Source organism: Paenibacillus sp. S-38, from assembly GCF_049942825.1.
In the GTDB taxonomy this organism is placed as follows: Bacteria; Bacillota; Bacilli; order Paenibacillales; family NBRC-103111; genus Paenibacillus_G.
Genome location: NZ_CP187970.1, coordinates 1 through 115,343, shown reverse-complemented (window position 1 = coordinate 115,343; position 115,343 = coordinate 1). Strand labels below are relative to the sequence as shown.

Below are 115,343 nucleotides of genomic sequence, written 5' to 3'. Positions count from 1 at the left end.
TGCGAGAAAATCAAGGTTTTTCTCCGGTGGAACCTCACGAATGACCTGGCCCGATTCCTTATCGATGACTTTGACCATGATCTGCTTCGTCTTTTCGTGGATGGAGAAATTCAGCGAAGTGTTCTTTCCCTCCACCGCCTTGATTGCCCGCTCCAACGCCTTTACGATCTGTTCATCACTGATGGTGATATCTTCGCCGCGGTATTCCGCCTGCCTCATTTCTTTGACCGAATGAATGGATTCGACCACGCTGGCGGCAGCCGCTTCCGCCTCTTTGCTGCTGGCTTTGGGCGCCGGACTTACGGCCGGAATACGCTCGATCCCACTGTTCGATACGGGCGTGTCCATACTTTTCTTTCCCTCCCGAGTTGCGATCTTATCTTATATATCGGCTTCGGAGTGACCTCGTGTTATAGGTAGTTAGCTCTTTATTCCTACTTTTCACTGGTAGATGATGGGCGGCAAAGAAAAGAGACCCCGGTACGGACCAAGATCTCTCTCCTTCACTATCTGCCATGAGCTAGGATAGGCCATCCTTCCTAGTTTTTAATGAGGATGGAGATATACGGGAGGGTCATAAAGCCGCTTTCTTTCACAAGCTGCATCACTTTCTCGAAATATTCGGTGTTGTGCTCGAAGGTCTTCGAGATCGATTGAACCAGCTTGATCACAAGATCGGTGTCCAGCCCCTGGTGGTACCCTGCCATTCCTACCAAATGGGCTTTGATCAGGGAATAATGCATGATCATTCGGGTGTAGCTCTCGAAAGGGGCGGCACTGTCAAGCGGCATACAGTTCTTGAAGACGTAATTCACCAGGTAATTCTCGAGCATATATTCATGCTCCCGCATGAACGGCTCGTAATAAGCGGCATAGGCCTGCTCGTACATCTCTTCCATCTGGCGGTCCGTCAGATGATTTTGCAGCCCGAGCCCCGACATCATCTCTCTGGAACATTCCAGGTAACGGGCGGAACTGATCGATTGGTTCAAACGCACCACGACCAGCTCCCGGCAGATGCGAAGCTGAATGTCCAAGCGCTTGGCGATATGGTCAAATGCCCCCTGCAGCGTTCCATCCTCCGTACATCTCAGGTAATTGCCAAGAACATCGGGGATCTCTCCGAGCTTCCCTGCGCTCACACATTCATTCAATTCATTGAACAACATTCCCAGGATCAGCAGGCGCTCCTCCAGCGAATGGCTTCGGTTCTGCAGGATGGCGATCGTCACATAGCGGTATTCGTCAAACAGCTGCTTCCAATCGGTGATAGCCCCGCTGCGCGTCTGGACGGTACTTGTGATCTCCTTGAAGGAGGAGGCCTTCCCTTTACCCTGCTCGAATCCGATGCCCTCTTGATTCAGCATGACTACACGGGCTGCTTCCGGACAGGACACAGACAAAGACTGCTCCATGACCCCGTTGACTTTATTGAATCTTCTAGGATAGATGGAACAGGTGTTGCAGAGATAATCCTCGCCCAGCTTCAGTTGAATGCTGCACCAGCCCTCCGTATTCAGAAAAGAACATTTGGAGTGCTCCAATTTCATTCTTGCCGCAAAGTTTTTGGACGGATTGGCCGTGTTGGGGATCACGTTTTGCTCCAGCGCCGATTTGAATTCCGGATGCTTCACCTTGTTATATTTCTTATAGGTAGCCTCATCAATATTAACCGTCCATCCGGAGCAGCAGGTATCCTCACATGCCCCTCCGATACAGGTGAACCTGGATACATATTCAGGAAACAGCGTCTCTATCCATGCAGTCATATTGGATTAGCTCCTTTTGTGTAGGTGTAGTCTAATTTTTCCAAAGGGAAAAATAGGGACTCGGGTGACAGTGGCACTCAACTTTTGCCCTTGGAAAAATCAACTTCCGAAAAAAGAAAGGGGAATGGTTTCTCCATTCCCCCCTTATGATTAACGGAGCAGCTGCAGTACGCCTTGCGGCTGCTGGTTCGCTTGAGCCAGCATCGCCTGCGCAGCCTGCGACAGGATGTTGTTCTTCGTTTGCTCCATCATTTCTTTCGCCATGTCTACGTCGCGGATCCGGGACTCGGATGCAGTCAGGTTCTCGGATGCGTTGTCCAGGTTATTGATTGTGTGCTCCAGACGGTTCTGCAGCGCACCCAGGTACGAGCGGCCGGACGATACGGACTCGATTTGCGTGTTGATCGTCGTGATCGCTGTGTCAGCTCCGGCTTGGGTGGAGATGTCTGCACCCGCGGCTGCCGATTGGATCGCCGTCAGGTCTACGCCTGCTGTCTTCAGGTTGATGTCGATCGTTTGACCAGCATCTGCACCTACGTGGATCTTCAGATCCGCTGCGGCACTGCCGTCGAGCAGTTTCTGCGTGTTGAACGTCGTGTTGTCTTTAATACGGCCAATCTCGTTGGAGAGTTGGTCGAATTCAGCTTTGAGCGCAGTTCTATCGGCAGTAACGTTCGTGTCGTTCGCGGATTGAACAGCGAGTTCACGCTGACGCTGAAGGATCGAGTGGACTTCCTGCAGGGCGCCTTCGCCTGTTTGGATCAGGGAGATGCCGTCCTGTGCGTTGCGGGATGCCTGATCGAGACCGCGGATTTGGCCGCGCATTTTCTCGGAGATGGCAAGACCTGCAGCGTCGTCGCCTGCACGGTTGATACGAAGACCCGAAGACAGCTTCTCGATGTTCTTGCTTGCGTTAGCTGTGTTCGCTGTCAGCTGGCGGTGCGTGTTCAGTGCGCTAATGTTGTGGTTGATTCTCATGTTGTTCTTCCTCCCTGAATTGGACGTCCACTTCCTTGTGGATCGTTTGGTATTTGGTGGAGGGCTGATGTCCTTCGGGCTCGCTCGCCCGCTCTCTCATCCCCTCATGATATATATATCGTCCTGCGGCAGGGGATAGTGAATAGCCCGGAGGCTGTTTTAAGCAGGGATCTCTTTCCTGTAAGACGAGGCTAGGCCCCGAAGATAAAAAGACCCCGGCTCTCCGCCAAGGTCCTGTATTACTGCATCTTAGTTTTTGATAAGAATGGACATGTACGCCATGGACATAAAGCCATTGTCCTTCACAAGCGTCATGATGTTCTCGAAATACTCTACGCTGTGCTCAAAGGTCTTGGATATTGACTGGATCAGCTTGATGACCGTGTCCGTCGTCAGCCCCTGCACGTGACCTGCAATGCCCACCATATGAATCTTAATCAGTGAATAATGCATAATCATCCGGGTATAGCTTTCAAACAGGGACGAGCTGTCAAGAGGCATCACGTTCTTGAACACATAATTCACGAGATAGTTCTCTAGCATATATCCGTGCTCTTGCATAAAAGGTTCATAATACGCGGCATAGGCCCGCCCATAGCTCTCTTCGATCTGCTTGTCTTCCGCCTCGTCGCCGATCCCCAATCCCGACATCATGTCCCGGGAGCATTCCAGGTATCTCACAGAACCGGGCGTATGCTTCAGACCGAGCACTACGAGCTCTCGGCAGATGCGCAGCTGGATGTCCAACCGTTTGGAGACCTCATCGAACGCTCCATGAAACGTTCCGTCTTCCAAGCACCTCAAATAATTCCCGAGCACATCCGGAATGTCCTGCAGTTTGTTCCCCGATACACATTCCTGAAGCTCACTGTACATCAAGCCGGTGATGAGCAGGCGTTCTTCCAGCGTGTACGCCCGGTTCTGCAGAATGGAGATGGTGACATAGCGATACTCTTCGAAGAAGCTTCTCCAATCGGACACACTGCCGCCGCGCGTCTCAATATCGGCGGAAATCCACTTGAAGGAATCTCTCTTGTCCTGATGCTGCTCGAACAGAATTCCCTCCGGATTCAGCATGACAAGCCGTGCAGCTTCCGGACAGGACACGGAGAGAGATTGTTCAAGCAGTCCGTTGACCTTGTTGGTTCTTCTTGGATACACCGAGCAGGTTGTGCACAAGAAGCTCTCGCCCAAGTTCAATTGAATATCACAGAGATTCTCCGTGTTTAGAAAAGAGCAGCGGGACTGCTCCAGCTTCATTCTCGCGGCAAAGTTTGGCGTCGGGTTATGCTTGTTCTTTACTACATGATCTTGAAGTCTCGATTTGAATTCCGGGTGCTTTACCTTCCTATACTTCTTGTACGTTTGTTCATCTATATTGACTGTCCACCCCGAGCAGCACGTATCCTCACATGCTCCTCCGATACAGGTGAACCTCTTTACGTATTCAGGAATTAACGTATCGACCATCGTTGTCATTGACATCAACTCCTATTCATTTAGTCTGATTTTTCCAAAGGGAAAATAGGGACTTGTGTGACAGTGGCGTTCAACTTTTGCCCTTGGAAAAATCAACTTCCAAAAAAAAGAAAGGGGAATGGTTTTCTCCATTCCCCCCTTATGATTAACGGAGCAGCTGCAGTACGCCTTGCGGCTGCTGGTTTGCTTGAGCCAGCATCGCCTGCGCAGCCTGCGACAGGATGTTGTTCTTTGTCTGCTCCATCATTTCTTTCGCCATGTCTACGTCGCGGATCCGGGACTCGGATGCAGTCAGGTTCTCGGACGCGTTGTCCAGGTTGTTGATCGTGTGCTCCAGACGGTTCTGCAGCGCACCCAGGTACGAGCGGCCGGACGATACGGACTCGATTTGCGTGTTGATCGTCGTGATCGCTGTGTCAGCTCCGGCTTGGGTGGAGATGTCTGCACCCGCGGCTGCCGATTGGATCGCCGTCAGGTCTACGCCTGCTGTCTTCAGGTTGATGTCGATCGTTTGACCAGCATCTGCACCTACGTGGATCTTCAGATCCGCTGCGGCACTGCCGTCGAGCAGCTTCTGCGTGTTGAACGTCGTGTTGTCTTTAATACGGCCAATCTCGTTGGAGAGTTGGTCGAATTCAGCTTTGAGCGCAGTTCTATCGGCAGTTACGTTCGTGTCGTTCGCCGATTGAACAGCGAGCTCACGCTGACGCTGGAGAATCGAGTGAACTTCCTGCAGGGCGCCTTCGCCTGTTTGGATCAGGGAGATACCGTCCTGTGCGTTGCGGGATGCCTGATCGAGACCGCGGATTTGGCCGCGCATTTTCTCGGAGATGGCCAGACCTGCGGCGTCGTCGCCTGCACGGTTGATGCGAAGACCCGAAGACAGCTTCTCGATGTTCTTGCTTGCGTTAGCTGTGTTCGCTGTCAGCTGGCGGTGCGTGTTCAGTGCGCTAATGTTGTGGTTGATTCTCATGTTGTTCTTCCTCCCTGAATTGGACGTCCACTTCCTTGTGGATCGTTTGGTATTTTGGTGGAGGGCTGATGTCCTTCGGGCTCGCTCGCCCGCTCTCTCATCCCCTCATGATATATATATCGTCCTGCAGCAGGGCAGAGTGAATAGCTTGTAGAGTCTTAGCCTGTGGTATGTGTTTCCTCTAGCGAATTTAAGACTCCTCAATCATTAAACAAAAAAAGACCTCGGCCCAAAGGCTGAGGTCTGTGTAAATTAACGGAGCAGCTGCAGTACGCCTTGCGGCTGCTGGTTTGCTTGAGCCAGCATCGCCTGCGCAGCCTGCGACAGGATGTTGTTCTTTGTCTGCTCCATCATTTCTTTCGCCATGTCTACATCGCGGATCCGGGACTCGGATGCAGTCAGGTTCTCGGATGCGTTGTCCAGGTTGTTGATTGTGTGCTCCAGACGGTTCTGCAGCGCACCCAGGTACGAGCGGCCGGACGATACGGACTCGATTTGCGTGTTGATCGTCGTGATCGCTGTGTTGGCACCGCCTTGAGTGGAGATGTCTGCGCCTGCGGCTGCCGATTGGATCGCTGTCAGGTCTACGCCTGCTGTCTTCAGGTTGATGTCGATCGTTTGACCAGCATCTGCGCCTACGTGGATCTTCAGATCCGCTGCGGCACTGCCGTCAAGCAGCTTCTGCGTGTTGAACGTCGTGTTGTCTTTGATACGGCCGATTTCGCTCGACAGCTGGTCGAACTCTGCCTTCAGCGCTGTACGGTCTGCTGTTACGTTCGTGTCGTTCGCCGATTGGACAGCGAGCTCACGCTGACGCTGGAGAATCGAGTGAACTTCCTGCAGGGCGCCTTCGCCTGTTTGAATCAGGGAGATGCCGTCCTGTGCGTTGCGGGATGCCTGATCCAGACCGCGGATTTGGCCGCGCATTTTCTCGGAGATGGCAAGACCTGCAGCGTCATCGCCTGCACGGTTGATGCGAAGACCCGAAGACAGCTTCTCGATGTTCTTGCTTGCGTTAGCTGTGTTCGTTGTCAGCTGGCGGTGCGTGTTCAGTGCGCTGATGTTGTGATTGATTCTCATGTTATTCTTCCTCCCTGAATGGAACGTCCACTTCCTTGTGGATCGTTGGTTTAGTGTAGAGGGCTGATGTCCTTCGGGCTCGCCCGCTCTCTCATTCCCTCATGATATATATATCGTCCTGCAGCAGGGCAGAGTGAATAGCGGTAAAGACTTTTTTCTGTGGTATGTTTTCCCTGCCCCCCGCTTTCTTTTGATAAGTTTCACCCGAGCCAGCGGCCTAAAAAAAGACCCCAGCCCAAAGGCTGAGGTCTGTGTAAATTAACGGAGCAGCTGCAGTACGCCCTGCGGCTGCTGGTTCGCTTGAGCCAGCATCGCCTGCGCAGCCTGCGACAGGATGTTGTTCTTCGTTTGCTCCATCATTTCTTTCGCCATGTCTACGTCGCGGATCCGGGACTCGGATGCAGTCAGGTTCTCGGACGCGTTGTCCAGGTTGTTGATCGTGTGCTCCAGACGGTTCTGCAGCGCGCCCAGGTACGAGCGGCCGGACGATACGGACTCGATTTGCGTGTTGATCGTCGTGATCGCTGTGTCAGCTCCGGCTTGGGTGGAGATGTCTGCACCCGCGGCTGCCGATTGGATCGCCGTCAGGTCTACGCCTGCTGTCTTCAGGTTGATGTCGATCGTTTGACCAGCATCTGCACCTACGTGGATCTTCAGATCCGCTGCGGCACTGCCGTCGAGCAGTTTCTGCGTGTTGAACGTCGTGTTGTCTTTAATACGGCCAATCTCGTTGGAGAGTTGGTCGAATTCAGCTTTGAGCGCAGTTCTATCGGCAGTAACGTTCGTGTCGTTCGCGGATTGAACAGCGAGTTCACGCTGACGCTGAAGGATCGAGTGAACTTCCTGCAGGGCGCCTTCGCCTGTTTGGATCAGGGAGATGCCGTCCTGTGCGTTGCGGGATGCCTGATCGAGACCGCGGATTTGGCCGCGCATTTTCTCGGAGATGGCCAGACCTGCGGCGTCGTCGCCTGCACGGTTGATGCGAAGACCCGAAGACAGCTTCTCGATGTTCTTGCTTGCGTTAGCTGTGTTCGCTGTCAGCTGGCGGTGCGTGTTCAGTGCGCTAATGTTGTGGTTGATTCTCATGTTGTTCTTCCTCCCTGAATTGGACGTCCACTTCCTTGTGGATCGTTTGGTATTTTGGTGGAGGGCTGATGTCCTTCGGGCTCGCTCGCCCGCTCTCTCATCCCCTCATGATATATATATCGTCCTGCGGCAGGGGATAGTGAATAGCTTGTAGAGTCCTAGTCTGTGGTATGTTTTTCCTCTAGTGAATCTAAAATTCAACAGCCATAGAACAAAAAAAAGACCCCAGCCCAAAGGCTGAGGTCAGTGTAAATTAACGAAGCAGCTGCAGTACGCCTTGCGGCTGCTGGTTCGCTTGAGCCAGCATCGCCTGCGCAGCCTGCGACAGGATGTTGTTCTTTGTCTGCTCCATCATTTCTTTCGCCATGTCTACGTCGCGGATCCGGGACTCGGATGCAGTCAGGTTCTCGGACGCGTTGTTCAGGTTGTTGATCGTGTGCTCCAGACGGTTCTGCAGCGCGCCCAGGTACGAGCGGCCGGACGATACGGACTCGATTTGCGTGTTGATCGTACCGATTGCTGTGTCAGCTCCGCCTTGAGTGGAGATGTCTGCACCTGCGGCTGCCGATTGGATCGCTGTCAGGTCTACGCCTGCTGTCTTTAGGTTGATGTCGATCGTTTGACCGGCATCTGCGCCTACATGGATCTTCAGATCCGCTGCGGCACTGCCGTCGAGCAGCTTCTGCGTATTGAACGTCGTGTTGTCTTTGATACGGCCGATTTCGCTCGACAGCTGGTCGAACTCTGCTTTCAGGGCCGTACGGTCTGCCGTTACGTTCGTGTCGTTCGCCGATTGGACAGCGAGCTCACGCTGACGCTGGAGAATCGAGTGAACTTCCTGCAGGGCGCCCTCGCCTGTTTGGATCAGGGAGATGCCGTCCTGTGCGTTGCGGGATGCCTGATCCAGACCGCGGATTTGGCCGCGCATTTTCTCGGAGATGGCCAGACCTGCGGCGTCATCGCCTGCACGGTTGATGCGAAGACCCGAAGACAGCTTCTCGATGTTCTTGCTTGCGTTAGCTGTGTTCGTTGTCAGCTGGCGGTGCGTGTTCAGTGCGCTGATGTTGTGGTTGATTCTCATGTTATTCTTCCTCCCTGAATGGAACGTCCACTTCCATGTGGATCGTTTGGTTTAGTGTGGAGGGCTGATGTCCTTCGAGCCTGCCGCCCGCTCTCTCATCCCCTCATGATATATATATCGTCCTGCAGCAAGGCAGATTGAATAGCTTGTAGAGTCTTAGCCCGTGGTATGTTTTTCCTCTTAATGAATCTAAGACTCATCGGCCATAGAACAAAAAAAAGACCCCAGCCCAATTGGGCTGAGGTCTGTGTAAATTAACGGAGCAGCTGCAGTACGCCTTGCGGCTGCTGGTTCGCTTGAGCCAACATCGCCTGCGCAGCCTGCGACAGGATGTTGTTCTTTGTCTGCTCCATCATTTCTTTCGCCATGTCTACGTCGCGGATCCGGGACTCGGATGCAGTCAGGTTCTCGGACGCGTTGTTCAAGTTGTTGATCGTGTGTTCCAGACGGTTCTGCAGCGCGCCCAGGTACGAGCGGCCGGACGATACGGACTCGATTTGCGTGTTGACTGTTGTGATAGCACCGTTAGCTCCGGTTTGCGTGGAGATATCAAGGGCGGATACAGCCGTTTTAACAGCCGACAGGTCTACACCTGCGGTATCCAGGTCGATATCGATCGTTTGTGTTGCATCAGCACCTACATGAATCTTCAGGGCTGCCGTTGCACTGCCGTCGAGCAGCTTTTGCGTGTTGAACGTCGTGTTGTCTTTAATACGGCCAATCTCGTTGGAGAGTTGGTCGAACTCAGCTTTGAGCGCAGTTCTATCGGCAGTAACGTTCGTGTCGTTCGCGGATTGAACAGCGAGTTCACGCTGACGTTGGAGAATCGAGTGAACTTCCTGCAGGGCGCCTTCGCCTGTTTGGATCAGGGAGATGCCGTCCTGCGCGTTGCGGGATGCTTGATCCAGACCGCGGATTTGGCCGCGCATCTTCTCAGAGATGGCCAGACCTGCTGCGTCGTCGCCTGCACGGTTGATGCGAAGACCCGAAGACAGCTTCTCGATGTTCTTGCTTGCGTTAGCTGTGTTCGTTGTCAGCTGGCGGTGCGTGTTCAGTGCGCTAATATTGTGGTTAATTCTCATGGTAATCTTCCTCCCTGAAGTTCGTCACCCGCGTCCATGCGGGGACCTTAGTAAAGTTTAGAGAGAAAACCAAGGTCGGCCGCCCTTTTATTTCCTCTACTTTACAATATATCGGAAGCTTTAGGGCGAAAGTTTATACTTTGTTTCCAGTTTAACCAATCTTTTTTATTTGCCGAGCAGTTTTTTCAGTTGGTCGATTTGACTGCCGGAAGCTTCCTGTTTGGAAGACGCTTCTTGATTCGACTCTTTGAGCGCGAGATAGATCTCCTTGCGCAGAATGGACTGCTGGCGTGGAGCCTTCAGGCCGATCTTCACCGTCTCCCCTTCCACCCCGAGAACGACCACTTCGATTTGGTCCCCAATCATAATGGACTCGCCTTTTTTGCGTGAGAGTACGAGCATCTTCTTTACTCCCCCTCTTTCGAATTCGCAAGCAATTCAACCAATTTGTGTTTGGTGCCATAAGGGGAATGATGAAGGACAATTTGCTTGCCGAGGCGGCTCAAGGTATTGATGACCACAGGACCCATCAAGTTCAGCGTATACTGCTCCGGCGTATCCCCCAGCGTAACGATGGACCATACCTCAATGCCTTCTTCGGACCGGATCTCGAGTTCCTCCTGATCCTCCTGCCCAAGCTCGAACTCATACGCCTTATAGACATCAAACGGATTGAGTACAACAAAGTGCAGCCGTTCTTCCTCAATCGACTGCAGATACGCAAAGGCCTCTTCCCGCCTGATCATCAGAAACCGGGTGTACGCTTCAAAGCCGGGAATGCCGTTCGGAAACGTCAGAACCTCTTCCTCGGTGTATTCGATCTCTCCCAGAGCCAATGTGTTAATACGCAAGAGCGCACCTTCTTCCTTTTGGAATAAAAAAACGAGCTATAGCGCAAAATGCCTCTATAGCTTCATTATGACTCTTTTTAAATTTTGTAGTCAATCTGCGGCGGTGTGAATTCCACACTGGCATGCTGCTGCATGTAAATATCCAGCTTTCCCCGGTTGTACTGAATCTCCGGAGCATTGCGCGTTACATTGATATGTACCTGCGCCGGCTGGATATCCCGAACCACCCGGGCCGGCTCATAATTCAGATCGATATTGTCATAGGCTGCATCGCCCATATACATGTATTCACTAAAGTCAATGTCGTTGGTGCTCTCAGCGGCAAGCCCGGCTATCGCGTTTTCTTTGGTATGAATCGCAGCAAGACGGTTCCCGTCCTCGACGATCTTGGCGATCCCTTGAAGCGCGATGCTCTGGCTCTTGGAATAAATCCGGTTCATGACCTGCAGATGAGGCCCATTCCCGAGTGCATCCCGCCAAGCGCTGTTATCAATGGTAAGTGTGCCGCCTTCGGTATGATAATCATGCTTCGCCGGAGTTGTCGTGATCTCCAGCGAGGCGGGACTTTGCGATATCTGAAATTGACCTGGATCCGCGTCGATACCAATACGTGCATACTGTTGATGAATTCCAATCTGAGGCGAAACGGACAAACTCATAAACTCACCTCTATCTCAATCTATCTCAGGAAATCTACGAGGGAAGAAGAGATGATTTTCGATCCTACGGACAAAGAAGCCTGATAGACGTTCTCATCTGTCTTAAGATTCGTAATAACTTCCGATACGTCGGCATCTTCCGTACGGGACTGCAGGGTCTGCAGGTTCACGTTGATGTCCTGCAAACGGGATTGAGCCAGTTCAATACGGTTCATACGGGCACCCACATCGGCCCGGCCCTGCAGGAACAAATCATTCGCCTCATCCAGACGGCCCAGCGCATCATTGATGCCGGTTTGATTTCCGGATCCCAGCGCAGAAGAGAGGTCCTGGAGCACTTTAAACACGTTGGTGTTCGAAGAAGCTTGGCCGAACACTTCATCTCCTGTAATGTTCGCCTTCACTCTTACGCCCGCACCGATGTCGAACTGGATGGCACCGGTGTCCACGGATGCCGTGGCGGCATTCGCAGCATCATACGGAGCTTGATCGGTGAGCTGCCCGTTAAAGACATGCTTGCCGTTAAATTCACTGTTACCGATCGTCACCATCTGCTGATAGAGCTGATCGATCTCAGTCTTGATAGCATCCAGTGCCTGCTGCGGGTTGGTACCGTTAGCCCCTTGAACCGCCAGCTCACGGGCACGTTGAATGACCGTATTGGCCTGATCCAGCGTGGTGTCCGTGTACTCCAGCCAAGACACGGCCGTCGTTACGTTGCTCTCGTACTGATCATTCGCCGAGAGCTCGCTGCGGTAGCGGAGCGCGAAAGTCATGCCTACCGGGTCATCGGAGGGCTTGTTGATCCGGCGTCCGGTGGACAGCTCGTTCTGGTGCGTATTGATGCGGTTCAGGTTCGTGTTGATGTTACGCAGCAGCTGGTTGTTCAGCATCCCTTGCGTTACCCGCATAGTCATGGCTTATCCTCACCTCAGAGTAGTATGATTGCTTTTATATTATCGGCCTACGGTTCCCATTCCGTTAATGACCTTGTCCAGCATTTCATCGAATGTAGTCAGCGCACGGGCTGCCGCATTATAAGCATGTTGGAATTTAATCATGTTCGCCATCTCTTCATCCAGCGATACGCCGCTGACGGCTTGACGGTTGGAGTCTACTTGATCAACCAGGGTCTGCTGGTTGGTCGCCTGACGGGTCGCTTCCTGGCTCTGCACCCCAAGCTCCCCGATGATGGAACGAAAGAACTCGTCGAAGGTTCCGTCGGTCAGAATGGGTCTGCCTGTCGCCGTTGGGTCGAAATCTACGCGCTCATCACGCACGCCTCCCAACAGGAGAGCCATGTCATTGTTTCCTTTGACCACTTTCTCTGTACCGTCGGACGCCAGGTACGTACGAAGCGAGGAGGAAATATTCGAGACGTCCTTCTGGATTACCGAATTCACGGTAACACTGGCCGCATTGAACTCCGTCTGACCTTCCTTCAAGGAAAAGAACGCGAGACCGGAACTCAGCGGCTCATTGCCCGCATAGCCGAGGGCATGAAGACCGTTAAATCCTTTGACGACAACATTGGTATCCGCTCCAAGCGTACGCTCGGCCAGGGTACCCGTGAACTGTTTCTGCTCGGTCGTGCCGTCATCCTTCTTGATCGTCAGCGTCGTTCCCTCCGGAATGACGGAGCCGGACGGCAGCTTGACTTGCATATCACCCTGTACCAGCGTCTTCAGCATATTATCTAGCTGGAACTGATAGTTCCCGACATAGTTATCTCTCGATTGGATCATTCCGTAGACTTCGCCGCCATTCAGATCCCCGGCTGCCGCCGCCGCTTCCATCGAAGCGGTAGTGAACTGCGTCCCCACCGTTTTCCCCGATACGAGCTGCACGTTGCCCATCTTGACGTTATATCCGTTTGCCTCTTCGGTAAACGTAATATTCACAATCTTCGACAAGTCATCCATGAGCAGGTCCCGCTGGTCCCGAAGATCGTTGGCATTATCGCCGAGACCCTCGATACGGTAAATTTCCTCGTTCAGTTTCGCAATTTGATTCAGCGCGGTATTCGCTTCTTTCGCCTTGATGCCAATACTCTCCGTAAGGTCCGTCGAGAGCTCCGACAGCTGACGCGACGTTTGATTGAACGCATCGGTCATCGCAAGCGCACGCTCTTTCACCAGCACGCGCGCCGTTGTGTTCTCCGGCGATTTACTGAGCTCCTGCCAAGCGCTCCAGAAGCCCTCAATCGTCTGCCGTATGCCCGTATCGGACGGCTCGTTCATGATGGACTCCAGTTTCTCCAATGTATCTTTACGAATGGACCAATCGCCCAAACTTTTGTTTTCGTTGTGAAATTGATTGTCGAGGAACTTCTCCCGGATCCGGTTGATGTTGTCAAACTCTACCCCTTGTCCCATCTGTCCGGGAACGTTGCTGCGCATCAGACCCGGATATTCGATCGGGATCGATGCCACCATATTGACAACCTGACGGGAGTATCCTTTGGTGTTGGCATTGGCAATGTTATGGCCCGTGGTAGTCAACGCCGCCTGCTGTGTGAACAAGCTGCGCTTTGATATCTCGATTCCGCCAAATGTAGAACGCATGAGTCGTTTTCCCCTCCGGTATCTGTACCGCAGCGGCCCGCCCTTCCTCCGGGATCCGCAGCCAGCCTTTTTTATAGTCAGCTTGCCTTGCTTCTAAGCTCTCGAGTCAAACATTCCTTGGCGCTTCGGCCCGGTGGCCGCGGCCTGAGGGTTCTTATAAACGAACTCATCTTCAGGAGGACCGACGATCAGGTCCAGCGAATAATCGATGTAAGCCAGCGAGTGTTCAATCATCTGCTGGTTGACGCGGTTAAGCTCCCGCAGCTTCCGAATGGCTGCAGCGAGCTGCTTCTGCTTGTCGAGCAGCAGCTTCTTATCTTCTATATTAAACAAAATCTTCGTCAAATCGCTTACGGTTACACGGGGATTGGGCTTATAGCCTTTCTCCATCAGGAACGCGCCGGTCACTTCCACCCGCTGCTGTTCCAGCTCTCCGATGCGCTTCAGCAGCTTGTTCTCTTTGGTTACAATCTGCATCAGCTGTTCCACTTGGTTATGGATGAGCACATGTCTCTTCTGCTCCGCGAGCTCCAGAAGCGAGTTGTGAATCTCATTCAGTTCGGTCATGGTATCGAGCAGGGCCTCGAAAGACATGGCTCACCACCTCCAGGTTAGTTTAGGTCAGATAGGGCAGCAGTCGGTCAGCCAGCTTGCCTGCGTCCACGGAATAAGTTCCGGATTGGACGGCCTGCTTCAGCGCATTGATCTTCTCTGCGCGGGCGTCGGATGCAGCGCCGGCAGATTTCACCGATTGGGATTCGAGCAGCTCCTTGGCTTGGCTCGAAATCTCTACCTGATCCTTCTGCTTCGCTTTGGCCGGAGCGGCGGCTTGCTGGGTCTCAGCCGTTCTCTTATAGCGGCTGATCGCATTCATTTGATTGGATCCGTTAATTTTCATACCTTTTCACCTCAATCGGCAGGAATAGAGAAACCCGCCTTTTTCGATATACTTATTTATCGGCTGGCGGGATTCAAATGTTTAGTGGAATTATATGCAAATCAGCGACCATTCTGATCTTTGGATTGGAACGTCGCTTTATGCTGTTCTTGGTGCAGCCGTTTTCTCTCTTCTTCCGCGTGCAGATTGCTTGTATCCTTCATCAGACGGGTACGGCACGATTCGCACAGATTGCCCTCGCGGATTGCAGTTCCACAGGCATCGCATTCATAACTCATGTTCGGATTGTTCTTGATTGAAATCCGGCCGTCACGGATGAATTTCATAATCTGCTTCATCGGGACTTCCGTTGCTTCGCTGAGCTCCTGCATCGAGCAGCCCTTGTTCTCGCGAAGATACTTCAGGCATTTCTCGTACTGCAGTTCGATTTCCTTGATGCAGGCAGGGCAAACACCAAAGTTGTTCTTTACATAAATTTTACCGCAGCGGTTACAGTTTTCCACATTAAGACTCATGACATACTTCCTCCCCTGGTGCCTGTCCTAATACTTCTAGTGTAGCCTAAATTAAGGACTAACGCACATACAAAATGTTGTAGCTGTCCGTATATACGCGATGGCATTACCGGGCCCAGCTGATTCCACAGACCTCCATCGGTGTCCCTACCGGCTCGATAAGGGTCCTTGCACATTCGTTCAGCGTGCTGCCGGTGGTATACACATCATCGATGAGATACACCCGTACCGGTCCGCGGCCGCAGGCTTTGCGAATCCATTCGCTCCCCTGTGACTCGGCTCTGAACACCCCTCGGAGATCTTGCAGACGGTCGGAACGGCTCTTGAGGCTCATCTTCCCGGTATGCCGGATTCGCTCTAAAAGCGGGATGACGGGCACTCCCGTTCGAAGCCCCAGTTCTCGGGCGAGCTGTTCCGCCTGGTTGAACCCCCGTTCGCCGAACCGCTCCCGGCTCAGCGGTACATACGAGAGGAACTCCGCGGCAGGTGCCGCCTCCACCTTGCGGTGAAGCTGGTATGCGTGCATCAGCATGGGACCGACCACTTCACGCATCGATTCTTTTCCCCGGTATTTATAGAGGGCCAGCCATTCTTTCATATGATCATTATATCGAACAACGCTGCGGTTTTTTGTATAGTAAGTGCTTCCCCGCCTTACACAATCTTGGCATTCCTCCGGCCTGCCGCAGACTGTACAGCGGACTTCCGTGATCCAAGGAATTTTCGCCCAGCACTGCCGGCATATCGGCAGGGTCCGTTCGATGCCTGGAATACCGCAGATCAAACAGGGCGGATCTCTCCGGGACAGCAGCCCCTCGCTCTCTCTCAACCGGGCGGCGAGCCACCGCCGGATCTTATCTGTCCACACCGGTCCACTTCCTTTCGTTCCCCTTATAGACCATTACCCGATGTACCCCTTTTTGCGCGCCAGGCGGTTCATCTCTTTGATCTGTCGCACAGCGGAAGCCTGTGAACGTGTCTTCTGCTCCGCAGCAAAGATCACCCTTCCGGCCGGATCCTGAGCAGATCGCCCTGCCCGGCCGGCCATCTGAATCAAGGCCGCCGCATCGAACAGCCGGGAGTCGGCGTCGCAGATAAATACATCGGACTTGGGGATCGTCACCCCCCGCTCCAGGATCGTGGTAGTGACCAGGATCCGGATCTGGGCTTGCCGGAAGGCCGCCACCTTCTCTGTCCGCTGTTCGTCCTTGGATGAAGTCCCCTCAACCGGCACCTCGGGAAAGATCCTGCGGAGCATCTCCGTAAGCGGCCCCACCCAAGCGATCTTCGGCACAAAGACAAAGAGCTGGGCGCCGCGCTGCAGGGAAGCCTTTAGACTATCCCTCAGCCTATTCGGCAGGCCGCCCTGCTGCAGGCTCCGGTGCAGCGGCGGAGTGCTCATCAGCTGGGGGACCGGCAGCGGATGCCGGTGATACCGCGCAGCCACACGGGCATGCGGAAGCCGGCCGCGTCGCACTTCCCGCTGAAGCTGCTCCGGCGGCGTGGCGGAGAGCAGGACATAGGCGCCGTCCGTCCGGCACACCCGTTCAGCGGCATGCTGCAGCATCGGGTTGTTATGGTAGGGAAAGGCATCGATTTCATCGATGATGACAAGGTCGAAAGCCTCGTAGAACCTCATGAGCTGGTGGGTGGTCGCCAGAACGATTTCCCCTTCATCCCACCGCTCATCACTTCCGCCATACAGGGTAACCAGCCCGACTTCCGGGAAGGCCTTAGCCAGACGCGGCTTAAGCTCCAGCACCACATCCCGGCGAGGCGTAGCAACAGCCGCCCTGCCGCCTTGAGCTAGCGTATATTCAATCATCGGAAAGATCATTTCGGTCTTTCCCGCTCCGGTTACCGCCCACATCAGAAACCGGCCCGGCTTCGTACTAGCTCCGTTCTTCTCATTCTTCCTCGAAAGTACTCGATTCCCTTTCAGAAATTGCAGTGCGCAGCCCGAGGCCTCCTGCTGGACATCACTGAGTCCCCAGCGCCTCAGGTAGATGTCCATGTCGGATTGCGGTACTGCACCCGGTCTTACGGCTTCCTTTCGTCTCCCTGCTTGCTTGCCGGATCGGATCAATGGTGTGCAGTAGCGGGTCCGTCCCATCGCCAAACAAGCTTCACAGTATGGGCAGGGCCCTCCACAATGGGGGCAGGGGGTCCATACGACCGGTTCTGTCGTCCGCGGCTCCTTGGAGGCCCTTGTACCTTGGCTGCCGCACCGCCTGCACTGGGCCCGAAGAGGCGGCTTGCGAATCGATAGGCTCCTGCCTTCCCGTTGAAGCTCTACGCCACCTTCCAGGGAGAGTATCCCTTCCAACCGTCCCCGCTGCAGGCAATAGGCGAGAGAATCGACCGCTTCTCCCATGCCGCTCTGGGTCAGCAGCGATGCATACTCCTCCGGCAGCAGCGAACGGCCGGCCATCAGGGCATGAAGCTTGGCAGATAGAGCCTCATACTCTGGGAAGACTACCGGACTGCCCGCTTCCCCGGCCGGCTCCCAGACCCATAACCGCCAGTCCTCTGTGCCCCCTTTTGCTCCCCTAACGCCCAAACGGTCCCCGGCCGCACTGACCCTTCCGAGCAGATGACGTTCCGGCCCTCCCGGCTTCATCCTTCCCACCAGCTCCTGGGCTTGTCCAAAAGAAAGTTCCGGCTCCAGCACGAAAAACCTGAATCCGCGTCCTGCGGTCCGGATCCAATGATCCCTGTCCGCACGCAAATCCAAGGAAACGTGCCAGGTGATGCCGGCTGCCGTCGATACGGCATATACCCATGCTTTCATAGCTCACCTGTTATATATAGGCGGAAGCGCTGCATCGATGGTCTACAGCCATTTGTAAGCGCTCTCCAAACCTTTGATTTGATTAAGCCGGATGAAGACAACATCCTGTTCCTGATGTCCTTCGATCCAAGTGTCCAAGTTCCAATATTCCTGTGAAACGATACTCAGAGAATGTTCTCTTGCCATTCTTACTGCAATCTCCAGCGTCTCATCCGCAGACCCTTCATCGACCAGCGTAACTTCAATATTCCGGCCCTTCATCCAAGAAAAAAAGAACAGCGAGCGCAGATACCATTCGAGCTGCATCTGGGCATTCTGCGTATAAAGAACATAGTGTGCGGCCTGCCGGGCGCCGCGGCGTTTCCACTGCCGGTGAAGCGCGTGAATGACGGCGATCCCCGCTGCATAGCAGCCAATGATCCAAACCAAGCCTAACATCATAGCGGCTCCCTCCCTTGGGAACAGTATATGCCGCTATGAGGTGGTTGGTTCCTGCCGTCGGTATGAATTCAGCCCTGGTCCTACTGGCCCGTTACAGGGTAACCCATCCGTTTTTGATCGCTATGATCACGGCCTGGGTCCGATCGTCGACCTCCATCTTCTGGAGGATCGAGCTCACGTGGTTCTTTACGGTCTTCTCGCTGATGTAAAGGAATTCTCCGATATTCTTGTTGCTCTTGCCTTCCGCCATCAGGCGAAGCACTTCCGCCTCTCTGCGCGTCAGAGGGCTGTTGTCCATATGTACATACTTCACGCCGGCTTCTTTGGTCACCGGGCTTGATCCCGTTACGCCCTGCTCATCCAGGTAGGTCATACGGCGCAGCTGGTTGATCAGCTTTCCGGTTACTTTCGGATGTATGTACGCATGTCCGGCTACTACAGAGCGGATCGCATTAATCAGCGACTCCGCTTCCATGTCCTTGAGCAGGTATCCTGAGGCGCCCTTACGAAGCGTCTCGAAAACATAGCTCTCGTCGTCGTGAATCGAGAGAATGATGACTTTGATATCCGGAAAAATCTCTTTGAGTTTCTCCGTGGCCACCACACCGTTCTCTACCGGCATATTGATATCCATGAGCACGATATCGGGATGGAGCGTGTTGCACAGCTCAAGCACCTGAATGCCGTCGCCGCACTCCCCCACGACCTCCAGGTCGCTCTCCATATTTAATATCCGCTTCACCCCTTCACGGAACAGCTGATGGTCATCAGCCAGAACCAGTTTGATGGGGCGTTTGGCACTGCCCATAATATCCATTCCTTTATTCCTCCTTGGACTCGGACTTGATCGGGATCACCATCGACACTTTCGTGCCGGCACCAACCTCGGATTGAATGTCGAACCGCCCTTCCAGCAGCTCTACTCTCTCCCTCATGCCCATTAATCCGTAGTGGCTGCCTTGGGTGATTTTTTTGTCGATGCCTGCCGTATTGAATCCGACTCCGTTATCGGTCACCGTCAATTTGATCATCTGCTGCTGAAATGTTAATTCAAGAGTAATATGGGACGCCTCGGCATGCTTCAGAACATTGGAGAAGGCCTCTTGGACGAGGCGGTATACCGCTACCTCCATGCCCGATGGCAGTCGGACTTCCTTACCTACAAGCTCAAACTTGGTGCTGATCTTCGAGCGTTCCTCATAATCCTGCACGAACTTACGCAGTGTGGGAACCAGCCCCAGATCATCGAGCGCCATCGGCCGAAGATTGAAGATAATCTTGCGGACCTCTTCAATCCCCGCCCGGACACCGCTCTTCAGGTCGGCCAATTCTTCCTTCACGGCACTGTAAGCTTCCTTCGCGAGCATTCGCTCGGTGATTTCCGTCCGCAGCACCATGTTCGCCATATTCTGCGCCAGTCCGTCATGAATCTCACGGGCAATCCGCTTGCGCTCCTCTTCCTGGGCCAAAATAATCTTCAGGCCCATAAGCTGCCGGCTCTTGGCGGATTCCAGCAGACGGGTTACCTGGTGCAGATCACCGGAGAGGTACTCCAGGACTACCCCGAACTGGGATACAAGCGCTTCCGCCCGCTCCAGCTGCTTATCCAGGTTCTTGAGCCGCTTCTGCAGGTCGTCGCGGCGCATCTTGAGATGCAGCTCCTTCTCCCGGTGAATCGCAAGCTGGGCTTGAAGCTGGGTGGCGGCTTCATAGGCTGCCCGGATATCCTCTTCGTTGAACCGTTTGAAATCCCGGCTCACTTCCGTCAGCCGGACGCGGGAACGGCGGTAATCCACTTCAAACTTATCCACGATGTCGATCGTTATCGCCGTTTCCTCAATCACCAGCTGCAGCTCTTTATTCAGCGCTTCGCGCTCTGCCCGGACATTTTCGCAGATCTCAAAAATCTGATATTTGCTGTTCTCCATCACATCGATGGCATTTTTGATAACGCGGTCAAACACATCGACTGACATCCGGACAAAGCTCCTTCGCCATTTTTCTTGGTGTAGGCTGACCAATTTCCCAATAACCTGGAACCCAGCACCCAGGTTCGTGTGAAATAGGTCAAATTATGGCCATTATTTAGAATGCACTAGCAATATAGTACCATATTTACAGGAGATTGTGAGTGCTGTTAGGACTAATTATTGCAGCGTGATTTGTCGAGTGTTCCCATCCCACGTGACTTTCCATCCTAAATTCTCAGACAGAATGCGCAGCGGCACCATCGTCAGCTCGCTCATGATGACAGGAGGGACTTCTGCCGTAATTCGCTCCCCATTGACAACCAGATCTTTATTTCCGATCCAAAGATCAATCATTTTGCCGTCCCGGATGACGGTTACTTTGCGTTCTTGGTCATCCCAACGGACCGTACCGCCCAGCGCGTCGGTAACAAAACGAATGGGAATAAGCGTATTGCCCTCTACGATGACCGGCGCTTGTTCGAGGGTCATCCCTTTGCCGTTCACCGATACGGCTTTATTGCCGACTGTCAGGCTAATCGAATTATTCGACGTGGACGGCAGGCTGCCCCGGTAGGTGAACGTAATATCGTCGATCCCGATTTGGCCCTTTTCGGCACGCTCGTCCTGACCAACGCCTTCATTCACGAGGTACACGCTTTTCACACGGATCGGATATTCAATCGGATAATCAGCCAAGTTGACGGTGAGCTCCTTCCAGCCCTTCCAATTGATATTGCGTGCGATGTCGATCCGATGAATTTTGCCGTTGTTATCCAGCAGCTCGGCACGAAGCCAGTTCAGGCTTTCATCGCCGTTGACCTTCATCTTCATCTGCTCGGGCTTGCCCTCGATCAGAATGCGTGTATCCAAAGTGGCAAAAGCCCATTTGTCCATTTCCGTACCGCCGCCGCTAAAATCATAGTTGAGCGACAGGTATTTGTTATTCTTCTCGTCCGGACGGATATAAACAGCAGATGTGACACCAAGCGGTTTGGCATCCGAGAAAGTTTCCACTGCATTTTTGTCGAGATCATACCATACCTTGTCCTCACCTACCGGAATAACGGCCATGGTGCTGTACCCGTCATATTTGGCAATCACTTGAGCCGCTTTTTGACCGTTCAAGTCGCTTACTTTGAGCTGCCCATCAACGACTTCGCCTTTGACGCCGAGCACTTCCCATTGGATCAATTGCGGCGGTACCTCACGGGACTCACCGGCGGACGTGGAGGCGATAACAGGAAGCTTCACCGCCGCACCATTCGCAATAATGGCGTGCTCCGCATTGATCTTTAAGCCTGTCAGCTGATTACGGCCTACAATCTCGAGTTCTTCACTCGCCGACCCGGTACCCGCACTAGCGGTTACTTTGGCCATACCGGCGCCCGTTGGAGTAAACACATTATCTTTGAGGCTTCCCAGCTTGCTGGTTGTACTCCAAGCCGCCGTCGCGGTTCCAACCTCTATCGGATTATAGTATTCGTCATAACCCCGGAAACTTAGTGGGGCATTCTCCCCAATAAATAGGAAAAGCGGTGCTTGAATCGTCAAACCCTTGACTGCCCCTTTGGGAGCAAGTGTATAAACACCGACTCCGTTAACCACTTGACGCTGTCCACCGCCCTCAGTCTGGTTGATGAGTACGGGTGTGGTTTCCCCCAGCGGACGTGCCACCATTTGCGTAGATCCACCGCCATCCAGGTTCAGACCCTTCCATACTCCTATTTTGACCATGAACTGCTGGAGTTCAGTCATGCTGAGTCCCTTGCTGTCTCCGCTTGCATCCGCCGTGATGATGAACGCTTTCTTCTCATCTTGGGAGTATCCTAGAGCCGTACGTGCACGATACCCGCCAAGACCTGTCAGATCCAACGTAAAAATAGACGGCTGCCCATTATCCACCAGCAGCGTATGTCCACCGATCATCATTTTGAAGGAAGCTACATCATAGTTCTTGCTTGCGTCCTGCGGCAGCATTTTGTAATCCGCTTGAATCGGGTCACCGGCTTTCATATGCTCCCTCACGAAGTCCGCTGCCTTACCCGCAGCACGAAGAATGTACCCGTCTTGCGGCGCGATCATCTGAATAATGCCATTATCGGCTATCTGCTTGATGATCCCGTTCTGCACCAGCACTTCCGTAGGGTACGTTACGCCGTCATTCGAGCGATCCACCTGGCCCCAAGAATTGGTATACATGAACAGTCCGTCGATATGGCTGTGTGTATCATTAGGTCCATACCAATAGTAGGTTTTGTTGATGCCGCCCAGCGCATACGAAGCACCATCCTTGGTAATGATGTTCCCCTGGAAGGTGAAAGCATCCACGATAGGCTTATTGTTCTTATCTAAGGCAAACGTATACCATCCCGGTGAATTCAGCATAGGCGTAGCCATCAGCTGCCCGTTCCCAATCTGCGCTCCCATCGGAACGCCTTCTGCCTTGGTATTGAAAAAATCTCCGTTCACACCGGCTACGGCCTTCGTTTCCTTAGCCATCCCCAGCACGGACTGCTTCTTGGTAAATTGATTGTTCGTTCCTGTCATTACATCTATTTTGACATAGGGATTCGTCAGATCGACTTCCACTACATTCGCATTCGTCTTCACAGCCTTGCCGCTGCGGGTGGTTTGCCAGACGTATTTCTTCAGTACCGCACCCGAAGTCAAGGGTTCTTCACTTACCGTCGTAACAACAGGCTCAGCCGCGGCATAAGAGACTGTTCCGACTGTCCAGGATGAAATAAAAATGGATGCCGACAGCACCACGCAGGACAGCTTATGCCAGTTTTTTTGCAGTTTCACGCTTCTGTTCTCCTCCTCGTAAATCCACTCTCCTATCTTAGACTCTAGTTGTACTAGAAAAGTTACGTGGGGGATAGGTGAAATATATGGCTTCACGGTGAACGATTACAGACAAATAACAGGATACTGCCATTAGGTACAAATGGTTAAACAGTTGTGAAATTTTTGAAATTTTCAAAGAGCTGCGGGAATAAACAAAAAAGGACGACCCGAATAATCGGATCGTCCTGCTTGGACAGAAAATAGATTAAGCTTGTGCTGCAGCTTTGAGTGCTTCCGCTTTGTCGGTGCGCTCCCAAGGCAGATCCACATCGGTACGGCCGAAGTGACCGTAAGCTGCAGTCTGCTTGTAAATCGGACGACGAAGATCAAGCATCTTGATGATGCCGGCAGGACGCAGATCGAAGTTGCTGCGTACGATCTCGACCAGCTTCTCTTCGCTGACTTTGCCTGTACCAAACGTATCCACAGCAATGGATACTGGCTTAGCAACACCGATCGCGTAAGCAAGTTGTACTTCGCACTTGTCAGCCAGGCCCGCTGCGACAATGTTCTTCGCAACATAGCGCGCTGCGTAAGCACCGGAACGGTCAACCTTCGTTGGATCCTTACCGGAGAATGCGCCACCGCCGTGACGTGCATATCCGCCGTAGGTGTCTACGATGATCTTACGGCCCGTCAGACCGGCATCGCCTTGAGGTCCACCGATAACAAAGCGGCCCGTAGGGTTGATGAAGTATTTGGTGTTCTCGTCGATCAGGTTATCCGGAACGATTGGCTTAATGACATGCTCCTTGATATCCTTCTGGATCTGCTCCAGCGTTACTTCTTCCCCGTGCTGGGTAGAAATAACGATCGTATCGACACGAACCGGCGTATCGCCTTCGTATTCTACGGTTACTTGAGTCTTACCATCCGGACGGAGGTAGGCCAGTGTGCCGTTCTTACGAACTTCCGTCAGACGACGGGAGAGCTGGTGGGACAGGGAAATCGGAAGCGGCATGAGCTCTGGAGTCTCATTTACAGCAAAACCGAACATCATCCCTTGGTCGCCGGCGCCAATCGCTTCGATCTGATCATCGGTCATTTGACCTTCACGAGCTTCGAGTGCCTGGTTTACGCCCTGAGCAATGTCAGGGGACTGCTCATTCAGGGAAACGAGCACCGCGCAAGTTTGGGAATCAAAACCGTACTTTGCACGGGTATAACCGATTTCTTTGATGGTCTCACGAGCAATCGATTGAATATCTACATATTCCGAACGGCTTGTAATCTCACCGATAACAAGCACAAGACCCGTAGCTACGGAAACTTCGCATGCTACGCGGGCATTCGGGTCATTTTTGAGGAACGCATCAAGGACCGAGTCCGAGATCTGATCGCAAATCTTATCCGGATGACCTTCGGTTACGGACTCCGAAGTGAACAAACGGCGGCCTGCTGGATTGGACATTAGAACAACCTCCTACTGCTAATATTCTCATAAGTGCCTTGGCTTATGGCCCCTTACAAAAAATCAACCTTTTCCGACTGGAAAAGGTTAGTTTCATTCTTATACCTTCAATAGTGTATGTTACTGGATTTGTCGGACACTGTCAATAAATAACGATAAGTTCCTCAAAAATTTAACACCTGATTTACAAATAAAGTAGAAGGAACAGATAATCAGAAATTTTAAAGGTTAAACATCATTTCTTCAGCTTTACGGATGAGTCGAGACGTAATTGTCCCGCCTACGGCTCCTGCATCACGAGAAGCAATATGCCCCCAATAGTCTTCCTTCATGTTCTGTGATGGGATGGCTCCAAGCTCCGTAGCAAATTCTACATTCAAATTGGCAGCAGATTTACCGACAGGCAGTCCAAGCTCAGCAGCAATTTCATATTTGAGCACATCCAATGCTTTTCCGCTTTCCGGTACCACTTTCTTGTTCGTTTTCGACATTAGGGGATACCTCCTCAGTGGAATGTACCCTTATTGTCTCCGGATCGGGCAGCCTCACCCGTATGAAATGCTGGAGGAACGGACAAAATTATGGTGTAGCCTTTTTATCGGCAGCATCTGTAATTGAATAACCGCCACGTACCATTACATAGATGTCTGCTTTGCTCTTTGGATCCGGCTTAATGCCCCGGCCTTCCCGGGGGACAATTAGCAGATGATTCAGCTCAACGGGTGCACCGGCTGTCACATCTTTACCGATCGTAACATCGGGCATGCCATCCTCCGTATCGCTAACGGCCAGTACTTTGCCGGAACGCACGATGATTTCGGTGCCGGCAGAGCCGAGCAAAGTTTGTCCAGGTTGAAGCTGGACGACTTTCAGGGCTGAAGATTCGCTGCTAACAGAGCCAGGCGCACTCGGTGTTTCGGGATTTGCTGTTGACCCACCTCTTGCTAATGCAGCAGTGATCAGTTCCTTCACCTTGGCTTCGGTAATGCTTTGTTTGGACAGTTCATCGGTTACTTTGTTTGCAATATTTTGGTCGAAATAGCTTTTGGTGATTACCGGATCGTCAACAGAGCCGGGTTCAGCACCCGGAGCAGTTCCGTCAGCGCTGGCTACGTAGACAGTGGCTATAGATAATAATGCAGAGAGAAATAGTGACTTTGTAATTAAAGCTTTCATGCTTCACCTCAATCTAAGGATAAGAAAAAAAAAGAGACCCGAAGGTCCCTCTTTTTAAAAATTTATTGATAATTACTCTACAATAGCTGTTGTAGCGGAGAAGCCATTAGCGGAAGAAACCGTCAGATCGAAGCTTGTTACTTTATCAGTAAACTTAAGCTCGCCGTACTGGTTAACTTCTACAGAACCGCCACCCTTGACGTTAGTAATACTTACAGTCGTACCAAGGATGTAGTTGTATTGTTGAATTTCGGAATCCTCGTAAGTGATGCCGTAGTTATCAACAACATCAAGCTCCATCAGTGCATATACGTTAGAAGCAGCTTTAGCTTGTGCGATTGTTCTTTCTGTCTTGCCAGCTTTAACTTTGGTTACAGCGATAGGATCGCCCTTAACATTTACGGATACCGATCTTGTCAGAGTCTCACCTTTGTGGTTCTTGAAGGAAACCGTTACGTTCGTAGTACCTGTTTTGTTACCAATTACGTAACCTTCTGTACCCTTGACAGCCGTTCTAGCAACGGATTGGTCTGCAGGGAAGATTTGAGTAATGGTGTCAGGGACTGCAACAGTGTTGCCCGAAGCGTCTTTAGCAGACACTACAACTTCTTTAGCAAACAAGCTGAGCTCTGGCTTCTCTTGGATTCCTTCCCCAGTGAGAACCTCGTTCTTGCTGTTGTAAGTGTAGTTCGTTACAGCAGAGCTATCAATAGCGTTGAACAGATCGCCAACAGCATTGAGGGAGTAAGTCAGGGAATCGTCGGAATCAACTGCTTCGATTTCACGAGTTTCCTTGTCAATTTCTGTCCACTCTTTGTTGCTGTTCAGCTTCTCAATTTTAACTGTCAGTCTTGCAACACCTTTTGCATCGCCTGCAGCAACAAATTTATGCTCTTCGTTGAAGGTTACGTCCAGCTTGCCACCTTTTTCGGACAGCTCATAAGCTTTGTCGTAAACGAACTGAGTATCCGTAAAGTTAAATCCGTCCTTCTCTTTAACCGTGATTGTAGGGTTAGACTTATAAGTGTCAGATACAACCGTTACACGGTAGTTGGAATCCGTCTTCGAATCCACGTTGCCATTATCGTCAACATAGTTCAAAGCCTTCAGTTCTTTACCGTACTGGTCACGGATTTGGAACTCGAATTTGCTTTCGGCGCCGGCAACAATCTTCTTAGCAGGCTCTTTAACGATTGCGATCGTTTCTGGAGTACGAGCATCTTGGATCGTGTACTGCTTCGTAACAACGCTGTTTGCATTTGCAGTTGCGATCATTGCAGTTACAGTAACTACACCAGATGCAGTATCACGGATGCCTTTCAGCTTAAGTTCGCCTTTGTGCTCACCGGATCTCATGAACTCATAATCATCAACGCCACTTACGTTGAATTCGATGCGCTTGTTATCATCGTCATCATCAGTACCGGCATTAGTATCATTTGTCAGATCTTCAAGGGACAGCTTGTCGCCATTGGCATCATAAGCGATAACCGGCACATATGCATCTTCATCGCCTGCAGCGATGACATTGTTCATATCACCAATTTCAACTTTAGTTGCTACCTTGGAGGAACCAACTTTCAGTGTACCTGTTGCTGTACCCGCTTGGCTGTTCACATTGAAAGTGAAGTCGCCGGAACGGTCAACACCGCTACCCAGGGAGAACTTGATGTCAGAGATATCATCGTTGTTCGAATCCCCAACTTCTCTCAAGAGATCTTCCTCATCGATGTAAGGATTAACGTTAATCTGAACATCGTCAAGGTCAACTTCAGGTGAATCGTGAGCTACAAGGTTACCGTATTGATCATACTGGAGAAGATCAACCGTAGCAGACTCATTGATACCCAGGTTTTCCTTGCCAGCTGCGTACTTCACAGTGCCCAGCTCGAGCTTGGAGATGAATGGAGCATTACCAAGCTTAAAGTTCTTGGACACACTTACGTTACGAGAGTCAGTGTTGTAGATGTTAACAGGGATAATGCTGAGACCTGGATCCAGATCATCGCCGTTTGTTTCTTTGGAAGTATCCAAAGTCAGCAGCAGTTCGCCCGCATCATTTTTCTTCAGTGTGTTCGGAACATCGCCCGAATACACAGTGTAAGAGCTAGCGTTCAAGGAAGCATTCTCACCGTATTGGTTCGTAGCTTTCAGCTTAACGATCGCTTTCTTTGTTTGAGCAATCGTATCGTTAGCATTAACGAACTCGATTTTCGTCAGAGTCTCGTCTTGAGCTGTGAACTCAGCAGATGCCTTGTCGATATCAGCTGCATCCAGGCCGCTCAGCGTTACGCTGTAAGTGCCTGCGCCGATACGGGAGTCCGTAGTGATTGTCGCGGATTTCTTGTCGTCTGCGAACTTCACAGTACCGCCAACTTCAACCGTACCCTTTTTCAGCGTCAGCTTCGCTTTCGCTGTGTCAACGTCGCGGTTGAAAGTAACCGTTACTTGCTTCGCGCCAGTTGCTTTTGCTTCAGCTACGGAAGCTTTAGCAGGCTTGTTAGCAGCTTCGTGTGCGAGCTTAGCTTCATACGCTGCAGTCACGAGCAGGTCGCGAGTTGCTGCGGAAGTACCGCCGAACGTTCCGTCTTCGCCGGAAGTCAGGATTTTCTTCTCGATAGCCAGAGCTACATAGCCTTTAGCCCAGTCGGAAACCGTCTTGTCGCTTACGCCAACATCGGATTTCACTTGGGATTCCCAACCGAGACCACGAACGAGGAACGTAGCAAGTTCTTGCTTCGTTACTTCGCCGGCAGGGTTGTATTGACCAGGAGCGTAGCCGTCAGTCAGACCAGCAGCTTTCAGAGCTTCGATGTAAGGAAGCGCGTAGCCGTTAGCTGGGTCATCAGCTTCTGTTTTAACATCGGAGAAGCTGGAAGTCTTCAGGGAAGTGTCAACTTTCAGGCCGAAGATCAGAGCTGCAACTTTTGCGAACTGAGCGCGGTTCATTTTGTCTTTCAGACCGAATGTATCTGCGCTTACGCCGTCGAATACGCCAGCGGAAATCATTGCATCAAATTTTGCTTTAGTTGCTGCATCGAGATCGTTCAGATCTTTGAAGTCAGCGGATGTTGCGCCCAGTGCTACGGAAGAAAACATCGAGAAAGCCATAGCCAGGGATACGATTGCGGATAAACTTTTCTTCATAACCTTTTTTTCTCCTCCTCGGATATCTTTCGGGTTTTGAGAGTTCTGTGTAGAAGATCTAAAATGATGGCTCGAGCTCATTAGCCAATTCACCCCCTTCCCAGAGTTGAGCGGTGTTCATTCTTATTAGCTAAGTCTGCAGATGAACTGCAGAAACTAGTAAACCAAATGAAAGACTAAAGATTCGCATGCCATTGAACATTATAGCATCGGCATGTTACCGAGGTAAAGGATGAATTTGTCATCTTTATCCATCGGCGAACTCCCAAAGCGCTTTTCAGCGGCCCTTGTTTGTTTTTCACTGTATTAAACGCATGGTTTTCCAAAAAGTTGCGCCCTGTGAAAAAAACTTTTACTTTTTTGGATTTCTTTTTTCGAAACCCGAAATTCTCAAAAGTCGCACTCTATATTTTTCCAAGCCATACGCTAATAAAATGCATACTACTTGATAGAGCCCAACATGTCATTACACAAAATATCCCATTCGGAAACAGGAACAATAATGAAGGCAAAAATAAAAAGACACAGCCCATTGGACTGTGTCTTAAGCATAACTATTATTTCGGTACCTTCTTCAGCTTCGCGAGTACACGCAGAGCGATGGCTGCGGACTCGGCTCTTGTGATGTTATCAACCGGGTCAAAACGGTTCGTCAGTTGCGTCTGGCCAGCCAGAAGGGTATTCGGACGTCCCTCAATAAAGCCTGCTTTGGTGACGGCCTCAACAGCCGGCTTGGCATAGTAGCTGAACTTCGGATCTGTCGAGTCGGTGAAGAGCTTATCCAGCGATGCTTGGACTTTAGCCTCATCCGTACCCATCTTCAGTTCGGCAGCACGGGCAATCATGACGGCTGCATCCTGGCGAGTAATCGCCTCGTTCGGCAGGAACAATCCCTGCGAGGTACCGCGAACAATACCCGCACGAGCGCCGGCCTCAATGTGCAGATAATCATACATATTGATACTGTTTTGCAGGGTTACACCTTTGCGGACGTCGCCGAACGTACCTTGGAAATCAGGGTTGCTGGTATCCGGGTTCGTCAGCGGAATATCGAATACTTTCACAAGCAGAGTAACAAATTCGCCCCGTGTGATCGCATCGTCCGGCAGGAAGCGGCTGCCGCCACTATCCTTATTGAACATATAACCCTTAGAATACAGCGTATCGATAATATCGCGTGCCCAGCCATGGTTCGTTACATCGTTGAAGCTGTCGTTCATATACATGACCTGGAAGTAGCCAAATTCGGGAACCGTAACGGTGATCGTGTTTTTCTTGGAATCCACAACCCCGCCGAGGTTCTTCCATCCCATCTGAGACACTGGCACACCTGCCGAGATTTCAGCACCGCTGCGGTCAGCAAAGGTACCGTATTGGAACACCGTAACATACTTCCAAGCATCGGCTGTGATGGTAGGATCGTACTTGAACGTCAGGGTAACCGGCTGCGTTGGAACAACCAGATCCTGCAGGTCATAACGCTGATAGAAAGGAATTGGCTGCAGCGCTGACGATACGTCCGAATCACTCGATATCAATGGAAGCGTACCGCTGCCCTCGAGAGCGCCTTTCAGTTCAGCCGGATCACCTGCATCCACTTGATCACTGATTGTACCAGCATCAATCCAGAACAGTTTGCTGGCTGGCTTGAAGCGGTACGTCTCTACGGCGCCAGACAAACTTTGGGTAGCCAGAGAGTTGGCGAATTCAAGGTCTTTGTCTACGATACCGGTCTGAACATTAGCAATACCGAACAGAAGCTCACGCTTATTCGTCAAGAAGTTATTCGTGGACGTCCGCTCATTGCGCATCATCTTGACATCTTTACCGATCTTCATTTCGAGATCGCCGCCGAACACTTTCATCGAAGAGACCTCGCTCTTATACTGAGCGCCTTCGATCGGCGTATTTACGTTATAGAGAACCAGGCTGCCGGAGTTCTGAGCCGTTCCCCGGTTAACGGTGAACTTAATCTCATTGGCTCCTGCTTTAAGACCTTTAGCTTCGTAGACGAACAGACCACTTCTAGGGAATACTTCCTCTTTCCCGAAGAGGACACTGATCGCTCCCTCAGCTTTAATCTCGATTCTTTGGAAGTTCTTATTGATGTTTGCCTGCGTTTTGCCGTTTTCGTTTGTGAACAGCTTCTCCGGAAGTTTAATCACATAAGGATGCGCTTCTTTCGAAATTTTCACAGTCTTGGTTGCTTGTACGCCGGAAGCATTGCTCGCCGTAATTTGGAAGATGTAATCCCCATTCACCGCGAGCGGCACCGACTTCGTAATAAACGTTTCGGTGAAGGTTATCTTGTCCGTATCACTGTCATAGGCCTGTGTTTTGCTGGCAATGGCGATACTTGTCTTGGCCGTTTCACCAGGTACAGTGTACTCCACAGTGTACGTTGTGGCGTTACGCACGGAGCCTGTGAGTGTGACCGCATCTTCTGTTGTTGCATATTCGTCTGTATTGACAGTCTTAAATACTTTGGAGTCCGGATTTTCTTCTAAAGGTATGACACTATTAATGTAAGGAACATTATCGCTGAGAATAAAGATCTCAAACTTGGATTCTGTAATAACCTTTCCGCCAACCTTGATCGAGAATACGATTGTTTTCTTGCCGTCGGCTTTCATTACATCACTGAACTTGGTCTTGCCGTCCACAGCCAGAGTGCCCGGTTGGATTGTAAACGAACCATCGTAACTGAGACTAGAATCAGATACTTCATTATACGTTTGACTCATACTAAATTGGGTTTCATTAACTTGCAGCACTACATTGTTCTTCTCGATTTCAGGCAGGTTAACAACCCGGCCTTTTAAGCATGGCCCCGGATCGTTCCCGCACATAATTTTAGATGCGCTTGTGAATACTTGTCCGTTATAAATGCCGTCCAGAATCACGTAGGGCGCACCAGAAATTTGAACCAAATAGGTTTTTGAACCTTGAGCGTTCACTCCATTGGGGCCGATAGGCGTTACTTTTATCGTGGAAATTCCGTCAGCAAGCGTATCAATATCAAAATTCCAAACCTTAAGGGTATTGCCATTCGCATCTTGAATGGTAGAAGCGACTGTATCCACTGTTTTAAAATCATTGTTGTTCACTTCCATTTTAACGCTTGTTGCATTTTCCGTTGTGTATACCTTGAGCGTAGAAGGGAACCGATTCAGCTGTGTCGAGCCCACTTCGTTTACCTTTACTGTCAAACCCTTAGGGACGGAATGTTCCATGTAACTTACATAAGGAGTATTGGGATCAACTACATAAAAGGCGTATTGTCCACCCGATTGAATGAGGTCCGTGTCTGTTGTTACAAAATCAAATGTGACCGGCTGATATTTATTGTCTACTTTGGTATTCATAGTTGCCTCAAAGTTATAGATCTTATACTTAGAATCTACGCTTGCAGAAGTATCTTCAGTTACTTCGGCAGTCCCGGAAGTCAAACTGTATTTGATCGGCGTTTGACCGCCTACGCCTACATTCACTTCCTTATAGAGCAATTGGTTACTGCTATTCACAGGAACTTTAAGCTTCGCTTTAACGGTTACCGGAACTGTTGTGTCTTTGGACACCGTCGGAACGGCAGCCAACTTCTGGTACTGATCCGCTGCAGCGGTTGAACTTTTTACCCAAGCATCATAAGCAAAGGCCAATCCATTATCATAAACGAAAGTACGATCAATATAGTATGTGTTGCTGTTATTTGTAGAGATCAGACGCATTTCATTATCCCCGGGCTTCAGGGCCAGGTCATTGTTGCGTCCGGTATTCGTGATGAACGTGAAGTTGCCGCGGTTGAATACTACAGGATCATAAGCGGTACCATTCACGTACGCTTGGACTCTTGTGGCGTTGCTTGCCGTACCTGTAATGCTCAAGCTTGTGTAAGGAGCGTTTTTCGGATACATTTCGTTATCGTTCAGAGCCACATCATTTAATTTCAAGTCGGTAATATTCGTTACCGAAGTGAATTGAACCCATACGGCCGGTGAGGATACAACCGTAGCTTCACCATATTTGGCAATAATCTTGTTCAGGCCTTCGGTCAAAGTCACACCGGAGAATATCACTTCGTTAGCGTTATTGGCATTCTTGACGGCTTTATTCGTCTTATTCACTGATACAACGCCGGTATTCATATTCGTGATTTCATAGTAAATGCTGTTGATTTGGTCCGCAGTGATTCCGTTGATGGTTACCGGCAAAGTCATTGTGCTGGTAGTCAACTGATTCGGCGAAGTCTCCGTCGTCTCATCCAGCCCATTAATCTTCAACTGAATGCCGTCAGCCAAACCGGTCAGTGGAGCCAGCAGACTGAAGAGCATCGTAAACAAAAGAAGAACACTAATCCGCAGGCTTGTTGTTCGTTTCAAGATGTGAATCCTCCTTCAAGGTGATCATTATAGGAATAGTCAATGAATACAGCAACAAGTTGATATCTATGTTATCGGCTGTCGGGCCCCAAACGTTTAGCTTTTTATGCCTCAGAAAAGTAACAAAAAAACCCAAGCCTGTATGGCTTGGGTTTGATCTTCTAACTTATTATTTTGTCATGCGCTGCATGGTTTTCATCCGAACCTTATTAAGGAAATGAAGTACCGGCCGCTTCGTACGGGAGATGATGCCGATAAACTCGGCACCTACCACGAGAATTACGAGAAGGACTGCTACAAGAATGACGGCACCCCATAAGGCCTGCTGCTCCGACATATAGGAAAGCAGTACGGCCGAGAAGCCAAAGAACGTTGCAATCCCGTAAATAATCAGTACCGTAGTCTGGTGACTGAACCCCATCCGCAGCAAGCAGTGGTGAAGGTGGCTCTTGTCCGCCGCGGAGATGGGCAGATTGTTGACCCAGCGCCGCATGATCGCAAAGAAGGTATCGGACAGGGGAACTCCAAGAATCATAATCGGCACGAGCAGGGATACGACCGTAGCCTGCTTAAAGCCCAGAACGGACAGTGTAGCCAGCGTGAAGCCAAGGAACAGAGCACCGGAGTCGCCCATGAAGATCTTGGCGGGATGAAAGTTATAGAAAAGGAAACCGATAATGCTTCCCAGCAGTAGAGTACAAAGGAGAACCACGGTAACGTTGCCCATCATCAGGGCGAGCACCAGTATGGTCGTCGTTGCAATGGCCGATACCCCGGCGGACAGTCCATCCAAGCCGTCAATCAGATTGATTGCATTCGTGACGCCAACGATCCAGAAGATGGTGAGCGGTACAGCCAGCCAGGAAAGAGAGATGGTTCCGTCACCGAACGGCACATTGACCAGATCAATCGTTACCCCGGAGTAAACCACAACCGAGGCGGCTAGAATTTGTCCCAGCAGCTTGATCTTGGGGGACAAATCGAACCGGTCATCCAGCGCCCCCACGAGCACGACGATCGTTCCTCCAACCAGAAGGCCGAACACGACATCAGCTTTCAGGGTATCTATTGCGGGAGAGACAATGAAATAAGCTCCGATGAATGCTATAAAGATCGCGAGTCCGCCCAGCCGGGGCATAATCCGGCTATGTACCTTGCGGTGATTCGGTGCATCGACTGCCTTAGCCCAGAATGCAAAACGTCTTACCAGCGGTGTCATTACCAAAGCAATCAATAATGCTGCGGCAAAACCGATTCCATATAACAGATTCATGCGAATATTCACAGCCCCTTTTTTCTATGAAAACCCCAAACAACTCAAATTATACTCTGAAGTTCGAATAAACTCCATCGCGATTTTGGGCGGTTTGGACGGTTTTCAGGTTGTTTTCATAGGTCTGATGAAGGTTTCTGCGCAATTTCCTTCTTGAAAATCACTTTCACGGCCTCTTACGGCTTCTTTGTCCGTTTTGGGAGCAATAAACACAGCGTGTAGAGAGTGTTCCCTATCCCCTGACGTCATTTTTTCACCATAAAAAACAGCCTTGAAACCGTTGTCCCTCTTCCTGATGGTAGATGCCGAGAGCCGAGGAGAGGATATCTAAGCGCAGCGGCATCCCCATGGTTTATCTCTGTTTGCGTCCCTTTGCATAAAACGCCGCGATCCGTTCCGCAGGCCGATGGGCGTCGCTCTTCAGCCGTTCGATCACCTGGCGCTTCTCATCACGCCAAGCTTGTCTGCCCCGAAGCAGCTGAAGCAGAGCATCGGCGATGGCCGCGGCATCCGGTGCCTGTGTAGAGCAGGCCGCCTGCATAGACAGTCGGTTTAGAAATTGATCGATCTTCGGGTCATAGGAAATCCCCACCATGGGTACATACCTGCCAGCCGCATAAATCAAGGAGTGCAGCCGCATTCCGAGAAGCACGGACACGGAAGCCGCTTCCGCCAACATATCCTGGGGGTGGGTAACCCCCCTGGCAAAGGAGATTCGGTGCTTATAGGTTTCCCCCAAGCGCTCGGCCACATACTCCGATGCTTCCTCATCCGCAGGAAGGTGGAAAGGCAGGAAACGAACTGATGCATCCGTCTCGTCCATCACCCTTCTCAGCGCTTCAGCAGCAGCATCGAGCTCGGAACGATCCTTATTCCAGAAGCGGACCGACACACCGATGACCGGCGCCAAGACTCGCTCTTCTCCCCCCGGTTCCCTATGCCGCGCAGCGCTCTTGAGGGGCATACCCATCACAGGATCGGGAACTACCTCGACCTCACTTCCGCTCAGTCCCATCCGCTGCAGCAGCGCCTTAGACTCTTCATCCCGGACAGTGATCAGCCGGCAGCGACGGAACGCGGATCGGATCCAGCCGAAGAACTTCGGACGGTGAACCGGCCCGATGCCCTGCGAATAGATGAATACAGGCTTGCCCAGCAGCTGCGCCAACCGAATAATACCAATGTAATACGGTATCGTCTTCGGGCTCGTCTCATCCTGCAGGAGACTGCCGCCCCCGCTGATGAGACCGTCAGCCCCCCGGATAGCCCGCCACAGCTCCATAGGGCGCATCCGGTGGGCCGATTCCACACCATAGGTCCGAGCTGTCTCCGCAGGGCTGACGGACAGAACGACAGGGTGGAAGGTTACACCCTGTCGTTCTCCCTGCTCCTGCAGCGCCAGCAGAATCGATTGCAGCACAGCCTCGTCACCGCTGTTATTAAATCCGTAATAGCCGGATATCACTATCCGTTTAACCGGGGTACCCAACGCTGCCAACTCCTTGTGATGATTTCCCATACGAGAATGAATGCAATGCCGATCAGCGTGCCGAACCCGAGTCCAAGCAGTACCCGGATCGAGGAAATGTGCAGCGGCGTATGCAGATGGGCAAAGGTATCAACGATGGATGCCTGCCCAATGACTCCTGCCAGAATGAGCAGGAAGGCACTGCGGTACTTATAACTGAGATAGGCACCCAGGAGGAACAACGGATGAGCCAGCAGGAATTCCTTGGTCCGCGGCCTCACGCCAAGTGTATTCTCCAGGAAAGAGCGGAAATACTTCTCCCAATCGGACGCCTGCCCCTCGTTGCCTGTTCTCGATAAGTAATAGTAGCCTGCTGCGGCCAATACAACCGCCATGACGATCCACAGCACGCTGATATTCGACGAAAGCATCGATTGAGCCCGCGCAAAGCGTTCCTTATAGCTCACCTTATCCAGGAAAAGAAGCCAATACAGTCCCACCAGCGCAATCGGCGCCAAGTGCAGGACGCTGACCCCCCGGAACTGCTCGAGAACCAGCGAATACTGGATCTGGTTAAGCAGGCCGACGATAAAGAGCAGGCCGATCACCGAAATGAGCGAGGAGCGGAGCAGTAATCCGATCGCAAAGAGGAACCTGCTGCCGGTCGGATGCTCATGCTTCCGCTTGGCTGCCTGAAGAGCAACCATGATCGACAAGGTCGCCGCGCTGGTTCCCGCACCCAAGGCAAGGCCCTGGGAGAACAGGGAGGAGCTAAGCACATATAATCCAGCCGAACCGATCAATCCCAGCAGGAACACAACAGCGGTAATCTCCGGAATAAAATACGAAATCATCAGCGCGATGAGCGCAACGCTGCCTGCCCAGACGAGCAGCTTGGCCGGGCTCTGCCATGAGGAGTGGACGAGCTGGAACGGCTCGGCCGGCGCCATCTTGTAGCCGGCTTTAGCAATCCTCGGGACCGCCCCGTCAGCCCCCGTCAGTGCCTCATAGATGGAGTCGAGAGGATGAAGAATCCGGCCCTTCTCGAGGCTCTTCACGGCGCGGGCGTTCAGCAGAATCATCCGGATATTCCGATCCTTGGCTGCCAGTACGAACCGGTCCGCCACGCCTTGAATCCGGCCTTTGAGCTCTTCGGCCGTGATGTTCTCCGTCAGCTTCTGCGCATCGTTCTCGGTGAACGAATGGAGCCGGACCACATCATGGTGAATGCGCTGTGCCAACCCGTTGAAGCCCCTTTGGGGGGTCTTCTGCATCTCGATGACAGCCAGGCCGATGTTATACTTCGTGAGAAGCTCCCCCATGCCATCCAGGCCGGTTACGTCCTTCTCACTGATAAACCCGGGAACGCTGTCCCCGTCCACAATAATCCGGCGTACGCCGAGGTCTTTCAAACTGCCGAGCAGCGCATCCATTCGGGCCGCCTCAAAGGCTCTGCGGTTGGACATCCGGAATACGATCGTGAACCCCTGCGACTTCAGCGTATCCAGCGTCATCGGATCGGGGTCCATGGACTTCAGCACAGCCTCGTCCTTGGCCATCTCAATCCGCAAGCCGGGCTGGTTCTTGTAGCTCCAAGCGCGGACCCCAACGCCCAGGTCCTCAAACGCCTGCTGGATCACCGGCGTCAGCCTGCGTTCCGATTCGCTGTCAGCGAAAAGAAGATAAGTGAAGTTCTCTCCTATGGCACCGGGCGACTGTGTCAGCACGGCCGCTTCCTGTGAAGAGAACACCTGCAGTCGGCGGCTGAGCTGGAGCTCATTGAGCGTCGATTCATAGACAGCCAGGGAGCCGACCCGATGCTCCTTAAGCTTCTGAAGCTGATCGCTGACGAACCGCTTGGGGTCCGTCTGCAGATCCGAGATCTCGAGAAGATCCCGGTAATCCATGACGAACTCCACCCTGCGGCCCGATCCTTCTTCCGTCTGATACCGTTCATAGGCGATCGCTATGGAGGCGAGCATGCCGAGGATAACCAGCCACCACAGCGCCTTCACCGCCCATTGATTCAGTCGCAAATACCTTCCTTTCAACGCTGTCAGCTCCAAACTTATTTGTTGTTTGTTATTTGTTATCTACACGATTCATCACGGTCTGGACCAGCTGGTCGAGCGAGCTTGCCGCCCCTTCGGAAGAAGAGCTGCGCACCGCGAAGTAGACTTTGATCTTCGGCTCTGTGCCCGATGGGCGGAGCGTAAACCAGGAATCGTCCTCAAGCGTATACTTCAGCACGTTCTCAACAGGCAGACCATACAGACCTTGGGAGAAGTCTTCGATCTTCGTCACTTTCAGACCGTTGATATCCGCCGGTGCGTTCGTACGCCAGTCGGTCATGATGCTGGCGATCTGCTCCACCCCGTCTTTCCCCTTCAACGTGCGAGACTCGAGCTTCTCGAGGAAGTAGCCGTGACGCTCGTAGAGCTCCTGCAGCACGTCGTAGAGCGTCTTGCCTTGGCTCTTGTAGTATGCCGCCGCCTCGGAGATCAGCATCGAAGCAATGACCGCATCCTTGTCACGTGCATACGTGCCGGCCAGGTAGCCGTAGCTCTCCTCGTAGCCGAACAGGAATGTGGCTTCACCCGTTTGCTCATACTGAGTCATCTTTTCGCCGATATATTTAAAACCGGTCAGCGTGTTCACAACCTGCGCACCGTAATGCTCGGCAATGACCGCACCCATCTCGCTCGTGACGATCGTCTTAACGACCACGCCGTTCTCAGGCAGCTCGCCGCGCTCCTTGAGGGAGCTCAGCAGGTAGTCGACCATGATCGCACCCGACTGGTTGCCCGAGAGTACAAAATACTCGCCGCTCGGATCCTTCACTACCGCACCCATGCGGTCGCAGTCCGGGTCCGTGCCGATGATGAGATCCGCGCCGATCTTCTTCGCTTCGTTGATCGCCAGCGTGAAGGCTTCACGCTCTTCCGGGTTCGGCGACTTCACGGTGGAGAAGTTCGCATCCGGAAGCTCCTGCTCGGCCACGACATGCACCTGTGTAAAGCCTACGCCCGCCAGCGCCGCGCGGACGGACAGGTTGCCCGCACCATGCAGCGGGGTATAGACGATGCGGAAATCATCTGCGGTCTCCTTGATCAGCTGCGGATTGCGGCTGACTGCCGTAACCGCGCGGATATACTCGTCATCCACGGCTTGTCCGATCCACTGCAGCAGCCCGGCTTTCTCGGCATCCGCACGGGAGGAACGCTTCACATCGGCGAAGGACTGCACGCCGCGGATCTGCTCGATGACCTGCTCCGCCTGATGCGGAACGAGCTGGCCGCCGTCATTGCCGTAGACCTTGTAGCCGTTGTACTCCGGCGGGTTGTGGCTTGCCGTAATCACTACCCCGGCGTCGGCGTTCAAATGACGCACGGCGAACGAAAGCTCAGGCGTCGTACGGAGCGATTCGAATACATAGGCCTTGATTCCGTTGCCGGCCAGCACTTTGGCTGTCTCGAGCGCGAATTCAGGCGACTGGTTGCGGGAGTCGTATGCGATGACGACCGATGGCTCTTCCTTGCCTGCCGTCTCCAGCAGGAACTGGGCCAAGCCCTGTGTCGCGCGGGCAACCGTATAAGCGTTGATGCGGTTCGTTCCTGCGCCGATGACGCCGCGTAGGCCGCCCGTACCGAATTCGAGATCGCGGTAGAAGCGGTCTTCGATTTCTTTGGCGTCGCCTTCGATGGAGCGCAGCTCCTCTTTGGTTGCAGCATCGATCGCCGCATCCCCCAGCCAAAGCTCATACTGTTCTTGCACCCGTGTTTGTGTGTTCATCGTAATCTCTCCTCCACCCATGATATGGTTGTGTCTATGTATGTGAATTATGATCGGTAGCTTAGTTAGGCGCCTTCAGGGCGAACATGAGCTCTCCCTCGGCGACGACTTTGTCCCCTACACGCGCCGTGCCGTGTCCTTTACCGATAATCCCTTTGACCCGCGTCATGACCACTTCCATGGTCAGGGTATCTCCCGGTAGAACCTGCTCACGGAAGCGGAAGTTATCGATCCCGGCAAAAAATCCGATCTTGCCCCGGTTCTCTTCCACGCTGAGCATCGCTACCGTCCCCACTTGAGCGAGGGCTTCGATGATCAGCACGCCGGGCATTACCGGATATCCGGGGAAGTGCCCCTGAAAGAACGGTTCGTTGATCGTTACATTTTTAATGCCGGTGGCCCTCACTCCAGCCTCAACCTCCAGAATCCGGTCCACCAGGAGGAACGGGTAGCGGTGAGGAATAATCTCTTGAATCTGCTTGGCGTCTAACAATGATGTTGCTCCTTCCATGTAGTATAAAAAAGGGGATGGTGACTTAGACTAACTTCGTCCCTTCATGAGCTGCAGTAATGAAGGTTGATATAAGGGAGCTTATGTTCACGCGAACGGTCTGCATGCGGCGGACCTGAACATGAGCTCCTTTTTATCCATGAAAGGGCACCTCTGCCGTTACGGCACCGGTACACCTATCTGGGCTTATCCAGGGAATGCGGCTTGCCTGCTCGTTTATGTAAAAGGTTGAACTGAAGGATATAGATGATGGAAGTGAGGATGGAAACCGAAATGACGAACCATAAGTATGTGTGGGCATAGGGGAGCTCGAATATAATCAGGAGAATCGCCACGTAATACAAAACGGTCGTCAGTTTGCCCATGGCGTTGGCGGGGACAGTCTTCTTGCCCCGGAAGTGAAAATAGGCCGATCCGGCGATCATACCGGCATCCCGCAGGAACATGGCACAGGCCGCCTGCCAGGAAATCATCTGTGAAAACACGAGCGAGAGGATCACGACAATCATCATGGACTTGTCGGCCAAGGGATCGAGCATGCTCCCGAGATCGGTGACGAGCCCGCGCCTCCGGGCGATATACCCGTCGAGCACATCCGTCGCTCCGGCCAGCAGCAGGACAAAGAAGGCTATCCTCATATACCCGGCCTCAAATACGACGAGATATGCCGGTATCAGTAAAAAGCGGCATAAGGTGAGTATATTAGGCACATTCCACACGCATTGGTCCCCCTTATGGAAACAGCACGGCAGGCGAAATCGTTCGCTATCTGTTCTCTATGCATCTATTCCCATCCATTCATTATACCTTTATGAAGAAAAAAATAAAACTCCCCTGATTCGGAGAGTTTTGAAACGGGATCTTATTCAATTTTCGGCAAATACCAAATCGAACAAATGGCGCCATGTCCCCGGATCCCACACATCCTTGAAGTCTCCTTGACCGATAACCGAATATCCGATGGCAAGCCCTGTGAACAGAGCAGCTATACAGATTAAGGGAATCCATGTCCATTTCAGCACGGTGAGCGTAAGCTTCTTCCACCGTGGGGAGAGGGCAGGCGCCTTCTTTGGATTCTCGCTCAAGACTCCTACCTCGCTTTGCAACGTTCCCCGGCCTCCTTCCACCTTCTGGCTCCGGCCGCGCCGGCAGCCGCCAGAGGAATCATTCAGCCTCCGGTCAAGCTTTCCTTATACACGCAGGTTATTGGCCAGGTTCATCATTTGATCAGCCGATGAGATCGCTCTGGAATTGAGCTGGTATGCCCGCTGGACGGTGAGCAGCTCCGTCATTTCCTCCGAGAGGTTGACGTTGGACTGTTCCAGGAAACCCTGACGGACCGTGATCGGATCGACATCGTTGTTGCCGGCATTCACGGTCTGCAGGATCTCATCGCGCTGCTGCTGTGTAATGTTCCCCGCCAGACCGTACAGGTTATCGCCGATCTGCTGAAGCAGCTGCGGGCGGACGACACGGACCATCTTCAGCTGGCCGGCCTGCACCGGAGCCGCGGTTTGATTCGCTTCGTTATAAGCCATAATAACACCATCCGCTTGAATCTGCACGCGATGGCCGACAGGGATCCGGATCGGTTGATCGTCCGCACCCATGACGTAATGTCCGTCCTTGGTCGTCAGGAAGGCCCGCGGGTCGGCCGGATCCATCGACTGCGACAGTTCGAAGGCCCCGTTGCCCGTCCAGCGGGTAGTCCGTACCGGATTGCCGGCCTCGTCTTCCCCGTTCGTGGAAACCTCGAACAGGCCGTTGCCTTCAATAGCCGTATCCAGCGGGTTATCGGTCGCCTGCAGGGAGCCCTGCTGGAGATTAAGCTGGGCTGCGACCATCTTGGCTCCCCAGCCCTGTCCATAGCCGAGCGGTGTCATTCGTCCCGTCTTCTCGAAGTTTTTCGGCTGCTGCTTCACACTGGTCAGCACGTCCTGGAACGAGGCTTCCCGACGCTTGTATCCGGTCGTGTTCACATTGGCGATATTGTTCGCCACAAGGTCAAGCTTCTGCTGCAGTGAATGCATCGATACGGAAGAGTTGATCATCGAGTTATTCAAAGGGGAATCCTCCTGTAGTCATGTATTCTACTTTTATCGGCTTGTCCGGCTTGGAATGTGAATCAATCCAGGAATTACACGCGCCCTACGTCGTTTGCGGCTTTTTCCATGCTTTTGTCGTAGAACTGGATCATCTTCTGGTTCGCTTCATAGGCACGCAGGGCGGACATCATGTCCACCATCGATTGTCCCGAGTCCACGTTCGAGCGTTCCACGAAGCCCTGACGCACTTCAAACTGGTCCTGTGCGCCCGCCGGCTGGGCAAGGGCCTGAGCTTCCCCGTCGAGACGGTAAAGACCGTTCCCTTCACGAACGAGCTGGTTCGGGTCTTCCACACGGGTAATCATCAATGTGAGCGGCTGACCGTTCGCCCCATTGATCGGACGCCCGTCCACATTGGTGAACTGGCCGTCCCGCGTAATGCGGAAGTTCGTCACAGGCGTATTGCCGTCCATCAGCACGATAGGTTGACCATCCGAGCCGAGAACCTGATGTCCCTCGGAGTCGATCATCCGGCCGTTCGCATCAAGCGAGAACTTGCCGTTGAGCGAATAACGGGTTTCGCCGGCCGCGTTCTGAATCGTGAAGAAAGCCTGCGGCTGTACGACCCGTGCCCCGTTCTCGTCGACGTATTTGCCAGAAGAATCGAACTGGGCTCCAGGCACCTGAATGTTCGAAACGAGAGCAAAATCAAAGGGATTGTTCGTCTCTTGAAGATCACCCTGCGCATGCAGAGATACATTCTCCTCCGCCATGACGCCTGTATGAATCCGGCCCAGGGTCCGGGTTGCCGCGGCAGGTCCCGCATTGTCGTCCCGGGTGCGCTCAATCAGCACTTCAGGGAACGACCGGTTGATCCCGTTGCCGGCTTTGAAGCCAGGCGTATTCAGGTTGGCAATGTTGTTGGTCACGATGTCGTGTTTACGCTGCTGAGCAATCATGCCGGATGCGGCAGTATACAGGCCTCTTAACATGGGGATTCTATGCCTCCTAAAATTTGCGTTTGGATACCTTGTCTAAGTTGTCGAGCATAATTCCCGTTCCTTTTACCACACAATGCATCGGATCTTCCGCAATGAGAACGGGCACCTTAAGCTCGTCCGCCAGCAGTTGATCGATACCATGCAGCATGGCACCGCCGCCCGTCAGAATGACGCCGCGGTCGATGATGTCCGCCGAAAGCTCCGGCGGTGTCCGCTCCAGGACGCTCTTGGCTGCGGCCACAATGTTCGAGACCGGCTCGTCCAGAGCCTCTTGAATCTCCTGCGAGTTGATCGTCATCGTCAGCGGAAGCCCGGAGACCATGTCGCGGCCGCGGATATCCATCGTCTCTTTCTTGCCTTCCGGATGAACCGTGCCGATGCGCTTCTTGATCTCTTCGCTCGTCCGCTCCCCGATCAGGAGCTTGTACTTGCTTTTGATATATTTCATGATGGAGGAATCGAACTTGTCCCCTGCAATTTTAATGGAAGAGGAGGTGACGATGTCACCCATGGACAGAACGGCGACATCCGTCGTCCCTCCGCCGATGTCCACAACCATGTTGCCGCTCGGCTGGTAAATATCCATGCCGGCGCCGATGGCTGCCGCTTTCGGCTCCTCTTCCAAGAAGACTTCCCGCGCTCCGCTCCGTTCGGCAGCTTCCCTGATGGCCTTCTGCTCCACGGAGGTGATGTTGGTCGGAGCGCAGATCAGAATACGCGGGTGAGAGTACCAATTCCTCCCTCCAACCTTATTAATAAAGTACTTCAGCATCAATTCCGTAATCTCAAAGTCGGCAATGACCCCGTCTTTCAGCGGACGGATCGCCACGATATTGCCGGGTGTGCGTCCCACCATGCGGAATGCTTCCTCACCAACGGCGAGCACCCGCTTCCCATCGCTTTCGATGGCGACGACGGACGGCTCATCGAGCACCACGCCCCGTCCTTTCACATGAATCAGAACGTTCGCCGTCCCGAGATCAATGCCGATATCCTTGCTTAACATCCAATAATCCTCCCTAGCCAACCGTCCGTCTTTCCTACAATCTCAGAAGCGGCACAACATGATATACAAGATGATATACGCTTATAAGGTACATTCGCCATGAGTTCGCAAAATCCTCTTTTTCATGAACGATTATTCGACAAATATCGCTTCGCTTCCGGCCGGTCAGGGGAGGGCTGCAGAGAGCGGGAATTCGTGCTTACTTGACGGTGACGAGCTTCTCCTGTAGTTTCGGGCTGCGGGTTTTGCGGTACTTGATCTTGGTCGCTTCTCCGCCGCGCAGGTGACGGATGGACTTATGATATTCCAATATGTGCTTGACCTGATTGGCCAGCTCCGGGTTGATCTCCGGCAGTCGCTCCGTCAAGTCCTTGTGCACCGTGCTCTTGGAAACGCCGAACTCCTTCGCAATGGTGCGGACCGTGTGCTTGGTCTCCACCAGGCAGCGGCCGATCTTAATCGTTCGCTCTTTGATGTAATCGTGCACTCCCCTCGCCTCCCTACTCGAGTTAGTTTGGTACAGTATATGAGGGGCACACGCTTATATTCGCTGTTTCCCGGCCTGACAAGCCGCGGGAGCACAATTATTTTCAAGGACAAGCTTTGTTTTTCAAGCGTTTCCTCCCGAATCGGTCCAACCGGTCCTGCTGGAGTGAAATCGCATTTCACCGGAATAGGCGTCTTTGACCCTAAGATTCATCTTCGGGTAAGTAAAAAAGAAGCAGGTCGGTGGTTCCTCCCTGCCTCTTCGCTGTGTTTCGGTACGATTACTGTTCGGCGATGTACTGCTCCGGATTGACCGCCGGCCCGCCTTGGCCTTGACGCAGTTCAAAGTGCAGGTGTGTCCCCTGGTCCTTCTCCAGTTCGTTGCGGCCGGCTTGGGCGATCACGTCGCCTTTCTTCACTTCCGCATCCTTGGTCACCTTGATTTCGGCAAGGCTCTGGTACACGGATACAAGGCCGTTGTTATGTGTAATCTCGACCAGGTTACCTACAAGCGGATCCTTCTGTACGGCCGTTACCTTCCCGCCCATGACGGCGAGAACCTCAAAGCCCGCATTGTCCTTGCTCGCAAAGTCCATTCCGATATGCGGTGTGAATGTGTCGCCGTACTCTACCATCGCCGCTTGTCTGACCTCATTGGCGGCATTAGGGTCAAAGTAAGGCAGTACCACTTCCAACTCGCTGCGGTTCTTCACCGGCCACTGCAGCGATTCCTGTTTAGCTGTCGTCGCTACGGAATCCGGACCTGAGACGCTGTCAGTGACCGTACCGGCGGGCTTGTCAACCGACACGTCACTGTTCGTTGTCAGGCCACCCCCGCCCTGATACACCCACATGATGGTTAGGATGATGGCCGCTGCAGCGATGTACGTTGCCGGAAACACCCACTTTTTGGCAAGCAATCTCTTCCAAGCAGACGACGTGTGTTGCGCTCCTTCGATGGTTTTAGGAGCCTCGTTTTGGGAATCTCTTTTTTGTTCATTCATATGTATATCACCTCGCTAACCAGTCTTACCAGGTTTGCAAGATTTATACGCGCGCCTCTTGTCCGTCTCAGAAACTTTTTGCAGACAGTAGATTGGATGCTTTTGATAGCTCAATGCCGGTGTAATAGTGCTTCACGATTTCTTCGGCCTTACGGCCTTCGAGCGCCATTCCCTGCGCTCCCCACTGGCTCATGCCCACACCATGGCCGTAACCGAACGTCGTAATCTCCCAGGCCCCGTCCTTGTAGCTCCACTGAAAAGCACTCGAATTCAGCCCCAGCTTCTCACGGACCTCACGGCCGGTGAACTGCCTGCCTCCTGCGGACAGCTTCAGGACCCGCTTGCCCTGACTGCGCTCCAGCACCTTCAGGCCTCTGGCCGCCCCGGCAGACACTGGAAGGGCCGCGGGTAGTCCAAGCCGGGTCTGCAGCTCCTTCGCCGTGAAGCGGACCGTTTCCTTCGCCCGAGGGGATAGCTTGGCATCCCAGGGGCTGGCCACGGACCGCAGATAAGGGATTTTTACATTCCAATACTCTTCCGAATTCTCCGTGTACCCGTTCGAGGTGGAGAAAAAGCTGGCTTCGATCGGCTGTCCTTCATAGGTAAGGACGATATCCTTCGTCTCCTCCACGGCACGGTTCAGCTTGTCCCGCACCCTGCCGAACTCGGCACCCCACCGCTGCTCCAGCTCCTGGTCGCTGACATACGCTTGATGCGAGATGGTGTCCGTGACCAGGGCTTCCCCTGCAGGAACGCCGCTCCGGTCCCCGTCCAGCATGCGCCGGATAATATAAGTACGGGCGGCCAGGGCCTGCGCCTTGAGTGCCTCCGGCTCGAACTCCGCCGGTATTTCTGCCGCCACGACACCTCGAACGTAGGCTTCGAGCGGAACCCGGTCCGTCGTCTTCGACTTCGAGAGATATACCGGGATGAGAGGCGGTTCTGCTTCACCGGGCTGGGCTCCCGCCGGCCGGACGGCTGCCGGTTCGGCGGATGGGGCGGTGGAGCGGACGAGCAGACCCGGCACCAGCACGACAACCGCCGTGAAGCTGGCGAGCCACACGGCAAACCAGCCCAGCACCTTTTTCTGCCTGGGGTTCAGCTTGTACTTCGTCATCTCGGGTTCGTCCTCCGGCCCTGTCAGGGCTGCTCTATTTGGCTGCGGCAACGGCTGCAGGTACCTTTACTATATGAATCCAAAAGGTAGAAAAGAACCCCGGGCGCCTCTCAACCTTCCCTATGACCAGGTAATAGGAGCAGGGCATTCGGAGTCCCAATCTACGGATTGCGCACTCTCCCGTATACAAAATAAAAGAACCGGTCTCCCTCTCAGGAAGATCCGGTTCCCTTCTGAACTTGTATCCCTTCAGCTCTGCATTCTTACGCCAGGCTCGGCTGAACCGCAAACAGCGGCAGCACTTCCTCCCGCTCCGTCTCCTTGGCCACCTCGAACGGCAGCCGGCGGATATCCGCCCCGAGCAGGCTCAGCTTCTCGGTGATGCCGACGTAGCCGCGGTCGATATGGTGCAGCCCCGTGATCTCCGTGTCGCCATCAGCCACAAGCGCAGCAAGGATGAGCGCCGCCCCGGCCCGAAGATCCGTTGCGCATACCTTCGAGCCCTGCAGCCTTGCACCGCCGCTGATCACGGCAGTACGGCCTTCGACTTTGATCTGCGCGCTCATGTTGGCCATCTGCTCCACATGCATGAAGCGGTTTTCGAATACCGTCTCCGTCACAATGGAGGTGCCCTCGGCAGTCAGCAGCAGGGCCATCATCTGCGACTGCATATCGGTCGGAAATCCAGGATAAGGCAGCGTCTTGACGTCTACGGCTTTCAGCGGACCTACGGTATAGACCCGGATGCCGTTCTCGTCCTCTTCAATCTGCACGCCCATCTCCTGCATCTTGGAGATGACCGGCCGCAGGTGATCACCGATCGCTCCCTCCACATAGAGATCGCTGCCGGTAATCGCCGCAGCAATCATGTATGTACCCGCTTCGATCCGGTCCGGAATAACCGTGTGCACCGCACCCTGAAGCCGCTCCACGCCGTCAATCCGGATGAGGCCCGTGCCCGCTCCGCGGATCTTCGCGCCCATGGCGTTCAGGTAATTGGCGAGATCCACAATCTCCGGTTCCTTGGCGGCATTCTCGATCAGTGTCGTGCCCTCTGCAAGAGCCGCCGCCATCATGATATTCTCGGTCGCTCCCACACTTGCGACATCGAGATAAATCTTCGCGCCCTTGAGGCGGCCGCTCACCCGGGCTTCAATGTAGCCTTGTCCCAGTTCGATCTCCGCGCCCATGGCTTCGAAACCCTTCAGATGCTGGTCGATCGGTCTTGTTCCGATAGCACAGCCGCCCGGCAACGAGATTCTCGCCTGACCCATGCGGGTCAATAACGGTCCCATGACCAAGAAGGACGCCCGCATTTTACGGACGAGGTCGTAGGATGCCTCACAGGTGGTAATGCGCCCCGCATCGACCCGGATCGTCTCATTCCGGTATTCCACAGCAATGCCTAAGCTTTCAAGTACTTTGTTGATAACCAGTACGTCGTCCAAGGGAGGCGCGTCGTGAATGACACTGACTCCTTCGGATCCCAAGATAGAGGCTGCGATGATCGGCAGTACGGCATTTTTGGCACCGTGAATCCTCACTCTGCCGGAAAGCTTTTTGCCGCCGCGGACGATAATTTTGCTCATCATGGTCCCCCTCCGCGTATTCTGTATGATGTGCTTGTAGCCGCCGGTCACAATACCATTCGTGAGGCTGCTTCGATTTATATCGGTTGTACTATCCATTGTTGACAACATTCTCCTCGGTTATTCGAAAAAAAAGGGAATTTCAGAACATCTTGGAGAACCATGTCGACCAATCCAGGTAATCAATCACGAACCGGGCGACCTGGTAACCGAGGGCAATGGAGAGGAAGATCTGCAGCGTTTTGGCCGCTGCACTCCGAGGACGCTTCAGGAGCGCTTCCAGCTTCAATTCCTGAAGTGCCCACCAAGAAGCCCCGATGAATACCAGAACCACAGCGATATTAATGAGACCTTTCAGTCCCATGGACGCGTTCATTTGATCGACATAATCCATGCTTCGGAGCTCCTTGTACGACGAGCCTCCGGGTCTGCGGTGGCATCGTCATGGATTTTTACCCAAGTTGCTGTATCTTTAATCGGGCCGTTATCCCGGAATGCCAAATGTTTATTGGAGCATCCCGGCCAGCAGCTGGACGAACTCCGCTCGCGTCGCCTGCTGGTCCGGGCGGAACGTGCCGTCCGCATATCCGGCAATCAGCCCTTCGGCCTTCATCTGCTTGAGCAGCCCCGTACCCCAGTACGATTCGTCGATATCGGTAAAAGGCACCGCTCCCCTGTGCTTGCCGCTCATGCCGGCGCTCCGGGCCAGCATGGCGGTCATCTCCATCCGGGAAACCGGCTGGTCGGGTGCGAAGGTCCGATCGGGATATCCTTCGATAATCCCGGCCTGGGCGGCGCGGGCAATGTAGGAATAGGCCCAATGTCCGCTGCCCAGGTCGCTGTAGGCGATCTCCTTCTCCTTCGTGAAGTTGTAGGCACGCGCAAGCACGGCCGTGGCTTCCGCCCTGGTAATCGGACGGTCCGGCTGGAACAAGTAATCCTCATACCCGTTGATCACTCCCCTGCCGGACAGGCGGAGAATCGCATTCTGCGCCCAATGGCCTCCGACATCCGTGTACCCGCCGAGCAGCGGCTTTGCTTCCACCGTGAGCTCGTACATGCGGTTATCGAACGGCACGCTGGAGGTCAGCTTCACATAGTACGTCCCCGGAGCAAGCTTGCCGGTGAGCCGCTGAACGGCCGAGCCTTTCTCGTTCATCGACGAGGCGATCGACTGCATCGATCCGTCGTACAGGTGCATGTAGAGGCTGACCCCGGCAGGAATGTCTGTCAGTCCGATCCCCACCCGGCTCTCCTCTTCCACCCGGAATTGGAACCAGTCGATCTCATCGGGTTTATCGAGCAGCCCGGTATAAGGCGTATCCAGGGAGACTGCCGTGGCCTGATACGATTTGTTATTCGGTTCGTTCGGGTCCACCAGTTTCGCATCATATTCGATTCTCAGCGTATATTCGCCGACGACCGCATTGGCGTATTCCTTCACATTCGTAACCCGGATATAGTAAGATCCCGGGAATACTTCCGAGAGCTCATAGCTCTCCTCAGCCCCGTCATCCCCGTAGTCGATCGTAACCGACCTCTCCCCCTGCTTCTGTACGAGGAGCACCGGGTCGATGCGGGCGGTATCCGACGTCAGCCGAATACGCAGGGAGCCAGATTCGGGTGCGGGGAATTCATACCAGTCGGTATCCCCCGTCTGGTGGAATGTCCCCTTGACCGTTAAAGTGCGGGACGGCAGCACGGAAGCTTTGAATTGACGGTCATTGTCTTCGAAGGCATCCCGGTAAATCTCGAACGAAGTCGTCAGCCGGTAAGGCACGGCCTCGGTCTGCCCTCTGTCCTTCAGCTGCAGCTGCACATAGCTGCGCCCTTTGGAGACTGGGAAAGTTACCGTGCCGCCGCCCTGGACCGCCTTGGTCGCCAGCACCCCCGAAGCATCGGTATGCTGCATATGTACGGTCATGGCGCTGTCCATGGCCATCGACAGATTCACGGTGCCGTCATACTGCGCATCGATCACATACCAGTCCGCGTCATTACCGCCAGCGAACGAAGCGGAGACGGATTTGGCGTTCGAGACGGACTTCGCCTGGTCCTTGCGGTCGTTCGGTTCGTACATGTCCTCGGCGAACCGTTCGCTGAGCAGCCTGTCGGCCCGCAGCAGGCCATAGCCTGTCCCGGGGTCCCAGCCGGCCGGACCGAGGTCCTGGGCCGTCTGACGCACCCACTGGCGGATCTGGTGGGCCTTCAGCTGCGGGTTGCGTTCCCACAGCAGAGCTGCTGCCGCAGCCACCTGCGGGGCCGCCATGGACGTGCCGTCCTTGGCTTCATACGAGCCGCCGAGTGCGGTAGTGAACACGTTCCAGGGAGCCACCACGTCCACTTCCGGACCGGTATTGGAACGGCTGTCCACGACCCCCGCGGACGTTATGCCCCCGACAGCCAGCACCGTAGGGTAGGCAGCAGGGTATTTGACCCGGTTGCCCTCGTTCCCGGTAGCGGCCACGAGCAGCACATCCTTGGACTCGGCATACTTCACGATCTCGCTGAGGTAATCCGAGTACTTGTTGAGTCCCAGCGAAAGGACGACGATCTTGGCTCCATGATCGACCGCATAGCGGATTCCTTCACCGAGCATCGTCTCCCCGCCGGATCCGTCGGCTTCAAGCGCCTTAATCGGCATGATCCGGGCCTGCCACAGCATGCCGGCGATCCCCTTGTCGTTGCCGCCTACCGCGCCGATAATACCGGCTACGTTCGTGCCGTGGCCATTATCATCCGCGGGCGGCTGCCCCGGCTGGATGAGATTCACGCCGGGAACCAGATTGCCCTTGAGGTCCGGGTGGCTCAGATCCACACCCGTGTCCACAATGGCGATGGTCATGCCTCCTGCTCCGTGCGTGATATCCCACGCCTTTGCCATGCCGATCGAACCAAGGTACGCTTGCTTGGCAGCGAGGGGATCGCTTGCTTCCGCTCCCCTGGCCGCCTGGGTGAAGGTCAGACATAGTGCGAGACAAGTTAACGACGTTAGCGTCGACAGCTTCCATTTAGTAGCGTTCATCGCATGCAGGATCCTTTGTCTGATATGTGCGGTCTTACTTCATTATCCCATTCTAAGCGTTCCACCCTCTCCCTGCAACTGGAATCCGAAACCTTTAGAGGATTCTACATAATAACGACAGCGATACTGTTCGTGCGACCTCTTTCCGGGTTTTCCGCGGGCTCTCCGCCGCCCTTCGTCCCTGCCCTCCCCTGCCCGTTCATTGACATCCCTTCCGTTTCGGGATACCTTAAAGAAAATGCCTTTAGACGGAAGAAGGACAGCCCGCATGGACCAAAATGCCAATCTGCTGCAGCTGGATAATCAGCTCTGCTTTGCGATCTATGCCACCTCTCGGGAAATCACCAAGCTCTATCAGCCCTTCCTGGAGAAGCTTGGACTCACTTATCCGCAGTATCTGGCCATGCTGGTTCTGTGGGAGCGTCAGGACTGCAGTGTCAAAGAGCTCGGCGAAGCCCTCTACCTCGATTCCGGCACGCTGACTCCGCTCCTCAAGCGGCTGGAGGCCTCGGGGCTGGTGACCCGCAGGCGCTCCGCTGAAGACGAGCGGGTCGTGCGCATCAGCCTTACGGAGCAGGGACAGGCACTGCGCGGACAGGCCGCCATTGTGCCGCAGGCCCTGCAGCAGCAGACCTGTCTGTCGGCCGCTGAGCTGGAAGGCCTGCTTCAGCAGTTCAAGTCGCTGCTGAAGCGCGTGCATGAAGCCGGCGGCCGCACGGAGAGCGGGACCCGGGAATAGGGAAGCTCCGGCAGCAGGAACGCTGGCAGCCCGTCACCCGGTTGCAGCGGCCCGCCTATTTCTCTCTATTCCCTCAGGGACTGCGGTTCCCCCACAGGGGGATATACAGCAAAAACTCCATGCCTCCCTTTCGCGGGGATCATGGAGTTTTTGCTTTTGCTTAGAACATGAAGAACAGGTCCTTAGTCAGCGAGAAGATGCTGTCGATGTAGCCGAGCACCACGTGCGGGATGATCCCAAGCAGCAGGCTCGCTCCGGCGCACAGCCAGATGGTGATGCTGAGCGGGAGCGGAATACGGATCTCCCCTGCCGACTCGTTGCTGCGCATGAACATCTGGCGGATGAATCCGAAGTAATAGTAGAACGAGACCACGCTCGTAACGATCAGAACGGCCGCCAGCCAGTAATGCTGCGTCTGCATCGTCCCGAACATGATATACAGCTTTCCGAAGAAGCCCCCGGAGAGCGGCAGACCGGCTAGGGAGAGCACCAGCAGCACCGTCGCCACAGCTGTCCACGGCGCCCGGTAATAGAGGCCCGCCAGCCCTTTCATCTCCGAATCCCCCGTCGCCCCCTCGAGCATCATCACAACCGCGAAGATCCCCACATTCATGAACAGGTACGCGATCAGGTAGAACGCGAACTCCGAGAAGTTCGAGTAATGCACGAGCGAGAAATGCGTCGCAATCGGCACCAGCAGGTACCCCGAGTTGGCCACTCCCGAGTAAGCGAGCAGCCGCTTCAGATTCGACTGTCGCAGGGCGATCAAGTTCCCTGCGATCATGGCGAGCGCCGCTACCACCATCAGGCTCAGCAGCACATCCTGCTGGAACGGCTGCCCCATCAGTTCGCCTACGCCGAAGACGTTATAGATGACCCGGAACAGGATGGCAAAGGCTGCTGCCTTGGAGACGACTGCGAGATATGCGGTTACCGGTGTCGGCGCCCCCTGGTACACATCCGGCGCCCACATGTGGAAGGGAGCCGCCGCCACTTTAAAGCCGAAGCCGGCGAGAAGCAGGAAGAAGCTCAGATACATGAGCGGCAGCATGCCCTGTGACGCCTGACCAAGGCCTGCATTGATCTCAGCGATGACGGTTGATCCGGTCATTCCGTAGAGGAAAGACATCCCATACAGGATAATCGCCGAGGAGATTCCACCGAGCACGATGTACTTGAAGGCTCCTTCGTTCGATTGAAGATTTCGCTTGCGCATCGCTACGAGAATATAAGAAGTAATGCTGAGCAGCTCCAGGCCCACGAACAAGGTGATCAGCTCCCCCGAAGAGGCCATGATCATGCCGCCAAGCGTAGCCGGGAGGAGAAGATAGTAAAACTCGCCGATATGCGGAACATCCTCTTCCTTCACGGAGCCGATACTCATGAACGTGATCAGGCCCGCTCCAGCCAGAAGCACGAGCTTCAGCACACCCGCAAAATCATCAATCCGGTAGCTGAACTGCAGCAGCTGCTTCGGCTCAGCCGGATGCAGCATGGTAACGACAAAGTACGCGGAGAGCAGGATACTGACAAAGGACAGCCAGCCGAGGAAGTGCCGGCTGCTGCTCTTCGGCAGCACCAAGTCCAGCAGGGCCAGCACGACGCTGGCAGCGACCAAGGTCAGCTCCGGAGCGAGCAGGGCCAGGTCCGCGGCGGTAAGCAACTGTATTGGAGATTCCACCGGTCTACCCCCCTATCTTCGCGACGCTGTGGATGAATTGGTCGAAGCTGCTTACGGTTTGGTGCAGCGGTTCGCTCAGCACCGCCGGGTAGATCCCCAGCACTACGATGAACGCGACCAGCGCAATCATCGGTACGGCTTCGATCAGCCGGGCATCGCGCATCTCCGGCAGGCCGTCCTGCAGAGGGCCGTAAGTGATGCTGAGCACCCCACGCAGCACATAGACCGCGGCGAGAATGATACCCAGCGCGCCGACGGCCGTGATCACCGGATGCGATTCGAACAGTCCGAGGAACGCCAGGAATTCGCTCACGAAGCCGGACAGGCCGGGAAGTCCCAGCGAAGCCATCCCCGCAACGAGCAGAATACCGGAGATGAACGGAATGCTCTTGGCGAGTCCGCCGAGATTCGCAAGCTCCGTCGTCCCTGTCCGCTCATAGAGGCTGCCGACGAGCAGGAACATCAGGGCGGAGATCAGTCCGTGGGAGACCAGCTGGAAGACGGCTCCTTCCAGGCCGACAACGTTGAAGGCTGCGATGCCGAGCAGCACGATTCCCATATGGCTGATACTGGAGTAAGCCAGCACCAGCTTGAATTCCTTCTGGACGAACGCCAGTACGGCGCCGTATAGAATGTTAATGACGCCGAGGACCGCCAATACGCCGGCCCATGCGACAGCCTGCTGCGGGAAGAGCAGAATCCCAAAACGGATAAGGCCGTAGGCACCCATTTTGAGCAGAATGCCCGAGTGGATCATAACGATGGAAGGCGGCGCCTCGGTATGTACCTTGAGCATCCATGTATGGAACGGGAAGATCGGAAGCTTGATGCCGAACGCCACAAGCAGGAGAACAAACAGCGCCCACTTCATCGTTTCACTCAGGAAGAAGGGGTTGTTCCCTGAAGGATCGTTCTGGTTGACATAGGACTGCGTATTCTGGAACAGGTTCTCCGTGATGACGTTGATGTCCCCGGAGTAATGAATGGACGTTCCGCCGCCGGCGGCCGTCTGGCTGAAGCCCGCCGTGGTGACCAAGATCAGGAAGGCGATCAGCATAATCGCCGATCCGAGACCGTTGTAGATCAGGAACTTGTTTGCCGCCCGCTCCCGGTCCATATATCCCCAGATCCCGATCAAGAAGAACATGGGGATCAGGGTGACTTCGAAGAAGACGAAGAACAGGAACAGATCCTGGGCCATGAACACGCCGAACATGCCTGTCTCCAGAAGCAGGAAAAGGATGAAATACGTTTTCCAGCGCTTCTTGATGTAAACCGAAGCCAAGGCGGCCGTCAGGGCGACCAGGGCGGTCAGGAATACTAGAGGCAGCGACAGTCCGTCAACAGCCATTACATAGTTGAACTGATAGAAGAAGGAAGTCAGCCCGCTCAATGTTTCCTTGTTCAGCGGAACAAGAATCCAGGGGACCTCCTCCTTGAACTGCATGCCTTCGAGATTCGCGTTAAAATCGTAATACAGCCACCCGGACAGCAGCAGCGGAATCAGCGTCGCAAGCACGGCAACCGCCTTAATCCACTGGCCTTGGTTCTTCGGGATGAAGAGAAGCAGGAGCACACCGATGAGCGGTGAGAACGTAATCAGAGACAAGATAGGCAAGTTATCCGGCATCGATGAACCTCCTTCCCGCAAGCGCCAGCATCAGAATCAAGAGTCCGAGCAGGGTGGCTACCCCATAAGTCTGTACCTGGCCGTTCTGCATGCGCGAACCGAGACGCCCGGCGCCTGTAACCGCATAAGAGCAGAGACGGACCGCCCCATCCACGACATAGACATCGAAGAGATGCAGCAGGGAACCGATGCCCTGAAGGGGCTTAACGATCACCCATTGATACAGCTCATCGATATAATATTTGCGGTTCAGCAGGGTGTAGAGCCCTGGGGCCGGACCGGCCACAAGATCGGCGCGAACGCTCCGCTTGTAGTACATGAGATAACCGAGCCCAATCCCCAGCAGCCCAGCCAGGGTCGACAGGATCATAACCAGGTAGTTCGCATGCTCCTCATGAGCCTCTCCCGTCAGCCAGCCGCCGAGCCACGGATTGAATGGAGTGAACACGAAGCCGGCTCCTACTGCCAGCACGCCCAGGACCAGCAGAGGGAGGGTCATCGATGCCGGAGACTCATGCGCATGGCCGCCCTGCGGGGAGCGGGAAGGCCCGGTGAACACCAGGAAGAACAGGCGGGACATATAGAACGCGGTGAAAAAGGCGGCGATCAGGCCTACCGCGAAGAGCACCGGATGCCCTTGAACCAGTGCTTCGGCCAAGATCGCATCCTTCGACCAGAAGCCGGACAACGGGAAGATACCGCTGAGGGCCAGAGCCCCGATCGCAAACGTCCAAGCCGTGATTTTCATATGCCTGCCGACACCGCCCATCTCGTGGATGTTCTGCGTATGAACGGCATGGATGACGCTGCCTGCTCCAAGGAATAGCAGGGCCTTGAAGAATGCATGCGTGAACAGGTGGAAAATCCCGGCCGTTAAAGCGACCGAAGTGCCGATGCCAAGCGCCATCATCATATACCCGAGCTGGCTGACCGTAGAATAGGCCAGAATCCGCTTGATGTCATCCTGCGCGGTGCCGATGGTGGCAGCGAAGATGGCCGTGAAGGCACCGACCGCAGCCACTACCGTCAGCGCCGTCGGAGCTTCCATGAAAATCGGGTACGTCCGGGCGACGAGGTAGACCCCGGCAGCGACCATCGTTGCGGCATGGATGAGAGCCGAGATGGGGGTCGGGCCTTCCATCGCATCGGGCAGCCAGGTGTGCAGCGGGAATTGACCCGATTTCCCCATCGCTCCGATGAAGATGAGGATGGCAATCCAAGTTGCTGTAGCCTCCGGAATCTGCCCCTGGTGAAAGGCATTGGTGATCGCACTAAAGCTGAGCGAATGCTCCGGCATGGCCCAGAACAGGAGCAGCATGCCGAGGAAAAGCCCCACATCCCCTACGCGGGTTACGATGAATGCTTTTTTGGCGGCCGCCCGGGCTTCGGGCTTGAAATACCAGAACCCGACGAGCAGGAACGAGCAGACCCCCACCAGCTCCCAGAAGATGAACAGCTGCACGAGATTCTCAGAGATCACCAGTCCGAGCATGGAGAACGTAAACAGTGCAATATAAGCGAAGAACACGTGAATCCGCTCGTCATCATGCATATAGCCTGTCGAATAAATATTGACAAGCAGGCTGACCAGCGTCACGACCACAAGCATCAGCGCATTGAGATTGGTGACCTCAAACCCCATCGTGAGCGAAGTGTCTCCCAGCCGCAGCCATTGCATTTTGTTCCACGTGAAATCTTCCACACCGCCGCCGACCCGCTCCCAGAACACCAGAACAGCCAGGACGAACGAGGCGAAAGCGGCCACGATGGAGATATAGGGCCCTGTCCCCCGAAGGGTCCGGCCGGCTGCCGTCAGGATCAGGAATGACAGCAGCGGAAACAGCGGGATGAGCCAAGCATACTGCGAATAAGCCGATACCATGAGCTTCAAATCCTCCTCCGTGCTTACGAGAAGCAATTTCTTGCCGGCGTAAGCGTATCCTACCGCTTCATCGAATCCATCTCGTTCACATCCGTCGTTCCTTTGTTGCGGTACAGGGCAATGAGGATCGCGATCCCGACGGCCGCTTCGGCCGCAGCTACCGTAATATTGAACAAGGAGAACATTTGACCGGTCAGACCCGGCTTCACTCCGTATTTGGAGAAGGCGACCAGGTTCAAGTTCACGCTGTTGAGCATGAGTTCGATGGAGAGAAGGACGATGACTGCGTTCTTTTTGGACAGCGCCCCATATAAGCCGATGCAGAACAAGATCGCCGCCAGTGTCAGATAGGGTGTTGCCAAGCCGGTTGCACCCGTAGGCATGTTAGTCCTCCTCCCTCTTTGCTACGACAATGGCCCCGATAAAGGCCACGGTCAGCAGCACACTCATCAGCTCGAAAGGAATGACATGAGCGGAGAAAAGCAGCTTGCCGATCTCCAGCGTATTGTCAGCCACCTGCGGAAACGGGCCCGAAGGGATCTCGGACTGCTGAATCGCATAGAAGATGACCCCGAACAGCCCGGCTGCTCCAATAAAAAGCAGCACCTGGTGCCACGGCCGCTTCGGTTCTTCCTCTTCTGCTTTGGTATGTTTCGTCATCATGATCCCAAAGATCATGAGAATCGAGATCGCGCCGGCATAGATCAGAATCTGCACCACCGCCACGAACTCGGCCTCCAGCACAATGTACAGCCCCGCCATCGATAAGAAGGTGAGCGCCAGCGCAAGCACCATATGAACGACTTTGGTAAACGAAATCATGAAGATCGCTCCGCCGATCGCCAGCAGCGCACAGAAGAAGAAAGCGATATTCTCTCCGCTGGACAGAAACTCCGTGATATTCCCGAACATTTATTTCGCCCCGCCTTTCGGAAGCGCGGAGTTGTTCTCCTTGCGCACGTTGGTGTTGTTCTCGTTCAGCCACTGCAGATTCTTAAAGAGGTCATCCCGGCTGTAGGTCGACAGCTCGAAGTTATTGGTCATGACGATCGCTTCGGTCGGGCAGACCTCGGTGCAGAGATCGCACAGGATGCAGATCTCGAAATTGATATCGTACGTGTCGATAACCTTGCCCTTCTTCTCGGGGTCCGGGTTCGGTTTGCCGATCAGGTTGATGCATTCGGTCGGACAAATCCGTGCGCATTGGTTGCAGACAATGCATTTCTCCGGATCAAAATGCTGGATCCCCCGGAAGCGGTCCGGCATATTCAGCGGAACGTCTGGATAGGCATAGGTCACTTTTTTCTGGGTCATGCTCTTCAAGGTGACGCCGAGTCCCTTCACGATGCCTTTCATATCCAACTCACCCTTTCGTAAGCAGCATGGGCTGCCGGCGCAGCTGCCCTTACATCGCGATGGCCATATAGAGCGCCGTCACGAAAATATTAATGAGCGCCAGCGGAAGCAGCACCTTCCATCCGAGTCCCATGAGCTGGTCCACCCGGACGCGGGGAAGCGTCGCACGCAGCCAGAACAGGAAGAAGACGATGAACGAGAATTTGAGCAGGAACCAGACGATGCCCGGGATGAATTCCAGGAACGGCAGAGGAGCGTGCCAGCCGCCGAGGAACAGCGTGGTGGTCAATCCGGCGATCGCAAACACATAGACGTATTCCGCCAGCATGAAGAAGGCGAAACGGAAGCCGCTGTATTCCACGTGATAGCCTGCAACGAGCTCGGACTCCGCCTCCGGCAGGTCGAACGGGGTCCGGTTCAGTTCCGAGACGGCCGCAATGGCGAAGACACCGAAGCCGATGATCTGGGGAAGGAAGTTCCAATGCCAGAAGCCGCCGGCCTGCCCTTCCACGATGGTATGGAGATTCATGCTGCCCGTCATCATGATAATACCGACGATGGAAATGACGAGCGGAATCTCGTACGATATCATCTGAGCGGCGGAACGCATCCCTCCGAGCAGTGCATACTTGTTATTGGATGCCCAGCCTCCAAGCACGATCCCGATGGTCGAGATCCCGGAGAGGGCGACATAGAACAATACCCCTACGTTCAGGGAGCTGGAGATCAGCCGTTCCGTGAACGGGATGGTGGCCACCACCGTAAAGGCCGGGATAAACGTGATGACTGGAGCCAGAATGAACAGCTCCCGTTCGGCCTTGCGCGGAATCGTATCCTCCTTGATGAGCAGCTTGGTCACGTCAGCGACACTCTGCAGCAGCCCGAGCGGACCTACGCGGTTCGGACCGATCCGCAGCTGCATCCATCCGATGACCTTACGCTCGAAGTAGATCGCGTACGTAACGAAGCCGAGGACGACAAGCAGCATCACAACGCCCCAGGCCAGGAAGATCATAAAATTGGTAAATGTCAGCGATTCCTGCAGCAGCTCCGGCATCAGCAGTCCACCTCCCCGACAACGATATCAATGCCTCCGAGTATCGTGATCAAGTTCGTCATCGTCTCGCCGACGAGCAGCTTCGGCAGAATCTGCAGGTTCACGAAGGACGGACGGCGGAACTTGAGACGGTACGGCTTATCCTTGCCTTTTGAGATGAGATGAACGCCGATCTCCCCGCGCGGGGATTCGATCGCTGCATAGACCTCGCCTTCGGCCGGACGAAGCACCCGCGGCACCTTGCCCATGATTTCCCCTTCTGCGGGAAACTGCTCCAGTGCCTGCTCGAGAATCCGCAGGGACTGGCGAATTTCCTCCAGACGCAGCAGGTACCTCGCGTAGCAATCGCCCACCGTACTCGTAGGCACATCGAACTCGAAACGGCTGTACAGGCTGTACGGCTGGGTCTTGCGGATATCCCAATCCACACCGGTGCAGCGGAGGTTTGCTCCACTGAGTCCATAGGCAATGGCGGTCTCCGCATCGTACTTGCCGATGCCCTTGATCCGGGCCAGGAAAATCTCGTTGCCGCTGACGAGCTCATTGTACTCATCCAGCTTCCCGCGCATGTAGGGAACGAAATCACGCACCTTTTGGATCCAGCCCTCCGGCGCATCCCATTTGACCCCGCCGACCCGCATGTAGTTGTAAGTCAGCCGGGCGCCGCACAGCTCATTGAAGAGATCGATGATAATCTCGCGGTCGCGAAACGCATACAAGAAAGGGCTCATCGCCCCGATATCGAGCAGATACGTTCCCCACCATACCATGTGGCTCGCAATCCGCTGCAGTTCCATCACGATCAGGCGCATGAATTCCGCCCGCTCGGGGATCTCCAGTCCCATGAGCTTCTCCACAGCATGGACGAGAACATAGTTATTGGTCATCGCCGACACATAATCCATGCGGTCGGTGTAAGGAATGATCTGGGTATAAGTCAGATTCTCCGCCAGCTTCTCCGTACCGCGGTGCAGGTAGCCCATCACCGGGATCGCTTCCCTAATGATCTCCCCGTCCAGCTTTACAATGATCCGGAACACGCCGTGCGTACTCGGATGCTGCGGTCCGACGTTGAGCAGCAGTTCTTCCGTTCGAATGGCCAAGCTCCATTACACCTCCGGGTCGATCGGCTCATAATCTTTGCGCAGGGGATGGCCTACCCAGTCGTCTGCCATCATGATACGGCGCAGGTCGGGATGTCCCGGAAAATCAATACCGAACAAATCGTAGATCTCCCGTTCATTCCAGTCCGCTGTAGGAAAAATAGGCGTTATCGACGGAATCGACGGGTTCTCCCGGTCGGTCTTCACCTTGAAGCAGTAATCCTGCTTGTGATCGAGCGAGATGAAATGATACACGACTTCCATGTGGGTCTCCATATCAACTCCGGACACATTCCGGAGGTAATGGAGCCCGAGCTCCGGATGGATGCGCAGCATATCGGCCGTCTCCCGCCAGGCCTCCGCCTTGATATAGACGGTTGGGATATGGCCGCCCTTCTCGTTGATCACCGCGTCTTCCACGATGCCGTCGTGGAATTCCTTCAGGATCGCTGTCAGCCGATCCAGCAGCGGCTGCTTCGGTGACGGCTCCTTCGGCGCCTCCGGCTCAGCCCCTTCGGTCTTCGTGGTCCTCGCGCTGACACGAGCCGCTCTCGCCTCGGCAGCGGCCTTGGCCTTCGCCTCCTTCTCGGCGTCGGTCGGTGCCGCCCGCTCCGCGGCTGGGGCATCGCCGGCTTCAGCCGTCTGCGCGGCCTTCGCGGCCAGCCTCGCCGCCCGCGCTTCCGCGGCGGCCTTCACCTTCGCCTCGCGCTCGGCATCCGCGGAGCTCACCTGTGCCTCCGCCGCACCGCCGGCTGGCTCCGCGCCCTCCGCCTTCGGCACGTCGGCGTAACCGCCAGGCGGCTCGCCGGCGCCGCCCGCCTTGGCAAGCGCTGCACCTTCGACGACGCGCGGCTCTCCGCTCATCGGCGGAGCCTTCACGCCCGGCGTCGTATTGCCCTGCCGCTCTTCGCCTTCCTCCGGCTCGCCGAAGGCCCGGGCTTCCGAACGCGGGTCTGCTGTACCCGGCTTTTCGCCGTTCTGCGCCTCTCCTTCGCCGCCTCCCGCTGAGCCTCCAACCTTCGTGTTGCCGGCCGTATCCTCTGCCGTGATGAATCCTCCACCTTCGGAAGTAAAGCCTAGCCCGCGGTCGTCTTTACGCTCTCCGGCATCGCCGTCTTTTGCTTTTTTCTCCTCATCGCTCATCGGCTTGTCACCTGCTTACCGGTTTTCGCTTCGTAACGGATCTTCTCCTGCAGCTTATTGATCCCATAGATCAGCGCCGCTGGGTTTGGAGGGCAGCCGGGGATATAGACATCCACCGGAACCACCTGGTCCACACCTTTGACCACAGCGTACGATTTGACGTAAGGACCCCCGGCAGTCGCACAGGAGCCCATGGCAATGACCCACTTGGGTTCGGGCATCTGCTCGTACAGACGGCGAAGCAGCGGCGCCATCTTTTTCGTAACCGTCCCGGCTACGATCATCACATCGGATTGACGGGGGGATGTCCGGAAGATGACCCCGAACCGGTCGAGATCGTAGTGCGACGCCCCTGTACCCATCATCTCAATCGCACAACAGGCAAGTCCGAAGGTAAGCGGCCACAGCGAGTTGCTCCTCGCCCATGCCTTGATTTGTTCGAGTGTTGTCATGAAAACGTTACGATCCAGCTCCTGACGCTCTTCCGGAGTGATGTTCTCTAAATTGAAGTCCATTGCAGCACCTTCTTCTTCCAGGCATAGAGTAAGCCTATGATGAGCAGACCGACGAAGATACACATCTCTACAAGCGCAAACAAGCCTAATTGCTTATACGCAACGGCCCATGGATACAAGAACACGGTTTCCACGTCGAAGATGACAAACATCAGCGCGAAGAGATAGTAGCGGATGTTAAAACGGACTTGTCCTTCACCGACTGGCTCGTTACCGCTTTCATAGGTAGTATATTTCTCTTCTACAGGCTTGTAGGGGCGCAGCAGCCGTCCAAATGTAAGCGCTACAACCGGAAGGATCACGCCTAAGAAGAGAAATATCGTTACGACCACGTAGTTATTAAAATACATCGTGAACGAACCGCCTCCCTCTATGTAGTTTGAACTTTGTACAGATGCGGCATTCTTCTTACCGCACACCGGTGCATCTCTGCCGTCGCCCGTAGTACGAAGGCTGCAGGAACCTGATGAACTGCTTAACTACTGTTAATATATGCCTTACCAATTATAACAAATGCCATTTGGGGTGTCTAACATTTTCAGGAAGTACGAATGCGCAGGTCAAGATCCTTCGCTGGCTTGAGTGCTCTTATCATGTGCAATTTATCCCAGGCCCATACATTTTCTCTGGGGAATACTATATGGGCTGCTTTACTGTAACGCCATCGATGACGTTGGCATGCAAAATCTAGCCAATGATAACGTTTTCTTAACGTGATAGAAAAAAACGACGGTAAGTTGCCCTGCCGTCGTAATGATACCTCATATGATTATCTGCCGCCGACGTTAATCCGGTTCATTGCACGCTGCAGTGCAAGTTCCGCACGCTTAAAGTCGATCTGATCCTGCTTGGCAGCCAGACGCTGCTCGGCACGACCCTTCGCCGCCTGCGCACGATCCAGATCAATTTGGCCTGGAAGCTCTGCGCTTTCCGCCAAAATAACCACTTTGTCCTTACGGACTTCCATAAAACCGCCGTTGACTGCGATTTGAACGTCCTTCTCGCCCTGTTTTTTGACTGTTACAGCGGCGATCCGGAGTGGAGTGACCATCGGGATGTGATTCGGCAGAATACCAAGCTCTCCCCCAACACCTCTCGCAATAATCATGTTAGCCGGCTCGGCATACACTTTGCGCTCGGGTGTCACAATTTCCAACAGGAATGTGCTCACTTGGATCCCTCCTCCTACGTAAGCCTACCGTCAGCTATACAGACGGTTGATTAAGCCAGCATCCGACCCCCGAGGGAGGCCGGATGGACTTCCGAACTATGCTTCGCCGCAAGGAACTTACAGCGTTTTTGCTTTTTCGATCGCATCTTCGATCGTTCCCACGTTGTGGAACGCCGGCTCAGGAAGGTTGTCATGCTTGCCTTCGAGAACTTCCTTGAAGCTGCGCACGGTTTCTTTAACCGGAACATAAACGCCCGGGATCCCGTTGAACGCCTCGGCAACGTGCAGCGGCTGGGACAGGAAGAGTTCCAGACGGCGTGCGCGGTGAACGACGAGTTTGTCCTCATCGGACAGCTCATCCATACCCAGGATGGCGATGATATCAAGAAGCTCTTTGTAGCGCTGGAGAATTCTCTTTACGCCTTGTGCTACTTGATAGTGCTCATCGCCAAGGATTTCCGGAGTCAGAATCCGCGAGGACGAAGCCAGCGGGTCTACGGCCGGGAAGATACCCTTGGAAGCAATACCACGCTCCAAGTTCGTCGTAGCGTCCAAGTGAGCAAATGCCGTTGCCGGAGCCGGGTCGGTGTAATCGTCCGCCGGAACGTAGATCGCTTGGATCGATGTAACGGAACCTTTCTTCGTGGATGTAATCCGCTCCTGCAGTTGACCCATCTCCGTTGCCAGCGTAGGCTGGTAACCTACCGCCGAAGGCATACGTCCGAGAAGGGCGGATACTTCGGAACCGGCTTGGGTAAAGCGGAAGATGTTGTCGACGAACAGAAGTACGTCACGGCCTTCTTCATCACGGAAATATTCCGCCATAGTCAGACCGGAGAGGGCAACACGCAGACGCGCACCCGGTGGCTCGTTCATTTGGCCGAAGACCATCGCAGTCTTCGAGATAACGCCGGAGTCGCTCATCTCGTGGTACAAGTCGTTACCTTCACGCGTTCTCTCACCTACACCCGCGAATACGGAGATACCGCCGTGCTCTTGAGCGATGTTGTGGATGAGCTCCTGCATCGTAACGGTTTTACCTACGCCGGCACCACCGAAGAGACCGATCTTACCACCCTTTGCATATGGAGCCATCAGATCGATAACCTTGATCCCCGTTTCGAGGATTTCCGCTTGCGTGGACAGGTTTTCGAACGCTGGGGCTTCTTTATGGATCGGGCTTGTCAGAGTACGGTCAACCGTCTCATTCCCGTCGATCGGCTCACCAAGTACGTTGAACACGCGCCCGAGCGTAGCAGCTCCTACCGGTACGGTAATCGCAGCGCCTGTATCTATCGCTTCCAGACCACGAACCAGACCGTCTGTGGAAGACATTGCGATACAACGAACCATGTTGTCACCCAGGTGAACGGCAGTTTCAACCGTCAGGTTGATATCCTGCTCGCCAGGGTTTTGGGCTTTTCTTTGGATCTTAACAGCATTCAGAATCTCAGGGAGCTGTCCACGCTCGAACTCAATGTCGACAACCGGCCCTGTGATATTCACTACGCGGCCCTTGCTCATGTTTTCCCCTCCTAAGAACTTTGCCGAAGGCAAAGTTTGCATCGTAAGCGTTCACTCCGTCTTGCCAGAGGCAAGACGGAATTCGTAAGCATCTTTTTGAACTATGCCGAAGGCACTATGGCATCGTAAAAGCCCTGCCTAAGGCAAGACTTCACGATTCATTCTTTAGCTTTGAGCGTTTGCTCCCGCAACGATCTCCGATATTTCCTGGGTAATCGATGCTTGACGCGCACGGTTATACTGCAGCGTAAGCGTAGAAATCATCTTCGTTGCGTTCTTTGTCGCACTGTTCATTGCCGTCATCCGGGCTCCGAACTCACTTGCCTTACCGTCGAGAACCGCACTGTAGATCAGTGTCTCTGCATATTTCGGCAGAAGCACTTCCAGCACGCCTTCCGGAGACGGCTCGTACTCGTAGTTCGATACAGATGCACCAGTGACTTCTTCCAACGGAAGCAGACGCTTCACAGTTGGAATCTGCGTGATGGCATTCTTGAACTCGTTGTAGACGAGGTACAGTTCGTCATACGTTCCCTGCTCGAAATTCGCTACTGCAGAAGCAGCAACCTGCTTGATATCAGCGAATGTCGGGGAATCCGCAAGGCCCGTAACCTCTTCAACGATAGGAATATTCCGCTTTGCGAAGAAGTCCCTGCCTTTACGGCCGATAACAAAAACAGCGTAATCATTCGTGGACGTATGCTTCTCACGAATTACGTTCATTACTTTACGCAGCACGTTCGCGTTGTAACCACCTGCCAGACCGCGGTCGGAGGTGATCACAAGGTATCCGGTTTTCTTGATCGGGCGGGTCTGCAGCATCGGATGTTTGACACCCTTCGTACCTGCTGCAATGCTCGCGATCACTTCCTTCATCTTCTCGGAATAAGGACGGGAAGATTCAGCAGCTTCCTGCGCGCGTCTCAGCTTCGAGGCCGCAACCATCTCCATCGCTTTCGTGATCTGCTTCGTATTTTGTTTCGATTTGATCGAGCGCTTGATTTCGCGCATCCCTTTTGCCATGCTCTGCTCACCTCTCTTTCGAGAACACCTGAATCACTGTATAAGGAACGCCGAGCTTCCCGAGTGAGAAGCCCGGCTGCTTCTTGGTCTAATTCATTATGCGGATGGAGCGAACCCTTTTTTGAACTGGCCGATCGCATCCACGAGCGCTTTCTCGTTGTCCGATGTCAGGTCCTTCGTATCGCGAATGCTCGCGAGAATTTCCGGACGGTTGGAATCGAGGTAAGCCAGGAATTCCGCTTCGAAACGGCGTACATCCTGTACCGGAAGGTCATCTATGTGACCTCTCGTAACAACATAGATGGCTGCTACCTGCTTTTCAACCGGCAGCGGCTGGTTGACGCCCTGCTTCAGCAGCTCGAGCGTACGAACACCACGGTTCAGACGGGTTTGCGTAGCACGGTCAAGGTCAGAACCGAATTGTGCAAATGCCGCAAGTTCACGGTACTGCGCAAGGTCCAGACGGAGGGTACCGGCAACCTTCTTCATTGCCTTCGTTTGAGCGGAACCACCTACACGGGATACGGAGATACCTACGTTTACGGCTGGACGCTGACCGGAGTAGAACAAGTCGGACTCCAGGAAGATTTGTCCGTCCGTAATCGAGATAACGTTCGTAGGAATGTATGCCGAAACGTCGCCCGCTTGGGTTTCGATGAACGGCAGGGCCGTCATGGAACCCGCACCGAGCTCATCGCTCAGCTTTGCGGAGCGCTCCAGCAGACGGGAGTGCAGGTAGAATACGTCACCCGGATAAGCTTCCCGGCCCGGAGGACGGCGAAGCAGCAGGGACAACTCACGGTAAGCTGCAGCTTGCTTGGACAGGTCATCATATACGATCAGCACGTGCTCGCCTTTGTACATGAAGTACTCACCCATAGCGCAGCCCGCATATGGAGCCAGCCACAGCATTGGGGACGGCTCGGAAGCCGAAGCGGATACGACGATCGTGTAATCAAGCGCACCGGCACGGCGAAGCGTCTCAACGAGCGCGACAACCGTGGACTGCTTTTGACCTACAGCTACGTAGATACACTTTACGCCGCTGCCTTTTTGGTTGATGATCGTATCGACGGCGATCGAAGTCTTACCCGTCTGACGGTCACCGATGATCAGCTCACGCTGACCGCGGCCTACAGGGATCATCGCGTCGATCGCTTTGATACCTGTCTGCATTGGCTCATGTACCGATTTACGGGCCATAACGCCTGGTGCCGGGGACTCAACAGGACGGGAGTGCGTCGTGTTGATCGGACCTTGACCGTCGATCGGCTGGCCGAGAGCGTTCACGACACGGCCCAGCATAGCTTCGCCTACAGGTACTTCCATGATCCGGCCCGTACGCTTAACAGGGTCGCCTTCACGGATATCCGTGTAAGGTCCCAGGATAACGATACCGACGTTGCTTTCTTCCAAGTTAAACGCATAGCCAAGTACGCCGTTCGAGAACTCGAGCAGCTCTCCCGCCATTACGTTCTCCAAGCCGTGTGCACGGGCGATACCGTCACCGACTTGAATTACCGTACCTACGTCAACCACTTGAACTTCGGATTTATAGTTCTCGATCTGTTGTCTGATCAATGTGCTGATTTCTTCAGGCTTGATACTCAACGAACCTCACCCCTATCTACAATGCTTGAGATTGATTCAATGCTCTTTCCAGACGCTGCAGCTTGCCGGACAAGCTTCCGTCGTACAGGCGATCGCCGATACGAACTTGAATGCCGCCAAGCAGGCTTTTATCGAGCACCGTGCTGACACGGATTTGTTTGCCGGTTATCTTGCCGAACGTGGAAGCAATATGGCTCTGCTCTGCTTCGTTCAGTTCCACTGGCGTGTAGACCGTGGCATTCGCCTGGTTCAACGCCTCGCTGGCGATACCCACGTAGTAAGCAACCATCGACTCCAGCAGTTCCTCCCGCCCTTTATCGATCAGAAGGAAGAGCGTGTTGAAGGTGGTTTCCGACAGCGATGTTTCAAAAATTTGCTTCAGCATTTCCGCTTTAGCGGCAGCACCAATAGCCGGATGCTTGATCAGCTTGTAGAAGTCGGCGTTCTGCTTCAGCGTGGAGACAACGGTTTTCAGTTCCTCTTCCACCTGAGCGATCCGGCCTTGTTCTTTTGCAATTTCGAATAGCGCTTTCGCGTATCTCTTCGCTACGATCGTGTCCTGGCTCATTATTGGTTGCCTCCTACCTCTTTGAGGTACTGCTCAACCAATTGTTCCTGCGACTTCTCGTCAATCTGCTTCTCGATGATCTTCGATGCGATCAGAACGGACATCGCGCTAACCTGGCTTCTCAGCGCAGCTACCGCTTTGTTCTTCTCGTTCTCGATATCGCGGACGGCTTCTTCTTTCAGACGAACGGCTTCCGCTTTCGCCTGTGCGATAATGTCATCCGCCTGCTTCGAGGAAGTTTGTCTTGCCTGCTCGATGATATCATGAGCTTCCTTGCGCGTTTGCTGGAGAGCCTGCTTTTGCTCCTCTACCAACTGTTCAACCTGCTTGCGGTTGTTATCAGCCGCTTGGACTTGATCCAATACATGCTGTCTGCGTTTCTCCAGGATGCCGAAGAGCGGTCCGAACGCATATTTTTGAAGCAGGAGGTACAGTACCAAAAAGGCTACGATTTGTATAATAAACGACGACCAATTAATCTCCAAGTAACGTCACTCCCTTCGGATAACATGGGCAAAACGAAGGCGCGGAGGCTGAGCCATCCCCGCCCTACGAACTCTTAGGCATTACCCATAAACAAGAACGCGAGAACCAAGGATACAACCGGAAGGGCCTCTACGAAACCGATACCGAGGAACATTGTCGTTTGCAGTGTACCGCGAAGTTCTGGCTGGCGGGAAATTCCTTCAATTGCGCGACCAACGATCAAACCGTTACCGATACCTGCACCCAGTGCTCCCAAACCGAATACTACGCCTGCTGCTACCAATGCTAAAGCTCCCATTGTGAAAAATCCTCCCTTTAATTAAAAAAGTTATATTCTGGTGAATCAAGTAATTCTGACGTTGCCGACACAAACGAAAACCTAGTGATGATCTTCTTCATGTACCAGAGTCTGCGAGATGTAAACCATAGTCAGCATAGTGAAGATGAAGGCTTGAATCGAGCCTACGAAGACACTGAAGCCCTGCCATACGAAGAGCGGGATAATCCCGAAGTAACCGGCCGAGATGATAACGCTGATCATGACTTCGCCTGCATAAATGTTACCGTATAGACGAAGAGCAAGTGTCAGCGGTTTCGCAACCGTCTCAACGAGGTTAATTGGCAAGAGAACCGGATACGGTTCGATGTAGTGCTTCCAGTAATGCTTCGCATTGCGGGTCATACCGAGATAGTGGCTGAGCCCGATAACCATCAGTGCAAGCGCAGCGGTAATCGATACGTCTGCTGTCGGTGATTTCCACCAGCTTACTCCAACGCCATGCTCGCCTTTCTCAGCAGCATCATGGAACGCTTCCTGACTTACGAACGGTTGGCCGGCGATCGTTGCCGATGCCGCGTCATGATGCTCCGTCACAATGTTGAACGGAAGACCGAGCATGTTGCCGACGAAGATAAACATAATGAGCGTTAATCCGAGGGCCAAGAACGGCTTCCCATGCTTTGAACCCAAGGTGCTGCCGAGAATTCCCTCGACAAACTCAATCACCCACTCCATGAAATTCTGCATCTTGGAAATGTTGGTGACCGACGCATTTTTTGCACCGGCTACGGCAATCAGCAGCACAACAATACTCGTAACGATAATCATAAGAAGCGCCGACAAATCGAGATGGAAACCGAAAATTTCAATGACTGGTGCTAAGTGTCCCATGTTTTCCTTTTTCACCCCTTTCAAAGAGAGCTATTTGTTGGCTTTCCTGATAGAAATAAAACCCAATACAAGTGTTACCAATTGAGTGAAAAAGTATCCTGCAACGGTCGTGGGAAGCGAGACGAATTCCGGATATCGATTGGCCAGTAGTCCTGCCATCGTAGCGATAGCCGCCCTTGTCATGAATCCCATATTCGCCTTTCTCGCCGGCGGAGGCCCGTCTCCTTCCGACCCTGTTACTCTCCGGATCTTCCATGCCAGGTATCTTGCGTTAATGATGCTCACAGTCGCTCCCAGCATGAGACCTGCAAAGTAGGGTCTGTAACCTTCAAGCAGAGCCCAGCCAACCAAACAAAAAGACAAAAAAAAGAGAAAGGTGTTTTGAACCGTTTTCAGATGGGCTGAAAAATCATCCATCAGAGCCCTCCGGTAAACTTAATAAGTAGATAGATGGATGCAACTGCAGCTGCGAATCCCAGCATGACGCCGCCGAGAACCCACATCTGCCCTCCTCCCATGAATCCGCTGAACAACTCCCCTATCCAATACCCGGCACCTACGCATACCGCAAGATCAATCCCGATCGCGCTGGTTAGAGCAACCGCACGCCAGGGATTATCCTTCTTCGGATCTGGTTGCTTCATTCGCTTCCTCCTGAGAATCCTCATATATTGTATCGGAGTAAAGTAAGATTTGTCAATTCACTTTCCATGCTGCGGAACCACCTCAACTACCTCAAAAACCCAGATGTATCAAGGTTTTTCGCGATTCCAAACCGCACAGTGCAACTGTACGCTGTGACGTTTGTCATGATATTGTCACGGATTGAACGGCTCCGGTCTCTGGGGCGCATGCCCGAAGTGATAGAGGATCGCCTCAACGATACGTTCCGAAGCCTTCCCGTCCCCGTAAGGGTTGGCCGAACGGCTCATTCGTTCATACAGCACCTGATCGCTGAGGAGGGCGCTGGCCCTGCTGAACACCTTCTCTTCGTCCGTCCCGACAAGCTCCAGAGTCCCTGCCTCAATCCCCTCCGGACGTTCGGTCGTCTCCCGCAGGACGAGAACCGGCACACCAAAGGATGGCGCTTCTTCCTGCAGCCCGCCGGAGTCCGTGAGGATAAGATGCGCATGACGGTAGAAATTGTGGAATTCGAACACATCGAGAGGTTCGATGAGTTTGATCCGCTCGTGACCGCTGAGCATCTCGTAGGCCGGTTCCTTAACGGCCGGACTTGGATGTACGGCGTATACGATCGCAATATCGTCGAACGCATCGGCAAGACGGCGGACGGCCCGGAAGATCTGGCGGTGCGGCTCGCCCTGCGATTCCCGGCGGTGGGCGGTCATCATCACGAGGCGCTTCCCCTTCGCCCAGTCGAGCACTTCATGCTGGAACTCGTCCTGCACGGTGTACTGGAATACGTCGGTTACCGTATTGCCTGTAACGAAGATGCGGTCTTCCGGTTTATTCTCCTTGCGCAGGTTACCCGCAGACCAGTTCGTCGGGGCAAAGTGCAGGTCGGCCAGCACACCGGTCAGCTGCCGATTCATCTCTTCCGGATAGGGGGACATCTTGTTCCAAGTGCGCAGACCTGCCTCAACATGACCTACCTGAATCTGCTGCAGGAATGCGGCGTAGCTTGCCAGGAATGTGGTCAGCGTATCGCCGTGCACCAGGATCAGATCAGGCTTTTCCTGCTGGAATACCGGGTCGAGCCCCTGCAGTACGCGGATCGTAATCTCGTTGAGCGTCTGGCGGTCTTTCATGACATCAAGGTCATAGTCAGGCTTAATCTTGAAAATGTCGAGCACTTGATCAAGCATCTGACGGTGCTGCGCGGTCACGCATACAAGCGATTCAATATGATCCGGATGCTTCTCGAGCTCTTTCACGAGAGGTGCCATTTTGATGGCCTCGGGACGCGTTCCGAAGATCGTAATTACCTTGGTCTTCTTCATAAAAGGTATTTCTCCTCTCACCTATCTCCGTATTACTTCGTGCCGAATAACCGGTCTCCTGCATCTCCAAGGCCCGGAACGATGTAACCGTGGTCATTCAAATAATCGTCAATGGCAGCCACATACAGGTCCACATCAGGGTGTGCCTCCTGTACGGCTTGTACGCCCTCTGGCGCCGCGATCAGGCACATCAGCTTCATCTGGGTGCACCCCCGGTTCTTGAGCGCTGTAATGGCAGCGTTCGCCGAGCCGCCCGTAGCCAGCATCGGGTCGATCACAATGAGCTCCCGCTCCAGCACGTCCGTCGGCAGCTTCGCATAATACTCCACGGGCTCCAGCGTCTCCGGATCGCGGTACAGTCCGATATGCCCTACCTTTGCTGCAGGAACGAGCTTCAGGATGCCGTCCACCATGCCAAGGCCCGCACGCAGGATGGGAATCAACCCCAGCATGCGGCCCGAAATGACCCGGCACTCTGCCATCGTCACCGGCGTCTTGACCTGGACCTTCTCCAGCGGGATATCTCTCGTAATCTCATAGGCCATCAGTGTGGCCACTTCATCGACCAGCTCCCGGAAGTCCTTCGTGGTCGTGTTCTCATCCCTTATGTAGGTCAGCTTGTGCTGAATCAGCGGATGATCGCAAATGTAAACTTTTCCCATATTGTTTCTCCCTGTCTTCACCAAAATCACTAAGCGCAATCGTACTCTGTCGTTTCCTTGGGTGCCGCGCCAAATCCTGTCTATTATACCACAACCGTCCGTACTTATCCCAGCAGCGATATTCACCAAGCCAGTGTGCCACGTGGAACAAAAAAAGCCGGCGTTTCCCCCGAAGGAGATTCGCCGGCATGAGCCGATATCTGGTCTTAGTAGCCGAGACCCGCATACAGCGGGAACTGAGCTGTGAGGTCTTTGACCATGCCGCGCACCTTCTCGTGAACCGCTTCGTCGGAAGGGTTCTTGAGGGTGAGGGAGATGATCTTAGCGATCGTCTTCATCGCTTCCTGGTCCATACCGCGGGAGGTTGCGGCAGGCGTACCTACACGGATACCGCTTGTTACAAACGGAGACGTAGGATCGAACGGAATGGCGTTCTTGTTGACCGTTACGCCTACTTCGTCGAGCAGGTGCTCGGCGTCTTTACCGCTGATGTTCAGGTTGCGCAGGTCGATCAGCATCAGGTGGTTGTCCGTACCGCCGGATACGAGGTTGATGCCTTCCGCCGTCAGAGCTTCCGACAGCGCCTTCGCATTATCTACCACGTTCTGCGCGTAGGTCTTGAACTCCGGCTGCAGCGCTTCGCCGAAGGCCACGGCTTTGGCCGCGATCACGTGCATCAGAGGGCCGCCCTGGGAGCCCGGGAAGACCGCTTTGTCAATGGCTGCCGCCCAAGGCTTGCGGCACAGGATCATACCGCCGCGCGGGCCGCGGAGCGTCTTGTGCGTCGTTGTCGTAACGAAGTGGGCGTGAGGCACCGGATTCGGGTGCAGGCCAGCCGCTACGAGGCCCGCGATATGAGCCATGTCGACCATGAACAGCGCACCCACATCATTGGCGATGGAAGCGAGTGCTTCGAAGTCGATCGTACGCGGATAAGCGGAAGCACCGGCCACGATGAGACGCGGCTTGTGTTTGAACGCCGCTTTGCGGACATCGTCATAGTCGATGCGGGAATCCTTCTCCGTAACGCCGTAAGCGACGAAGTTGTACAGAATACCGGAGGCGTTCACCGGGGAACCGTGCGTCAAGTGGCCGCCGTGCGCCAGGTTCATGCCCAGGATCGTCTCGCCTGGCTTCACCGCAGCGAGGTAGACCGCCATGTTGGCTTGTGCGCCGGAGTGCGGCTGCACGTTCGCATGCTCGGCGCCGAACAATTCCTTCGCGCGGTCGCGTGCGATATCTTCCACGATGTCGACATATTCACAGCCGCCATAGTAGCGCTTGTGCGGGTAGCCTTCGGCGTACTTGTTCGTCAGGACCGTGCCCATTGCCTGCAGTACCGCTTCGGAGACGAAGTTCTCGGAAGCGATCAGTTCGATTTTGTCACGCTGGCGGCCGAGCTCGAGGTTCATCGCCTCAATGATTTTGGGGTCTTGTTTGCGCAGTTGTTCCATGGTGAAATTCCTCCCTAAATTGGTTTTCAAACAATCTGTTTCCAGTTCAACAATAAAATCCATCATCTATACCTAACAGTTCACCGGATGATCCGGTTATCTGCAGTTGTCGTTCACCTGCGGGGCTTCCGCCGTATAGACGGCTCTTGCACCGCCGATCAGCTTCGGCCGGGTAAAGGCCATCGTCACATGCGCATCGCCGAGCTGCCGGATGGAGGGCCTGACGGGCACCGCCACACGCTTCAGATGCATGCCGATCATCGTATCGCCGATATCGATGCCCGCGTGCGCCTGAACCGCCTCGACCACCACCGCCTGGGGCAGATGCCGATAGGCGTAGGCCGCCATGGATCCGCCAGCCCGCGGAGCAGGCACAACGCTGACTTCCTCGAGCCCGTACCGCTCGGCGGCCTCCCGCTCCAGAACCAAGGCACGGTTCAGGTGCTCGCAGCATTGGTAGACCGGATAGAATCCGACCTCCGCCCGGACCGCTTCCACGGCCGCAAAAATCCGCTCGGCCACTTCACCGCTCCCCGCCGTACCGATCCGGTGCCCGAGCACTTCGCTGGTGCTTGTCCCGATCACCAGCAGCTGCCCGGGCTTCACGCCGCCCGCCTGAACCAGCTCCCGAAGAATCTGCTCCACCTGCGGGCGCAGGTCGGTCAGAAGGGATGCTCCGCCATGTTCCTGCACTGCCGAATGCTCCTCTGTCATCTGATCCCGTCCTCTCTCTCGTGCGGACCGTCGGTCAATTAAGGATGCAGAGCGTACTTCTCTTCAATCGCTCTGACCTTGTCAAGACGCTTCTGATGACGTTCGCCGTGCGAGAACTCAGTCTCGAGCCAGATCTTCACGATCTCCTGCGCCACGCCGGGCCCTACCACCCGCTCACCGAGCGTCAGCACATTCGTATCGTTGTGCTCGCGGGTCGCTTTCGCCGTGAACAAGTCGTGCACCAGTGCACAGCGGATGCCGGGCACTTTGTTGGCGGCGATCGTCATGCCGATCCCGGTCCCGCAGATCAGAATCCCCTTATCCGCTTCACCGGATACGACTTTGTCGCACACTTCAATCGCGTAGTCCGGATAGTCCACCGAATCGCCGCAGGAGCACCCGAAATCCTCCACCTCATGGCCCAGCGCTTCAAGGAACGGCTTCAGCTCGTCCTTCAGCCGGTATCCCGCGTGGTCTGCACCCATTGCAATTTTCATCCTTCGTCGCCTCCTCGCTTTGATCCCATCTATTATACCGCACTCCCGCCGCAAAAAGAAAAAGAGCCGGACGCATGCGGAAATCCGCTTCATGCGCAGCTCTTTGCCCAGGCGACCGGCCGTATGTCCCGATGCTCCACTGTGGTTGATCCCACTCGTCGCCAGTTACATCGGAGTCCTTCATGTCTACTTTATCATAGCTTAAACTTCGGGTGGCTGTAAAGCCTATTTTGGAGGAAAGCCCCCATCTTCACTTCACGAATGCTCCGGATTCGGCGGTTATTGACCCGACTTGAGCTTAGCGGCCAGCTTCCGCAGGCAGTCCTCAATCTCTTGGGCGCAGGCCTCGTACAAACGGAGCGGACCGCCGTAAGGATCGGCAATATCGGGGCTCGGCAGCTCCTGCTGCAGCATACGAACACGCGCACGTTCCTCTTCGGTAACCTCGCCGGAGAGCGCCTGCTTGAGCTGCAGCTCGGTCACAAGGCTCTCCACCTCAGCGAGCTTGCCTGCCGATTCGGCATCATCCTGCACATACTCTTTGAGCGTATGCACTTTGTCTACGGCCTCCGGATACAGCTGGATCGTATGCCGTTTGTGGCTGGAAGTCATCGTCAGGATGAGATCCGCCCAATCGACAGCCGACTGGTTCAGGTAGGTGGAAGCGGAAGGCGCAGGGCAGCCCCTCGCTTCAAGCACGGAAGCAGCATGGCCGGATGCCGGCGTTCCCTCCATGGCCGCCACTCCCGCCGACCGCACTTCCAGCCCCGTCAGTCCCTCATCCGCTGCAACCCTGCGCATCAACCCTTCCGCCATCGGGCTTCGGCACGTATTGCCGGTACAAACGAACAAAATCCGCTTCATGCGTCTCCCCGCCTTTTTCGTCTATTGTCAGAGATTTGCAATTCAGTATTCGGTAGTAGAACCTTTCTCCTCTATTGTACCTCAAAACGAGGCAACATCCAAAAGGCTGCTGACGCCCTGCCGTTCCCGGGGGAGGGTCACAGCAGAAACTTCAGGCCGAATGCCATTAAGATGACTCCGCCCAGCATCTCCCCGTACTCCCCGATCCATTGGCCCACATGCCGGCCGAGCAGCAGACCGATGACCGACATCAGGCCGCCCGCCGCACCGAACATGCCCACGGTCAGCAGTACATCGCCGGCGAACATGCCGAGCGATACCCCGACGGAGAAAGCATCAATGCTGACGCTCAGTGAGAACAGCAGCAGACCGACCAGGGACCGGTGATCGTAAGAGCGTTCTTCGCCCGGATGAAGGGAGCTGTAGATCATATGCCCTCCGAGCAGAAGGAGGAGCAGGCCGCCGCACATCGTGGCCACTTTGCCGAGGAGCACCGAGATATAGCCGCCCATCCACATCCCTGCAAGAGGCATCAGAATATGGAAGAGCGCCGTTACGACACTCACCTTCAAAATATCCAGCTTGCGGATGCCTTTCATGCCTAGTCCTAGTCCTAGTGAAAGCGCGTCAAGCCCCAGAGCCAGAGCCATCAGCCCGATTGAAACGAATTGAGCCCACATGAGAGGCGATGACCATGCCATGCTTCCCCTACCCCCTGTCCCTATTCCTAACCATCCTATGCGGACAAGGGGGGATTCATGACAGGCAGGGCGGAAGACGGTCTGCAGCAAAAGATCCGTTATATGGTGAGGAGGTGTCCGCCGGCCGCTTTACGCAGGCGGTTCATCACCGCCTGGCCAATCCCCTCGTCCGGACAAGCCTCCGCGGCAATGAACGTCACACCGGCTTCATCGAAGCTCCTCAGGGCCGCGTACAGCTTCCGTGCAATGGAATCCGGATCCCCGAGCCTCCCGCAGACCGCTGCATGGTCAGCCTCAAAGTGGCGGGCATGCTCTTCATAGGTGAATACGCCCGTGCGTTCGCCCCGCTGCTTAGCCGCATCGAGTTCCCTCTGAATGCGCTCGCGAACGGCTGCTGGATCCTCCCCCTGTACAAGCACCATGGTCCCCTTGGGGGCGTAATGGGCATACTTCATGCCCGGTGCGCGCGGTGTCTCCGGCTCCGGCAGGCTTTCCGCATCAAGACCCGCCGAAGCGCCCACAACGGGGACATCCGGCAGCACTTCCTGCAGCTGGGCCTGCGTGACGCCGCCCGGACGCAGAATATGCAGCACTCCGCCGGCATATTCCACTACGGTAGACTCCAGGCCTACTCCGGCCTCACCGCCGTCCACAATTCCGCCGATGCGGCCGCCGAGGTCTTCAAGCACGTGGGACGCCCGGGTCGGGCTCGGCCGGCCGGACCGGTTCGCACTCGGTGCCGCCACCGGGCAGCCTGCGGCGGCGATCAGCGCCAGTGCCACCGGATGGTCCGGCATCCGCACGCCTACCGTGGACAAGCCGGCGGTGACGAGCGGCGACAGCACGCCGGACTTCACCGGGAGTACCACGGTGAGCGGCCCCGGCCAGAACGCATCGAGCAAACGCGAAACGGCCTCCTCCGGTGGAGCCGTAAGCTCCTCCAGCTGAGACCGGTCAGCAATATGCACAATGAGCGGATTGTCGGAGGGCCTTCCCTTGGCCGCGAACACGGCGGCAACCGCTTCCGTGCTGCGGGCATCGGCGCCGAGACCGTATACGGTTTCCGTGGGGAAAGCTACCGTCCCTCCCTTCCTCAGGAGGGAGGCTGCTTCGGCTAGTGCGGCGGGCACGGCCTCTTCCGCTTTGACTTTCCATGCTTTCGTTGTCATCCACATCATCCCACTTTGTATTCTCCGGAAGGAAGCATCGCTCAGCATGGAGCTTCAGGCGCCGAAGGAGGCCTTCCGGGTGATAATTATGCAAACCATGCACCGATCGTTTGGAGCAGGTCCCAGAGGAAGAATCGCACTTCAGGCTTGGCTGTAGCGGCGGCCACTTCGCCCTCCGTCTTTTTCACCGTATCCGAAGGTTTCTCCGACTTCTTCTCCGACTTCTTCTCCGGTTTCTTCTCCGGTTTCTTCTCCGGTTTCTTCTCGGCCGAAGCTTTCTTCCCGTCTTCTTCGCTTTGCGCCGGAGCCTCTTCCGCTTCGGCCGCATGTGCCGTGTTCTCCGGCTTCACGACCATTTCGGAATCAATGAAGCACAGGGGCGGGAACAGTACGCACCACCAGTTCTGTCCTTCGGCTGCCCCGATGGACACACGCAGCGCTTCGTACTCGCCGGCCGGATAAACTTCATTGCCGTACATCTTCGTTGGAAAAGGAACCCTGCCGAGTTCCACGTTATAAGCGTAATCAAAACCATTCTTCCGGAGGGTGCTGCCTACCACCTCACTCAGCTCGGGGAGATGGGCGCGGACTGCTTCGCGTGCTTCCTCGATCCCTTTCGGCTGGTCCACCCAGCCTTCCATCTCGGCCACAATGGCATCTCGCACTTCACGCTTGATCCACTGGTCAGCAGGGGCATCGGAGTTGGCCAGAATGCGCAGCCGGATGGACTCCTGCGGAATCGATTGTCCGACCGCTTCGCCGCCCTTCTCAGCCGCAGCTGCGGTAACGAGCATGACATTGGAGCGGTTCGACTCCCAGCAGGTCATCATCACCATAAAGGCAAACAGCAGATATCCATACCGTTTCCACGACACCCGTTTGACCATTGTAAGCAGCCCCTCTCGGAATCTATGACTCTATAAACATATAAGTTCTAGTAGTCATTATGACCCGATTGCGAGAGTTTATACTTCATAGACCACAAAATGATAGCAAACAGCCGCCATCCTGCTCTTCTTGGAATGGCGGCTGATCCTGCGATGCCCTCATGCTAGCTTCCCCTGCCGCTGCGGTAAGCGACCACATGCCGCTCGATGCCGGCAAGGTCCGGCACGACGAGCACGCCGTCCCAGTCGGCCGCCGCCTCGAGCAGCCGGCGCACTTCCGGAGCCTGCCCCTGGCCTACCTCGAAGCCGACCAGCCGCGGCACCGCCGGCAGCTGGAGCAGCTGCTGCGTCAGCCGCCGGTACGGCTCCAGGCCGTCGGGCCCGCCGTAGAGCGCGGTTCGCGGCTCGTACAGCCGCACCTCCGGCTGCAGGCCCGCCTCATCCGAATCCGGGATGTACGGCGGATTCGAGACGACCAGATCGAGCGCGATGCCCTGCTCGATCCACGGGAGGAGCAGATCCCCTTCCACGAAGGTGATCCGCTCCTCCACCCCGTGGCGCACGGCATTGGCCTGCGCCACATCCAGGGCTGCGCGCGAGATGTCCGAGGCCATCAGGCGCCACGAAGGGCACTGCGACGCCAGCGTAACCGCGATGGCGCCGCTGCCGGTGCCCACATCGGCCGCGAGCGGACCTTCTCCGCCCTCGCCGGGGCCCATCCACAGCTGCCTTCCGAGCCGGATGACGGCCTCGACCAGCAGCTCCGTCTCCGGCCGCGGGATCAGCACGGCCGGCGTCACCGTATAGGGGAGCCCGTAGAACTCCTGCTCCCCGATGATGTACTGCGCCGGCTCGCCCGCCGCCTTGCGCTCGAGCACGCGCTGCCACAGCGCCTCCCGCTCCGGCGGGAACGGCTCCGGCCAGCGGAGCAGCAGCCCGCTGCGGCTCTCGCCTAGCACATAGGCGAGCAGCAGCTCGCTGTTGGACCCGGGCTCGCGCACACCATGTGCCGCCAAAAAAGAAGAAGCCTCGGTATAGGCTTCACGTATGGTTCTTCGCCGCTCATCAAGCACCGGCGTATTCTCCTTTTTCCATCTGTTCCGTCTGCGCGGCGATCGTCAGGGCCGATACAATCTCTCCCATGTCGCCGTTCATGATCGAATCCAGACGGTGCAGCGTGAGACCAATCCGGTGATCGGTCACGCGGCTCTGCGGGAAGTTGTAGGTGCGGATCCGCTCGGAGCGGTCGCCTGTACCGACCTTGCTCTTCCGCTCGGCACCGTACTTCTCCATCTCTTCCTGCTGCGCTTTATCGAAGATCCGCGCCCGCAGTACCTGCAGGGCCTTCTCTTTGTTCGAGTTCTGCGATTTGCCGTCCTGGCACGTTGCCACGATCCCCGTCGGGATGTGCGTCACGCGCACCGCCGACTTCGTCGTGTTGACGGACTGTCCGCCGGCGCCGCTCGAACAGAACGTGTCGACCCGGATGTCATTGTCGTGAATCTCGATATCGAACTCTTCCATCTCCGGCATCACGGACACCGTAGACGTCGAGGTATGGATCCGGCCGCCAGACTCCGTCGCCGGAATCCGCTGTACGCGGTGCGCTCCGCTCTCGAACTTCAGCTTGCTGTAAGCGCCCTTGCCGTTGACCATGAAGATGATCTCCTTGAAGCCGCCAAGGTCGTTCATGCTCACATCCATGACATCGATTTTCCAGCCCTGCGTATCCGCATATTTGGTATACATGCGGTACAGGTCAGCCGCGAACAGCGCCGCCTCGTCTCCGCCGGCCGCGCCGCGGATCTCGACGATGACGTTCTTGTCGTCGTTCGGATCCTTCGGCATCATGAGCACCTTGATGCGCTCTTCGAGCTCGGTCTTGCGCTCCGTCAGCTCTTCGAGCTCCATCTTGACGAGCTCTTTCATTTCATCGTCAAGCTTCTCCGCCTGCATGGCCCGAGCGGCTTCGTACTGCTCCGACACGCTCTTGTATTCCATGTAAGCATCATACGTTTCCTGCAGGTCGGACTGTTCCTTCGAGAACTCCCGCAGCTTCTTGGAGTCGCCCGCGACATCGGGGTCGCAGAGCAGCTCGCTCAATTTCTCATAACGGTCCGCCAGCGCTTGTAGCCGGTCCAGCATCGTCATTCACCCTTTCCCTTCATTTCCGTTTCTTCGTATCCGTGCCCATGGCATCCTACTGACTGTTTCCTGCTGTCTGCTCCGCCGCCTTGATGTCCTTGAAGGCTAAGGCGGCTCCACTCTCATGAAGTCCGGCTGCCGCGGGCCCCGCTATACGTTGAAACGGAAATGCATGACGTCGCCGTCCTGCACCACGTACTCTTTGCCTTCGAGGCGCAGCAGCCCTTTTTCCTTCGCCGCATTCATGGAGCCGGAATTCGTCAAATCTTCGTAGCCGACCACTTCCGCACGGATAAATCCGCGTTCGAAGTCCGTATGGATCACGCCTGCCGCTTGAGGAGCCTTCATCCCCTTGCGGATCGTCCAGGCGCGCACTTCCTGTACGCCGGCCGTGAAGTACGTATACAGACCGAGCAGCTTATAGGCCGCTTTGATCAGACGGCCGAGGCCGGATTCCTGCAGGCCGAGCTCCTCGAGGAACATCGCCTTGTCTTCGCCTTCGAGCTCCGCAATCTCGGACTCTACTTTGGCCGAGATCGGCACGACCTCCGCATTCTCGGCGGCCGCATATTCGCGCACCTGCTGAACGTACGGGTTGCCGTCGCTGTTCGCTACTTCCGCCTCGCTGACGTTCGCCGCATAGAGGACCGGCTTCATCGTGAGCAGGTGCAGGTCGCGGATCAGCAGCTTCTCTTCATCGGTGAGGTCGAGGCTGCGGGCCGGCTTGTCGTTGTAGAGCGCTTCTTTGACTTTCTCGAGCGTCTCGACTTCCTGGGCCACCTTCTTGTCGCCGCCCTTCAGGTTCTTGCGGGAGCGCTCGATCTTCCGGTCAACGGAGTCTACGTCGGCGAGGATGAGCTCGAGATTGATCGTCTCGATGTCGCTGATCGGATCAACCTTGCCGGAGACGTGCGTGATGTTCTCGTCCTGGAAGCAGCGGACGACATGCACGATCGCGTCGACTTCGCGGATATGCGAGAGGAACTTGTTGCCAAGGCCTTCGCCCTTGCTCGCCCCCTTGACGATACCGGCAATATCGATGAATTCAAATGCAGTCGGCACGATGCGGTTCGGCGTCACGATCTTCGCAAGGCCTTCGAGACGCTCGTCCGGCACTTCCACTACGCCGACGTTCGGATCTATAGTACAAAACGGGTAGTTCGCTGATTCTGCCCCAGCTTGTGTTATCGCATTAAACAACGTGGACTTCCCTACGTTCGGCAGCCCGACGATTCCTGCTTTCAAAGCCATATCAAGGACAACTCCTATCCGGTATTCCGCTTAGATTCTGACATTCTATTATAGCTTATTATTAGCCAGTTTGTCACGCAGTTACACTTTTTGGAACCGGGCTTATGTAAAAAAGCCGGCCCCCGCCGCGCACGGAGTCCAGCCTGCTGCGGGCATTCGCCTGTCAGGAGCGCCCTTCATCTTATTGTTCCGGCTGCCCCGAGACCCGGCGCAGCTCGTTGGCCAGCCGGTTCGCCTCGGTCCGGCTCTCCTCATCCTGCGAGGCGTAGTAGATCGCCGACAGGAAGCCGATCAGCTTGTTCGCGTCCTCCGGCGCGATCAGCACCTCGGGCTTCGGGGGCGTAACGATCGTGCAGGCCTTGAGCTCGTCGGCCACATCCTGTACGAAGTTCGCGAACGATTTGCCGAGCTGCCGCAGAGGCGTCTGCGGGTCGCTGCGCCGTGCCGGGTCCAGGATGTAGTGCCCGGTGATGTCCGTCAGCGGATTCAGACCATACCGGTTACAGGCATAAGCGAAAACCCATACGTACCTTTTGTACGATTCCGACAGATTGATGCTTCCGCCGTAGCACAACTCCACCGCACCGGCCGTATCGTTGGCATCGGTGCCATACCGCGCATTATCGGTCGTCACGTTATAGAGCACGTGATACGCCTTTTCCGCCGTGCCTGTCAGCAGGGGTATGCATTCGATAATCTGCTTGTCATCGACGAACAAATGGGCGGAGGACGCCATATCATTGCGTGTCCTTTCGTAATACGCCACGTTCGCCGCCGCGGTTGAGCTCGGATTTCCCGTATCATGGGCCACCATGAAGCGGCAGCCGGATAAGGGAAGCTTAGGCCTTCTCTGGCTGGGTCCCGTCAAGTAGCGTGGAATGATCTCGTACTTCATCAAAAAAGCCACGATCCTCACCACCTCTTCTTCTATCATACAGCATATGCTGCAAAGAGGTGGACGGTACGCGGCGCATACGTCTGGCTGTCCTGGTTATAGGTGATTCGGCTGTCTTCTCTGCCCGGCTTAGGCCTATTTAAAGACCCGCTTTGCCGTCTCTTCCCGCTTCGTGCGAAAATGCGTTTCGACCTGCTTTTTCAGAACATAAGCACGAAGCGAGTTTGCTTTATCCTTGGCCAGATCGATGAACTGGGCTCCAAAATAAAACTCTCCGTTCTCGGTTCTCTCGGTACGAGCGATTTCCGCGCGGCACGCCATTTCGACGCCGAGATCCAAATGCAGGTGCACTACAGCTCCCCTGCCGATACGAAGATCTTCGCGGATGGTAAACCCAATCCCGCTTACACTGACATTGTGCACACTGAGATCGATCTTGTCTTCAAGCAGCCGGTCGCTGCCGTCCGCCATCTGTACCGAAAGCACACGTCCGTCTTCCTTCACAGTAATCCGGGGGTTCTCCCGCTTCTCGGCAAACAAATTCCGGTTCTGCGGCGGGTTGATAATGATCAGAGCACCGTGGTCTTTAGCTACTACTGTCGATTCAAAGATATAAATACCGCCCGGGGAATAGACGGTCAGCTTGACGGTGTCTCCGAGTTCGAACACTTTATACTCCGACATTTCGATCTCCAGAATATCGCCTTCCGCATAGGTCAGAATACCGGTAGAAACGAAGCTTGCCTTCTCTACGACCGTCCGGCTGTGAAGCAGGATGCCGCTGGGGCTGTGGTACGTCTCGTCTGTAAGGCTGTAAGATGATCTTGCTGCAGCCATCTTCATCATGGGGTTGCCACCTCTCGCATGGTTATGTGTTTTCTGGGATGTAGGGGATCGGCCAAGCCAAAAAGGCCGACTCCATTCGCAAAGAGGGATCCGCCGGGGGGTTCGTGAGTCCATTCGGCGGCCAGGCTGTCATAGTCCCTGCAGGACCGTAGACCCTAAGCTTTGCGTCCCTGCCTTTCGACAGGTTTGCCGTGAAGCGAATGATTCTTATGAAATTCCTAGTCACTTAGCATCAGTTTTTAGGCACATATACCTATCATTACTCTTCATTATAGGTATGAGAACCCGATTCTTCAAGTGTTTTTTTGATCCTATCCGCCGCCATTTATTCACATGTGTATAAACGATATTAGTTATTCACACTGTTAAGGGTCTGTGGACAAGTTGGGCAATAGGGATAGAACTTGCTCTATCATGCACTTTTTTCTACAATGGACTGGGAAACGGATCGGATTATCCACAATTTTATCCACAGCGTGTTGACAAAGAATAACTTCTGCCGTCACCCTGTCCACATCAGCAGAAATGAGAGGTTTGCAGCTATGGAGGAAGAACACGTACGCTTCATGCGTGCCGCGATCGAAGAAGCACGCAAAGCCGAAGCGATACGGGAGGTGCCGATCGGGGCGGTTATCGTCCGGGAAGGCGAGATTATCGGGCGCGGCTATAACCGGCGGGAGACGGATAAGGACCCCTTGGCCCATGCGGAGCTCATCGCCATCCGCGAGGCAAGCGAGCATCTGGATGCCTGGCGGCTGCTGAACTGCCGTCTTTATGTTACCCTCGAGCCCTGTCCCATGTGTGCGGGGGCGATCGTCCAGTCGCGGATCGTTCAGGTGGTCTACGGTACGCAGGATCCCAAGGCGGGATGTGCCGGCACACTAATGAACCTGCTGCAGGAGGAACGGTTCAATCACCGGGTTGACGTTGTCAGCGGGATTCTTCAAGAAGAATGCGGCTCGATGCTGACCGATTTCTTCCGCAGGCTGCGGGCAAAGAAGTAGCCGGGCTGTCAGTTAAGAAGCAAGCATAAGGTGACGTGGGGAAGGACAAGGCGCTTGTCCTTCCCTTTGTGCTCTATCTGGCCTTCTGGCGCAGAGGCCGAAGCCAGAGCATAGCCAGCCCTCCGGCCACCAGCAGCGCAAGCACGTACCATCCATACTTGGTGACCGTGCGGGAGATCACGTCGATCGAATCCCCGAAGTAATATCCGAGCATGAAGTAACCCAGCGTCCACAAGAATCCCGTAGAGTAAGAGTAAAGTGCATACGTCCGGTAGGGCATGCCGTTGATGCCGACCAGGTAGGGAACCAGATGCCGGACCACCGGGAGAAAATAGCTGAATACCAGCGTACCCGATCCGTAACGCCCCAGCATAGCATACGATCTTTCGATATAGGGCTCCATGCTCTTCTTCTGCCGAAGACGCTCCAGAACCGGATGCCCCATGACCCGGCCCAGCACATAACCGAGAGTTAGTCCCGAGACGACGCCCACATAGGTAATCACGAAAGCGGGCAGCGGCTTCAGTAGATGCAGCGCGCCCACCATGCCTCCGGTCATCACCACCACCTCATCCGGAATGGGCATCCCTACGATGCCGAGCCACAGGGCGAAGAACAGCGCGAGGTATCCGAACTGGTGGATGTAAGACAGCAGCGTATCAATCGTCACGTTTCTCATCTCCTTATCAAGGGCAGAGGGAAGCTCCCGGCCCGGTACTCTATCCAGATTTCCCGGAGAACCCTTCCTCTAAACGCCGAAGAACCGTTCCCTGTGGGGAACGGCTTTTACTAGAGTCTCAATGTTATGTGAGCCACGGCCTGTGCATACCTAATCCTACTCCATTGTTCTATCCCGTCATATGCGCCTGCCCTGATTGGGATTACGGCTGCCGAACAGGAGCCGGATGCCTCCGCCGATGAGCAGGACCGAAATGACGAACGTCTGGAAATACCGTTCGAACCAGTAGATGATTCTCCTCTGTATCTCAGAAGTGACCCACAGATCGAGCAGCTGCAGCAGCACTTGATCGAACAAATAATAAACACCGAGGCCGAGAAGACCGAAGCCAACCCAGCGCTGATAGTGCAGCAGCCACTCGACGACCGGGATATCCCGGAGCTCTTCCCTCTCCCATCTGGAGATATGCTGCAGGGCATCGAAGAAGCTGAAGAACCACAGCAGGGGGATCAGGAACATGAAGAGAGAGAGCCGCAGCACATCCAGGATGTAGACCGCGAGCAGAAACCCTGCCATGAGCTGGAAGCCCCTCTTCTGCAGGCCGAGATACATATGGCCCGCTCCCGGGAAGACGGAGAGAATCGCCGCAAGCGTCCGGTTCTTCCGTCCGCCGCCCCGCCACTCCTGAAAGTCCTCGAAGAACGTCCGGTCCGGCAGCGGTTCACCGGCTTCCCGGCGCTTCAGGAGCTGTACGCAGTCGAACATGCCGTAGAGCCAGACGATGGGGAGAACCCCCAGGAAGACGAAGAAATCGTCCTGACCGGTTAATGCCGCGAGGAACAGTGTCATGACGATGAAGCCGAAGAATACCGCCATGAAGGCCAGGCCCCGCTGCATCAGACCGAGATGAAAGTGCCCCAGCCCCGGAATGAATGACAGGAACACGGTAAAATAACGGTCGTTCGTCGCTGCAGGCGGATATACATCGGATGCATGGGGTTGTCTTTCGTAATGAATTCCTTGCTTGGCTTGCGCCTCTTCTTCGCGGGATACGGGACCCGGATACGAATAGGGCGGTCTCGGATGGGGTGAGGCCAGAAGAGACACGATCATGTCCACCAGGTTAATGAGGCCCACTATTATCCCCATCACGCACAGGAGTACGCCCAATTTCATCTCCCTGAATATCACAGCGGATAAGAAGGAAAACAGCGCCAGTCCGAAAAATAATACCCCATAGGTCATTCCTTTGATGACTCTGCCCCTATACAGGTGGCCAAGTCCCGGAATGAACGACAGCAGCAGAGCCACCATCGGATGTTTCGTTGAGTTCATCGGTTATCCTCTCTTTCTCGTTTGGACTCGATCCGATCCAGCAGGCCGACTGTTTTTTCCATCCATCTTACGGAATAAGGTTCCGTTTCGGCTGCCGGCCGGGCAAGGTCCGGATGATCCGGATCCACAGCCGCTGAAACGCTGCCCATCAAGAACTGAAATGTACCCGTGCCCATCAGGAGCATCGTAATGGCGGCGGCCACCCCGTAATGCAGCAGCGGATGCTGGAACCAAGACCGCGGGTGAAGGTGGATTCCGGTCTGCCTCGCAGGGGGGAACGCAGCAGAGCGATGTTCGATGTCCCACTGCTTCATGACCGATGCCTGCAGCGATGCGGTATCCGGCTGCGGCAGCACTTCGGCCAGCTCTTCCAGCGCTTCCAAGTAGATCTCGAAACAGGTAGCACAGTCCTCTGCCAGGTGAGTGTCACATCCGTCTCTTTCTTCCGGAGTGAGCACGCCCCGGACGTAGGCAAGCCATGTTTCCCTCGGCATATGGTTCATTCCAGATCTTCCTCCCTCCATGCTTTGCGCATATACTGCTTGGCCCGGTAAAGCTTGGACTCCACCGTTTTGACCGCCACCTGCTGCTCGTCGGCAATCTGTTGGTAGCTCTTGTCCTCGAGATAAAAGGCCACGACCACATCCCGGTACGCCCCCGGCAGCCGCTCGAGATTCTCCCTTACCCGCTCCCGGCGGTCCCTGTGCAGCACCTTTTCTTCCACGGGGCTGCCTGAGGGTCGAGCAGCCGCGCCAATGGCTTCCCATTCCTCGGTTAGCTGCTCCCTCTTGCGGTCTTTCGAGCGTTTATAGTCAATGGCCTTGTGTACGGCTATGCGCGTCAGCCATGTTTTCAATCCGCCGTGCCGGTACTGGGGGAGGGAGCTGTAGATCTTCAGCAGTACTTCCTGCGTCACATCCTCGGCATCCCCGGCTGAATGCAGCACCGAGTAGACGGCCTTGTACAAGTCGGTTCCGTACCGCTCCACGAGCTCGCGGAACGCTTCCCGGTCCCCACCTACGATCCGGGCTATCCATGCTTCTTCGGTAATCGGTCTCCCCCTCCCTTCTCCACAAGCAATAGACGACCGCCATGCCTCTCTTCACTGCAGCGGCCGCAAGAAATTTTTCCTGCCCGCGGAGGCCGGGTGTTCGCTTTTCTCCCGTGCGGCGGTGTGATATAATAACCCTTGGTTAGGATAACGCGTCCCCATAGCTCAACAGGATAGAGCAGTCCTCTCCTAAAGGACAGATAGTGGTTCGAGTCCTCTTGGGGACGCCATCTACATCACGGCACAGCATAATGACCCTTGAATTCAGGCCCTTTAGGGCTTTTTTTTCTCAGCGATAAGCTGGTGGGTATAAAGGATCTTTCCCCGCGGTACACTACCCGATGGATGATGAAACCCATGCACATTCAAACCAAAGTACATACCGACACCATGGCAAAAAGAGCCCGCATCCACGAATTCCTTCGTGCCGCAGGCTCTTTTCTTTCATTGCGTAAGGACAAGCGGACCGTCTTTTGTGATGGCCACCGTGTGTTCGAACTGCGCGGAGAGGCTGCCGTCCATCGTCCGGGCCGTCCACCCGTCAAAGTCGATGAACATCTCGTGCTTGCCCGCATTCACCATCGGTTCGATCGTGAATACCATGCCTTCTTCCAGGCGGAAGCCCCGTCCGGGCTTGCCGGCGTGCGGGAAGGAAGGCTCCTCATGCATATTGCGGCCGATCCCGTGGGCGACCAGATCGCGTACGACGGAGAAGCCGTTACCTTCGGCATGCTTCTGAATGGCGCTGACGACGTCTCCGATGCGGTTGCCGATCAAGGCTTTGGAGATCCCGAGATTCAGGCATTCCTTGGTCACGCAGACCAGCTTCTCGGCTTCCGGGGAAATGGTCCCGACCGCATACGTCTCACAGGTGTCGGCCATCCAGCCGTTATAGCAGCAGACGATATCGATCTTGACGATATCTCCGTTCACCAGCGGCTCCTTGCTCGGGAAGCCATGGGCTATGACATCATTGACCGAGGCACAGGTAGCTGCAGGGAAGCCCTTGAAGCCCTTGGTTACTTGGCTCGCTCCGTGTTTGACGATGAAGGCTTCGGCAAAATCGTTGATTTCCAAGGTAGAGATGCCCGGACGAACCATCTTGGCGATCTCCCTGTGGCAGGCGGCTAAGATCTGTCCCGCCTCGCGCATTTTAGCGATTTCTTCGGGTGTTTTAAGGATAATCATGGCTTTTCACTCCTAGCTTTTCCAAGGCCGCTCGGGCCGTTGTCACACTGATTGTACTCTATTGTACGCAGTTGCTTCAAAAACTTCCCATGTGGTAAGATGATCCACACTGAATTTTTGGAATCGGCTCAGCAGCATAAGGAGGTGCCGGACTTTGACACAAGATCCTGTTTGGCAGCAAGAGAAGGAAAGGCTTGGTCTCGTATTGGAACGGATCCAGGAGGAGATTAAACGGACGGAAGCCTTGTCGGAGGAACGCCTTACCACCGTAGCGGAGGCGCGTAAGGACTTTTGGAGCGATATCTCCGTTAACCTCTCGAACCGCGACGACATCATGGAAACGTATGCGGCGATCACCCAGCAGTCCATGATGCTGGGCGGCCAGGAACGCAGCCTTCAGCATGCGGAAGACAACCGCTACCGGCTTCTGCGTATGTACAATTCCCCTTATTTCGGCAGGATAGACTTTACGGAAGAAGGAACGGACGATACCCAACCGATCTACATCGGCATCGGCTCCGTCCTGGATGAAGAGACGCAGACATACTGGGTCTACGACTGGCGCGCGCCGGTCTCCTCCCTCTTCTACGACTATCCCCCGGGGCCGGCGAGCTACAAGACCCCCGTGGGCACAATCGACGGCCGACTGGAGCTCAAGCGGCAGTATATGATCCGCGGCGGCGAGCTCAAGGCGCTCTTCGATACAGGCGTCACCATCGGAGATGAGGTGCTGCAGGAGATTCTCGGTGGGCATGCGGATGACCGGATGAAGAGCATTGTGGCCACCATCCAGAGCGAACAGAACCGGATTATCCGGGATGACACCCATCCGGTATTGATCGTCCAGGGTGCCGCGGGGAGCGGCAAAACCTCCGTAGCTCTGCAGCGGGTCGCCTATCTGATGTACAAACACCGACAGACGCTGCATGCCGACAATATGGTGCTGTTCTCTCCGAACGCCCTCTTCAACAGCTATGTCGCCTCCGTCCTCCCTGAGCTTGGCGAAGCCAATATGCAGCAGACCACCTATCAGGAATATCTGCGCCTGCGTCTATCCCGCCAGTTTGAAGTGGAGGATGCGTATGACCAGATCGAAACCCTGCTCAGCCTCTCGCCGGAGGACAGCATGTATGAGCTGCGTACCGCCAGCATCCGGTTCAAATCGTCGCGTGCTTATATCGAGGTGATCGAGAAGTACGCAAAGCGGCTGGAGAAGGAAGGCATGCTCTTTCAGGACCTCCTCTTCCGCGGCCGGGTACTGATCAGCGGAGAGCGGATGGCCGAAGAATTTTACCGGCTGGATCCCGCACTGAAGCTCAGCAACAAGCTCCATCTTCTGAAGGAATGGCTGCTGAAGGAATTGAAAGATCTGGCTAAGCAGGAGCGCAGGAAATCGTGGGTCAAAAAAGAGATCGAGCTGCTCGACAAAGACGACTACCAGAGGGCCCACAATGCCCTTCAAAAGCAGGCAGGCGACCGGGAGGTAGCATTTGACGACGCACAGCAGGAAGCGCTGCTCTTGGCCAAATTCGTCGTCCACGAGAGGTTCAAGAGCCTGCGCAGCCGGATCAAGGCCCTACGTTTCGTCTCAGGCTCCTTGCTGTATAAGCAGATGCTATCCCAGAATGCCCTGACCGCCGATGATATGAGCCGGCTGCTTCCTGCAGGGTGGGATGACGTGCGCCAGTGGACCTTGGAGCGCATGGAAGCGGGGCAGCTGCCTTATGAGGATGCCACGCCCCTGCTGTACCTGACGGGACTTCTGGAAGGCTTCCATTCGTACAATGCGGTACGCCATGTGCTGATCGACGAGGCGCAGGATTACTCGGCATTCCAACTCGCCTTCCTGCGAAGACTGTTCCCCCGTGCTCGCATGACCCTGCTCGGAGATTTCAACCAGGCGATCTACGCGCATACGCATGGAGGCGGCGACACGGCCGATAAGGGGTACGGGGTGATCTATGATCTATACGGGAGAGATCAGGTCGAACTCATCCGTCTGGTGCGAAGCTACCGGTCGACACGCAACATCGTTGAGTTTACGCTGAACATTCTGCCTAGAGGAGAACCGGTCGAGCCCTTTAACCGCAGCGGGGATGATCCCCGGATCGTTCAGGCTCAGGATATAGAGGAGCTGCAGCACTTGCTCGTAAGCGAGATTGACGGGCTGCGGAAGAACGGGCAGCATTCGATTGCCGTGATCTGCAAGACGGCGGTCGAAGCCCAATCCGCAAGCGCTGCGCTGTCTCCTTTCCTTCAGACGGAGCTCATCACCAAGGAGACCCGCATCTTCCCCGAGGGGGTGCTCGTCCTCCCGGCTTACTTGGCCAAGGGGCTGGAATTCGACGCCGTTATTGTGTATAACGCATCCCGGGAGCGCTACAGTCAAGAGAATGAGCGCAAGCTGCTGTACACTGCTTGTACTCGTGCCATGCACCAACTAACCGTCTTTTCGGTCGGCGATGTATCTCCACTGCTCGATTAACAGCAGCTTACCTTAAAGAAGCGCAATTCATCTTGCGCATTTGCGAAAAAAATATAAAGAGAACTGCGCAAAAACGGTTCTCTTTTTCTTTTCTTCGTGGTAAAATGAGGATAATTCAAAATCGAGGTGGAAACCATAATGCCGGCAGAATCTTGCTACTACATCATTTACGACGATTTTTCCATTTCCATTTGCACCATGCTTGATGAAGTTTGCGATGCTGTAGCCGGCGGGGCCTTGTTATACGGATATACGGATAACGAAGAAATGGCTCAATGGATGCTTAATGAATGTTTCCATGTTGTAGAAAAAGGAAATTCGTAAATTCGAATAAAGTCATATAAAGCCAGCAGCCTCTTACTCTTCGTAAGAGGCTGCTTTTTCATGTATGAAAACAAGTAAGAACGGATCAGCCTTCCCCGTTATTGTGACGGCTGTGGTTTTCGTTCTTGATCCGCTTCGATCCCGGCTTAGGCCCTGTACGCTGGCGCTGTTCACGCTGATTCTCTTGGCCGGTCGGCGGGTTTACCGGCTGCGGAATATCCTTTGGCATTTCGGTTTCCTCCTCTGGAACGGTATTAGTCCTTATCGGTCAGGGTGAAGGCATGCGGCTCTTTATCATGGTTCAGGGAATCCTGGTGACGATGATCATTTGTCTGCTGCTGAATCTGCTGCGCCTGATGACTGTTCACCGGACGAACCTCCAGATCTTCCACAACGTTCTGCAGGTTTTTGTCTACACCGCTTTTGTTCTTGGTCATAAGATACCCTCCTCCGGCTTAGCTGTGCGTTAAAGCATGCAGCTGCTGGGCACACTCGTGAAGATGTCTTACATAGTCGTCTACGAGCGTCTGGATGATCGTCGTGCGTTCATCCACCGAACCGCCGCCGCGTTCCACATCGACCAGCTCTACTTTCACTTCGCGGGAATCCACATACGTACACTTGAAGTCAAAATTGTACATGGTCCGGCCCGCTGTAGAGATGCGAACACGCAGAGCGTTCGGTTCAGCTTCATCTGCTTTCACCTCGGCACGGTCCGATTCATCGAGCACCCGCGGCAGTGTGTTTTGCCAAGCTTCAGCCAGGCGCTGAGAATCCACTTGCAGTTTATCTTTGTTGCTCATCTTGTACCACCTCCACACCCTATAACATGTGAAGGCACAGAGGTCCCTATACCCGGTTCCCTGCTCAAAATAAAGCCAGTCCTAAGGGGCAGTACAGTACCCACTTAGAGAGAGGGCCAAAAAAAGAGGGTAAAAACAAAAAAAACGACCGCTAGGGTCGTTATTTATGTATATGGCGGAGAGGGTGGGATTCGAACCCACGGTACCCTCACGGATACGGCGGTTTTCAAGACCGCTGCCTTAAACCACTCGACCACCTCTCCGGGTGACAAGAAGCATTGTATCACACCTGGAAAAGCAATTTCAAGGCCTACTTTTTGCTGATCTTGGTCACGCCGCCCATATAAGGCTGAAGCACCTCAGGAATCAGGACGCTGCCGTCTTCCTGCTGGTAATTTTCGAGGATTGCAGCGACTGTCCGGCCGAGGGCCAGCCCCGAACCGTTCAGGGTATGAACGAATTCCGGTTTGGCTTTCAGATCGCGGCGGAAACGGATATTCGCGCGGCGGGCCTGGAAGTCCTCAAAGTTGCTGCAGGACGAAATCTCACGATACGTATTGCTGTTCGGCAGCCATACCTCGAGATCGTACGTCTTGGATGACGAGAAGCCGATATCGCCCGTACAGAGCGACAGCACCCGGTAAGGCAGCCCCAGCAGCTGGAGTACCTTCTCTGCGTCTGCGGTCAATTTCTCGAGCTCATCAATCGATTGTTCCGGCAGGGTAAGCTTTACCAGCTCAATCTTGTTGAATTGATGCTGACGGATCAGTCCCCGCGTATCGCGGCCGGCCGAACCTGCCTCAGACCGGAAGCAGGCGCTGAAAGCGACAAAATACTTCGGCAGGTCTTCCGCCGACAAGATATCATCGCGATGATAGTTGGTTACAGGCACTTCCGCCGTAGGGATCAGGAAATAATCCGTACCCTCCAGCTTGAATACGTCTTCGGCAAACTTTGGCAGCTGGCCGGTACCGGTTAAGCTGTCGCGGTTGACGATCTGCGGCGGAAGCATCTCTTCGTACCCATGCTGGTCTGCATGCAGATCCATCATGAAGTTGATCAGTGCCCGTTCCAGCCGCGCTCCAAGTCCCTTATAGAACACGAAGCGGGAACCGGTTACCTTGCCGGCACGTTCGAAGTCAAGAATGTCGAGAGCCTGGGCCACTTCCCAGTGCGGCTTCGGTTCGAAACCGAACGCCGGCACGTCGCCTACCCGGCGAATCTCCACATTCTCTTCTTCCGAAGAGCCTACAGGTACGCTGTCCTGCGGCAGGTTTGGAAGGGACATCAGGATGCTGTCCAGATCCGCTTCCAGCACGCGGATTTCTTCGTCCAGTGCCTTGATCCGGTCTCCGACCACCTTCATCTCTTCGATAAGGTGATCAGCATTTTCTTTCGCTTTCTTGAGCTGTGCAACCTCCTGAGAAACCACATTGCGGCGGTTCTTCAGCTGTTCCACTTCCTGCAGCAGCTGCCTGCGATTCGTATCAAGACTCGTGAACCGGTCCAGATCCTCGAGGTTTGCCCCCCGGTTCGACAGCCCCTGTTTCACGCGATCGAGATCGCCGCGCAGCAATTTTACATCTAACAAGGAGATCCCTCCTACCTCGTCTCACGTACCATGTCTAGAAAATAGGCATGCATCCGCTCATCATCAGTTAATTCCGGATGAAAAGAAGCTGCAAGCAGATGGCCCTGGCGGGCCGCAACGACTTGGCCTTTGTACTCTGACAGCACGTCCACGCCCTCGCCTACACTGTTGATCAGCGGCGCGCGGATGAACACAGCCCGTACGTCCTTATCGATGCCTTTGATATCGAGATCCGTCTCGAAGCTCTCGCGCTGGCGGCCGAAGGCATTGCGGGCCACTTTCATATCCATGAGGCTCAGGTGTGCCTCATCCTGGCCTTCAATCTCCTTCGCCAGCACGATCAGTCCCGCGCAGGTCCCGAATAACGGCTTGCCCTGACGTGAGAAATCACGCAGGGCATCCAGGAATCCGTAGGTGCGCATCAGTTTGCCGATGGTTGTGCTTTCCCCACCGGGTATGATAATGCCGTCGATCTCACCGAGCTGTTCTGTCCGTTTGACAGGAACACCTTCGGCACCGGCTTTTTCAATCATTTTCACATGTTCGGCTACAGCTCCCTGCAGCGCCAGAACACCAATCTTCATCGCTATCAACCTTCTTCCCGCTAAGCCATGGATCGTAAATTACCAGCCGCGCTCCTGCATCCGCTCGGATACATGCAGCTTGGAAATTTCGATTCCTTTCATCGGTGTACCCAGGTTCTTAGACACCTTCGCGATCAGTTCATAGTTATCGTAGTGCGTAGTTGCTTCTACGATCGCCTTCGCGAACTTCTCCGGGCTATCCGATTTGAAGATACCGGAGCCTACGAATACGCCGTCGGAACCCAGGTGCATCATCAGGGCAGCATCTGCAGGAGTAGCTACGCCGCCGGCTGCAAAGTTGACCACCGGAAGACGGCCGGACTCATGAACCTGCAGCAGCAGCTCATATGGAGCCCCAAGGTTCTTCGCTTCCGCCATAAGTTCGTCTTTGGAGAGCGACTGGATCTTGCGGATTTGGCCGTTGATGAGACGCATGTGACGAACCGCTTCGACAATATTACCGGTTCCCGGTTCACCCTTTGTACGAAGCATGGAAGCTCCTTCACCAATACGGCGCAGGGCTTCACCCAGATCTCTTGCTCCGCAAACAAAAGGAACGGTGAATTCACGTTTGTTAATATGGAACACTTCGTCCGCAGGGGTAAGAACTTCACTCTCGTCAATATAGTCTACACCCATGGATTCGAGAACCTTGGCTTCGACAAAATGACCGATACGAGCTTTCGCCATAACCGGGATGGAGACAACCTTCATTACCTCTTCAACTACCGTCGGGTCAGCCATGCGGGCTACGCCGCCGGCTGCGCGAATATCGGAAGGCACGCGTTCCAGCGCCATAACGGCGGAGGCGCCTGCTGCTTCAGCAATACGAGCCTGTTCTGCGTTCATGACGTCCATGATGACGCCGCCTTTTTGCATTTCGGCCATACCTTTTTTAACGCGGGATGTACCTGTTTCCATGTCCGATTCCTCCTGAAACCTATCCGTAATTTTTCCACGATCCGGTATTATAGGACAAACTAACTAAGCAATAATTCTACATGAACCCTTCCAAATAAACAACCCATGAAGCCCGGTTTTATCCTTTTTTGGCCCCATTGATCGTATCCACGAAGAAGTTTTTGATGGCTCGGAAGAACAGGCGGACCCAGCTTCCCTTCTCTACATCCTGAGCCGCGACCAGATTGACGACATGTTCACTGCCGTTGTACGTAACCTTGGCTGTACCGACGACTTGGCCCTTCTGAATCGGTGCCGTCAGCTTGCTCTCATCAGAAAGTGCCTCTCCCGTGACTTGGATCTGGTCATCCGGTGTTCCCTTCTTGACCACGAGCTTCATTTCTTGTTCAGTGACGACCGGTACTTCGGTCTCCACACCCTTTTTAATATTCACAGTCTGCATGGAACTTATCGGTGACCCGGCTGCTGCAATCTGCTTGGCCTCAAAGTTGTTAAAGCCATAATCGAGTACCTTGCGGGTCTCTTCGAACCGCTTCGGCTCGGTAGGCGTCCCCATGACTACACTGATCAGACGCATACCATTGCGTTCAGCCGTACCTGTAAAGCAGTAACCGGCCTCATTGGTATGCCCGGTCTTCAGCCCGTCAAGTCCCGTATAGGCATAGCGCTTGAAGTTAGCATTATCTTTATTGGCCTCGAGCATCCAGTTCCAGTTAATCATAGGAGTCGTATCTTTCTCACGAAATTTGCGCGAGGAGGTTTTCGTATATTCCAATACTTTTTTATGATCCTTAATGATACGGTAAGCAATAATGGCTGCATCCTTGGCGGTCAGCATGGTTTCTTCTTTATTGTCCTTCGGCGCATATTTGCCGAGGTCCGCGATCGAAAGCCCTGTTGCGTTATTAAAATGCGCCTGCGGCGACAGCCCGAACTCCTTCGCTTTATCATTCATCATCTGAGCAAACTTTTCTTCCGTTCCCGCAATACGCTCAGCGAGAGCTACAGATGCATCATTCGAGGAGTAGATGGACATGGCAGCGAACAAGTTGTCTACCGTGGCCTGTTCGTTGGCTGCGAGCAGTTGACCGGACCCAATGACATCGGCTGCATATTGGCTAGCCGTCACCATTTCGTCAAGCTTCAGCTTACCCTCATCCACGGCTTCCATTACGAGATACTCCGTCATCATCTTTGCCATACTTGCAGGCGGATAAGCCGCATCCGCATTGGATTGGTATAAAATTTGGCCTGTAGCCGCATCCATCAGCACAGCCGATTTTGCATTGAGCTGAAGCTCTGTACCCTGTGCCGGAGGAGCTTCCTCCGCCCGGACCGCTGCAGGCTGAACTGCTGCCAATGTCGTATGTAAGAGTAACGTTACCGCTAATGTGGAACAAATTCGCTTTGCACGTACAAACAACAAACTCAACTCCCATAAAAAAAATTTTATACCATGTTCTTCATGATGCCTTTGTTATTGTACCATAAGCGACTTTTCCTTTACAAAAAAGAAAAGACGGGGCTAAATGCCACCGCCTTTTTGAATTCGTCTTACAGAGAGTAGTTTGGTGCTTCTTTCGTAATCTGCACATCATGAGGATGGCTTTCACGAAGACCGGCACCTGTGATTCGAATGAAGCTCGTTTCATTAATAAGCGCCTTAATGTTCCGAGCGCCGCAGTACCCCATACCCGACCGAAGACCGCCGACAAGCTGATACAATGTGTCTGCGAGAGGCCCTTTATAAGCCACACGGCCTTCGATGCCCTCCGGAACCAGCTTGCTTTCGTTCTCTTGGAAGTAACGGTCTTTGCTGCCTTCTTTCATTGCGCCGAGGGAGCCCATGCCGCGGTATACTTTGAAGCGGCGGCCTTGGTAAATCTCCGATTCGCCTGGGCTCTCTTCGGTTCCTGCAAAGAGGCTGCCGATCATAACGGCACTTGCGCCGGCAGCGATCGCCTTCGCTACATCACCCGAGTACTTAATCCCGCCATCGGCAATGATCGGTACATTGTAGCTGCGAGCTACGGATGCACAGTCATAAATGGCAGTAATCTGAGGAACACCAATGCCTGCAATAACGCGGGTCGTACAGATCGAGCCTGGACCGATACCTACTTTGACCATAGAAGCACCGGCTTCGATCAGGTCTCTTGTCCCGTCGCCTGTCGCTACGTTCCCGGCACAGATTGGCAGGTTTGGATACTGTTCTCGAATCTTACGAACCGTGTTCAAAATATTGATGTGGTGTCCGTGCGCCGAATCCACTACGATGAGATCGACACCGGCTTCAACCAGCGCTGCCGTTCTCTCCATGACATCTTTGGATACACCAACCGCTGCACCTGCCAGCAGGCGTCCGTGCTTATCTTTAGCTGAGTTAGGGAACTGAATCGCCTTCTCAATATCCTTAATGGTGATAAGGCCTTTCAATACATTGTTCTCATCGACCAAAGGCAGCTTCTCGATCTTGTGCTTCTGCAGAAGCCCTTCAGCCTGCTGCAGCGTAGTTCCCACAGGAGCAGTGACCAGCTGTTCGCGGGTCATGACTTCTTTAATTTTGATCGAATAGTCATGTACAAAACGCAGGTCACGGTTGGTCAGGATGCCGACGAGCTTGTTGTTCTCATCACAAATCGGTACGCCGGAGATCCGATACTTGGCCATAAGCTCTTCCGCATCATATACGTGATGTTCAGGAGTAAGGGAGAAAGGATTGGTGATTACGCCGCTCTCGGAACGCTTAACCCGGTCCACTTCTTCTGCTTGCTGGGCGATCGGCATATTCTTATGAATAATCCCGATGCCACCTTCTCTTGCAATGGCAATCGCCAAAGCCGATTCCGTCACCGTATCCATCGCCGAGCTGAGGAAGGGAATATTCAACTTGATTGCACTGGTCAATTCCGTTGAGATGTCAATTTCTTTGCCGAACACATCCGATTTACGGGGCACCAGCAGTACGTCGTCAAATGTTAGCCCTTCTTTGGCAAACTTAGTCTCCCACACAAAAATAATCCTCCTTCATGTTATACCTCATATAAAGCCCGAAAAGTATTATTGCAATCTTATCAAAAGCCCATTTTTGGTGTCAAGCCTAAACTGGGTGCATTTTCATGGGTTTTCATCCATGTTTTAAATAAAAAAAGAACCCTTTCGGATAATTTCCAAAAAGGCTCTTTTTGCTTGGCGACGTTCTACTCTCCCAGGACCCTGCGGTCCAAGTACCATCGACGCTGGAAGGCTTAACGTTCGTGTTCGGGATGGGTACGCGTGGTTCCCTTCCGCCATCATCACCAAACGATTATTCAAGGCTTGTACCTTGAAAACTGGATATACATTCGGGTATATCATTTTGCGTTCCGTTGTGCTTCGCACAAAGGTCACTACCAAAATGATATATCCTCACTCGCTAGCTTAAGACTAACATCTACATTACTGCTGCCGCTTCCTTGCGGAAGCTAGTGGATAAGCCCTCGACCGATTAGTATTCGTCAGCTCCACACGTTGCCGCGCTTCCACCCCGAACCTATCAACCTCGTCGTCTACAAGGGGTCTTACTAATTGGGAAATCTCATCTTGAGGGGGGCTTCACGCTTAGATGCTTTCAGCGCTTATCCCGTCCGTACTTGGCTATCCAGCCGTGCTCCTGGCGGAACAACTGGTACACCAGCGGTACGTCCATCCCGGTCCTCTCGTACTAAGGACAGCTCCTCTCAAATTTCCTGCGCCCGCGACAGATAGGGACCGAACTGTCTCACGACGTTCTGAACCCAGCTCGCGTACCGCTTTAATGGGCGAACAGCCCAACCCTTGGGACCTACTTCAGCCCCAGGATGCGATGAGCCGACATCGAGGTGCCAAACCTCCCCGTCGATGTGGACTCTTGGGGGAGATAAGCCTGTTATCCCCAGGGTAGCTTTTATCCGTTGAGCGATGGCCCTTCCATTCGGTACCACCGGATCACTAAGCCCGACTTTCGTCCCTGCTCGACCTGTTTGTCTCGCAGTCAAGCTCCCTTATGCCTTTGCACTCTTCGAATGATTTCCAACCATTCTGAGGGAACCTTGGGGCGCCTCCGTTACGCTTTAGGAGGCGACCGCCCCAGTCAAACTGCCCACCTGACACTGTCCCCGCACCGGATCACGGTACCAGGTTAGAACTCCGATACGATCAGGGTGGTATCCCAACGGCGCCTCCACCCAAGCTGGCGCTCAGGCTTCTCAGGCTCCCACCTATCCTGTACAGATCGTACCAAAGTCCAATATCAAGCTGCAGTAAAGCTCCATGGGGTCTTTCCGTCTTGTCGCGGGTAACCTGCATCTTCACAGGTATTAAAATTTCACCGGATCTCTCGTCGAGACAGCGCCCAAGTCGTTACGCCATTCGTGCGGGTCAGAATTTACCTGACAAGGAATTTCGCTACCTTAGGACCGTTATAGTTACGGCCGCCGTTTACTGGGGCTTCGGTTCACAGCTTCGGGTTACCCCTAACCGCTCCCCTTAACCTTCCAGCACCGGGCAGGCGTCAGCCCGTATACTTCGCCTTGCGGCTTCGCACAGACCTGTGTTTTTGCTAAACAGTCGCTTGGGCCTTTTCACTGCGGCCCCCTCGGGCTATTCACCCTACCGAGGCACCCCTTCTCCCGAAGTTACGGGGTCATTTTGCCGAGTTCCTTAACGAGAGTTCTTCCGCGCGCCTTAGCATGCTCTGCTCGCCTACCTGTGTCGGTTTGCGGTACGGGCACCTTCTCCCTGGCTAGAGGCTTTTCTTGGCAGCCTGAACTCATGACCTTCGGTACTTAAGTTTCCCTCCCCATCACAGCTCAGCCTTACGATGTGCGGATTTGCCTGCACATCAGCCTCACTGCTTGGACGAGCATCCATCAGCTCGCGTCACTATCCTTCTGCGTCACCCCATTGCTCATAACGGTTCACGGTGGTACAGGAATTTCAACCTGTTGTCCTTCGACTACGCCTTTCGGCCTCGCCTTAGGTCCCGACTTACCCTGAGCGGACGAGCCTTCCTCAGGAACCCTTAGGCTTTCGGCGGATCAGATTCTCACTGATCTTTTCGTTACTCATACCGGCATTCTCACTTGTATGCAGTCCAGCTGTCCTCACGATCAACCTTCAACCCGCATACAACGCTCCCCTACCCCAGGATATCATAGATATCTAGTCATAGCTTCGGTGGTGTGTTTAGCCCCGTTACATTTTCGGCGCAGAGTCACTCGACCAGTGAGCTATTACGCACTCTTTCAATGGTGGCTGCTTCTAAGCCAACATCCTGGTTGTCTGTGCAACTCCACATCCTTTCCCACTTAACACACACTTGGGGACCTTAGCTGATGATCTGGGCTGTTTCCCTCTTGACAATGGATCTTAGCACTCACTGTCTGACTCCCGGGCATCACGTTTGCGGCATTCAGAGTTTGACTGGACTTGGTAACCCTTGGCGGGCCCCGCACCCAATCAGTGCTTTACCTCCGCAACGCTAACCCGAGGCTAGCCCTAAAGCTATTTCGGGGAGAACCAGCTATCTCCGAGTTCGATTGGAATTTCTCCGCTACCCCCACCTCATCCCCGAATTTTTCAACATTCGTGGGTTCGGGCCTCCAGTGCGTGTTACCGCACCTTCACCCTGGACAGGGGTAGATCACACGGTTTCGGGTCTACGTCCACGTACTCATTCGCCCTATTCAGACTCGCTTTCGCTGCGGCTGCGGCTTCTCACCTTAACCTCGCACGGGAACGTAACTCGCCGGTTCATTCTACAAAAGGCACGCCATCACCCATGAACGGGCTCTGACTTCTTGTAAGCACACGGTTTCAGGTTCTTTTTCACTCCGCTCCCGCGGTTCTTTTCACCTTTCCCTCACGGTACTGCTTCACTATCGGTCACCAGGGAGTATTTAGCCTTGGCAGATGGTCCTGCCGGTTTCCCACGAGGTTTCACGTGTCTCGCGGTACTCAGGATCCGTCTAGGGTGTTCGCAGAATTTCGGTTACGGGGCTTTTACCCACTCTGGCCGGCCTTTCCAGACCTGTTCGCCTACTCTGCTTAACCCACATTGACGTCCTACAACCCCAAGGAGCAAGCTCCTTGGTTTGGGCTTCTCCGCTTTCGCTCGCCGCTACTGACGGAATCACTATTGTTTTCTTTTCCTGAGGGTACTTAGATGTTTCAGTTCCCCTCGTCTGCCTCCGATGCAGCTATGTATTCACTGCATGGTACATGCGAATTACCACATGTGGGTTTCCCCATTCGGACATCCCCGGATCAAAGCCTGCTTACGGCTCCCCGAGGCGTTATCGTTGTTCGCCACGTCCTTCTTCGGCTCCTGGTGCCTAGGCATCCTCCGTGTGCTCTTAATAGCTTAACCAAGTCGCTCGATGATTTTATTTTGCGTTCCGTTGAGCTTCGCTCAAAGGTCACTACCAAAATAAAACATCCCGCTAGGCAGCTAATAAAAAACATTAGATACTTCAGCTAGTTTGTTTCGTATATCCAGTTTTCAAGGAACAAACGATAATGCTGTCGACTTTTGCGGCGACAAAAAGGATTCTACCACAAAATTCTAGGCATTTCAAGAAGAAATTTGGTGGAGCCAAGCGGGATCGAACCGCTGACCTCCTGCTTGCAAGGCAGGCGCTCTCCCAGCTGAGCTATGGCCCCATGGGAATGTATAAAATTATATGGTGGGCCCTAGTGGACTCGAACCACCGACCTCACCCTTATCAGGGGTGCGCTCTAACCAGCTGAGCTAAGGGCCCGTATCAAGATATGGTTTCATAACAAAAGCCCACCCAAGGTGGGCTTGCTTGGCGACGTTCTACTCTCCCAGGACCCTGCGGTCCAAGTACCATCGACGCTGGAAGGCTTAACGTTCGTGTTCGGGATGGGTACGCGTGGTTCCCTTCCGCCATCATCACCAAACGAAAGAATATCTTGTTGAAAGGTATTGCACCTTTCAAAACTGAACACGAGTGAGTGTCCCGCTTGCGCGGCTTTTGCAGCTTGCGCTGCCGATTTGATCCGGCCATCTTCATGGCCATGATCTCCATAGAAAGGAGGTGATCCAGCCGCACCTTCCGATACGGCTACCTTGTTACGACTTCACCCCAATCATCTACCCCACCTTCGACGGCTGGCCCCCTTGCGGGTTACCCCACCGGCTTCGGGTGTTGTAAACTCTCGTGGTGTGACGGGCGGTGTGTACAAGACCCGGGAACGTATTCACCGCGGCATGCTGATCCGCGATTACTAGCAATTCCGACTTCATGCAGGCGAGTTGCAGCCTGCAATCCGAACTGAGACCGGCTTCTAAGGATTCGCTCCATCTCGCGACTTCGCTTCCCGTTGTACCGGCCATTGTAGTACGTGTGTAGCCCAGGTCATAAGGGGCATGATGATTTGACGTCATCCCCACCTTCCTCCGGTTTGTCACCGGCAGTCACTCTAGAGTGCCCAACTTAATGCTGGCAACTAAAGTCAAGGGTTGCGCTCGTTGCGGGACTTAACCCAACATCTCACGACACGAGCTGACGACAACCATGCACCACCTGTCACCTCTGTCCCGAAGGAGGACCCTATCTCTAGGGCTTTCAGAGGGATGTCAAGACCTGGTAAGGTTCTTCGCGTTGCTTCGAATTAAACCACATACTCCACTGCTTGTGCGGGTCCCCGTCAATTCCTTTGAGTTTCACTCTTGCGAGCGTACTCCCCAGGCGGAGTGCTTATTGTGTTTACTTCGGCACCAAGGGTATCGAAACCCCTAACACCTAGCACTCATCGTTTACGGCGTGGACTACCAGGGTATCTAATCCTGTTTGCTCCCCACGCTTTCGCGCCTCAGCGTCAGTTACAGTCCAGAAAGCCGCCTTCGCCACTGGTGTTCCTCCACATCTCTACGCATTTCACCGCTACACGTGGAATTCCGCTTTCCTCTCCTGCACTCAAGTCTTCCAGTTTCCGGTGCGAACCGGGGTTGAGCCCCGGGCTTAAACACCAGACTTAAAAAACCGCCTGCGCGCGCTTTACGCCCAATAATTCCGGACAACGCTTGCCCCCTACGTATTACCGCGGCTGCTGGCACGTAGTTAGCCGGGGCTTTCTTCTCAGGTACCGTCATTCGCAGAGCAGTTACTCTCCACGACATTCTTCCCTGGCAACAGAGCTTTACGATCCGAAAACCTTCATCACTCACGCGGCGTTGCTCCGTCAGGCTTGCGCCCATTGCGGAAGATTCCCTACTGCTGCCTCCCGTAGGAGTCTGGGCCGTGTCTCAGTCCCAGTGTGGCCGATCACCCTCTCAGGTCGGCTACGCATCGTCGCCTTGGTGGGCCATTACCCCGCCAACTAGCTAATGCGCCGCAGGCCCATCCGTAAGCCACAGGTTACCCCGTGTTTCATGATTCCGGCATGCACCGAAACCAGCTATCCGGTCTTAGCTACCGTTTCCGGTAGTTATCCCGATCTTACAGGCAGGTTGCCTACGTGTTACTCACCCGTCCGCCGCTAAGCACCGAAGTGCTCCGCTCGACTTGCATGTATTAGGCACGCCGCCAGCGTTCGTCCTGAGCCAGGATCAAACTCTCCATTAAAGAAAAGCTGATGACTCATTTTGAAGCTTGGCAGAAACTCATCGCTGAGTCTCTATATTTAACACTCACTCGTTGTTCAGTTTTCAAAGGGCAATGTCATGTTTGTTTTCGCCACCTGTTCAGCGGCGACTTGATCAATATATCACAGCAGCCTACTGTAATGCAAGAGTTTTTTTGAAAATTCATAAAGCAATCTGAAAAACTAATAAAAAGAAGTCCCCGCTCCTAATAAACGAAGACTCCTCTATTTCTGTAAAGTACGGATATTTTTTGGTTTGCTCTTATCTGAGTTTTTAAGAAGAAAGCACATCCAAAATGTATAGATTCCGTTCCACCGTCAAATTGATAATGCTCCCGTTTACGTTAACCCAGGGCCTTGTAGGATTCGAGCGGTCAGAGAATACAATCTCGCCGGAGCGCCCGTCGTTCAGCTTAACCAGTGTACCGTTGTGGAACGAAGTTACCTTCTGAATAAAGGTCTGGACGATCGCAGGGTCCAGTTTGCCGAACGATTCCTGGAGCAGCTCTTCAAGCACCAAGTACCGTGACTTGGCCCTCTTATGAAACCGGTCAGACGTCATGGCATGGAACATGTCGGTAACGGCAACAATCTTCGCATAGAGATGAATCTTATCACCCGTAATTCCAAGCGGATATCCCGTGCCGTCCTCACGTTCATGATGCTGCAGTGCACAAAGCTTAACCCCTTCGTTGATCGCTGCAACGCCTTTTAGAATATTGTAACCGAGGATCGTATGCTTCTTCATTCCTTCAAGCTCCGCAGATGTAAGTGCATCCGGTTTGAACAGAATGGAGGCATCCAACTTTGCGTTTCCGATATCATGCAAAAGCCCCGCCAATGCGATGGGAATTAAATCCTTGGCCGCGCAGCCATGCCATCTAGCCAATTGAAAGGAGGTAAGTCCCACCATAATGCTGTTATGGTACATATAGTCTGTCAGCTGAAACAGACGCGGGCTGAAGGTGAGTACGTTGTATTGGTCAATATGGCGAATCAACCCCTCGAGTGCCGTCCGGATCTCTAAAATTGGAGGAGCTTGTCCACCGGGGCCCACACTATCAAATATCTGTCTGAGCAAGCGGAGCATCTTATCGTATTGTTCCTGGAAGTTCGATGTAACGGCTTCCGGCTTATCTGAGACTGCCGGAGACTCCTGTGCAGCTTCCTTCCCTCCGTTCTTTGACTCTATCTCAACGGAAGAAATAAGGAATGCCTGCAAAATTTCCATATCCCTGCCAGAGATCACTTTTCCCTTAGGAAAGAGAACCTGATTTCTCTTCGTCACTACATTCTCACTAATTCTGTCGCCGTACTTTAATTGGGAAACAGGGACGGGTGCCATAAAAATCCCTCTCTTTGCCTTCAGTATGCAAGCTCTTGCAGTATAGGCCCACTTCCGCAAAACCAAGACCGGAGACCTACGTAAACCCATTATAAATCAAAAAGAATGGGGATGTAAGCCCCATTCTTCTCGGATACTATTGGTTATTCTTCAGCGGGTTCATCCAAGCCTTCTTCCGTATCTTGAATCTCTCCGGCTTCTTCGCCTTCCAGATCTTCCCCGGAATCTTCGCTCTTCTCCACCCGAGCTAAGGTAGACACTTCATCTTCCTCCCGGATGTTGATCAAGCGAACCCCCTGTGTGTTGCGTCCCATCAAGGAGATACCGGACATGCTTGTCCGGATCACCGTACCGAAAGCGGTAATGATCATGAGATCTTCCTCTTCCTGCACGACTTTCAAGCCCACTACGGGTCCGTTCTTGGACGTCACGTTCAGGGTCTTGATCCCCTTACCTCCGCGTGACTGAAGACGGTATTCCGATACCGGAGTACGCTTGCCGAATCCCTTCGAGGTAACGATTAGAACGCTGTTATCCTGGTGGACGACGTCCATATCGATCACATGGTCTTCTTCATCCAGCTGGATCCCTTTAACCCCCGTAGCCGAGCGGCCCATCGGGCGCACTTCGTTCTCCGGGAAGTGGATTGACATGCCTTGTGCCGTCCCCATAATGATAGACTGGTTGCCGTCGGTTAACCGCACACCAATCAGGTCATCATCTTCGCGCAGCGTGATCGCAATCAAACCGCCTTTGCGGATGTTGCTGTAATCGTCCAGCGAAGTCTTCTTCACAAGTCCTTTCTTCGATGCAAAGAACAGGTACTTGTCCGAATCAAAGGCTTCCACCGGAATGACCGCATTTATCGTCTCCCCCTGTTCGATCTGAATCAGGTTGATGATCGGCGTTCCTCTGGCCGTACGGCTGAGATCTGGAATCTCATACGCCTTCAAGCGGTAAACCTTGCCTTTGTTCGTAAAGAACAGCAGGTAGTGGTGAGTGTTCGTGACAAAGAGGTGTTCCACAAAGTCTTTATCCTTCGTGTCCATGCCCATAATCCCTTTGCCGCCGCGGCGCTGACTGCGGTATGTCGTCACAGGCAGACGCTTGATGTAGCCGGTATGGGTAATGGTGATGACAACGTCACTCTGAGGAATGAGATCTTCATCTTCGATGCTTTCCTCGCCGATGGTAATCTCCGAACGCCGGTCATCTCCGAACTTCTCTTTGATTTCATTAAGCTCATTGCTGATAATTTCCAGCACAAGCTGCTCATCGGCCAGAATGGCTTTATACTCGGCGATTTTCTTAAGCAGCTCGGCATACTCTTCCTCGATCTTCTGGCGCTCCAACCCGGTGAGACGCTGCAAACGCATGTCCAGAATCGCCTGCGCCTGATCGAAGCTGAGCCCGAACCGGGTCATGAGGCCTTCTCTGGCCTCCTCCGTCGTGCGGGAGGCACGGATTAACGCGATGACCTCATCGAGATGGTCAAGTGCAATACGAAGGCCTTCAAGAATATGGGCACGTGCTTCCGCCTTGCGCAGCTCAAATTCGGTTCTCCGGCGGATGACTTCCTTCTGGTGCTCCAGGTAGTGGAAGAGGACATCCCGAAGATTCAGCACCTTCGGCTCGCCATTCACCAAGGCCAGCATAATAATGCCGAAATTGGACTGCATGGCGGTTTGTTTGTACAAATTATTCAAAACGACATTCGGATTGACATCTCTGCGCAGCTCAATCACGATGCGCATGCCGTTGCGGTCCGATTCATCCCGCAGGTCCGTAATCCCGTCGATTTTCTTCTCACGCACAAGCTCGGCGATCTTCTCGATCAACCGGGCCTTATTTACCTGGTAAGGAAGCTCATAAACGATGATTCTGGCTTTGTTGCCGTTCTCCTCAATCAGGGTTTTCGCACGCATGATGACCGAGCCTCGGCCCGTCGCATAGGCCTGCTTGATTCCCTCACGGCCCATAATATAGCCGCCCGTAGGGAAGTCCGGCCCCTTGATCGACTGCATGAGCTCCAGCGGAGTGACCTCCGGGTTCTGGATCAGCTGCTGAACCCCGTTGATCACTTCGGTCAGGTTATGCGGCGGAATGTTGGTTGCCATCCCGACTGCGATCCCCGACAGACCGTTCACCAAAAGGTTGGGGAAACGGGACGGAAGTACGGCCGGCTCATGTTCCTCACCGTCATAGTTCGGAACGAAATCGATCGTTTCTTTGTTGATATCACGCAGCAGCTCCATGGCAATCTTGGACAGACGGGCTTCCGTATAACGCATAGCCGCTGCCATATCGCCGTCAATGGAACCGAAGTTTCCGTGACCGTCCACGAGCATGTAGCGCAGTGAGAAATCCTGCGCCATACGGACCATCGTCTCATACACGGCGGAATCCCCGTGGGGGTGATACTTACCGATAACTTCACCGACGATTCTCGCAGACTTCTTGTACGGCTTGTCCGGGGACATACCGAGCTCGGACATGGCAAAGAGAATCCGTCTGTGCACCGGCTTCAAGCCGTCCCGGACATCCGGGAGCGCACGGGAGACGATGATACTCATCGCATAGTCCATAAAGGAGGTGCGCATTTCCGAACCGATATCAATTTCTTTTACTTGCGAACGAGGTTCTTCCGACATTGGTACCTCCTACATTACTTCACTGGATTAGGCCTTAAGTCAAAGGATGATGGTAGGACAATATAAAAACAACGTTCTCCTGCGGAGGGGACTGCTAGATCCCTGAAAACCGCGAAACTGCTGCAGGCCGAATGAAATGCCTCGCTGCAGCAGATCCGCATGTGGACCCGAGGGTCCGGTTATGGGCAATGCAATAATAATTTTAAATATCCAGGTTCTTCACGTATCTTGCGTGGAGCTGAATAAAATCGCGCCGCGGTTCGACTGCATCGCCCATCAGGGTATCGAATACGACGTCGGCGTCGATGGCGTCCTGGATGCTGACCTGCAGTAGCGTACGGCTGTCCGGATCCATGGTCGTCTCCCACAGCTGGCCCGGGTTCATCTCTCCGAGACCCTTGTAGCGCTGGACGTTGACCTTGGCGCCTTCACCGAATTCCGCCATGATGGCTTCGCGCTGCTTGTCGTTGTATGCGTAGCGGACCGTCTTGTTCCGCTCGAGCTTGTAGAGAGGCGGCTGTGCGATGTACACGAATCCCGCTTCGATCAGTTTGCGCATGTAGCGGAAGAAGAAGGTGAGGAGCAGCGTCCGAATATGCGCTCCGTCGACGTCCGCGTCCGTCATGATAATGATTTTGTGATAGCGGGCTTTGGAGATGTCGAAGTCCTCCCCGATTCCCGTACCCAAGGCGGTAATGATCGCACGGATCTCCGCATTGGACAAAATCTTGTCGAGACGTGCCTTCTCGACGTTGAGAATCTTACCGCGCAGCGGCAGGATTGCCTGGAAGTGACGGTCGCGTCCCTGCTTGGCGGAGCCGCCTGCCGAGTCCCCTTCGACGATATACACTTCGGAGATCGAAGCGTCTTTCGAAGAGCAGTCGGCCAGCTTGCCGGGAAGGGAGCTGACCTCCAGGGCGCTCTTGCGCCGGGTAAGCTCACGGGCTTTGCGCGCCGCTTCACGGGCCCGCTGGGCCTGCACGCCTTTCTCCACGATCTTCTTCGCGATAGCGGGGTTCTCCTGCAGGAACTCTTCGAGCTTCTCGGCGAACAAGGACTCCACAATCCCGCGGACCTCGCTGTTGCCGAGCTTCGTCTTCGTCTGTCCCTCGAACTGAGGATCCGGAATCTTGACGGAGATGATCGCCGTCAGGCCTTCACGGACATCGTCACCGGACAGGTTAGCGTCACTGTCTTTGATCGCGTTATATTTGCGCGCGTACTCATTCAAAATCCGGGTAAGGGCACTCTTGAATCCGGACTCGTGGGTTCCGCCCTCATGGGTATTGATGTTGTTCGCGAACGAGTAGATGTTCTCCGTATAGCTGTCGTTGTACTGAAGCGCAACTTCAACCTGAATATGATCCTTCTCGCCTTCCACATAGATCGGCGGTTGGTGCACCGGTTCCCGGTTCTGGTTCAAGTGCTCGACGAATGAAATAATACCCCCCTCGTATATGAACGTCTGGGAGATATCCGTACGCTCATCGGTCAGCACAATCTCAATGCCCTTGTTCAAAAACGCCAGTTCACGAATACGCGATTGAAGGGTATCGAAGTCATATTCCGTCGTCTCCGTGAAAATCTCTTCGTCCGGCCAGAAGGTAACCTGGGTACCGGTCAGCTCGGATTCACCGATCTCCTTGATGTCATACTGAGGGGCCCCACAGCGGTATTCCTGCTGATAGACCTTGCCTTCCCGTTTGACCTGTACCTCGAGCTTTTTGGATAAAGCATTCACGACGGATACACCGACGCCGTGCAGACCGCCCGAAACTTTATAGCCCTCACCGCCGAACTTACCGCCGGCATGAAGAACGGTGAGCACGACTTCGAGCGTCGATTTTTTCAGCTTGGGGTGTTCCCCTACCGGAATCCCACGACCGTTATCGATAACGGTAACGGAATTATCCTTGTGAACAATAACCTCAATACGCGTACAGTACCCCGCAAGCGCTTCGTCGATACTGTTGTCGACAACTTCCCACACCAGGTGATGAAGGCCCCGGGCGCTCGTCGAGCCGATATACATACCGGGCCGCTTTCGTACCGCCTCCAGACCTTCAAGCACCTGGATCTGACTTTCATCATAGGTCGTACCTGGATTTACAGACATGCAGACACCCACTTTTCCGTAATAAGAAAAGCTTCTTTCGAAGCCTTTTCTAAGAAGTTTATATCTGAGCAGAGAGGCTTTATGGTCGTGCTAGTTCGTCAGCAGCTGATGAGCGCGTTTCTTGAGCGTCATGGAAGAGATCGGGGAGTAGTACACCTTGGACTGGGTGACCACCAGCGATTTGCTCTCTTCGTCGCCTATGACTTCCACGCGCTTCTCCTTGCTGGCATAGGTTACGAACTGCTTGGATATTTTAGAGGATTTTTCGATGGATAAGTCAAAAATGGCGACAAGCTCCGATGCGCGAATAATTTTCTCCCCGCCCAAATGGATAAACATGCAGGCCCTCTCCTTATCGGCATAACTATCTATGTCAAGCTTCCGCTGCGTACATGAATGACAGAAGCGCTTTCGAGTTTGGAAACATCCACACTTTCAATGCCGGTCGTTGTGATGAAGGTCTGCACCTTTCGCTGAAACGTCTCGATGAGCTGCGTCTGCCGGAAGCGGTCCAGCTCGGACAGCACATCATCCAGCAGAAGGAGGGGGTATTCACCGACTTCTTCATGAATCAGCTCGATCTCGGCCAGCTTCAGCGACAATGCGGTTGTCCGCTGCTGACCTTGAGAACCGAACGTCTGTGCTTCCTTGCCGTTGATATAGAACCTTAAATCGTCACGGTGAGGCCCTACCAGCGACACGCCGCGGCGCAGCTCCTGATCCTTTACCTGTGATAACTTTATCATAAATTGGTCGAATAAAACAGCTTCATCTTCCTCCAGGCTGCCGGACAGCGGGCTTTCATAGTCAATTCGCAGCTGTTCTCCGCCGTTTGTGATCCCCGAATGGATCTTCTCCGCCCAAGCCTGCAGCTTCTTTATAAAGCTTTGACGTTTTTTCATAATTTTAATACCAAAAGAAGCCAACTGTTCATTCCAAACTTCCAAAAGTGGAGCCGGGGAGGAAGAGGAGAACAGTTGTTTGAGGTAATTATTGCGCTGCACCAGGATCTTGTTGTACTGCGACAGATCGTAGAGATAGGAAGGATGAACCTGTCCGATCTCCATGTCAAGAAAGCGCCGCCGGACACCCGGCGAGCCCTTCACGATCTCCAGGTCCTCCGGCGCGAACATGACGACATTCAGAGAACCGATGAAGTTGCTCAGCTTCTTTTGCTCCAGCCCGTTAATCTTGGCTTTCTTGCCCTGTTGCGAAATAGACAAATCCAGCTGCACGGCTCCGTAGCGCTTGTCTACTTCGGCGTGCAGCTGTGCCGCTTTGGTATCCCATCGGATGAGTTCCTTGTCCTGATTGGTCCGGTGGGACTTCGTCAGGGCCAGAACAAAGATGGATTCCAGCAGATTCGTCTTCCCCTGTGCATTCGGGCCTACGATGATATTCACCATCGCATCGGTCCGAAACTCCATCTGTTCATAATTTCGGTAATTTTGCAGAGCCAGCCGGGTTAACTGCATCAGCCCTGAACCACCTGAAAATCCCCGCATCCCTGCACCTTAATGATGTCAGATGGGCGAAGCTTTCGGCCGCGGCGGTGCTCCGGCTCCCCGTTCACGGTAATCGGCGTTTCTTCAAGAAATGGTTTGGCTTGTCCACCTGTGGATATGCAGTCGGCAAGCTTCAGAAACTGGCCGAGGGTGATGTATTCGGTGTGGATAGATACGGTTTTCATGGGTTTGCTCCTTTAGCCTGTCGTTCTGTAAGGCAGGATGAGCTGCAGCAGGCTCGAATTTTCGTCCGGCCGGATAATGATCGGCTGCATCGCACCGGTAAAACCAATATGAATCTGCTCGGAATCCATTACCTTCAACGCATCGAGCATATATTTGGAGTTAAAAGAGATCCGGAGCAGCTCTCCGTTCAGGCGGGCAGCCGTCAGTTCTTCTGTGACCTTGCCAAGCTCGGAGGAAGAGGAGGAGATCTCGATGGTCTGGTCTTCACGCATGATCAGCTTGACGATATTCGTCTTCTCTTCACGGGACAGCAAATAAGCACGGTCGATCGCATCGGCCAGGTCGTCGGTGTTGATGACAAGCTCGGTCTGGTATGACTGCGGGATGAGCTTCGACGTATCGGGATAGGTACCGTCCAGAATCCGCGAGTAGAAGAGAATGGAGCTCATCTTGAACAGCACCTGATTCTCGGCGAACACGACATCAATCAGCGTGTTCTGATCCGGCAAAATCTTGGACAACTCGTTCAGCGTCTTGCCGGAGATTGAGACGTTATTCAGAACGAGGCCTTCTTCGGTATCAATGTTCGTTTCGCGGCTGGCCAGACGATGTCTGTCACAGGCGGTGAACTTGAGCTTACCATCGGCAATGGTCCACAGGATTCCTGTAAGAATAGGGGTGGCCTCATTCGTCGAAACGGCGAAGGCCGTCTGCTTGATCATCGTCTTAAGCAGATCGCTTGGAATCTGGATCCGTTTGTTCTCTTCAATGCCCGGCATGATCGGATATTCTTCGGGATCAAGGCCGACCAGCTGAATTTCAGAAGAACCGGAGCGAATGGTGGTGTGGAAACCTTCCTTCACTTCGATTTCGACCTGCTGCGCCGGCAGCTTTCGAATAATCTCGACAAAAAATTTGGATGGCAGTACGACGCTGCCGGTCTGCTTCAGATCGATAACGGAAATTTCGTTCTTCTCTTTTGGGATAAAGCTCTGAATGGAGATGTCCGTATCGCTTGCGGTCAACGTCATTCCGGTCGAATCCGCGTCTATTTTGATACCGCCCAGGATGGGAATGGTCGTTTTGCTGGAAATGGCCTTCGATACGTGCTGTATGGACTCGTTCAGATATTCTTTCAGTACCGTTAACTTCATAATGTCACTCCTACAGGTTCTAAAATAGTCGGATACAGCATATACCTCTATATTACCTTTTTTTTATTAGTAATAGTAGTAGGGGCTGAGGATATGTGGATATGTAGCCGAAAGGGGCATAAGAAAAGCCTATCCACATGTGAATAGTTTGTGCATAGGCTCTTCATTATTCGATTGGTTATCCCAAGGGTCTGGCCTGTGTATAACTGATAAATGAGCTATATAGTGACTTTACATCGTCACGTTTTTCACTTTTTCGCTGATATTCTGGATGATCTTATAGAGATCTTGATCCACCTTCAGCGCCGCCGAAATTTTCTCATGGGCGTGAATGACCGTCGTATGGTCCCGGCCTCCGAAGGCATCCCCGATCTTAGGCAGGGAGAAATCGGTCATTTCGCGGGCGAGATACATGGCGATCTGTCTTGGAAAAGCAACAGTTTTGGTCCGCTTCCGCGCTTTAAAATCCTCAATCTTAAGTCCATAGAATTCCCCGACCTTCGCCTGGATATCCTGAATGGTGATCACCTTCGGCCTCGAGCTCGGAATGATATCCTTCAGCGCCTCGGCTGCCAGATGCGAAGTAATGTCCTCATTGATCAGCGACGAATAGGCCACGACACGAATCAGGGCACCTTCCAGCTCCCGGATGTTCGAGTCGATCTGGTTAGCGATGTAGACCATGGCTTCGTTCGGAATATCGAGATTCTCCGCCTTGGCTTTCTTCCGAAGAATTGCGATCCGGGTCTCCAGGTCCGGAGGCTGGATATCCGTAATGAGCCCCCATTCGAAGCGGGAGCGCAGGCGCTCTTCCAGCGTCGGGATTTCCTTGGGCGGGCGGTCACTCGAAATGATGATCTGCTTGCGTTCTTCATGAAGGGCATTGAACGTGTGGAAAAATTCTTCCTGCGTCTGTTCTTTGCCGGCCAGGAACTGAATATCATCTATAAGAAGAATGTCGATACTGCGGTATTTGGCGCGGAAACTCTCGCCCCGGTTGTCCCGGATGGCATTAATGAACTCGTTCGTAAACTTCTCGGACGAGATATAGAGTACGCGGGCGCTTGGATTATGCTCAAGCACAAAATGGCCGATCGCATGCATCAAGTGCGTTTTGCCGAGTCCGACGCCTCCGTACAGGAACAGCGGATTATAAGCTTTGGCCGGCGCTTCAGCGACGGCCAGCGACGCTGCGTGCGCAAACCGGTTCCCCGCACCGATGACGAACGTATCGAAGGTATACTTCGGGTTCATCATATGGCTGAACGTTTCTTCAGCTGCAGGCGGCTGCTTCGGTTTCACGGGCAGAGCTTCGGATGGAGTGCCGGCAGCTTCCGTTTGCTCATCTTCAATGGTGAATTTGAGCTCGACCGGGTGGCCCATGTAATCGACAATGGCTTCATTGATGTGCTTCGTGTAGCGGTCCTCCAGCCATTCTCTTGCAAATTTGTTGGGTGCACAGATCGTCACCGTCGATTTGTTGAATGCAACGGCCCTTGTGGACGCGAGCCAGGTTTCATAGCTCGGCTTGCTCACCCTTTTTTGCAATATTAGAAGTACTTGCTGCCACTGGTCGTTAGGATGGCTATCCAC

At 54.2% G+C, this 115,343-nt stretch carries 104 protein-coding genes, 4 tRNA genes, 4 rRNA genes, 1 pseudogene and 2 riboswitches (1 of these 115 running past the window's edge); of the genes and pseudogenes, 5 read left to right on the top strand and 108 right to left on the bottom strand.

Annotated features, from left to right (window positions below; all coding sequences use genetic code 11):
* The 45 genes and pseudogenes from ACP26L_RS00565 to ACP26L_RS00345 form a co-directional block, all read right to left on the bottom strand.
* Window positions 1-348 carry the 5' portion of a flagellar protein FlaG gene (locus tag ACP26L_RS00565; RefSeq protein WP_426450515.1) on the bottom strand. 45 nt of this gene lie to the left of the window's left edge, so 348 of the gene's 393 nt are visible here — the first part of the coding sequence; it begins with the start codon at window positions 346-348; the stop codon falls past the left edge of the window.
* 191 nt (window positions 349-539) lie between these two features.
* Window positions 540-1,769 (bottom strand): flagellin lysine-N-methylase, encoded by a 1,230-nt coding sequence (gene fliB / locus ACP26L_RS00560; protein WP_426450514.1) that lies wholly within the window; start codon window positions 1,767-1,769, stop codon window positions 540-542.
* A 150-nt stretch (window positions 1,770-1,919) separates the two neighbouring features.
* Window positions 1,920-2,747, bottom strand: coding sequence for a flagellin (locus ACP26L_RS00555; protein ID WP_426450512.1), 828 nt, complete (start codon window positions 2,745-2,747; stop codon window positions 1,920-1,922).
* 249 nt (window positions 2,748-2,996) lie between these two features.
* Window positions 2,997-4,217 carry a flagellin lysine-N-methylase gene (gene fliB / locus ACP26L_RS00550; protein WP_426454771.1) on the bottom strand — a complete coding sequence of 407 codons (1,221 nt, stop codon included), beginning with the start codon at window positions 4,215-4,217 and terminating at the stop codon, window positions 2,997-2,999.
* 154 nt (window positions 4,218-4,371) lie between these two features.
* Complete coding sequence (locus ACP26L_RS00545) at window positions 4,372-5,199, bottom strand: flagellin (protein ID WP_426450512.1); 828 nt, start codon at window positions 5,197-5,199, stop codon at window positions 4,372-4,374.
* 252 nt (window positions 5,200-5,451) lie between these two features.
* Window positions 5,452-6,279, bottom strand: coding sequence for a flagellin (locus ACP26L_RS00540; RefSeq protein ID WP_426450513.1), 828 nt, complete (start codon window positions 6,277-6,279; stop codon window positions 5,452-5,454).
* A 258-nt stretch (window positions 6,280-6,537) separates the two neighbouring features.
* Window positions 6,538-7,365, bottom strand: coding sequence for a flagellin (locus tag ACP26L_RS00535; RefSeq protein WP_426450512.1), 828 nt, complete (start codon window positions 7,363-7,365; stop codon window positions 6,538-6,540).
* Window positions 7,366-7,618: 253 nt separating this feature from the next.
* Window positions 7,619-8,446, bottom strand: coding sequence for a flagellin (locus ACP26L_RS00530; RefSeq protein ID WP_426450511.1), 828 nt, complete (start codon window positions 8,444-8,446; stop codon window positions 7,619-7,621).
* Between the two features lie 254 nt (window positions 8,447-8,700).
* On the bottom strand, window positions 8,701-9,528 hold the full coding sequence (locus tag ACP26L_RS00525; protein ID WP_426450510.1) for a flagellin: 828 nt from the start codon (window positions 9,526-9,528) through the stop codon (window positions 8,701-8,703).
* Window positions 9,529-9,693: 165 nt separating this feature from the next.
* Window positions 9,694-9,930 (bottom strand): carbon storage regulator CsrA, encoded by a 237-nt coding sequence (gene csrA / locus ACP26L_RS00520; protein WP_426450509.1) that lies wholly within the window; start codon window positions 9,928-9,930, stop codon window positions 9,694-9,696.
* Between the two features lie 5 nt (window positions 9,931-9,935).
* Window positions 9,936-10,379: a flagellar assembly protein FliW gene (fliW, locus tag ACP26L_RS00515; protein WP_426450507.1), complete on the bottom strand. Its 444-nt coding sequence runs from the start codon at window positions 10,377-10,379 to the stop codon at window positions 9,936-9,938.
* 77 nt (window positions 10,380-10,456) lie between these two features.
* The gene (locus tag ACP26L_RS00510; RefSeq protein WP_426450505.1) at window positions 10,457-11,038 is read right to left on the bottom strand and encodes a DUF6470 family protein; all 582 of its coding nucleotides are present in this window, start codon (window positions 11,036-11,038) and stop codon (window positions 10,457-10,459) included.
* A 20-nt stretch (window positions 11,039-11,058) separates the two neighbouring features.
* The gene (gene flgL, locus ACP26L_RS00505) at window positions 11,059-11,949 is read right to left on the bottom strand and encodes a flagellar hook-associated protein FlgL (protein ID WP_426454769.1); all 891 of its coding nucleotides are present in this window, start codon (window positions 11,947-11,949) and stop codon (window positions 11,059-11,061) included.
* A gap of 45 nt (window positions 11,950-11,994) precedes the next feature.
* Window positions 11,995-13,602 (bottom strand): flagellar hook-associated protein FlgK, encoded by a 1,608-nt coding sequence (gene flgK, locus ACP26L_RS00500; RefSeq protein WP_426450504.1) that lies wholly within the window; start codon window positions 13,600-13,602, stop codon window positions 11,995-11,997.
* Window positions 13,603-13,695: 93 nt separating this feature from the next.
* Window positions 13,696-14,196 (bottom strand): flagellar protein FlgN, encoded by a 501-nt coding sequence (locus tag ACP26L_RS00495; RefSeq protein ID WP_426450503.1) that lies wholly within the window; start codon window positions 14,194-14,196, stop codon window positions 13,696-13,698.
* A 22-nt stretch (window positions 14,197-14,218) separates the two neighbouring features.
* Window positions 14,219-14,500, bottom strand: coding sequence for a flagellar biosynthesis anti-sigma factor FlgM (gene flgM, locus ACP26L_RS00490; RefSeq protein WP_426450501.1), 282 nt, complete (start codon window positions 14,498-14,500; stop codon window positions 14,219-14,221).
* 101 nt (window positions 14,501-14,601) lie between these two features.
* A complete protein-coding gene (locus ACP26L_RS00485; protein WP_426450500.1) occupies window positions 14,602-15,015 on the bottom strand; it encodes a flagellar protein in 414 nt (137 codons plus the stop codon).
* A gap of 106 nt (window positions 15,016-15,121) precedes the next feature.
* A complete protein-coding gene (locus ACP26L_RS00480) occupies window positions 15,122-15,613 on the bottom strand; it encodes a ComF family protein (RefSeq protein WP_426455250.1) in 492 nt (163 codons plus the stop codon).
* A 72-nt stretch (window positions 15,614-15,685) separates the two neighbouring features.
* Window positions 15,686-15,883 (bottom strand): annotated as a pseudogene (locus ACP26L_RS00475) (double zinc ribbon domain-containing protein); the annotation flags it as partial.
* Between the two features lie 33 nt (window positions 15,884-15,916).
* Window positions 15,917-17,806, bottom strand: coding sequence for a DEAD/DEAH box helicase (locus ACP26L_RS00470; protein WP_426450499.1), 1,890 nt, complete (start codon window positions 17,804-17,806; stop codon window positions 15,917-15,919).
* A gap of 42 nt (window positions 17,807-17,848) precedes the next feature.
* Window positions 17,849-18,247 carry a hypothetical protein gene (locus ACP26L_RS00465; protein ID WP_426450498.1) on the bottom strand — a complete coding sequence of 133 codons (399 nt, stop codon included), beginning with the start codon at window positions 18,245-18,247 and terminating at the stop codon, window positions 17,849-17,851.
* A gap of 91 nt (window positions 18,248-18,338) precedes the next feature.
* Complete coding sequence (locus ACP26L_RS00460; protein WP_426450497.1) at window positions 18,339-19,064, bottom strand: response regulator; 726 nt, start codon at window positions 19,062-19,064, stop codon at window positions 18,339-18,341.
* Window positions 19,065-19,068: 4 nt separating this feature from the next.
* Window positions 19,069-20,223, bottom strand: a complete 1,155-nt coding sequence (locus ACP26L_RS00455) for a sensor histidine kinase (protein WP_426450496.1) — start codon at window positions 20,221-20,223, stop codon at window positions 19,069-19,071.
* Between the two features lie 171 nt (window positions 20,224-20,394).
* The gene (locus ACP26L_RS00450; RefSeq protein ID WP_426450495.1) at window positions 20,395-23,022 is read right to left on the bottom strand and encodes a stalk domain-containing protein; all 2,628 of its coding nucleotides are present in this window, start codon (window positions 23,020-23,022) and stop codon (window positions 20,395-20,397) included.
* A 247-nt stretch (window positions 23,023-23,269) separates the two neighbouring features.
* Window positions 23,270-24,475 (bottom strand): methionine adenosyltransferase, encoded by a 1,206-nt coding sequence (gene metK, locus ACP26L_RS00445; RefSeq protein ID WP_426450494.1) that lies wholly within the window; start codon window positions 24,473-24,475, stop codon window positions 23,270-23,272.
* A gap of 221 nt (window positions 24,476-24,696) precedes the next feature.
* On the bottom strand, window positions 24,697-24,966 hold the full coding sequence (locus ACP26L_RS00440) for an alpha/beta-type small acid-soluble spore protein (protein ID WP_013913906.1): 270 nt from the start codon (window positions 24,964-24,966) through the stop codon (window positions 24,697-24,699).
* Between the two features lie 88 nt (window positions 24,967-25,054).
* Window positions 25,055-25,651: a hypothetical protein gene (locus tag ACP26L_RS00435; RefSeq protein WP_426450492.1), complete on the bottom strand. Its 597-nt coding sequence runs from the start codon at window positions 25,649-25,651 to the stop codon at window positions 25,055-25,057.
* A gap of 72 nt (window positions 25,652-25,723) precedes the next feature.
* Window positions 25,724-28,798 carry an S-layer homology domain-containing protein gene (locus ACP26L_RS00430; RefSeq protein ID WP_426450491.1) on the bottom strand — a complete coding sequence of 1,025 codons (3,075 nt, stop codon included), beginning with the start codon at window positions 28,796-28,798 and terminating at the stop codon, window positions 25,724-25,726.
* 557 nt (window positions 28,799-29,355) lie between these two features.
* The gene (locus ACP26L_RS00425) at window positions 29,356-33,177 is read right to left on the bottom strand and encodes an S-layer homology domain-containing protein (RefSeq protein WP_426450489.1); all 3,822 of its coding nucleotides are present in this window, start codon (window positions 33,175-33,177) and stop codon (window positions 29,356-29,358) included.
* A 169-nt stretch (window positions 33,178-33,346) separates the two neighbouring features.
* A complete protein-coding gene (locus ACP26L_RS00420) occupies window positions 33,347-34,450 on the bottom strand; it encodes a glycosyltransferase family 4 protein (RefSeq protein WP_426450487.1) in 1,104 nt (367 codons plus the stop codon).
* 352 nt (window positions 34,451-34,802) lie between these two features.
* Entirely contained in the window at window positions 34,803-35,939 is a 1,137-nt protein-coding gene (gene csaB / locus ACP26L_RS00415; protein WP_426450486.1) for a polysaccharide pyruvyl transferase CsaB, read from the bottom strand.
* Window positions 35,915-37,969, bottom strand: a complete 2,055-nt coding sequence (locus ACP26L_RS00410; protein ID WP_426450485.1) for a DUF5693 family protein — start codon at window positions 37,967-37,969, stop codon at window positions 35,915-35,917. Before ACP26L_RS00410 ends, csaB begins: the two co-directional genes overlap by 25 nt.
* Before the next feature lie 31 nt (window positions 37,970-38,000).
* Window positions 38,001-39,710 (bottom strand): phospho-sugar mutase, encoded by a 1,710-nt coding sequence (locus tag ACP26L_RS00405; RefSeq protein WP_426450484.1) that lies wholly within the window; start codon window positions 39,708-39,710, stop codon window positions 38,001-38,003.
* Between the two features lie 61 nt (window positions 39,711-39,771).
* Complete coding sequence (fabZ, locus tag ACP26L_RS00400; RefSeq protein ID WP_426450482.1) at window positions 39,772-40,203, bottom strand: 3-hydroxyacyl-ACP dehydratase FabZ; 432 nt, start codon at window positions 40,201-40,203, stop codon at window positions 39,772-39,774.
* A gap of 194 nt (window positions 40,204-40,397) precedes the next feature.
* Entirely contained in the window at window positions 40,398-40,940 is a 543-nt protein-coding gene (locus tag ACP26L_RS00395) for a CDP-alcohol phosphatidyltransferase family protein (protein ID WP_426450481.1), read from the bottom strand.
* 147 nt (window positions 40,941-41,087) lie between these two features.
* Complete coding sequence (locus ACP26L_RS00390) at window positions 41,088-41,327, bottom strand: DNA-directed RNA polymerase subunit beta (protein WP_426450480.1); 240 nt, start codon at window positions 41,325-41,327, stop codon at window positions 41,088-41,090.
* An 84-nt stretch (window positions 41,328-41,411) separates the two neighbouring features.
* On the bottom strand, window positions 41,412-42,284 hold the full coding sequence (locus ACP26L_RS00385) for a flagellar hook-basal body protein (protein WP_426450479.1): 873 nt from the start codon (window positions 42,282-42,284) through the stop codon (window positions 41,412-41,414).
* A gap of 74 nt (window positions 42,285-42,358) precedes the next feature.
* Window positions 42,359-43,258, bottom strand: a complete 900-nt coding sequence (locus ACP26L_RS00380) for a flagellar hook-basal body protein (protein ID WP_426450478.1) — start codon at window positions 43,256-43,258, stop codon at window positions 42,359-42,361.
* Between the two features lie 16 nt (window positions 43,259-43,274).
* Window positions 43,275-44,273, bottom strand: a complete 999-nt coding sequence (locus tag ACP26L_RS00375) for a rod shape-determining protein (RefSeq protein WP_426450477.1) — start codon at window positions 44,271-44,273, stop codon at window positions 43,275-43,277.
* 199 nt (window positions 44,274-44,472) lie between these two features.
* A complete protein-coding gene (gene spoIIID, locus ACP26L_RS00370; protein WP_426450476.1) occupies window positions 44,473-44,760 on the bottom strand; it encodes a sporulation transcriptional regulator SpoIIID in 288 nt (95 codons plus the stop codon).
* A 280-nt stretch (window positions 44,761-45,040) separates the two neighbouring features.
* Window positions 45,041-45,763: a peptidoglycan DD-metalloendopeptidase family protein gene (locus ACP26L_RS00365; protein WP_426450475.1), complete on the bottom strand. Its 723-nt coding sequence runs from the start codon at window positions 45,761-45,763 to the stop codon at window positions 45,041-45,043.
* Between the two features lie 67 nt (window positions 45,764-45,830).
* Window positions 45,831-46,880 (bottom strand): stage II sporulation protein D, encoded by a 1,050-nt coding sequence (gene spoIID / locus ACP26L_RS00360; protein WP_426450474.1) that lies wholly within the window; start codon window positions 46,878-46,880, stop codon window positions 45,831-45,833.
* A gap of 263 nt (window positions 46,881-47,143) precedes the next feature.
* Window positions 47,144-48,469, bottom strand: coding sequence for a UDP-N-acetylglucosamine 1-carboxyvinyltransferase (gene murA, locus ACP26L_RS00355; RefSeq protein WP_426454768.1), 1,326 nt, complete (start codon window positions 48,467-48,469; stop codon window positions 47,144-47,146).
* Between the two features lie 142 nt (window positions 48,470-48,611).
* Window positions 48,612-48,863, bottom strand: a complete 252-nt coding sequence (locus tag ACP26L_RS00350; protein ID WP_426450473.1) for a DUF1146 family protein — start codon at window positions 48,861-48,863, stop codon at window positions 48,612-48,614.
* 111 nt (window positions 48,864-48,974) lie between these two features.
* Entirely contained in the window at window positions 48,975-51,494 is a 2,520-nt protein-coding gene (locus tag ACP26L_RS00345) for a S8 family serine peptidase (RefSeq protein ID WP_426450472.1), read from the bottom strand.
* A 268-nt stretch (window positions 51,495-51,762) separates the two neighbouring features.
* On the opposite strand from ACP26L_RS00345, the gene ACP26L_RS00340 reads away from it, so the two are divergent.
* Window positions 51,763-52,233: a MarR family winged helix-turn-helix transcriptional regulator gene (locus tag ACP26L_RS00340; protein WP_426450471.1), complete on the top strand. Its 471-nt coding sequence runs from the start codon at window positions 51,763-51,765 to the stop codon at window positions 52,231-52,233.
* Between the two features lie 160 nt (window positions 52,234-52,393).
* Here ACP26L_RS00340 and ACP26L_RS00335 read toward each other — a convergent pair whose 3' ends face one another.
* From ACP26L_RS00335 to ACP26L_RS00165, 35 genes are all read right to left on the bottom strand, one after another.
* Window positions 52,394-53,914 carry an NADH-quinone oxidoreductase subunit N gene (locus ACP26L_RS00335; protein WP_426450470.1) on the bottom strand — a complete coding sequence of 507 codons (1,521 nt, stop codon included), beginning with the start codon at window positions 53,912-53,914 and terminating at the stop codon, window positions 52,394-52,396.
* A gap of 4 nt (window positions 53,915-53,918) precedes the next feature.
* Window positions 53,919-55,544, bottom strand: coding sequence for a complex I subunit 4 family protein (locus ACP26L_RS00330; RefSeq protein ID WP_426450469.1), 1,626 nt, complete (start codon window positions 55,542-55,544; stop codon window positions 53,919-53,921).
* Complete coding sequence (gene nuoL, locus ACP26L_RS00325) at window positions 55,534-57,426, bottom strand: NADH-quinone oxidoreductase subunit L (RefSeq protein WP_426454767.1); 1,893 nt, start codon at window positions 57,424-57,426, stop codon at window positions 55,534-55,536. Before nuoL ends, ACP26L_RS00330 begins: the two co-directional genes overlap by 11 nt.
* 59 nt (window positions 57,427-57,485) lie before the next feature.
* On the bottom strand, window positions 57,486-57,809 hold the full coding sequence (gene nuoK, locus ACP26L_RS00320) for an NADH-quinone oxidoreductase subunit NuoK (protein WP_426450467.1): 324 nt from the start codon (window positions 57,807-57,809) through the stop codon (window positions 57,486-57,488).
* Between the two features lies 1 nt (window position 57,810).
* Entirely contained in the window at window positions 57,811-58,338 is a 528-nt protein-coding gene (locus tag ACP26L_RS00315; RefSeq protein WP_426450466.1) for an NADH-quinone oxidoreductase subunit J, read from the bottom strand.
* Window positions 58,339-58,782, bottom strand: coding sequence for an NADH-quinone oxidoreductase subunit NuoI (nuoI, locus tag ACP26L_RS00310; RefSeq protein ID WP_013913878.1), 444 nt, complete (start codon window positions 58,780-58,782; stop codon window positions 58,339-58,341).
* 49 nt (window positions 58,783-58,831) lie between these two features.
* On the bottom strand, window positions 58,832-59,839 hold the full coding sequence (nuoH, locus tag ACP26L_RS00305) for an NADH-quinone oxidoreductase subunit NuoH (RefSeq protein ID WP_426450464.1): 1,008 nt from the start codon (window positions 59,837-59,839) through the stop codon (window positions 58,832-58,834).
* Window positions 59,839-60,942 (bottom strand): NADH-quinone oxidoreductase subunit D, encoded by a 1,104-nt coding sequence (locus ACP26L_RS00300; protein WP_426450463.1) that lies wholly within the window; start codon window positions 60,940-60,942, stop codon window positions 59,839-59,841. Before ACP26L_RS00300 ends, nuoH begins: the two co-directional genes overlap by 1 nt.
* Before the next feature lie 6 nt (window positions 60,943-60,948).
* Window positions 60,949-62,085 (bottom strand): NADH-quinone oxidoreductase subunit C, encoded by a 1,137-nt coding sequence (locus ACP26L_RS00295; RefSeq protein WP_426450462.1) that lies wholly within the window; start codon window positions 62,083-62,085, stop codon window positions 60,949-60,951.
* Window positions 62,082-62,600: a NuoB/complex I 20 kDa subunit family protein gene (locus ACP26L_RS00290; protein WP_426450461.1), complete on the bottom strand. Its 519-nt coding sequence runs from the start codon at window positions 62,598-62,600 to the stop codon at window positions 62,082-62,084. Before ACP26L_RS00290 ends, ACP26L_RS00295 begins: the two co-directional genes overlap by 4 nt.
* Entirely contained in the window at window positions 62,585-62,950 is a 366-nt protein-coding gene (locus ACP26L_RS00285) for an NADH-quinone oxidoreductase subunit A (protein ID WP_426450459.1), read from the bottom strand. The genes ACP26L_RS00290 and ACP26L_RS00285 overlap by 16 nt, the downstream gene beginning before the upstream one ends.
* Before the next feature lie 419 nt (window positions 62,951-63,369).
* A complete protein-coding gene (locus ACP26L_RS00280; protein WP_426450458.1) occupies window positions 63,370-63,771 on the bottom strand; it encodes a F0F1 ATP synthase subunit epsilon in 402 nt (133 codons plus the stop codon).
* 117 nt (window positions 63,772-63,888) lie between these two features.
* Window positions 63,889-65,295 (bottom strand): F0F1 ATP synthase subunit beta, encoded by a 1,407-nt coding sequence (atpD, locus tag ACP26L_RS00275; protein WP_426450457.1) that lies wholly within the window; start codon window positions 65,293-65,295, stop codon window positions 63,889-63,891.
* A gap of 165 nt (window positions 65,296-65,460) precedes the next feature.
* On the bottom strand, window positions 65,461-66,318 hold the full coding sequence (gene atpG / locus ACP26L_RS00270; RefSeq protein ID WP_426450456.1) for an ATP synthase F1 subunit gamma: 858 nt from the start codon (window positions 66,316-66,318) through the stop codon (window positions 65,461-65,463).
* A gap of 96 nt (window positions 66,319-66,414) precedes the next feature.
* The gene (atpA, locus tag ACP26L_RS00265) at window positions 66,415-67,929 is read right to left on the bottom strand and encodes a F0F1 ATP synthase subunit alpha (RefSeq protein WP_426450455.1); all 1,515 of its coding nucleotides are present in this window, start codon (window positions 67,927-67,929) and stop codon (window positions 66,415-66,417) included.
* A 16-nt stretch (window positions 67,930-67,945) separates the two neighbouring features.
* Window positions 67,946-68,497 (bottom strand): F0F1 ATP synthase subunit delta, encoded by a 552-nt coding sequence (locus ACP26L_RS00260; RefSeq protein ID WP_426450454.1) that lies wholly within the window; start codon window positions 68,495-68,497, stop codon window positions 67,946-67,948.
* Window positions 68,497-68,982, bottom strand: a complete 486-nt coding sequence (atpF, locus tag ACP26L_RS00255; RefSeq protein WP_426450452.1) for a F0F1 ATP synthase subunit B — start codon at window positions 68,980-68,982, stop codon at window positions 68,497-68,499. Before atpF ends, ACP26L_RS00260 begins: the two co-directional genes overlap by 1 nt.
* Window positions 68,983-69,056: 74 nt before the next feature.
* A complete protein-coding gene (atpE, locus tag ACP26L_RS00250; protein ID WP_426450451.1) occupies window positions 69,057-69,281 on the bottom strand; it encodes a F0F1 ATP synthase subunit C in 225 nt (74 codons plus the stop codon).
* 81 nt (window positions 69,282-69,362) lie between these two features.
* Window positions 69,363-70,154 carry a F0F1 ATP synthase subunit A gene (atpB, locus tag ACP26L_RS00245; protein ID WP_426454765.1) on the bottom strand — a complete coding sequence of 264 codons (792 nt, stop codon included), beginning with the start codon at window positions 70,152-70,154 and terminating at the stop codon, window positions 69,363-69,365.
* Between the two features lie 30 nt (window positions 70,155-70,184).
* Window positions 70,185-70,571 (bottom strand): ATP synthase subunit I, encoded by a 387-nt coding sequence (locus ACP26L_RS00240; protein ID WP_426450450.1) that lies wholly within the window; start codon window positions 70,569-70,571, stop codon window positions 70,185-70,187.
* Window positions 70,571-70,798 (bottom strand): AtpZ/AtpI family protein, encoded by a 228-nt coding sequence (locus ACP26L_RS00235; RefSeq protein WP_426450449.1) that lies wholly within the window; start codon window positions 70,796-70,798, stop codon window positions 70,571-70,573. Before ACP26L_RS00235 ends, ACP26L_RS00240 begins: the two co-directional genes overlap by 1 nt.
* Before the next feature lie 174 nt (window positions 70,799-70,972).
* The gene (gene wecB, locus ACP26L_RS00230; protein WP_426450448.1) at window positions 70,973-72,115 is read right to left on the bottom strand and encodes a non-hydrolyzing UDP-N-acetylglucosamine 2-epimerase; all 1,143 of its coding nucleotides are present in this window, start codon (window positions 72,113-72,115) and stop codon (window positions 70,973-70,975) included.
* A gap of 32 nt (window positions 72,116-72,147) precedes the next feature.
* Window positions 72,148-72,777 carry a uracil phosphoribosyltransferase gene (gene upp / locus ACP26L_RS00225; RefSeq protein ID WP_426450447.1) on the bottom strand — a complete coding sequence of 210 codons (630 nt, stop codon included), beginning with the start codon at window positions 72,775-72,777 and terminating at the stop codon, window positions 72,148-72,150.
* Window positions 72,778-72,983: 206 nt separating this feature from the next.
* Window positions 72,984-74,231, bottom strand: coding sequence for a serine hydroxymethyltransferase (glyA, locus tag ACP26L_RS00220; RefSeq protein WP_426450446.1), 1,248 nt, complete (start codon window positions 74,229-74,231; stop codon window positions 72,984-72,986).
* Window positions 74,232-74,327: 96 nt separating this feature from the next.
* Window positions 74,328-74,945, bottom strand: coding sequence for a TIGR01440 family protein (locus ACP26L_RS00215; RefSeq protein ID WP_426450445.1), 618 nt, complete (start codon window positions 74,943-74,945; stop codon window positions 74,328-74,330).
* A 38-nt stretch (window positions 74,946-74,983) separates the two neighbouring features.
* Window positions 74,984-75,442: a ribose 5-phosphate isomerase B gene (rpiB, locus tag ACP26L_RS00210; protein WP_426450444.1), complete on the bottom strand. Its 459-nt coding sequence runs from the start codon at window positions 75,440-75,442 to the stop codon at window positions 74,984-74,986.
* A gap of 98 nt (window positions 75,443-75,540) precedes the next feature.
* Window positions 75,541-75,621, bottom strand: a riboswitch (ZMP/ZTP riboswitch).
* A gap of 100 nt (window positions 75,622-75,721) precedes the next feature.
* Window positions 75,722-76,306 (bottom strand): low molecular weight protein arginine phosphatase, encoded by a 585-nt coding sequence (locus tag ACP26L_RS00205; RefSeq protein ID WP_426450443.1) that lies wholly within the window; start codon window positions 76,304-76,306, stop codon window positions 75,722-75,724.
* Between the two features lie 137 nt (window positions 76,307-76,443).
* The gene (locus tag ACP26L_RS00200) at window positions 76,444-77,007 is read right to left on the bottom strand and encodes a manganese efflux pump MntP family protein (protein ID WP_426450441.1); all 564 of its coding nucleotides are present in this window, start codon (window positions 77,005-77,007) and stop codon (window positions 76,444-76,446) included.
* Window positions 77,008-77,105: 98 nt separating this feature from the next.
* Window positions 77,106-78,185 carry an L-threonylcarbamoyladenylate synthase gene (locus tag ACP26L_RS00195; protein ID WP_426450440.1) on the bottom strand — a complete coding sequence of 360 codons (1,080 nt, stop codon included), beginning with the start codon at window positions 78,183-78,185 and terminating at the stop codon, window positions 77,106-77,108.
* A 77-nt stretch (window positions 78,186-78,262) separates the two neighbouring features.
* Entirely contained in the window at window positions 78,263-79,063 is an 801-nt protein-coding gene (spoIIR, locus tag ACP26L_RS00190; protein ID WP_426450439.1) for a stage II sporulation protein R, read from the bottom strand.
* A 164-nt stretch (window positions 79,064-79,227) separates the two neighbouring features.
* Window positions 79,228-80,136, bottom strand: coding sequence for a peptide chain release factor N(5)-glutamine methyltransferase (gene prmC, locus ACP26L_RS00185; protein WP_426450438.1), 909 nt, complete (start codon window positions 80,134-80,136; stop codon window positions 79,228-79,230).
* Window positions 80,129-81,208 carry a peptide chain release factor 1 gene (gene prfA / locus ACP26L_RS00180; protein ID WP_426454763.1) on the bottom strand — a complete coding sequence of 360 codons (1,080 nt, stop codon included), beginning with the start codon at window positions 81,206-81,208 and terminating at the stop codon, window positions 80,129-80,131. The genes prmC and prfA overlap by 8 nt, the downstream gene beginning before the upstream one ends.
* A 150-nt stretch (window positions 81,209-81,358) precedes the next feature.
* On the bottom strand, window positions 81,359-82,459 hold the full coding sequence (ychF, locus tag ACP26L_RS00175; protein WP_426450437.1) for a redox-regulated ATPase YchF: 1,101 nt from the start codon (window positions 82,457-82,459) through the stop codon (window positions 81,359-81,361).
* Between the two features lie 181 nt (window positions 82,460-82,640).
* On the bottom strand, window positions 82,641-83,366 hold the full coding sequence (locus ACP26L_RS00170; protein WP_426450435.1) for a peptidoglycan recognition protein family protein: 726 nt from the start codon (window positions 83,364-83,366) through the stop codon (window positions 82,641-82,643).
* A 123-nt stretch (window positions 83,367-83,489) separates the two neighbouring features.
* Window positions 83,490-84,200 carry a PilZ domain-containing protein gene (locus ACP26L_RS00165; RefSeq protein WP_426450434.1) on the bottom strand — a complete coding sequence of 237 codons (711 nt, stop codon included), beginning with the start codon at window positions 84,198-84,200 and terminating at the stop codon, window positions 83,490-83,492.
* A 113-nt stretch (window positions 84,201-84,313) separates the two neighbouring features.
* A riboswitch (cyclic di-GMP riboswitch) is annotated at window positions 84,314-84,401 on the bottom strand.
* Window positions 84,402-84,742: 341 nt separating this feature from the next.
* Between ACP26L_RS00165 and tadA the strand changes: the two genes are divergently transcribed.
* Window positions 84,743-85,204, top strand: a complete 462-nt coding sequence (gene tadA / locus ACP26L_RS00160; RefSeq protein ID WP_426450433.1) for a tRNA adenosine(34) deaminase TadA — start codon at window positions 84,743-84,745, stop codon at window positions 85,202-85,204.
* 73 nt (window positions 85,205-85,277) lie between these two features.
* Here the strand turns inward: tadA and ACP26L_RS00155 are convergent, their stop codons facing one another.
* From ACP26L_RS00155 to ACP26L_RS00140, 4 genes are all read right to left on the bottom strand, one after another.
* Window positions 85,278-85,883 (bottom strand): DedA family protein, encoded by a 606-nt coding sequence (locus ACP26L_RS00155; RefSeq protein ID WP_426450432.1) that lies wholly within the window; start codon window positions 85,881-85,883, stop codon window positions 85,278-85,280.
* Window positions 85,884-86,060: 177 nt separating this feature from the next.
* A complete protein-coding gene (locus ACP26L_RS00150) occupies window positions 86,061-87,218 on the bottom strand; it encodes a hypothetical protein (RefSeq protein WP_426450431.1) in 1,158 nt (385 codons plus the stop codon).
* Window positions 87,215-87,721, bottom strand: coding sequence for a zf-HC2 domain-containing protein (locus tag ACP26L_RS00145; protein ID WP_426450429.1), 507 nt, complete (start codon window positions 87,719-87,721; stop codon window positions 87,215-87,217). The genes ACP26L_RS00150 and ACP26L_RS00145 overlap by 4 nt, the downstream gene beginning before the upstream one ends.
* Window positions 87,718-88,242: an RNA polymerase sigma factor gene (locus ACP26L_RS00140; RefSeq protein WP_426454761.1), complete on the bottom strand. Its 525-nt coding sequence runs from the start codon at window positions 88,240-88,242 to the stop codon at window positions 87,718-87,720. Before ACP26L_RS00140 ends, ACP26L_RS00145 begins: the two co-directional genes overlap by 4 nt.
* Window positions 88,243-88,423: 181 nt before the next feature.
* Here ACP26L_RS00140 and ACP26L_RS00135 point away from each other — a divergent pair.
* Window positions 88,424-88,499, top strand: a tRNA-Arg gene (locus ACP26L_RS00135).
* 214 nt (window positions 88,500-88,713) lie between these two features.
* Here the strand turns inward: ACP26L_RS00135 and map are convergent.
* Window positions 88,714-89,457, bottom strand: coding sequence for a type I methionyl aminopeptidase (gene map / locus ACP26L_RS00130; RefSeq protein ID WP_426450428.1), 744 nt, complete (start codon window positions 89,455-89,457; stop codon window positions 88,714-88,716).
* Between the two features lie 154 nt (window positions 89,458-89,611).
* On the opposite strand from map, the gene helD reads away from it, so the two are divergent.
* Both helD and ACP26L_RS00120 read left to right on the top strand, forming a co-directional pair.
* Window positions 89,612-91,942, top strand: a complete 2,331-nt coding sequence (gene helD, locus ACP26L_RS00125; protein WP_426450426.1) for an RNA polymerase recycling motor HelD — start codon at window positions 89,612-89,614, stop codon at window positions 91,940-91,942.
* 138 nt (window positions 91,943-92,080) lie between these two features.
* Window positions 92,081-92,266 carry a hypothetical protein gene (locus ACP26L_RS00120; protein ID WP_426450425.1) on the top strand — a complete coding sequence of 62 codons (186 nt, stop codon included), beginning with the start codon at window positions 92,081-92,083 and terminating at the stop codon, window positions 92,264-92,266.
* Window positions 92,267-92,351: 85 nt separating this feature from the next.
* On the opposite strand, the gene ACP26L_RS00115 is transcribed toward ACP26L_RS00120, so the two are convergent.
* From ACP26L_RS00115 to dnaA, 23 genes are all read right to left on the bottom strand, one after another.
* Window positions 92,352-92,495: a small acid-soluble spore protein P gene (locus ACP26L_RS00115; RefSeq protein ID WP_426450424.1), complete on the bottom strand. Its 144-nt coding sequence runs from the start codon at window positions 92,493-92,495 to the stop codon at window positions 92,352-92,354.
* Between the two features lie 25 nt (window positions 92,496-92,520).
* A complete protein-coding gene (locus ACP26L_RS00110; RefSeq protein ID WP_013913837.1) occupies window positions 92,521-92,703 on the bottom strand; it encodes a hypothetical protein in 183 nt (60 codons plus the stop codon).
* Between the two features lie 18 nt (window positions 92,704-92,721).
* The gene (locus ACP26L_RS00105) at window positions 92,722-93,069 is read right to left on the bottom strand and encodes a hypothetical protein (protein WP_426450423.1); all 348 of its coding nucleotides are present in this window, start codon (window positions 93,067-93,069) and stop codon (window positions 92,722-92,724) included.
* 173 nt (window positions 93,070-93,242) lie between these two features.
* Window positions 93,243-93,332, bottom strand: a tRNA-Ser gene (locus ACP26L_RS00100).
* Window positions 93,333-93,379: 47 nt separating this feature from the next.
* The gene (serS, locus tag ACP26L_RS00095) at window positions 93,380-94,660 is read right to left on the bottom strand and encodes a serine--tRNA ligase (RefSeq protein WP_426450421.1); all 1,281 of its coding nucleotides are present in this window, start codon (window positions 94,658-94,660) and stop codon (window positions 93,380-93,382) included.
* Between the two features lie 11 nt (window positions 94,661-94,671).
* Complete coding sequence (pdxT, locus tag ACP26L_RS00090) at window positions 94,672-95,244, bottom strand: pyridoxal 5'-phosphate synthase glutaminase subunit PdxT (RefSeq protein ID WP_426450420.1); 573 nt, start codon at window positions 95,242-95,244, stop codon at window positions 94,672-94,674.
* 39 nt (window positions 95,245-95,283) lie between these two features.
* A complete protein-coding gene (pdxS, locus tag ACP26L_RS00085; RefSeq protein ID WP_426450419.1) occupies window positions 95,284-96,165 on the bottom strand; it encodes a pyridoxal 5'-phosphate synthase lyase subunit PdxS in 882 nt (293 codons plus the stop codon).
* Between the two features lie 118 nt (window positions 96,166-96,283).
* Entirely contained in the window at window positions 96,284-97,588 is a 1,305-nt protein-coding gene (locus ACP26L_RS00080; RefSeq protein WP_426454759.1) for a D-alanyl-D-alanine carboxypeptidase family protein, read from the bottom strand.
* 131 nt (window positions 97,589-97,719) lie between these two features.
* A complete protein-coding gene (guaB, locus tag ACP26L_RS00075) occupies window positions 97,720-99,177 on the bottom strand; it encodes an IMP dehydrogenase (RefSeq protein ID WP_426450418.1) in 1,458 nt (485 codons plus the stop codon).
* Between the two features lie 175 nt (window positions 99,178-99,352).
* Window positions 99,353-99,469 (bottom strand): 5S ribosomal RNA (rrf, locus tag ACP26L_RS00070).
* A 163-nt stretch (window positions 99,470-99,632) separates the two neighbouring features.
* Window positions 99,633-102,553 (bottom strand): 23S ribosomal RNA (locus tag ACP26L_RS00065).
* 217 nt (window positions 102,554-102,770) lie between these two features.
* A tRNA-Ala gene (locus ACP26L_RS00060) sits at window positions 102,771-102,846 on the bottom strand.
* Between the two features lie 21 nt (window positions 102,847-102,867).
* A tRNA-Ile gene (locus ACP26L_RS00055) sits at window positions 102,868-102,944 on the bottom strand.
* Between the two features lie 46 nt (window positions 102,945-102,990).
* Window positions 102,991-103,107: ribosomal RNA gene (rrf, locus tag ACP26L_RS00050) — 5S ribosomal RNA — on the bottom strand.
* Between the two features lie 130 nt (window positions 103,108-103,237).
* Window positions 103,238-104,774 (bottom strand): 16S ribosomal RNA (locus ACP26L_RS00045).
* The 16S, 23S and 5S rRNA genes sit together here with 2 tRNA genes alongside, the layout of an rRNA operon.
* 293 nt (window positions 104,775-105,067) lie before the next feature.
* Window positions 105,068-106,138, bottom strand: coding sequence for an HD-GYP domain-containing protein (locus ACP26L_RS00040; protein WP_426450417.1), 1,071 nt, complete (start codon window positions 106,136-106,138; stop codon window positions 105,068-105,070).
* 143 nt (window positions 106,139-106,281) lie between these two features.
* Complete coding sequence (gene gyrA / locus ACP26L_RS00035; protein WP_426450416.1) at window positions 106,282-108,789, bottom strand: DNA gyrase subunit A; 2,508 nt, start codon at window positions 108,787-108,789, stop codon at window positions 106,282-106,284.
* Window positions 108,790-108,991: 202 nt separating this feature from the next.
* The gene (gyrB, locus tag ACP26L_RS00030; RefSeq protein WP_426450415.1) at window positions 108,992-110,905 is read right to left on the bottom strand and encodes a DNA topoisomerase (ATP-hydrolyzing) subunit B; all 1,914 of its coding nucleotides are present in this window, start codon (window positions 110,903-110,905) and stop codon (window positions 108,992-108,994) included.
* A gap of 90 nt (window positions 110,906-110,995) precedes the next feature.
* A complete protein-coding gene (gene remB, locus ACP26L_RS00025; protein WP_013913827.1) occupies window positions 110,996-111,244 on the bottom strand; it encodes an extracellular matrix regulator RemB in 249 nt (82 codons plus the stop codon).
* Window positions 111,245-111,273: 29 nt separating this feature from the next.
* On the bottom strand, window positions 111,274-112,380 hold the full coding sequence (gene recF, locus ACP26L_RS00020) for a DNA replication/repair protein RecF (RefSeq protein WP_426450413.1): 1,107 nt from the start codon (window positions 112,378-112,380) through the stop codon (window positions 111,274-111,276).
* Window positions 112,380-112,595, bottom strand: coding sequence for a S4 domain-containing protein YaaA (gene yaaA, locus ACP26L_RS00015; RefSeq protein ID WP_426450411.1), 216 nt, complete (start codon window positions 112,593-112,595; stop codon window positions 112,380-112,382). The genes recF and yaaA overlap by 1 nt, the downstream gene beginning before the upstream one ends.
* A 12-nt stretch (window positions 112,596-112,607) precedes the next feature.
* Window positions 112,608-113,750 carry a DNA polymerase III subunit beta gene (gene dnaN, locus ACP26L_RS00010; RefSeq protein ID WP_426450410.1) on the bottom strand — a complete coding sequence of 381 codons (1,143 nt, stop codon included), beginning with the start codon at window positions 113,748-113,750 and terminating at the stop codon, window positions 112,608-112,610.
* A gap of 231 nt (window positions 113,751-113,981) precedes the next feature.
* Window positions 113,982-115,343: a chromosomal replication initiator protein DnaA gene (dnaA, locus tag ACP26L_RS00005; RefSeq protein WP_426450408.1), complete on the bottom strand. Its 1,362-nt coding sequence runs from the start codon at window positions 115,341-115,343 to the stop codon at window positions 113,982-113,984.

Coding starts and splice junctions, on each gene's coding strand:
- nuoI (WP_013913878.1), bottom strand. CDS start 58,782: ATGAAAGGCATCGTGAAGGGACTCGGCGTCACCTTGAAGAGCATGACC.
- remB (WP_013913827.1), bottom strand. CDS start 111,244: ATGTTTATCCATTTGGGCGGGGAGAAAATTATTCGCGCATCGGAGCTT.
- ACP26L_RS00480 (WP_426455250.1), bottom strand. CDS start 15,613: ATGAAAGAATGGCTGGCCCTCTATAAATACCGGGGAAAAGAATCGATG.
- dnaN (WP_426450410.1), bottom strand. CDS start 113,750: ATGAAGTTAACGGTACTGAAAGAATATCTGAACGAGTCCATACAGCAC.
- ACP26L_RS00120 (WP_426450425.1), top strand. CDS start 92,081: ATGCCGGCAGAATCTTGCTACTACATCATTTACGACGATTTTTCCATT.
- nuoK (WP_426450467.1), bottom strand. CDS start 57,809: ATGCCTACGGGTGCAACCGGCTTGGCAACACCCTATCTGACACTGGCG.
- ACP26L_RS00165 (WP_426450434.1), bottom strand. CDS start 84,200: ATGATGAAGATGGCTGCAGCAAGATCATCTTACAGCCTTACAGACGAG.
- tadA (WP_426450433.1), top strand. CDS start 84,743: ATGGAGGAAGAACACGTACGCTTCATGCGTGCCGCGATCGAAGAAGCA.
- atpG (WP_426450456.1), bottom strand. CDS start 66,318: ATGGCAAAAGGGATGCGCGAAATCAAGCGCTCGATCAAATCGAAACAA.
- pdxS (WP_426450419.1), bottom strand. CDS start 96,165: ATGGAAACAGGTACATCCCGCGTTAAAAAAGGTATGGCCGAAATGCAA.
- atpE (WP_426450451.1), bottom strand. CDS start 69,281: ATGGGAGCTTTAGCATTGGTAGCAGCAGGCGTAGTATTCGGTTTGGGA.
- spoIIR (WP_426450439.1), bottom strand. CDS start 79,063: ATGGTCAAACGGGTGTCGTGGAAACGGTATGGATATCTGCTGTTTGCC.
- nuoH (WP_426450464.1), bottom strand. CDS start 59,839: ATGCCGGAGCTGCTGCAGGAATCGCTGACATTTACCAATTTTATGATC.
- ACP26L_RS00495 (WP_426450503.1), bottom strand. CDS start 14,196: ATGTCTTTCGAGGCCCTGCTCGATACCATGACCGAACTGAATGAGATT.
- spoIID (WP_426450474.1), bottom strand. CDS start 46,880: ATGACGAAGTACAAGCTGAACCCCAGGCAGAAAAAGGTGCTGGGCTGG.
- gyrB (WP_426450415.1), bottom strand. CDS start 110,905: ATGTCTGTAAATCCAGGTACGACCTATGATGAAAGTCAGATCCAGGTG.
- ychF (WP_426450437.1), bottom strand. CDS start 82,459: ATGGCTTTGAAAGCAGGAATCGTCGGGCTGCCGAACGTAGGGAAGTCC.
- yaaA (WP_426450411.1), bottom strand. CDS start 112,595: ATGAAAACCGTATCTATCCACACCGAATACATCACCCTCGGCCAGTTT.
- ACP26L_RS00470 (WP_426450499.1), bottom strand. CDS start 17,806: ATGAAAGCATGGGTATATGCCGTATCGACGGCAGCCGGCATCACCTGG.
- ACP26L_RS00465 (WP_426450498.1), bottom strand. CDS start 18,247: ATGATGTTAGGCTTGGTTTGGATCATTGGCTGCTATGCAGCGGGGATC.
- ACP26L_RS00290 (WP_426450461.1), bottom strand. CDS start 62,600: ATGGACTTCAATTTAGAGAACATCACTCCGGAAGAGCGTCAGGAGCTG.
- ACP26L_RS00375 (WP_426450477.1), bottom strand. CDS start 44,273: ATGTTAAGCAAGGATATCGGCATTGATCTCGGGACGGCGAACGTTCTG.
- ACP26L_RS00205 (WP_426450443.1), bottom strand. CDS start 76,306: ATGAAGCGGATTTTGTTCGTTTGTACCGGCAATACGTGCCGAAGCCCG.
- pdxT (WP_426450420.1), bottom strand. CDS start 95,244: ATGAAGATTGGTGTTCTGGCGCTGCAGGGAGCTGTAGCCGAACATGTG.
- ACP26L_RS00535 (WP_426450512.1), bottom strand. CDS start 7,365: ATGAGAATCAACCACAACATTAGCGCACTGAACACGCACCGCCAGCTG.
- ACP26L_RS00380 (WP_426450478.1), bottom strand. CDS start 43,258: ATGTTAAGAGGCCTGTATACTGCCGCATCCGGCATGATTGCTCAGCAG.
- ACP26L_RS00200 (WP_426450441.1), bottom strand. CDS start 77,007: ATGGCATGGTCATCGCCTCTCATGTGGGCTCAATTCGTTTCAATCGGG.
- murA (WP_426454768.1), bottom strand. CDS start 48,469: ATGAGCAAAATTATCGTCCGCGGCGGCAAAAAGCTTTCCGGCAGAGTG.
- ACP26L_RS00525 (WP_426450510.1), bottom strand. CDS start 9,528: ATGAGAATTAACCACAATATTAGCGCACTGAACACGCACCGCCAGCTG.
- nuoL (WP_426454767.1), bottom strand. CDS start 57,426: ATGGTATCGGCTTATTCGCAGTATGCTTGGCTCATCCCGCTGTTTCCG.
- ACP26L_RS00435 (WP_426450492.1), bottom strand. CDS start 25,651: ATGAAAGCTTTAATTACAAAGTCACTATTTCTCTCTGCATTATTATCT.
- ACP26L_RS00260 (WP_426450454.1), bottom strand. CDS start 68,497: ATGAGCCAGGACACGATCGTAGCGAAGAGATACGCGAAAGCGCTATTC.
- ACP26L_RS00555 (WP_426450512.1), bottom strand. CDS start 2,747: ATGAGAATCAACCACAACATTAGCGCACTGAACACGCACCGCCAGCTG.
- atpD (WP_426450457.1), bottom strand. CDS start 65,295: ATGAGCAAGGGCCGCGTAGTGAATATCACAGGGCCGGTTGTCGACATT.
- ACP26L_RS00455 (WP_426450496.1), bottom strand. CDS start 20,223: ATGTCAGTCGATGTGTTTGACCGCGTTATCAAAAATGCCATCGATGTG.
- glyA (WP_426450446.1), bottom strand. CDS start 74,231: ATGGAACAACTGCGCAAACAAGACCCCAAAATCATTGAGGCGATGAAC.
- ACP26L_RS00530 (WP_426450511.1), bottom strand. CDS start 8,446: ATGAGAATCAACCACAACATCAGCGCACTGAACACGCACCGCCAGCTG.
- ACP26L_RS00115 (WP_426450424.1), bottom strand. CDS start 92,495: ATGCCAAAGGATATTCCGCAGCCGGTAAACCCGCCGACCGGCCAAGAG.
- ACP26L_RS00240 (WP_426450450.1), bottom strand. CDS start 70,571: ATGGATGATTTTTCAGCCCATCTGAAAACGGTTCAAAACACCTTTCTC.
- ACP26L_RS00285 (WP_426450459.1), bottom strand. CDS start 62,950: ATGTATTTTAATAACTACGTGGTCGTAACGATATTTCTCTTCTTAGGC.
- ACP26L_RS00195 (WP_426450440.1), bottom strand. CDS start 78,185: ATGATGTGGATGACAACGAAAGCATGGAAAGTCAAAGCGGAAGAGGCC.
- ACP26L_RS00330 (WP_426450469.1), bottom strand. CDS start 55,544: ATGCCGGATAACTTGCCTATCTTGTCTCTGATTACGTTCTCACCGCTC.
- wecB (WP_426450448.1), bottom strand. CDS start 72,115: ATGAAGAAGACCAAGGTAATTACGATCTTCGGAACGCGTCCCGAGGCC.
- recF (WP_426450413.1), bottom strand. CDS start 112,380: ATGCAGTTAACCCGGCTGGCTCTGCAAAATTACCGAAATTATGAACAG.
- ACP26L_RS00420 (WP_426450487.1), bottom strand. CDS start 34,450: ATGAATCTGTTATATGGAATCGGTTTTGCCGCAGCATTATTGATTGCT.
- ACP26L_RS00105 (WP_426450423.1), bottom strand. CDS start 93,069: ATGAGCAACAAAGATAAACTGCAAGTGGATTCTCAGCGCCTGGCTGAA.
- ACP26L_RS00365 (WP_426450475.1), bottom strand. CDS start 45,763: ATGAATGAACAAAAAAGAGATTCCCAAAACGAGGCTCCTAAAACCATC.
- ACP26L_RS00405 (WP_426450484.1), bottom strand. CDS start 39,710: ATGAACACACAAACACGGGTGCAAGAACAGTATGAGCTTTGGCTGGGG.
- ACP26L_RS00110 (WP_013913837.1), bottom strand. CDS start 92,703: ATGACCAAGAACAAAAGCGGTGTAGACAAAAACCTGCAGAACGTTGTG.
- csrA (WP_426450509.1), bottom strand. CDS start 9,930: ATGCTCGTACTCTCACGCAAAAAAGGCGAGTCCATTATGATTGGGGAC.
- map (WP_426450428.1), bottom strand. CDS start 89,457: ATGATTATCCTTAAAACACCCGAAGAAATCGCTAAAATGCGCGAGGCG.
- ACP26L_RS00295 (WP_426450462.1), bottom strand. CDS start 62,085: ATGAGCGATGAGGAGAAAAAAGCAAAAGACGGCGATGCCGGAGAGCGT.
- ACP26L_RS00155 (WP_426450432.1), bottom strand. CDS start 85,883: ATGAGAAACGTGACGATTGATACGCTGCTGTCTTACATCCACCAGTTC.
- ACP26L_RS00350 (WP_426450473.1), bottom strand. CDS start 48,863: ATGGATTATGTCGATCAAATGAACGCGTCCATGGGACTGAAAGGTCTC.
- atpB (WP_426454765.1), bottom strand. CDS start 70,154: ATGGGACACTTAGCACCAGTCATTGAAATTTTCGGTTTCCATCTCGAT.
- ACP26L_RS00485 (WP_426450500.1), bottom strand. CDS start 15,015: ATGAGTCTTAATGTGGAAAACTGTAACCGCTGCGGTAAAATTTATGTA.
- gyrA (WP_426450416.1), bottom strand. CDS start 108,789: ATGTCGGAAGAACCTCGTTCGCAAGTAAAAGAAATTGATATCGGTTCG.
- fliB (WP_426454771.1), bottom strand. CDS start 4,217: ATGGTCGATACGTTAATTCCTGAATACGTAAAGAGGTTCACCTGTATC.
- ACP26L_RS00430 (WP_426450491.1), bottom strand. CDS start 28,798: ATGAAGAAAAGTTTATCCGCAATCGTATCCCTGGCTATGGCTTTCTCG.
- ACP26L_RS00460 (WP_426450497.1), bottom strand. CDS start 19,064: ATGGATATTATGGGCAGTGCCAAACGCCCCATCAAACTGGTTCTGGCT.
- ACP26L_RS00150 (WP_426450431.1), bottom strand. CDS start 87,218: ATGAACTCAACGAAACATCCGATGGTGGCTCTGCTGCTGTCGTTCATT.
- flgK (WP_426450504.1), bottom strand. CDS start 13,602: ATGCGTTCTACATTTGGCGGAATCGAGATATCAAAGCGCAGCTTGTTC.
- ACP26L_RS00345 (WP_426450472.1), bottom strand. CDS start 51,494: ATGAACGCTACTAAATGGAAGCTGTCGACGCTAACGTCGTTAACTTGT.
- rpiB (WP_426450444.1), bottom strand. CDS start 75,442: ATGAAAATTGCAATGGGTGCAGACCACGCGGGATACCGGCTGAAGGAC.
- ACP26L_RS00235 (WP_426450449.1), bottom strand. CDS start 70,798: ATGAAGCAACCAGATCCGAAGAAGGATAATCCCTGGCGTGCGGTTGCT.
- metK (WP_426450494.1), bottom strand. CDS start 24,475: ATGTCCAATCCAGCAGGCCGCCGTTTGTTCACTTCGGAGTCCGTAACC.
- ACP26L_RS00215 (WP_426450445.1), bottom strand. CDS start 74,945: ATGACAGAGGAGCATTCGGCAGTGCAGGAACATGGCGGAGCATCCCTT.
- ACP26L_RS00440 (WP_013913906.1), bottom strand. CDS start 24,966: ATGTCGAAAACGAACAAGAAAGTGGTACCGGAAAGCGGAAAAGCATTG.
- flgL (WP_426454769.1), bottom strand. CDS start 11,949: ATGCGGGTAACGCAAGGGATGCTGAACAACCAGCTGCTGCGTAACATC.
- ACP26L_RS00040 (WP_426450417.1), bottom strand. CDS start 106,138: ATGGCACCCGTCCCTGTTTCCCAATTAAAGTACGGCGACAGAATTAGT.
- fliB (WP_426450514.1), bottom strand. CDS start 1,769: ATGACTGCATGGATAGAGACGCTGTTTCCTGAATATGTATCCAGGTTC.
- ACP26L_RS00540 (WP_426450513.1), bottom strand. CDS start 6,279: ATGAGAATCAATCACAACATCAGCGCACTGAACACGCACCGCCAGCTG.
- ACP26L_RS00510 (WP_426450505.1), bottom strand. CDS start 11,038: ATGAGTTTGTCCGTTTCGCCTCAGATTGGAATTCATCAACAGTATGCA.
- prfA (WP_426454763.1), bottom strand. CDS start 81,208: ATGCTGGACCGGCTACAAGCGCTGGCGGACCGTTATGAGAAATTGAGC.
- ACP26L_RS00340 (WP_426450471.1), top strand. CDS start 51,763: ATGGACCAAAATGCCAATCTGCTGCAGCTGGATAATCAGCTCTGCTTT.
- ACP26L_RS00315 (WP_426450466.1), bottom strand. CDS start 58,338: ATGTTCGGGAATATCACGGAGTTTCTGTCCAGCGGAGAGAATATCGCT.
- ACP26L_RS00545 (WP_426450512.1), bottom strand. CDS start 5,199: ATGAGAATCAACCACAACATTAGCGCACTGAACACGCACCGCCAGCTG.
- upp (WP_426450447.1), bottom strand. CDS start 72,777: ATGGGAAAAGTTTACATTTGCGATCATCCGCTGATTCAGCACAAGCTG.
- ACP26L_RS00145 (WP_426450429.1), bottom strand. CDS start 87,721: ATGAACCATATGCCGAGGGAAACATGGCTTGCCTACGTCCGGGGCGTG.
- flgM (WP_426450501.1), bottom strand. CDS start 14,500: ATGAAAATTAACGGATCCAATCAAATGAATGCGATCAGCCGCTATAAG.